Raw genomic sequence first — 115,343 nt, forward strand, 5'->3', positions numbered from 1 at the left:
ATTCGAGTGGATGCTGTCGGCGCGCTACTTGCGCGCGCGCCGCAAGGAGGGATTCATCTCGGTCATCGCCGGGTTCTCCTTCCTCGGCATCATGCTGGGCGTGGCGACGCTGATCATCGTGATGGCGGTGATGAACGGCTTCCGCAAGGAACTGCTCGACAAGATCCTGGGGCTGAACGGCCACATCCTGGTCCAGCCGCTGGAATCGCCGCTGACCGACTGGAAGGACGTCGCCGACCGCATCAGCCAGGTCCAGGGCATCCGGCTCGCCGCGCCGGTGGTGGACGGCCAGGCGCTGGCGTCCTCGCCGTGGAACGCCTCGGGCGTGCTGGTACGCGGCATCCGCTCCGACGACCTCAACAACCTCACCTCGATCGCCAAGAACATCAAGCAGGGCTCGCTCGAAGGCTTTGACGACGGGCAGGGCGTTGCGATCGGACGGCGCCTCGCCGATCAATTGTCGCTGCACGCCGGCGACAGCATCACGCTGGTGGCGCCGAAGGGCGCGGTGACGCCGATGGGCACGACGCCGCGCATCAAGCCGTACAAGATCGTCGCCGTGTTCGAGATCGGCATGTCCGAATACGATCTCGGCTTCGTGTTCATGCCGCTGGCGGAGGCGCAGGCCTATTTCAACCGCAGCAACGACGTCACCTCGATCGAGGTGTTCACCACCAATCCCGATCGCATCGTCGCCTTTAACAAGGCGGTGACGGAAGCCGCGGCACGGCCGGTGTTCCTGGTCGACTGGCGGCAGCGCAACTCGACCTTCTTCAACGCGCTCCAGGTCGAGCGCAACGTGATGTTCCTGATCCTGACCATGATCGTGCTGGTCGCGGCGCTCAACATCGTGTCCGGCCTGATCATGCTGGTGAAGGACAAGGGCAGCGACATCGCCATCCTGCGCACCATGGGCGCCTCGCAAGGCTCGATCATGCGCATCTTCCTGATCACGGGCGCCTCGATCGGCGTGGTCGGCACGCTGGTCGGCTTCTTCGTCGGCCTCGTGATCTGCCTCAACATCGAATCCATCAGGCAATTCCTGTCCTGGCTCACCAGCACCGAGCTGTTCTCGCCGGAGCTCTATTTCCTGTCGAAACTGCCCGCCGAGATCGACGTCGGCGAGACCACGGCCGTCGTCATCATGGCGCTGACGCTGTCGTTCCTGGCGACGCTGTACCCGTCGTGGCGCGCCGCGCGCCTCGATCCCGTCGAAGCGCTCCGGTACGAGTGAGGGGCTGATGGAGCAGCAACAGGGGGCTGAGGATGTCCCGGTCATTTATCTCCACGAGATAAAACGGCAGTACTTGCAGGGCGAGGTACCGCTGACGATCCTGGACGGCGCCAAGCTTGCGCTGTGGGCCGGACAGTCGGTCGCGCTGGTGGCGCCGTCGGGCTCGGGCAAGTCGACGCTGCTGCACATCGCGGGGCTGCTGGAGGCCCCCGATTCCGGCGAGGTCTACGTCAATGGCGCGCCGACCTCGCAACTGCCGGACATCGAGCGCACGCAGCTTCGCCGCACCGACATCGGCTTCGTCTACCAGTCGCACCGGCTGCTGCCGGAGTTCTCGGCGCTGGAGAACGTGATGCTGCCGCAGATGATCCGCGGCCTGAAGAAGTCCGAGAGCGTCAAGCGCGCCAAGGAGATCCTGGGCTATCTCGGCCTCGGCGACCGCATCACCCATCGCCCGGCGGAGCTGTCGGGCGGCGAGCAGCAGCGCGTCGCGATCGCGCGCGCGGTGGCGAATGCGCCGCGCGTGCTGTTTGCGGACGAGCCGACCGGCAACCTCGATCCGCACACGGCGGACCACGTGTTCCAGGCCCTGATGCAGCTCGTCAAGGCGACGCGGGTCTCGATGCTGATCGCGACCCACAACATGGAGCTCGCCGGCCGCATGGACCGGCGGGTCTCGCTGTCGGACGGCCAGGTGGTCGAGCTCGAATAACAAAAAACTGCGAAAACAACCCCATGCACAGTAGCCGGCCCTGGCCGGCTACGATCGGGGTGACGCCTTGCAGCCTTTTGACAGGTCAAGCAAAACGGCAGCGACGGCGCATCGCCCCGGTGTATGGCGCTCTACGGCCGGATCACCGTCAATTTGAACGGCCCGCCATTGGCCGCGGCGTGTGCCACCGCCTCATTGACATGATCGAGGTCGAACGCCGTCGTCTTGTAGTCGTCAAGCCGCAGGAGTCCTGATCGCACCAGCGCGATCAGGCGGCTGGCCGCATCCGGCGGGTACATCCAGACGCCGTGGATGGTGATGCAGTTGCGCATGATCCAGGGGTAGGGCAGCTCGAGGCCCGCGCCGCCGGCCATGCCGACGCCGCCCATCAGCACGACGCGGCCATAGGCGCGCACCGTCATGACCGCCGCGCGCACCACAGTCGGACTCACCGAGGGCGGCATGATGTCGAACACGCAGTCGATCGGCCCCGGCGCGGCGCGCTTCATCGCCTCGCGGTCGTCGTCCTCGTTACTTGTGAGCTTGACCGGCTTCACACGGCTGCCGAAACGGCGGACGAGGTCGGCCAGAATCGTCTCGTTGCGCCCGGGCGTGACCACGCAGGCTGCGCCCATTGCGAGCGCGACAGAGACGGCGGCGCTGCCGAAATTGCCGGTGGCGCCACTCACCAGCACGGTTTCGCCTGCTTGCAGGTTGGCGGCGAGGAGGCCGCCATAGGGCACCAGCAGTGTCCCCAGCGCGCACCATTGTGCGGCTTCCTCGGACGTGATCGCGCCAAGGCGTTTGACGTTCTCGGTCGGCACCCGCATCCGCTCGGCAAACGAGCCATGGCGAAAATGCTTTTGCAGAAGCATGCCGCCGGCGCCGGCGGCCGTTAATCCCTGCAGGGCGATGTCGGGCGCGATCGCGTCGTCGCGCGAACGCACCGTCGGGTCGCAGAACACCCAGTCGCCGATCTTGAGCTTCGTTGCGTCCGGGCCGATCGCGCGCACCCGGCCGATACCGCCCGGGCCCGGGATGATCGGCAAATCGAGTGCATAGTTGCGTTCGCCGCTGAAGACTTCGTTCATGTAGGACAGCACGCGCGTGGCGATGACGTCGACGATGACCTCGCCGGTGCCGAGCACCGGTTCGGGGGCATTCTCGATCACCAGCGGCGTTCCGAAGGATTTGAGTACGGCGGCTTTCATGATGTTCACCTCAAAGTGGGGTGAAACTCATATGCGCCGCCTTGGAGGGGACAAGAAGGCCTGGTATTATCCTAGTATCCTTTAGACCCTCCATCGCGGGAGCGACATCATGGCCGACCCACGCCGCGTCGAATTCGGCGATTTCCTGAGGTCCCGCCGCGAAAAGCTGTCGCCGAAGACCGTCGGGCTCCCGGCGGGCAGGCGGCGGCGCACCGCGGGCCTGCGCCGCGAGGAGGTCGCCCAGCTCGCCGGCATCGGTGTCGACTGGTACATTCGCCTCGAACAGGGCCGCACCGTCAGCCCGTCGGTGACCACCGTCGACGCGCTGGCCCGCGCGCTACGGCTCAGCAAGACCGAGCATGCGCATCTGAAGGCGCTGGCGCGCGACGGCGACAAGCGCGCCTTCACGCGCGAAATCGTGCCGCCGCCGATCCTGCGGATGATCGAGAGCCTGAATCAGCCGGCCTACATTGTCGGACGGCGCTGGGACGTGCTGGCCTGGAACGCCGCCGCGGAGCAGGTGTTTGCGTTTGGGCGATTGCCTGAGGAGGATCGCAACACGCTGCTCCTCGTGATGACCAACAAGCAGACGCGAAAGGCTTACGGCGCGGGCTGGGCGGACGTGGCCAAGCGCATGGTGGCGATGTTCCGGGCCACCCACGACGTCTGGGCCGGCGATCCCGCGTTCGCCGAACTGCTGACGCGGCTGCGGCAGGGCAGCCCGGAATTCGTCAAATGGTGGGAAGCCCACGAGATCCGCAGCACGTCGTCGGGCCTCAAGACCATGTCGCATCCGACCCTCGGCGTGCTGCATTTCGAGCACACCAGCTTCCAGGCCAATGACGATCCCGCACTGAAGCTCGTGATCTACACGCCGGTGACGGGCAGAGGCTGATGCATCGCGAGGCCTGAGCTCACGGCGACGGCGTGGCCGGAGGCGTCGTGCCGGCGTTCGGCAGCGTCGCTGGCCAAGGGCTTATCGGGTTGAGCGTCGACAGAGCGCAGGATGATTTGAGCTGTGTCCACACCGACGCCAGGCCCGTCAAGTCGATGTCGAATTTCGTCATGTCCGTCTTGTCGTCCGGCATCGAAATGGTTTCGCGGACATGCAGGGAGCGGGACGCCAGGATCGCCTTGACCATGTCGGGGTCGATGCTGCCGCGCCAGATCTCGACCTTGCCGGAACGTAGCGGAGCCCCTCCGACCTCCCTGTCCGTGCCGGCGTCCGCCGTCACCAGGATCGTGCTCTTGCCGGTGGCTGCTTCGTCGATTTCTCCCGCGAACGTCAGCGGCACGCGTTTCCTGCTTTCGCAAGACAGGCGCCACTCCATCATCCGGAACGAAGCGCCGTTCTCCTTCTTCAAGACCGCGATCTTGCGGACAAACGGGCGCGCTTCCTTCTCCAGCTTCCACATCGACTCGGCAAGCGGTCGGGTGTCGATTCCGAAACGATAGAGCTCGGCGCGCGTCAGCACGTGCAGGTTCTCGTACTTCACGGTCCGGATGAGGGCGTCGAGCTCACGGCTGATCCCCATCGACGCGATGAACGCAGTGCGGTCGCGATCGGCGCTCGCTATGCGGCGCTGCCTCGCCTCGGCGACCACCTGCGGGGGCGGATCCCCACGAAAGCGCAGGACCAGCCTGGAGTTATGGACCGCCAGCGCCGCGTCGGGCGCCACCTCGCGGGATGTCGCCCCGAGAAACAGGTAACCGCAGGCCGAGTTGCACATCGCATTGCGCGTGGTGAGCTCGGCCTCGACCTCGCCGCCCGCGTTCTTCACCTTCAGGCAGGCGGCGTCCACCTGCGTGCCCGCTGAGCACGCGGTCGCGGTGGTGTGACCAACCCGGGCGACTGCCTTGCGGCTGCGCAGCAACCGCCCGATCACGTAGGACTGCTCCACGTTGCCGCCGGGCGAATGAAGGTAGATCGGAAGCTGCGTCTCCTTGACGCCGGCGAGGAAGCGGCGAATGCGCGGCGCGGCGTCCTGATCGATCTGGCCCTCGATGGCAATCCAGCGGTCGCAACCCGGCCCGCACGCGTCGGGCGCTCCCTTGGCGAGATAGATCGTCAGCCTGGATGCAAATCCGGCCTTCTCGGCCGGCGTTCCTTCTGCACGCAAAGCGCCCGGGATCGACAGCAAGGTCACGAGGAGCAGAATACGGGCGAGCATGAACTGACGGGACCACGCGCGGCGAAAACAGACGCGAAAGCTATCCGAAGATCGGTGCGATCACAACCTTTGGTGGCGTGTCGGAGCGCCGATTATTCTGCGTCCACGAACGCAACCTCATCCGGCTCCGCATGCGAGGTCTACGAATTCGCGCGGGGCTCGCACGTTTGCAAGTCGAGTTCGCAAGCGCTATGTCCGGGCTTTCGAGAGCGCCCAAGATGACAATCTCCGATGACAACGACCTCACGCGCCTGAAAGAGATCGGGCGCATCGTCGCTAATACCCTTGAGGCGATGGGGAAGGCGCTCGAACCGGGCATGACCACCTCCGAGCTGGACCAGATCGGACGAAGATTCCTGGAGACAGCCGGCGCACGTTCGGCTCCGGAGCTGGCCTATGCCTTCCCGGGGGCGACCTGCATCAGCGTGAACGAGGAGATCGCTCATGGCATCCCCGGTGACCGACGGATCGCGCGTGGCGACCTCGTCAACATCGACGTTTCAGCCGAGAAGAACGGCCTCTTCGCGGATACGGGAGCCTCGTTCGCCGTTCCACCCGTGACCCGCGCGATCGAACGTCTTTGCAGGGATGGCCGGCGGGCCATGTGGACGGGCCTGCGGCAGGTCGGGGCTGGCAAGCCGATCGCCGGCATCGGCCGAGCCATCGGGACCTTTGCGCGGAAGAACGGCTACAGCCTTGTCAGGAACCTTGCCAGTCACGGTGTCGGCTTGTCGCTCCATGAGGAGCCGACAGAGATCGCAACATGGCCCGATTCCTCCGAACGCCGCATCATGAGCGACGGCCTGGTGTTCACCGTCGAGCCGTTCCTGTCCTTGGCCGCCGAGTGGGCAGAGAATGGCGATGATCCGTGGACGCTCTACAGCAGTCCCGAGGCGCCGACCGTGCAGTACGAGCACACCGTCGTCGCCACTCGACACGGACCTTTGATCGTTACGATGGCCGGTTAAGTCCGCCCAGGCCAGAGCCCGAGACGTCTCATGCGTCACCCAGCCAGAGGTGACGTCATGCCACCGGATCCTTGTGAGAAGCCGAACGGCTCTGGTCATCCGGCGCCAGCGGTGGCGACGGTCTTGCGGCAGCGTTCTTCAGCGGAGCAGCGTCGAGTTCTGAGGTGATCTGGACCGGCGCAGATACGGCGTCGCGAGAGGCGACGATCCAGATCAGGAAGCCGAGAAGCGCGAGTGCAGCGCCGACGGGGCCGGTGGAGGTCCAGCCCAGCCCCTCGCGAATGGCAAGGCCGCCGAGGAACGGGCCGAGCGCGTTGGCGGTGTTGAACGCCGAATGGTTCAGCGCGGCGGCGAGCGCCTGCGCGTCGCCCGCGACGTCCATCAGCCGGGTCTGGAGGATGGCGCCGAGCGAGACGCCGGCGCCGATCGCGAAGATGTCGATCGCCAGCAGCCAGGGATTGCCGGCTGCAAGCGGAAACACCAGCAGCGCGACCGCCGAGAACAAGAGAATGACGCCCGCCGTCGGCATCAAGGCGCGGTCCGCGAAGCGCGGCACGAACAGATTGCCGAGCGTGGCGCCGACGCCGAACACGGCGAGAAAAAACGGAATCACTGCGGGGCTGACCTTGGTGACCTCGATCAATGTCGTTGCGAGGTAGGTGTAGACGGCGAACATGCCACCGAAGCCGATGGCGCCGATCGCCAGCGTGATCCAGACGCGGCCGCTTCTGAGGGCGCCGAGCTCTCGCAGTGGGTCCGACCTGCCGGCCTGGTCGCGCGGAGCGAACAGGGCGCAAAGCAGGACCGTGAGCAGGGCCAGCAGCGACACGAGGCCGAAGCTGGCGCGCCAGCCGACCGTCTGGCCGACCAGGTTGGCCAAGGGCACGCCGATGATCGTCGCGCCAGTCAGGCCGAGCATCACCTGGCCGATTGCCCGCGAGCGGCGATGTTGAGGAACGAGCGAGGCTGCGACCAGCGCGGCGATGCCGAAATAGGCGCCATGCGGCAGCCCTGCGAGAAAACGGGCCGCGATCATCCAGCCAAACCCCGGCGCAAGCGAGGTGAGCGCATTGCCGAGCGCGAACACGGCCATCAGGACCAGGAGCTGCGTGCGCCGGGCGAAGCGCGCACCAAGCACGGCGATCAGCGGTGCGCCCAGCACCACGCCGAGCGCGTAGGCACTGATCGCGTGTCCCGCGGTCGGCTCGTCGACCCGAAGGTCGGCGGCGAAGAACGGCAGCAGGCTCATCGATGCGAATTCGGTGGTTCCGATCGCAAAGCCGCCCATCGCGAGCGAGAACAGGACGATGGCGAGGTGAGGGGGCGCGGAGGCCGCGGTCGCGCGGAGCGAGGTCGCTTGAGGCGATATCGACATGTGTCCTGCATTGGTGGCGTCAACGGGAACCAGCCCAGCGAACGTCGCCACCCCTGCAAGATTTGTCTGTCGTACTTAAACCGAGAGCGGTCTGCGTCAACACCGGAGACGCGATGCAAGGCTGGCCGCATATCAGTGTCCCGATTTGGGTGTGGCCGTGGCGAGAGCGCGTGCAATCATCAGGTACGCAGATCACGTCGTTGTGCAGGAACAGGAGGCTGATAGGATTTGCGTATCCTTGCCGGAATGCCTCGATGATTGAACCCGCGACGTCCGACTACGCCAGCCATAGCGCGCTCACCGATCCCGGTCCTTACGCCGCGTTGATCAGCGGCCTGCCGCCGGATGTTGCAATCGTGTGTCGCACCCTGCACGGCCTGCTGATCCACGAAGCATGGATCGAGAGGCAGGGATTGAACCCCGCGGCCTTCGCCGGTCAAAGCCGTGACACGTTGCCTGTGGCCCGGCGCCTGGAGCAACTTCTGACGATCGACCAGAGGCCGCTGACCGTCGCCCGATCGGGCGAGGCGAGAGTTTTGAGCACGTGCCGGGACTTTTCATTGATGCTGTGTGGTGTTCTGCGCCATCACGGCGTGCCGGCCCGCGTCCGCTGCGGTTTCGGCAGGTACTTCGCCGGGAATCCCTACGACGATCATTGGGTGTGCGAATATTGGGCTCGGGATGAGCAACGCTGGGTCCTCGTCGATGCTCAACTCGACGAATTGCACCACGATGTCCTCAAGTTCGATTTCGAGCCGATCGATGTGCCTCGTACGGAGTTCATCACCGGCATCGAGGCATGGAAGCTATGCCGCACCGGCGCCATCGATCCTGCGCAGCTTGGCCACGGAACGACGACCGGTCTGTTCTTTGCGCGCGTCAACCTCGCGCGCGATCTGCTCGCGCTCGCCGGGATCGAGACCTCGGCATGGGATAATTGGCGCGCCGCGCGCGAACCACATCGCGCGTTGGATGATGCAGCTCTGTCGCAATGTGACGGCATCGCGCAGCGCGGTGAGGCGGGCGCGATCGAGATCGCGCCGTCACTAGGTGCGCCGCCCTGGCAGTAGATCGTTCGTTCGTGCCCTAATTGGCGCGGCTCGACTTCCGAGGGCTCCTCGGCCGCTCCTGCGGGAAATACGGGTTCACGACGCATGTCGCAGAGCGGCCGACGGCGAGATATCTGCACTGCTGGAGCGAGGTGTAGCGGCAGTCGAAATAGCCCACCTGGCCGTAGATCTGCATGCAGACGGGATGGCTGGGATCATAGGTCTGCGCACGCGCCGGCGCGCTGACGAGCAGCGTGCCGGACGCAACCAGTGCGAGGCAAGCGCGGCGCATCTCAGCGCGGCCAGGAAGAAACCGGCGCAAACGTGCGCGGACGATTTTGATACGCGTAGGGATCATCGCTTTGCCCTCCGAAATACGGGTTCGCGATACAGGTCAGCGCGCGGCCCGATGCGCTCGCCTGACACTGCGCGTAGGTGTCGAACCTGCAATTGCTCAGCCCCGGCCATTCATCGCCGGTCAGGCAGAACGCATGACTGGTTCCGAACGCGCGCGCCGGTGTGCTCGCGATGAACGCAAGCGTGAATGTGGCGATTGCGAGCGAAAATGTGGCGACAATGGGGAGGGTGAATAATGCACGCATCTCGAATCTCCAATCACGCGAATGTGCGCGCGACGATGTTACGCGCGTACGCAGTGTATCTCGTGTCGTCGACATTGAAATTGCTGAAAACTCTTGTTTCAAAGGGTTTCCAGCGCGCGCCGATAAATCTTCATTAATGAAGCGCGGCCCTTTGGAGCGAACTGTTGCGTCGCGGTTACAGCAATTCCGCCGATCACTGTTATGACCATGCCCACGGCCCGGGGGCCTACTGAAGAAAACTGGAACGGGATTCAAATGAAGAAGAATTTGTTGCTGGCCGCTGTGAGCCTCGTCGCACTGAGCGCGGCTGCACCGGCGGTGGCTGCTGATCTCGCGGCTCGGCCGTACACCAAGGCGCCTGCGATGGTCGCCGCGATCTACGACTGGAGCGGCTTCTACATCGGCATCAACGGCGGCGGCGGTTCGGCGCACTCGACCTGGGATCTGGTCGGCGGTGGCCGTGAAGGTTCGCACGATGCGACCGGCGGCACGGTCGGTGGCCAGATCGGCTATCGCTGGCAGTCCGGCCAGTGGGTGTTCGGCGTGGAAGGCCAGGGCAACTGGGCCGACTTCTCGGGCGACAACGTCAGCGCGCTGTTCGCGACTCGCAACCGTTCGAAGATCGACTCGTTCGGTCTGATCACCGGTCAGGTCGGCTATGCCTGGAACAACGTGCTCATCTACGTCAAGGGCGGTGCGGCTGTGGCCGGCACCAAGTACGAAGTCTTCAGCACGGCCTCGGGCGCGCTGCTGTCGTCGAACGACCAGACCCGTTGGGGTGGCACGGTGGGTGCCGGCCTCGAGTACGGTTTCGCCCCGAACTGGTCGGTTGGCGTCGAGTACAACCACATCTTCCTGCAGGACAAGGACGTCACCTTCGCGGGTCTCGCGGGTACCGACCGCATCCGTCAGGACGTCGACATGGGCCTCGTCCGCCTGAACTACAAGTTCGGTGGCCCGATCATCGGCCGCTACTGATACCAATCGCTCATCTTCGAGCGGTTGTCGAAAGCCCCGGCCATCGGCCGGGGCTTTTTTGTTGTTTGAAGTCAGCGAGTTAACCATTCCTTTTTGGGACGGTTCAGACAGCTTGACTCTTGAGAACGAAATGAGAACAATGTTCTTCATACGTTCCAGCAAGGGAGCAGGCCATGTTCAGGATTTTCGTGGAAGAAGCCGCCGCACTGGCATCGATCACCCTGTTCGTCGGGATGATCGCAATCTGGGCGCAGGTGATTCCGCAGCTCTAGCGCCGGGGTTTGGACAACCGTTGCCGGGAACTCCTCGGCGCGCCTGGGGAAAAGCGGGACGACGCGGCCGATCGGCCGCTCTGGCGTGGACTCTGCGGCGGCGACGCCCCACCATTGGGCGGCGAGTCGGCAAAGGCGGCTGGGAGGTGGGTGCAGGATACGCCATGATCCCCTCAGCATCCCCTTGGGGCCGGCGACCGTTCCATCCCATCTGCAAGAGGCCGTCACGCGACCATGCCGAGCGCCGGATTTGTCCACCTTCACGTTCACTCGGCCTATTCGCTGCTCAAGGGCTCGATCAAGATCGGCAAGCTCGCCGAGCTCGCCAAGAAGGACCATCAGCCGGCCCTGGCGCTGACCGACACCGACAATCTGTTCGGTGCGCTGGAGTTCTCCGACAAGATGGCGGGCTCCGGCATCCAGCCGATCGTCGGCTGCGAGCTCGCGATCGACTTCGGCGACCAGGATCCGACCGCGCGCAACGCCATTGGCCCCTCGCGCGTGGTGCTGCTGGCGGCGCAGGAGCGCGGCTATCGCAGCCTGATGCGGCTGAATTCGCGGGCGTTCCTGGAGACGCCCGACAGCCATGCCCCGTTCATCAAGTTCGACTGGTTCGACGGCGAGACCGAGGGCCTGATTGCGCTCACCGGCGGCCCTGACGGGCCGATCTCGCTGGCGCTTGCCGGCGGTATGGCCGAACTCGCGGCGACGCGCTGCGAGCGTCTCGCCGGCCTGTTCGGCGACCGGCTCTACATCGAGTTGCAGCGCCACAACATCGACAAGGAACGGCGCGTCGAAAGCGGCCTGATCGACATCGCCTATGCCAAGGGGCTGCCGCTGGTTGCGACCAACGAGCCATATTTCGCCGCGACCGACGATTACGAGGCGCACGATGCGCTTTTGTGTATCGCCGGCGGCCGACTGATCGCCGAGAGCGATCGCGTGCAGCTCACGCCGGATCACCGCTTCAAGACCCGCGCCGAGATGGCGGTGCTGTTCGCCGACATTCCGGAGGCGCTGGCCTCGACGGTCGAGATCGCCGAGCGCTGCTCGTTCCGCCCGATGACGCGCAAGCCGATCCTGCCGTTCTTCACGGTCGGCGCCGCCGCAAGCTCCGATGCCGCTGCGGTCGAGGCCGCCGAGTTGAAGCGGCAAGCGGAGGAGGGGCTCGCCAACCGCCTGCGCGTGCACGGTCTGTCGCAGGGCACCACGGAAGAGGACTACAGCAAGCGCCTGGCGTTCGAGCTCGACGTCATCATGCGCATGAAGTATGCCGGCTACTTCCTGATCGTGTCCGACTTCATCAAATGGGCGAAGTCGCAAGGCATTCCGGTCGGACCGGGCCGCGGCTCCGGCGCAGGCTCGCTGGTCGCCTGGGCGTTGACCATCACCGATCTCGACCCGATCAAGTTCGGCCTGCTGTTCGAGCGCTTCCTCAACCCGGAGCGCGTCTCGATGCCGGACTTCGACATCGACTTCTGCCAGGACCGCCGCGGCGAGGTGATCCAGTACGTGCAGCAGCGCTACGGCCGCGACCAGGTCGCGCAGATCATCACCTTCGGTACGCTGCAGGCGCGCGGCGTGCTGCGCGACGTCGGCCGCGTGCTGCAAATGCCTTACGGCCAGGTCGACAAGCTGACGAAACTGGTGCCGCAGAATCCGGCCGCGCCGGTGACGCTGGCCGCCGCGATCGAGAGCGAGCCGAAGCTCCAGGCGTTCCGCGACGAGGATCCGGTGGTGGCGCGCGCCTTCGACATCGCCCAGCGTCTCGAAGGCCTGACGCGCCACGCCTCGACGCATGCCGCCGGCATCGTGATCGGCGACCGCCCCCTGAGCGAGCTCGTGCCGCTCTACCGCGATCCCAAATCCGACATGCCCGTGACCCAGTTCAACATGAAATGGGTCGAGCCGGCGGGCCTCGTCAAGTTCGACTTCCTCGGCCTGAAGACGCTGACCGTGCTCGACGTCGCGTGCAAGCTGCTCAAGCCGCGCGACATCCATGTCGATCTCGCGACGCTGCCGATCGACGATGCCGAAAGCTACCAGATGCTGGCGCGCGGCGAGGTGGTCGGCGTGTTCCAGGTTGAAAGCCAGGGCATGCGGCGCGCGTTGGTCGACATGCGGCCCGACCGTTTCGAGGACATCATCGCGCTGGTGGCGCTCTACCGCCCCGGCCCGATGGCGAACATCCCGACCTATTGCTCGCGCAAGCACGGCGACGAGGAGCCGGAATATCTGCATCCCGTGCTGGAGCCGATCCTGAAGGAGACCTTCGGCGTCATCATCTACCAGGAACAGGTGATGCAGATCGCGCAGGTGATGTCGGGCTATTCGCTCGGCGACGCCGACCTGCTGCGCCGCGCCATGGGCAAGAAGATCCGCGCCGAGATGGACAAGCAGCGCGACATCTTCGTCGCCGGCGCGGTGAAGAACGGCGTGCCGAAGGGGCAGGCCGAGACCATCTTCGAGCTGCTGGCGAAGTTCGCCGACTACGGCTTCAACAAGAGCCACGCGGCGGCTTACGCGCTGGTGTCCTACCACACCGCCTACATGAAGGCGCATTATCCGGTGGAGTTCATCGCGGCGTCGATGACGCTCGATCTCAACAACACCGACAAGCTCTCCGAATTCCGCTCCGAGGCGCAGCGCCTCGGCATCAAGGTCGAGCCGCCGAACATCAACCGGTCGGGTGCGACCTTCGAGGTCGGAGAGAAGACCATCTACTACGCGCTCGCCGCGCTCAAGGGCGTCGGCATCCAGGCGATCGACCAGATCATCGAGGAGCGCACCAAGAACGGGCTGTTCACCTCGCTCGCCGACTTCGCCGCGCGGGTCAATCCGCGTGCGATCAACAAGCGCATCATCGAGAGTCTCGCCGCCGCCGGCGCCTTCGACACGCTGGAGCCGAACCGCGCGCGCGTCTTCGCCGGCGCGGACGCGATCCTCGCCGCCTGCCAGCGCGCGCATGAGGCCGCGACCATCGGCCAGAACGACATGTTCGGCATGTCGGCGGACGCGCCGACCATCATGCTGCCGCAGATCGAGGCGTGGCTGCCGGCCGAGCGGTTGCGCCGCGAATACGACGCGATCGGCTTCTTCCTGTCCGGCCATCCGCTCGACGATTACGCCACCGTGCTGAAGCGCCTGCGGGTGCAGAGCTGGGCGGAATTCTCGCGCGCGGTGAAGACCGGCGCCACCGCCGGCAAGGTCGCGGCCACCGTGGTCTCGCGCATGGAGCGGCGCACCAAGACCGGCAACAAGATGGGCATCATGGGGCTCTCCGATCCCACGGGCCACTTCGAGGCGGTGCTGTTCTCGGAAGGCCTTGCGCAATATCGCGACGTGCTCGAGCCGGGGGCGGCCGTGCTGCTCCAGCTTGGCGCCGAGCTCCAGGGCGAGGACGTGCGCGCCCGCGTGCTGCATGCCGAGCCGCTCGACGATGCCGCGGCCAAGACGCAGAAGGGCCTGCGCATCTTCCTGCGCGACACCAAGGCGCTGGAATCGATCGCCAAGCGTCTCGCCGGCCCCGAGATGGCGTCCTCGAACGGCGCCGCGCCAAAGGTCGGCAGCCCGGGGATTGCGCCGCGCTCCAACGGCGACGGAGAGGTCTCGCTGGTGATGATGCTCGACCTCGAGACCGAGGTGGAGATGAAGCTGCCCGGCCGCTTCAAGGTCTCGCCGCAGATCGCCGGCGCGATCAAGGCGGTCGCGGGCGTGGTGGACGTGCAGCAGCTCTGACGTTGCACGCGCCGCCGCAAACCAAAGCTTAACTATCAAGTTCACACCTGGTTTCGAAGTCTGCCGCGCGCAGCTATCAGTTGTTTCCCGGCGCGAGACCAAGGAAGAAGAATCATGTGTGACAAATGCTCCGAAAATCTGCATCAATCGGTTGCTCCCTCCCGACGCTCGATGATGCTTTTCGCCGCCTCCGCGCTCGGGGTGGCAGCGTTTGGCGGGCCCGCGGTGGCCAAGGAGGCGAAAGCGCCGCCGAAACCTCAGAACGTGCTGTCGCCCGATGCGGCGCTCAAACGGCTGATGGACGGCAATTCGCGCTACGTATCTGGTGTGTCGCGCCGTCACGACTTCGCGCACGAGCGCGAGGCATTGGTCGGCGGTCAGAATCCCTACGCTGCCGTTCTGAGCTGCGCCGATTCGCGGATCGCGCCTGAATATGCCTTCGACAGCGGACGCGGAGACCTGTTCGTGTGCCGCGTCGCCGGAAATTTTGCCGGCGATGAGACCGTTGCGAGCATGGAGTACACCGTCGCCGTGCTCGGCACGCCCCTGATCCTGGTGCTCGGCCACGACAATTGCGGCGCCGTCGACGCGACGATCAAGTCGCTCAAGGACGACAAGCCGCTGCCGGGACATATCCCTTCGCTGGTCTCCGCGATCGCACCGGCGGTGAAGACCGCTGCTCAGCAGAGCGGGAATGCGCTCGACAATGCCATCCGTCAGAATGTCATCGACAACGTGGCCAAGCTGAAATCGGCTGCGCCGATCCTCAATGCGGCAGTCGAGCAGGGCAAACTCAAAGTGGTCGGCGGCATCTATCGGCTGAGCACAGGGACCGTCGAATTGCTGGCCCAAGGCTGAGGTTGGTGGCGCGTCTTTCCGGCGGCTTGTCCGCGCGATCCACGCACGGTCGTCGGATGTTGTTGCAACCCTGCGCTGATTTTGGCTAGCATACACCCGGGGAATGGGGACTGGGGTGTGCGATGCTGCGATGGGGCGCGTTGGTGGTGACCGCTGGCGTCATGTTGGCGGGGTGCGTGAGCGATCAGGTCGGAACGGACTTCGCATCCGTGTCAAAGAAGATCGGACCTCCGCGCGCGGGGCAGTCGCGCGTGGTGTTCCTGCAGGACAAGCGCAACGGCCTCAGCATGGCGTTTTGCGCCTGCGAGGTGAAGCTCGACGGTGCGCCGATGGGTAAGGTGCTCGCCGGCAAATATGCCTACGCCGATCGTCCGGCCGGCCGTCACGACGTGCTGGTGACCGAGCTGATGTTTCCCGGCGACACCAAGCGCGAGATCGTGATGGAATCCGGCCGAACGCACTTCTACCTCATCAAGAGCAGTGCCAGGCACGATGCCGCCACGGGCGGGGCGGTGCTTGGCGGGCTGGCCGGGCTTGCGGTGGTTTCCGTCGCGACGGCTGGCGAGGCCAATCCCGGGCCCGCCGAGCTCGTTGCGCTGGATGAGGCGACCGCGCGAACGAAGCTCGCTGAATTGCAGGCCGTCGAGTAAGATGCGCGGCACGATTGCCGCTGCATCAACGACGGCGGCTCGATGGGCAGGAGCGAGGCATGTGCGAGAATTGCGGAAGTGTTCGCGGCGTTCACATCCGCCCTTCGCGGAGATCGCTCATCCACTTCACCGTCTCCGCGATCGGCCTGGCCTTCGCCGGCACAGCCTTCGCCAAGGAGGCCAAGGCGCCGCCCAAGCCGCAAAACGTGCTGGCGCCCGATGCGGCGTTGAAGCGGCTGATGGAGGGCAATGCGCGTTATGTCGAAGGCGTGTCGCGGCGGCACGATTTCAAGCATGAGCGCGAGGCGCTGGCCGGCGGCCAGAACCCGTTCGCGGCCGTGCTGAGCTGCGCCGACTCGCGCATCGCGCCTGAATACGCCTTCGACACCGGCCGCGGCGACCTGTTCGTCTGCCGCGTCGCCGGAAATTTTGCCGGCACCGAGACCATCGCCAGCATGGAATATGCCGTTGCCGTGCTCGGCGCGCCGCTGATCCTCGTGCTCGGCCATGACAGCTGCGGCGCGGTCGATGCGACGCTGAAGGCGATCAAGGACAACACCTCGCCGCCCGGCCACATCCCCTCGCTGATTGATGCGATCGCGCCCGCCGCCAAGGCTGCGATGCAGCAGGGCGGGGACGTGCTCGACAAGGCGACCCGGCAGAACGTGATCGACAACGTCGCCAAGCTGAAGTCGGCCGCACCGATCCTCAATGCGGCCGTGGAGCAGGGCAAGCTGAAGGTGATGGGTGGCATCTATCGGCTCACGACGGGAACGGTCGATCTGATCGCACAAGGCTGATCGCGCTAGGCTGAGCGAGCAGGACCGATCGCGCAAGGCTGAGCAAGACTGCCGCAACGCGGTTGCCGGGCGGTCGAGAAGCTGACGTGGGCCTGACGAAAGGCGCCTGGACGACAGGCGCCTTTCGGCGGCGGCCTGCGTCATGCCGCCGCCTCAATCCGGGCCTTTCGTTCAAGCGCCATTCAGCCAGCCGCGCGTCTGATGCGTGTTGGCAGCTCAACAACAAAGCGGGCAAGCAAGCCATGCGTGGGACCCACAAGGCCTTCCTCTGTTTCCTCTTGCCGATCTTGTTCCTTGCCGCGGGGGCGCTGGAGCCGGCGCGCGCGCAGCAGCAGGAAAAGCGAATCGCGCTCGTGGTCGGCAACGGCGCCTATGCCAAGTCGCCGCTGGCGACGACCGCGAACGATGCCGGCCTGATCGCGCAGACGCTGCAGGCGGCGGGCTTCGACGTCGTCGGCGCGCGCGATCTCGACGGCGACACGCTGCGCAAGAGCTTTCGCGATTTCATCCAGAAGGCGCAGGCCTCCGGCCCCGGCACCGTCGCGATGGTCTATCTCGCCGGCTACGGCGTGCAGCTTGCCGGCGAGAACTATTTCATCCCGGTCGATTCCAACATCACCCGCGACACCGACATCCCGACCGAGGCCCTGCGCATCAGCGACTATGCGCGCCAGCTTGCGGCGATTCCGCTCAAGGCCAACATCGTGGTGCTCGACGCGGCGCGGGCGCAGCCCTTCATCGAGGGCGGCCAGCCGATCGCGAGCGGGCTGGCGCTGGTCGAGCCCGATCAGAACATGCTGATCGCCTTCAATGCCGCGCCCGGCACGGTGGCGCCGGAGGAGCCGGGGCCCTACGGCATCTATGCGCAGTCGCTGGCGGAGATGATCCGCACCGGCGGCCTGCCGCTGCCTGACGTGTTCGATCGCGTCCGCCTGCGTGTCAACGAGGCCTCCAAGGGCGCGCAGGTACCCTGGAACGAGCAGAAGATATCGGCGCCATTCTCATTCTTCGATCGCGGGCCCGACGCGCCGCCGCCGGAGGCCTCGGCCGCCCAGGTCGCCGCGATCCGCAACAAGCCGATCCGCGATCTCGGTGTGCAAGACGCCTACGCCGCCGCGCTGGAGCGCGACACGCTGCCGGCCTATGAGGAATTTCTCGCGGCCTATCCGACCGATCCGATGTCCAAGCGCGTGATGGCGATCGTTGCGGCGCGCCGCGAGGCGATCACCTGGCGGCGGACTTATCGCACCGACACGCCGGAAGCCTATTGGTCGTATCTGCGCCGCTATCCGCGCGGGCCGCATGCAGGCGATGCGCGCCGTCGCCTCGCGATCCTCACCGCGCCGGCCGAGCCGCCGCCGAGCTTCGCGATGATCGACTATGACGTGCCGCCGCCGCCGCCGGAGGAGGTGGTCTATGTCGACCGTCCCGTGCTGTACTTCAGCGATCCCGATTTTGGCTTCGCGCCGCCACCACCGCCGCCGGTCTACTATCTGCCGCCGCCGCCGCCGGATTTCGTCGTGCTCGAGCCGCCGCTGCCTGTGGTCGGCCTGTTCGTGTTGCCGCAGCCGATGTTCGTGCCGATCCCGGTGTTCGTCAGGCCGCCGGTCTATGTCGCGCCGCCGCCGAACAACATCATCTTCAACAACATCCATAACACCACGGTCATCAACACCGTGATCAACCGGCCTCCCGCCCCGCCGCCGGCGGGTGGGGGAGGAGGAGGGACCGGGCCTGGCAATCTGACGCCGGCGATTGCCGGCCGCGCCAACCCGGTAGCACCGATGTTGCCGCAAGCCGCTACGCAGCGCGCGGCTCTGATCCAGCAGGGCAAGGCGCCGATGCCGCTGAGCGCGACGGTCCAGCCGACGGCGAGGCCCGGGATACCTCCCGGGACGCCGGCCAATGTCGCGCCAAATGCGCGACCAAGTGCGCTACCTGGTGGCCTCCCAGGTACAGCACCGAACGTCGCGCCGCAGACCAGGTTGCCTGCCGCCAACACGCTGCCGGTTCCGGGCTCCCATGGTGGGCCGCCGGCGCCGCCGGCAGGGGCAGCAGGGACTCTGCCGGGCGGAAAGCCCTTGCCGTCGACGGCAACTGCACCCGGCACGACCCTGCCGACGCATCCGGGGGCGCCGACCACGGCTGCGCCCGGCACAACGCCGCCGCCCCATCTTGGTGCGCCAACGGCCGCCGCTCCGACCACCGGTGCGCCCACCACGACAAATCCGGCCGTTGTGCCCGGCCAACCGCCCAAGCCCCCGGTCGCGCAGACCCCGCCCGGGGCCGGGCCTGCCGACCGTGCCAAGTCCGCAACCCGTGAGCCGGCCGGCCCGCCGCCTGCTGCCGCGGGAAAACCGGTCGTACCGCCTCCGTCAGCAGTGCACGAGCCGATGAGGCCGCAGGCTCACCCGCCGGCCCCGCCGCAGGCGGCCAAGCCAGCAGCACCGCCCCCGCGGCCCCAGGCCGTGGCGCGGCCCACGCCGCCACCTCCGCCGCGCGTGTCGGCGCCGCCGCCACGGATGGCTGCACCTCCGCCGCCACGCCCCGCTCCGCCGGTGGCAGTGGCGCGTCCGGCGCCCCCGCCAATGGCTCGGCCCGCGCCGCCCCCGCCAGTAGCCCGGCCGGCGCCCCCGCCGCCGCCTCGGGTGGCCGTTGCACCTCCGCCGCGTCCGGCGGCACCTCCGCCCCGCCCAGCGGCCCCGCCGCCGGCGGCCAAGAAGTGCCCGCCGAACCAGCCCAAGTGCTAGGCAAGCGCTAGTCCAGCGCCAGAGCTTGGCGCGGTCTTTACGGAAGGGGGGCCATTCGCGGGCGAAACCGCCCGCGAATGGCCCTTATTTCCTTGCTTCTGGCCGAAATCGCGCTATATAGCGCGCCATCTCACACGGAAGCATGGCTCACAAGGCCGTCCGGTGGCAGCCGGGGCGCAACGCTCCGTTTTGCTCACACGCTTCCGGAGGAACCAACCGGAGAATTATAACAATGGCGCTACCCGACTTCACCATGCGTCAGCTTTTGGAAGCTGGCGTGCACTTTGGTCACCAGTCTCACCGCTGGAATCCGAAAATGGCTCCGTTCATTTTCGGCACCCGTAACAACATCCACATCGTCGATCTCGCCCAGACCGTGCCGATGCTGCACCACGCCCTCCAGGCCGTCAGCGACACGGTTGCCAAGGGCGGCCGCATCCTGTTCGTCGGCACCAAGCGCCAGGCACAGGACGGCGTTGCGGACGCGGCCAAGCGCTGCGCGCAGTATTTCGTCAACTCGCGCTGGCTCGGCGGCACGCTGACCAACTGGAAGACGATCTCGGCTTCGATCAAGCGCCTGCGTCACCTCGACGACGTGCTCTCGGGCGGCGAAGCCAATTCGTACACGAAGAAGGAGCGCCTGACGCTTCAGCGCGAGCGCGACAAGCTCGACCGCTCGCTCGGCGGCATCAAGGACATGGGCGGTCTGCCCGACCTGATCTTCGTGATCGACACCAACAAGGAAGACATCGCGATCCAGGAGGCCCAGCGCCTCAACATCCCGGTCGCCGCGATCGTCGACACCAATTCGGACCCCAAGGGCATCACCTATGTGGTGCCGGGCAATGACGACGCCGGCCGCGCGATCTCGCTCTATTGCGACCTGATCGCGCGTGCGGCGATCGACGGCATCTCGCGCGCCCAGGGCGATTCGGGCATCGACATCGGTGCTTCGGCCCGTCCGCTCGCCGAAGAGCTGCCGGCGGCCTCCTCGAGCGGCTTCCAGGGCCTTGCAGGTCCCCGCGGCACCGCCGACGACCTCAAGAAGCTCCCGGGCGTGTCGGGCGCGATCGAGAAGAAGTTCAACGACCTCGGAATCTTCCACTTCTGGCAGCTCGCCGAGCTCGATCACGACACCGCGCACACGATCGGCGAAGAAGTCGGTCTGCCGAGCCGTGCGGATGCCTGGGTGGCCAAGGCCAAGGCGCTGACCGCGGAAGCGGAATAGTCAAAAAGAGCGATGGGTTGGCCGGATAGACTCCGGCCACCATTTCAGTTGACGCGAATTCCTGAGATGGACCGCGGCGGGGCAATTTGATGCCACGCCGCGGCAAACCGGCAGGCACAAAGGATATTCAACGATGGCAACGATCACAGCTGCGATGGTCAAGGACCTGCGCGAGTCGACCGGCGCGGGCATGATGGACTGCAAGGCCGCACTGACCGAAAACGACGGCAACATGGAAGCGGCGCAGGATTGGCTGCGCAAGAAGGGCCTTTCGAAGGCCGCCAAGAAGTCGGGCCGCGTCGCGGCCGAGGGCCTCATCGGCGCGCTCACCAAGGGCACCAAGGGCGTCGTGGTCGAGGTCAACTCCGAGACCGACTTCGTTGCGCGCAACGGCCAGTTCCAGGGCCTGGTCAAGATGATCGCCCAGGTTGCGTTCGACGTCGGCGCCGATGTCGAGAAGATCAAGGCCGCCAAGGTCGGCGACGTCACGATCGAAACCGCGATCAATGACGCGATCGCGACCATCGGCGAGAACATGACGCTGCGCCGCGCAGCTTCGCTCGAAGTGAGCCAGGGCGTGGTGTCGCACTACGTCCACGGTGCGGTCATCGACGGTGCTGGCAAGATGGGCGTGATCGTGGCGCTGGAATCGCCGGGCAAGGCCGACGAGCTTGCCGCGCTCGGCCGCCAGATCGCGATGCATGTCGCCGCCGCCAACCCGCTGGCGCTCGATCCGTCCGGCCTCGATCCGGCGGTCGTCAAGCGCGAGAAGGACGTGCTCGCCGACAAATATCGCCAGCAGGGCAAGCCGGAGAACGTGATCGAGAAGATCGTCGAGTCCGGCCTCAAGACCTACTACAAGGAAGTCTGTCTGCTCGAGCAGGCCTTCATCCACGACACCGGCAAGTCGGTGGCGCAGGCGGTGAAGGAAGCCGAAGGCAAGGTCGGCGGCGCTGTGAAGATTGCGGGCTTTGTGCGCTATGCTCTCGGTGAGGGAATCGAGAAGCAGGAAAGCGACTTCGCAGCCGAGGTCGCTGCGGCCAGCGGCAAGAAGTAAGCGCCGGAACGTTCCTTCCGGCGTGCCGCCGGAAGCGGCGGCCGGACAAGGAAAAGTGCTCATGACTGATCCGGTCTATCGTCGCGTCGTGATCAAGCTGTCCGGCGAATATCTCGCGGGACAGCAGGGTTTTGGCATCGATCAGCCGACCGTCGATCGGGTTGCGGACGATCTGATCGCCGCCCGCCATCTCGGCACCGAGGTTGCGGTCGTGATCGGCGGCGGCAATATCGTGCGCGGCGTCGAGGTGTCCTCCCGCGGCGTCTCGCGCCCGACCGGCGACACCATGGGCATGCTCGCCACCATGATGAACTGTCTCGCGCTGGAAGCGGCGATCGAGCGCAAGGGCACGCCGGCGCGCACGCTGTCGGCCTTCGTCATGCCCGAGATTTCCGAGCTGTTCACCCGGACTGCGGCGCACAAATACCTCGCCGAGGGGCGGATCGTGCTGCTCGGCGGCGGAACCGGCAATCCGTTCTTCACCACCGATACGACCGCGGTGCTGCGCGCCGCCGAGATCGGCGCACAGGCGGTCCTGAAGGCGACCAATGTCGACGGGGTCTACTCGGCCGACCCGAAGAAGGATCCGACCGCCACGCGGTTCGACCGGCTGACGCATTCGCAGGCGATCGAGGGCGGCTACAAGGTGATGGATGCGACCGCCTTCGCGCTTGCCCGCGAGACGTCGCTGCCTATCATCGTGTTCTCGATCGCGGAGCCGGGGTCGATCGGTGCGATTCTGCGTGGCATCGGCCACGGTACCATCGTCGCCGGCTGACGGCTCATCTGGCGCGCCCTGAAGGGAGGGGCGCGGTGAGGTCGCCGGGATTTTGAAGGAGAAACGTGATGCCCACGGGAAATTTCGACCTCAACGAAGTAAAGCGCCGCATGCAAGGCGCCGTCCAGTCCCTCAAGCACGAGCTCGGCGGCTTGCGCACCGGCCGCGCCTCTGCCTCGATGCTCGATCCGGTGCAGGTCGAGGCCTATGGCAGCCACATGCCGCTGAACCAGCTCGCCACCGTCAGCGTGCCCGAGCCGCGCCTGATCTCGGTGCAGGTCTGGGACAAGTCGATGGTCAAGGCGGTGGAGAAGGCGATCGTCGATTCCAATCTCGGCCTGTCGCCCGCGACCGAGGGCCAGGTGCTGCGCCTGCGCATCCCCGAGCTCAACGAGGAGCGGCGCAAGGAGCTCGTCAAGGTCGCGCACAAATACGCGGAGGCCGCCAAGGTCGCCGCGCGTCACGTCCGCCGCGACGGCCTCGACGTTCTGAAGAAGCTCGAGAAGAATCACGAGATGTCGGAGGACGATCAGAAGCGTCATGCCGACGAGGTCCAGAAGGTGACCGACGGCACGATCGCCGAGATCGACCAGCTGCTGGCCGCCAAGGAAAAAGAAATCCTCACCGTCTGAGGCTGCCGTCATGTCCAACGCCGCCGCGCCCGCAACGGAAGGACCCGATCGGTCCGACGCGCCTGCGCATGTCGCCATCATCATGGATGGCAACGGGCGTTGGGCCGCCGCGCGCGGTTTGCCGCGGGCCGAAGGTCATCGCCGCGGCGTGGAGGCCTTGCGCCGCGTGGTGCGCGCCTCGCACGAGCTCGGCATCCGCTATCTCACCATCTTCTCGTTCTCGTCGGAGAACTGGTCGCGTCCGGCGAGCGAGATCGGCGATCTGTTCGGCCTGCTCAGGCGGTTCATCCGCAACGATCTCGCGAGCCTGCATCGCGACGGCGTCAAGGTCCGCATCATCGGCGAGCGCGACGGGCTCGCGAGCGACATCTGCGCGCTGCTCAACGAGGCCGAGGAACTGACGCGCGACAATTCGCGTCTCACGCTCGTCGTCGCCTTCAACTACGGCTCGCGGCAGGAGATCGCGAAGGCGGCACAGAAGCTCGCGCGCGAGGTCGCGGAGGGCAGGCGCGATCCTGCCACGATCGACGCCGAGACGCTTGGGGCGCATCTCGATGCGCCCGACATTCCCGATCCCGATCTCATCATCCGCACCAGCGGCGAGCAGCGCCTGTCCAACTTCCTGATGTGGCAGGCGGCCTATAGCGAGCTCGTGTTCGTGCCGATCCACTGGCCCGATTTCGACAAGGCGGCGCTGGAAGGCGCGATCGCCGAATTCGCCAGGCGCGAGCGCCGTTTCGGCGGCCTGGTCGCGAAAACCGCCTCGTGAGCGAACCCGAGACCGTACCGGCTGGCTCGAAGCCTGCCCCAAGCAATCTCGTGATGCGGGTCCTCGCAGCGCTGGTGCTGGCGCCGCTTGCCATTGCGCTCGCTTATGCCGGCGGCTGGCTGTGGGCGCTCCTCGTCACGCTGGTGTCGATCGGGCTGTTCGCGGAATGGCTGATGGTGGTGGGCGCGGGGTCCGTTGCGCTGACCGCGTGCGGAACGATCGTCCTCGCCATCATGGGCTTCTGCGTCGCCTTCGGCGCGCTCAAGACCGCAATCGTCACCGGCCTCGTTGGCGGGGCCATCGTGACGCTGATCGCGCGAGGCAAGTTCGTCTGGGCGGCCGCCGGATTCGCCTATGCATCGGCGGCGCTGCTGGCCTCGATCCTGGTACGGCAGGATCTCGTGAACGGCTTTGCCGCGCTGATGTTCGTGCTGCTCGTGGTGTGGGTGACCGACATTGGCGGCTATTTCGCCGGCCGCGGCATTGGCGGACCGAAGCTGTGGCCGCGCGTGAGCCCGAAGAAGACCTGGGCCGGCGCGCTCGGCGGCTTTGCCGCCAGCCTTGCGGTCGCTGCCGGCTTTGCGGCTTGCGGGCTCGGGAAGGCGGTTCCACTGCTGCTCGTCAGCGCCGTCCTGTCGGTGGTCTCGCAGCTCGGCGATCTCTTCGAATCCGCGGTGAAGCGGCGCTTCGGTGTCAAGGATTCCAGTCACTTAATTCCCGGCCATGGCGGTCTACTGGACCGTCTGGACGGTTTTGTCGCCGCCATCCTGGCGGCATGGATTATCGGCTTTCTCCGCCATGGTGTGCATAGCGCCGGAAGCGGTCTTGTGGTTTGGTGAGGATATGAGCGCGGTCCCATTGCGTAACAATAAGGCTGCGGCGTCTGCCGTCCGCAGCGTCACGGTTCTCGGTGCCACCGGCTCGATCGGCGACAGCACGATGGATCTGCTGCGCGCCTCTCCTGAGCGCTACCGTGTCGAGGCGCTGACGGCGAACGGCAATGTCGAAGCGTTGGCGAAGCTCGCGAAGGAGTTTTCGGCGCGCTTCGTGGCGATCGCCGACACCTCCAAGTTCGCCGAGCTCAAGGCTGCGCTTGCGGGCACGAGCACCGAATGCGGCGCCGGCGAAAGCGCGGTGATCGAAGCCGGTGCGCGTCCGGCCGATTGGGTGATGGCCGCCGTGAGCGGCGCCGCCGGACTGAAGCCGGCGCTCGCCGCGGTCGATCGCGGCGCGCATGTCGCGCTCGCCAACAAGGAATGCCTCGTCTGCGCCGGCGATTTCTTCATGCAGCGCGCGGCGAAGGCCGGCGCCTGCATCCTGCCAGCCGATTCCGAGCATAATGCGCTGTTCCAGGCGCTCGGCTCCGGTAATCGCGACGAGCTGGTCCGTGTCATCATCACGGCATCCGGCGGTCCGTTCCGGACCTGGAAACCTGCCGACATCGAGCAGGCGACGCTCGCCCAGGCGCTGAAGCATCCGAACTGGAGCATGGGCCAGAAGATCACGATCGATTCCGCCTCGATGATGAACAAGGGGCTCGAGGTGATCGAGGCCTCCTACCTGTTCGCGCTCTCGCCCGACGAGATCGACGTTCTTGTTCATCCGCAGTCGATCATCCACGGCATGGTCGAGTTCTCCGACCGTTCGGTCGTGGCCCAGCTCGGCTCTCCCGACATGCGCACCCCGATCGCCCACTGCCTCGGCTGGCCCGATCGCATCAAGGGACCGGCAGCCAAGCTCGATCTGGCCAAGATCGGCCAGCTGACCTTCGAGGCGCCCGATTTCGAGCGGTTCCCCGGACTACGGCTGGCTTACGATTCGCTCCGGACCGGGAAGGGGGCGACCACGGTGTACAATGCCGCCAACGAGGTCGCGGTCGCCGCCTTCATCGCCGGCAAGATCCGGTTCGGCGCGATTGCCCGGCTGGTGGAGGCGACGTTGGAGGACTGGATCCGCGGCGGGAACCAGACGCCCCTGACGTCCGCCGACGATGCAATCTCTGTTGACCATGTTGCTCGAAATAGAGCTGCCGCCCTATTGCCTCAAATTGCCTTAAAGGCATCCTAGATGGTTCGGGGCCAGGGCCTTGCGGCGCTGGATGAGGGAATTCGATGATCGACTTTTTTGTCCATAGTTTCAATACGTTGAGCCATGGGCTCCTCGGCTACGCAGTTCCCTTCCTCTTCGTCCTGACCATCGTCGTGTTCTTCCATGAACTCGGCCATTTTCTGGTCGCGCGCTGGGCGGGCGTTCGGGTGTTAACCTTCTCGCTCGGCTTCGGGCCTGAGCTGGTCGGTTTCAACGACCGCCATGGCACCCGCTGGAAGATCTCGGCGATCCCGCTCGGCGGTTACGTCAAGTTCTTCGGCGACGAGAGCGAGGCTTCGACGCCGTCGGCCGAGACGCTCGCGGCCATGACGGCCGAGGAGCGCGCCGGCAGCTTCCACCATAAGAAGGTCGGCCCGCGCGCCGCCATCGTCGCGGCCGGACCGATCGCCAATTTCATTCTGGGCGCGCTGATCTTCGCCGGCATGGCCCTGTATTACGGCAAGCCGAGCACGATCGCGCGCGTCGACGGCGTCGTCGCCGATGGCGCGGCGGCTGCGGCCGGCTTCAAGATCGGGGACATCGTCGTCCAGATCGACGGCAAGCCGATCGAGAGCTTTGCCGACATGCAGCGGATCGTGGCGATGAATGCCGGTTCGGCGCTTGCCTTCCAGGTGAAGCGCGACGGCGCCATCGTGTCGCTGACCGCGACGCCGGCGCTGCTCGAGCGCAAGGATCCGTTCGGCAACAGCCACCGCCTCGGCGTGCTGGGCGTCGAGCACAAGTCACAGGCTGGTGAGGCCTCGACCGCACCGGTCGGGGTCGGCGAGGCGCTCAAGATCGGGGTCGAGCAGGTCTGGTTCATCATCACCAGTACCTTCAAGTTCCTGGGCTCGCTGTTTGTCGGAAACGGCAATCCCAACGAGGTCAGCGGCGTCCTTGGAATCGCGAAGATGTCGGGGCAGGCGGCCAGCGCCGGGTTCCAGTTCGTGATCAACCTCTGCGCGGTGCTGTCGGTGTCGATCGGCCTGCTGAACCTGTTCCCGATCCCGCTGCTGGATGGCGGTCACCTTATGTTCTATGCGGCGGAGGTGGTTCGCGGCCGGCCCCTGTCCGAGCGGACTCAGGAAATGGGGTTCCGAATCGGGCTGGGTTTGGTGCTGATGTTGATGGTGTTTGCGACCTACAACGACATCCTGCGGATGGCAGCTTCCTGATAGGGGCTTTTTTGTGGCGTTGCTGTTAGGCAACGTCTTGGAATGAAATTGAAATTGCGGCGCGCTCGGCCGTTTGCGGCGTCGGTGAAATTGGCTACAAGCGGCCTGAACTTGGGGAATCTCCGGACCGGCGTTGGGGTTGGGTCTGGCACGGAATGATAAGGGCGCGTTGCGCAATGAAGTTTGGACTGCGACTCCGGGGGGGCTTGCTTGCCACCCTGATCATGTTCGGCGCGCCGGTGGTTGCCCCGATTGGGGCTGCTCTTGTGTCTTCGTCTGCGCTTGCGCAGACCGTCCAGTCGATTTCCGTCGAAGGAAATCGCCGGGTCGAGGTGGAGACGATCCGCTCCTATTTCAAGCCGGGTCCGGGCGGTCGCCTGGATCAGGGCGCCATCGACGACGGCCTCAAGGCGCTGATCGAGACCGGCCTGTTCCAGGACGTGAAGATCAACCGCGGCGCCGGTGGCCAGATCGTCGTCTCCGTGGTGGAAAACCCGGTGATCGGTCGCATCGCCTTCGAGGGCAACAAGAAGATCAAGGACGAGCAGCTCGGCACTGAAGTCCAGTCCAAGGCGCGCGGCACCTTCTCCCGCGCCATGGTGCAGTCCGACACGCTGCGAATCGCCGAAATCTATCGCCGCTCCGGCCGCTACGACGTCCGCGTCACGCCCGAGGTCATCGAGCAGCCGAACAACCGCGTCGATCTCATCTTCACGATCGAGGAGGGCGCCAAGACCGGCGTCAAGTCGATCGAGTTCGTCGGCAATGTCGCGTTCTCGTCCTACCGCCTGCGGGACGTCATCAAGACGCGCGAATCGAACCTGCTGAGCTTCCTTGCCAGCGGCGACATCTACGATCCCGACCGCGTCGAGGCCGACCGCGACCTGATCCGCCGCTTCTACCTCAAGAACGGCTTCGCCGACGTCCAGGTCGTGGCCGCGCTCACCGAATACGATCCGGAGAAGAAGGGCTTCAACGTCACCTTCAAGATCGAGGAAGGCGCCCAATACCGCGTCGGCGCGCTCGACTTCCGTTCCAGCATCCCGAACTTCGATCCGAACTCGATGCGCGCCTATTCGCGCGTCAATGTCGGCTCGCTCTACAACGTCGAATCGGTCGAGAAGTCGGTCGAGGAGATGCAGATCGAGGCCTCGCGCCGTGGCTATGCCTTCGCCGTGGTCCGTCCCGGCGGCGACCGCAACTTCGAGGCGCACACCGTCTCCGTCGTGTTCAATATCGACGAGGGCCCGCGCACCTATATCGAGCGCATCAACCTGCGCGGCAACACCCGCACGCGCGACTACGTCATCCGCCGCGAGTTCGACATCTCCGAGGGCGATGCCTACAACCGCGCACTGGTCGATCGTGCCGAGCGGCGCCTGAAGAACCTCGACTATTTCAAGAGCGTGAAGATCACGACGGAGCCCGGCTCGTCCAGCGACCGCGTCATCCTGATCGTCGACATGGAAGAAAAATCGACCGGCGACTTCTCGATCTCCGGCGGTTACTCCACGACCGACGGCGCGCTTGCCGAAGTCTCGGTCTCCGAGCGCAACCTGCTCGGTCGCGGCCTGTTCGCCAAGGCGTCGGTGACCTATGGCCAGTACGCACGCGGCTATTCGCTGTCTTTCGTCGAGCCGTATCTGCTCGACTACCGCGTCGCGCTGGGCCTCGACCTCTATCAGCGTGAGCAGAAGTCCAACAGCTACATCTCCTACGGCACCAAGACGCTCGGCTTCTCGCCGCGCCTCGGCTTCTCCTTGCGTGAAGATCTGGCGCTGCAGTTGCGCTACTCGATCTATCGGCAGGAAATTACGCTGCCGTACTACCTGGCGAACTGCAATAACGTGCAGACGCTGCCCGATGGTTCGCCCAATCCTGCTTTCAACCCGAGCCCGGCGTTTGCCAACGCCACTGGGCTTAGCCTCGCCTCGACCAACGGCCTTGGCTGCTACAGCGACGGCGAAGCCTCGCTGCCGGTGCGCAAGGAGCTTGCCAACGGCAAGACCCTGACCTCGGCGCTCGGCTACTCTCTGAGCTACAACACGCTGGACAACAACAAGAACCCCACCGACGGTCTGCTCGTCGACTTCCGGCAGGACTTCGCCGGCGTCGGCGGCGACGTCACCTACCTGAAGAGCGTTATCGACGCGAAGTACTACACCCCGCTGGTGTCTGACATCGTCGCCGTCGCGCGCCTTCAGAGCGGCATCCTGACCAAGATGGGCAGCGATCTGCGGATGCTCGACCACTTCCAGATGGGCCCGAACCTCGTCCGCGGCTTTGCTCCGAACGGCATCGGCCCGCGCGACCTGAACCCCTTTGGCACGCAGGATGCGCTCGGCGGCACCAAGTACTGGGGCGCTTCGATGGAATTGCAGATGCCGTTCTGGTTCCTGCCGAAGGAAGTCGGTCTGAAGGGCGCGGTCTATGCTGACGCCGGCGGTCTGTACGACTATCAGGGACCGACGACTTGGTCGGCGACCGGTGAGACGACCACCACAAGGAACTCAAACTGCATCCCGTCCACCATCAATCCGGCGACGGCGGGCACCTGTACCGGCCTCGTGTACGACGACAGCAAGGTGATCCGCTCGTCGGTCGGTGTCGGCCTGATCTGGCAGTCGCCGTTCGGACCGCTGCGCTTCGACTATGCCGTGCCGCTCAGCAAGGGCAAGTATGACCGCACGCAGGAGTTCCGGTTCGGCGGCGGCACCTCGTTCTAATTCGATCAGCAGGGCATGATCCGGCCCCCTTGGGTTTCCCTTGGGTTTTCCTTGGGGCCGGTCTCCAATAAGATCGTGCTCAATCCGGGAGAAAAGGCATGATGCGGTTTGGCCGCTTCATGTCGAAGCCGGACCGCGACGGGGTGGAATGGCGCAGCCGACCTTCTTCACAAAGCCGCCTGCGACGGCGCTGGCCGATATTGCCACGCTGACAAAGGCGCTGCTGGTCGACCCCACCAGGGGCGATCACGTCATCACGGGCCTGGCCTCGCTCGACGAAGCCGGCCCGATGCATCTGGCGTTCTTCGACAACCTCAAATATGCCGATCAGCTCAAGGCGACCAGAGCGGGTGCCTGCCTGGTCAGCCCGCGCTTCGAGGCCCAGGTGCCCGCACACGTCGCCGTGCTGCGGGCGGCGCAGCCATTTCGCGCCTTCGTCAGGATCGCGCGGGAATGGCATGGCGACGCGCTGAGGCCGCAATCCTGGGTCGGCAATGACGGCATCGCGCCGTCGGCCATCATCGATCCCACGGCCCGGCTCGAGGACGGCGTGATCGTCGACCCCCTGGCGGTCATCGGTGCGGATGTCGAGATCGGCAGCGGCACGGTGGTCGGCGTCGGCGCCGTGATCGGCCCCGGCGTCAAGATCGGCCGGGACTGCAATGTCGGCGCCCGCACCGCCATCCAGTGCGCGCTGATCGGCAACGATGTGCTGATCCATCCGGGCTGCTCGATCGGCCAGGACGGTTACGGCTTCATCTTCTTCGGCCCTGAGGGGCACCTGAAGGTGCCGCAGACCGGGCGCGTGCTGATCCAGAACAATGTGGAGGTCGGCGCTGGCACCACCGTCGATCGTGGGTCCCTGCGCGACACCGTGATCGGCGAGGGCACCAAAATCGACAACCAGGTCCAGATCGGCCACAATGTGACGATCGGCCGGAATTGCCTGCTGGCGGCCCAGATCGGGCTGGCCGGCAGTTTGACCATCGGCGACAATGTGGCGCTGGGAGCAAAGGTGGGCATCAACAATCACCTCAAGATCGGCGACGGAGCCCAGGTCACTGCGATGAGCGGCGTCAAGGACGACATCCCGCCGAACGGACGCTGGGGTGGTTTTTTCGCCAAGCCGACCAAGCAGTGGTTCAAGGAAATTATCGCGGTGGAGCGCCTGGTACGCGACAGCAGGGCCGATCCGAAGGACGAGGGACGGGAATGACGGAGGGATCTCCTATTAAGTTCGAGCTGGTGGACATCAACGCGATCCTCCAGACGCTGCCGCACCGCTTTCCGATGCTGCTGATCGACCGCGTGATCAACATCCGCGCCGATTACAGCGGCATCGGCATCAAGAACGTCACCTTCAACGAGCCGGCCTTCCAGGGGCATTTCCCCGAGCGCCCGGTCTATCCCGGCGTCATGATGATCGAGGCGATGGCGCAGACGGCGGGCGTGATCGGCATCAAGTCGGTCGAGGGCACCGAGAAACCGCGCGCGGTCTATTTCCTCACCATCGACAAGTGCAAGTTCCGCAAGCCCGTGCTCCCTGGCGATACCATCGAGTATCACATGCGCTCGCTCGGCCGCCGCAAGACCATGTGGTGGTTTCACGGCGATGCCAAGGTCAACGGCCAAGTCGTCGCCGAGGCCGACGTCGGCGCCATGCTGACCGACTGAGCGGCTTACGACCCCGCGGACGGGCTCATACGCCGCAATCGTAGCGGCTGCCCGCTGCCTCGCGTCTGATCTTCCGGTTGAAGAACTGGCCCATGGACGGCGCGCCCAGGAGGCTGTCGACCGTTTCGGGATCAACGCCGCAGTAGCGGTCATACGCGCCGTTGATCGCGACGATCAGGTCCTGCTGCGCGCGGTCGTAGCAGACGCGCTGAAGCACCGTGCTGCGGGTGATGTCGCGGCATTCGAATGTCGCGAGGTCGACGGGCCGGTGTCCGCCGGTCTCACCGTCTCGGAGACGACCGGTGCGGCCGCGAGCTGTGCGAGCAGCATTGCCAGGGCCCTGACCACGATAGCTGAAGCTCCGCATGAACGTGTTGCCGGGAAGGCCGCCTCATCCGGCACGTGAAACACGTCGAGATCATACGTCACTGGACAGATCGGGCATAGTCGGGCTAACCAGCGGAAAACCGAACGACTTCAACACATAACCAGACCTTCTTGACGAGTTAGATTGCTTGATGAGCAAGATAGATCCCACCGCACGGGTCGAGGACGGCGCCGTGATCGGCGAGGGTACCGAGATCGGCCCCTACTGCATCATCGGCCCGAATGCCGTGATCGGCGCGAACTGCAAGCTGATCGGACAGGTCACCGTCATCGGCCACACCTCGGTCGGCGACAACTGCGTGATCTCGCCGTTCGCGGTGCTCGGCGGCGCGCCCCAGGATCTCAGCTACAAGGGCGAGCCGACCCGGCTCGAGATCGGCTCGGGCTGCACCATCCGCGAAGGCGCGACGATGAACGTCGGCACCATCAAGGGCGGCGGGCTGACGCGCGTCGGCAGCGGCGGCTACTTCATGAACAACAGCCATGTCGGCCATGACTGCATGGTCGGCGACAGCGTGATCTTCGCGACGTCGGCGACGCTCGGCGGCCATTGCGAGATCGGCGATGCCGTCTATATAGGCGGCCTGTCTGCCGTGCATCAGTTCACGCGCATCGGCCCGTATGTCATGGTCGGCGGGGTCTGCGGCGTACGCGACGACGTCATCCCTTATGGGCTGGTCAACGGTCAATATGCGGTGCTGGAGAGCCTCAACCTGATCGGCATGAAGCGGCGCAAGTTCACCAAGCAGCGGCTTGCGACCGTGCGCGCGTTCTACCAGAAGCTCTTCCACGGCCCAGGCACCTTCGCCGAGCGGCTCGAAGCGTCCAGGCCGCTGGCCGGCGAAGATCCGGCGATCGCCGAGATCCTCGGCTTCATCGGCAAGGGCAAGCGTCCGCTCTGTCTTCCCGCCATCGAGAAGTGAACCTGCGATGGCCGCGGACATGACATCGGCGGCGGCAGGGATTTCATCGCCCGTCGGCGTGGTCGCCGGCGGCGGCGCCATGCCGTTTGCGGTTGCCGACTCGCTCGCCACGCGCGGCATCACGCCGGTGCTGTTTCCGCTGCGCGGCGCCTGCGATCCGGTGCAGGTGGAAAAGTTCCGCCACCGCTGGATCTCAGTCGGCCAGCTCGGGCGCGCGATGCGGCTGTTCCGCGAGGAGGGCTGCCGCGACCTCATCTTCATCGGCACCTTGGTGCGGCCTTCGCTTTCGGAGATCCGGTTCGACTTCACGACATTGCGGTTGCTCGGCAATGTCATCCGTGCCTTTCGCGGCGGGGACGATCATCTGCTGTCCGGTGTCGGGCGCATTCTCGAACAAGGCGGCTTTCGCATGGTCGGGATCAAGGACGTCGCGCCCGACCTCTTGATGCCCGAGGGCTGCATCAGCCGCGCCTGGCCGAGCGACACCAGCAAGACCGACATCGAGCGCGGCCGCGCGGTCCTGACCGCGTTCGGGCCGTTCGACATCGGCCAGGCTGCCGTGGTGATCGACGGCCATGTGGTGGCGGTCGAGGATATCGAGGGCACCGACGCGCTGCTCGCGCGCGTCGCGCGGCTGCGCGAGGAGGGCCGCATTCGCGCGGCGACGGGCCGCGGCGTGCTGGTGAAGGCGCCGAAGAGCAGCCAGGACCTGCGTTTCGACCTGCCGACGATTGGCCCGCGCACCATCGAGGGCGTCGCGAGAGCCGGCCTTGCCGGCATCGCCGTGATCGCCGGCAACACCATTGCCGCCGAGCCGCAGGCGATGATCGCGCTCGCCGACGCAAAGTACCTCTTCATCATCGGCCTGCCGGCATGATGCAGGGGCGCGATCCCAAGCGAAAAATCTTCCTGATCGCCACGGAGGAATCCGGCGACCGGCTCGGCAGCGCCTTGATGAAGGTGCTGCGCCAGCGCCTCGGCGACGGCGTGCAGTTCGAAGGCGTCGGCGGCCGCACCATGGCGCGCGAGGGGCTCGAGACGCTGTTCCCGATCGAGGAGCTGTCGATCGTCGGTTTCGCCGCGGTGGTGCAGCAATTGCCGAAGATCCTGCGCTTGATCCGCGAGACCGCGGACGCCGTGCTGGAGGCCGTGCCCGACGCGCTCGTCATCATCGACAGCCCCGATTTCACCCATCGCGTCGCGCGCCGCGTGCGGGCGGGCAATCCTGCGATCCCGATCGTCGACTACGTCTCGCCGCAGCTCTGGGCCTGGCGGCCGGGACGGGCGCGGACCATGCTCGGCTATGTCGATCACGTCCTCGGCCTGTTGCCGTTCGAGCCGGAGGAATACCGCAAGCTCGGCGGGCCGCCATGCAGCTATGTCGGCCATCCCTTGATCGAGCAATTGGGGTCGCTGCGGCCGAATGCGGAGGAGCAGAAGCGCCGCAACAGTGAGCCGCCGGTGCTGCTGGTGCTGCCCGGCAGCCGGCGCAGCGAGATCCGGCATCATATCGAGGTGTTTGGCGCGGCGCTCGGCCGGTTGCAGGCGGAGGGGCGCGCGTTCGAACTGATGCTGCCGACCATGCCGCATCTCGAAGCCACCGTCCGCGAAGGCATCGCCAGCTGGCCGGTCAAGCCGCAGATCGTGATCGGCGAGGCCGAGAAGCGCGCCGCCTTCCGGCTCGCGCACGCCGCGCTGGCGAAATCCGGCACGGTGACGCTGGAGCTGGCGCTGTCGGGCATTCCGATGGTGACGGCCTATCGCGTCGGCGCCATCGAGGCCTTCATCCTGCGCCGCGCGATCCGCGTCTCCTCGGTGATCCTCGCCAATCTCGTGATCGGTGAGGATGTCATTCCGGAGTTTTTGCAGGAAGACTGCACGCCGGAGAAGCTCGCGCCGGCGCTCTCTGCGTTGGTCACCGAGACGCCGCAGCGTCAGCGGCAGGTCGAAGCCTTCGCCCGGCTCGACACCATCATGTCCACTGGCAACAAATCGCCGAGCGTGCTCGCCGCCGACGTCGTGCTCGCGACGATGCGGAAGGGGCGGCGGGCGAGCTAGCCGAGGCCGCCGTCGACCTGAAAACACTGGCGCGTGATGCGCTGGCTCTCATCGGAGGCGAGGTACAGCGCCATGTTGGCGATGTCGTCGGGTGTCACTGCATCGGGAATGGCCTGACGCCCACGAATCTCGGCGATGGTCTGCTCGTCGGGATACCACAGCCGGCGCTGGCGTTCGGTGATCACCATGCCGGGCGCAATGGCGTTGACGCGGATGCGGTCGGGACCGACCAGCCGCGCCAGTGAGTTGGTGAAGCCGACGATCGCCGCCTTTGCCGCGGCGTAGACCGGCAGCGCCGGCCCGCCGCGCATCCAGGCGATCGACGACATGTTGATGATCGAGCCGCCGCCGCGCGCCTGCATCTGCGGCACGACGGCTTGTGCGGCGAAGAAGACGTGCTTGAGGTTGACGCCGATCATCCAGTCGAACTCGGATGGCGTCACCTCGGCCAGCACCTGGCGCTGGTCGTTGGCGGCGTTGTTGACGAGGACCGCGGCATCGCCGAGCGATCCGTGGACCTGCGCGATCGCGGCGCGCAAGGCGTCGATGTCCAGGAGGTCGCAGCGCACGAAAAGTGGCGCCGCGCCGGACGCGGCCGCGACCTCCTCAACCAGCGATCCGCCGGCCGCTTCGTCGATATCGAGGAACGCGACGCGAGCACCCTGGGCCGCGAAGGCGCGCACGAAGGCGGCACCGATGCCGCTGGCGCCACCGGTGATCAGCACCACGCGGTCCGCGAGGCCGGCATAGCTCGTCTGGGTCATGCGATCAGTCGCTCCGTCTCGGGGTCGAACAGGCAGATGCGGCGGGTGTCGAGCGCGAACGGCGCCACGGCGCCCGGCGTGGGGCGGATGTCGGGCGAGATGCGCGCCTGCGCGGGCTCGCCGCCTAGCCGCAGCAGAACGATGGTCTCGGCTCCGGTGGGCTCGACCATCTCGACCGGCGCGGTGACGACGACGGGTGTGCCGATGCTACCGGAGAACACGCGGTCTCCCTCGGCGATGCATTCCGGCCTGATCCCGAGCACCACCTCGCGGCCGACATAGGACGCCGCGGCATCGTAACCCTGGAGGCGGAGACGGACCTCGTCCGGCCGTCCCGCGCCGATCACGACCACCGGCCCGTCGGCGTCGGCATCGAGCCGTGCGGGCATCGTGTTCATGGGCGGCGAGCCCATGAAGCGGGCGACGAACAGATTGGCGGGATAACGATACACGGTATCGGGGTCGGCAAACTGCTGCACGCTGCCCTGATGCATCACCGCGATCCGGGTCGCCATCGTCATCGCCTCGATCTGGTCGTGGGTGACATAGACGATGGTGGCGCCGATGCGCTGGTGCAGGCGCTTGATCTCCATCCGCATCTCCACGCGCAGTTTTGCGTCGAGATTGGAGAGCGGCTCGTCGAACAGGAAGAGCAGGGGATCGCGCACCAGCGCCCGGCCCATCGCCACGCGCTGACGCTGGCCGCCGGAGAGCTGCGACGGCTTGCGGCCGAGCAGGGGTTCGATCTGGAGCAGGCGAGCCACATTCGCCAGCGCCTTCTCCTGCTCGGCCTTCGGCACGTGACGGCATTCCATGCCGAAGGTGATGTTCTGGCGCACTGTCATGGACGGATAGAGCGCGTAGGACTGGAACACCATGGCGATGTCGCGGTCCTTGGGCGGGACGTCGTTGACGACGCGTCCCCCGATCTCGATCGTCCCCGCGCTCGGGCGATCGAGCCCGGCGACGATGTTGAGCAGCGTGGACTTGCCGCAGCCGGACGGCCCGACCAGCACGGTGAACTCGCCGCTCTCGATGTCGAGATCGATGCCCTTCAGCACCTCCAGATTGGCGTAGCGCTTGGACAGGGTGCGGATGCTCAGCGCTGCCATGACGGCTCCATCATTTCACGGCTCCGGCGGTCAGGCCGCGTACGAAGTACTTGCCGCCGATCAGATAGATCAGCAGGGTCGGCAGGGCGGCGATCATCACCGCGGCGCTTTGCACGCCATGCTGCGGGATATCGGCGACCGCGGCGGATAGCGCGATCAGCGCGGCGGTGACCGGCTGTTGCTGACCGGTCGTGAATGTCACGCCATAGAGAAACTCGTTCCAGATATGCGTGAACTGCCAGATCACGGTGACGATCAGGATAGGCGGCGAGAGCGGCAGGATGATGCGCCAGAAAATACGAAAGAACCCGGCGCCATCGATACGCGCAGCTCTTATCAACTCCTGCGGGATGGCAGTGTAGTAGTTGCGGCAGAACAAGGTGGTGAAGGAAAGCCCCTGGATCGTGTGGATCACGACCAGGCCCGTCAGCGTGTTCATCAGGCCCGTATCGCGCAGCACGATGGTCCAGGGCAGCAAACGCATCTGCTGCGGAAGAAAGATGCCGAGCGTGACGATACCGTAAATCCAGCTGTCGCCGCGAAAGCGCCAGAGCGAAACCGCGTAACCGGCGATCGCACCAAGCAGGGTGGAGAAGATCGTCGCGGGAACGGTCACGAGCGCGGAGTTCAGCACGTATGGCCGGATGCCGGCGCACGTCTCGGCGACGCAGAAACCGCTCCAGGCGGTGGCGTAATTGCTCCAGGCCAGATGTTGCGGCCAGCCGATCATCGACCCCTGCGCGATCTCCTCGTTGCTGCGGAGCGAATTCAGCACGACAACAGCCAGTGGCGCGAGCCATGCTACCGCGATCAAGAAAACGACGAGATAGATCAAAATCCGGCTTGGTGCGAAGGTTCGGTCACGCATGGTTCGCCCGCCGCCGCTGGACATATCGCCACGCTGCATAGGGCAGCAGCACCGCGAGAAGAATGAGCAGCATGAGCACTGCCGCCGCCGCTCCTCGTCCGAGCAGGCTGCGCTGGAACATCAGGTCATAGACGACAAGCGCTGGAAGCTGCGTCGCGATTCCAGGCCCGCCATTGGTGAGCGCGCGGACGAGGTCGAAGGTCGAAATCGCGAACTGCAGCTGGATGACGATGACGGTGATGGTGATCGGCCACAGCGTCGGCAGGATGACGCGGCGGTACATCCGGATCGGTCCGGCGCCGTCGATCTGCGCGGCCTTGATCAGGTCGGCATCGACGGAGCGGAGGCCGGCGAGGAAGAGCGCCATGGCAAAGCCCGAGGATTGCCAGATCGCAGCGATGACAATGGTCCAGATGGCCATGTCGCGGTCGATCAGCCAGTCGAACCGGAAGGAAGTCCAGCCGAGGTCGTGGACCAGCTTCTGGATTCCAAGGCCGGGGTTGAGCAGCCAGCTCCAGACCGTGCCCGTGACCACGAACGACACCGCCAGGGGGTACAGGAAGATGGATCGCAGCAGGTTCTCGCCGCGAATGCGCTGATCGAGCAGGATCGCAAGCATGAGGCCGGTCGCCAGACTCAGCAACACGAAGGCGCTGCCAAAGAGCAGCAGATTGTCGAGGGCGATCTGCCAGTTTCGCGATGCCGCAACCGCGGAATAGTTGCGCAAACCCACCCAGCCCGAGACCGGGACCAGAGTGGATGGCGTGAACGATATCCAGATCGTCCACAGCGAAAACGCAATGAGGTGCGCAGCCGACAACAGCAGCGGCACCCAGATCGTCAGAACTTCGGGCAGCCGGCGCACCACGTCAGAGGCCGCCGGCCGGCCCAGTCCTGTCGAGACGACGTTGGTCAACGTGCGCCCTCGACGGCCTCGGCGAGGCGTGTGGCCGCCTGCTCCGGCTTGATCGTCTTGTTCTTCACGTACTCCGTGATCACATCGATCATCGCCGCGGTCATCCCGTTTTCCTGCGCCATATTGTGCGCGAGGCTGAGGACCGCCTGATTGCTGGCGATGGCATCTTTCAGAGCAGCTGCGGTCCGCCGCTGACCGTCCGACCAGCCTTCGCCGGACAGATCGACATCGGTGCGCACGGGGATCGATCCCGTGATCTGCGAATACATCGTCTGGATCGCGGGATCCATGACGAGCTGGGCCATCAGCGTCTGGCCGGCTTGTAGGTCGGGCTCCTTGCGCTGCCAGAATATGAAGGCATCGGCATTCAACAGGAAGACCGGCTTGGCGTTGTCGCTGGGGCCTGGCGCGATGATGAAGTCCTCGAGCTTGAAACCGGCATTGCGCAATACGCCCTGCGCCCAACCGCCCATGATCATCATGCCCATGTCGCCGTCGATGAAGCGCTTCAGGTTGGTCGAAAAGTGTTGGGCGCCGACGTTGGGGTCCATCCAGTCGGCGATCTTGCGCACCTGTGCGAACGCGGCCTTGATCTCCGGACCCTCCAGGGTCTTCTTCTCGAGATTCATGATGGCCGCGCGGTATGCGATGGGACTGATGCCCGCCAGAGCGGCCTCGAATTTCTGCCCATCGTCGGGGCGGGTGCCGCCATTGGCGACGGGATATGCGACGCCGCCTGATTTCATCTTTTCGGCGAGATCATTGAAGTCGGCCCAGGTGACCGGGATCTTGTCGGCCTTGGCCTTGTCCATCGCGCGCCTGGAGAGGAACAGCATGTTGGTGCTGTAGATCTGCAAGGGCAGCGCGATCCATTTGCCGCCCGGCTTGTGCAATTTCGCGAGGTCTGGCGCAACGACCCTCTCGTAACCTGCAGCAGCGACGACAGCGTCGAGATCGACGGTCGGGGCGATCTTCGACCAGGCCGCGATCTCGGGGCCCTTGAGCTGCGAGCATGCCGGCGGATCGCCGGCAATGATCTGAGCGCGCAGCTTGTTCATCATCTCGGTGGTGAACCCGGGGACGGGCGAGTGCTGCCAGACCCCGCCTTTCTCCTCGAATTTCTTGCCGAGCGCGGTGATCGCCGCGCCGTCGCTGCCTGCGGACCATTGCGAGATCGCGGTCAAACGCGGCTTGACCGCGCCCTGCGCGCGGGCAAAGGCCGGCAGTGCGAGCGCGGCAACGGACCCAGCGAGCAGACGGCGCCTTGTTGTTGTGATCGGCATGGCAAGTTCCTCCCGGTGTGAACTCTTTTGCGCGAGAGCCGCGCAGCTTCAGGGCATCTCAGGCGGCCTCCGTCGATGCGGCCGGCATACCGCCGCGGCAAGCAAGGCAGAACGCAGCGAACGCCAGCGCGGCCCTGGGATCATTGCCGTTCGAGGGCGGCACGAAAGCGAGCGACACCTGCGCATGCTCAGGGCCGCCGAGCAGGCTGGCGTCGACGCCGTCGATCAGCGCCTTTCGATCGTCCTCCGCAAGGAGGGACGGCCAGCCGCTGATGGCAACGCCGCGGCATGGCTTGACGTTCAGCGTGTTGCCGATTGCGAGCCCCAGCCGGAACAGCCGCCGGCGCAGTTCCTGGCGAACGCGTGCTGAGAGCGGGATCGCGGTCACCCAATCGCTGCCGAGTTGAAGCAGTTCGGCCTCGGAAACACCAAGGAGCTCGGCCAGGGCGGGAAGCGACGTATAGGCTTCGACGCAACCGTGATGGCCGCAGCGGCAACGCGGTCCGTCGGTGCCGAACACCATATGGCCGAGTTCGACCGGCTGGAGTGCATCGGCCTCGGTCGGATCGTCCACCCAGGTGCCTGCGACGCCCTGGCCGACGAAGACGAAGAGATGCGCGCCGCTGAACGGATAGTTCTCCCTGCGGCAGCGGTGAAAGGTGGCGTGTGCGACGACCGAATTGGTGAACTCCACCGGCACGCCGGCAAACATCTGGGCGAGCATGGCGCCGATGCGCCCGACGTCGCAGGGGATGATCGGATTGGCCGACATGCTCAGCCGGCCGAGGCCTGGAATGGAGACGCCGATCTGTGCAAGCGCGATGCGGCGCCGCCGCGTCCAGTCACGCAGCAATGTCAGCGCCTCGCGAAACACCCCGCCGACGGACTCGGCCGTGGGCTTTGCCGGTAGCGCCACACGCTCCGTGTAGTGCAACTCGCCCGACAAGGTCCCAACGCCGACGCTGAGCCACTGGCCGGTCAGCTCGACGGCCGCAAGCGCCACCGAACCATCGAGCGACACCAGGCCCGTCGGGCCGCCGACGTAAGGGGCAGGGCGCCGCACCTCCTCGATCAGGCCTTCGGCTTTCAGGTCAAACAGGATGCGCGACAGGCTCGCTTCCGACAGGCGCACGGCCTTGGCCAGAGGCGGGCGAAACGAACCGCCCGACTGAAGCAGATGAGTCAAAATGGCAGCGCGCGTCTGCCGCCGACTTCTCGGCTGCTCCGGCATTTCCATCCCTATGGTCATTCTTACTTAGTGTAAGAATTTGCGCGCGGAGCGTTTCAACTGTCAAGCGTTTGCGGGGGCGAGGCACCGACTTGTTGTTGTGCGCGGCAACAAGATTGATGAGCGCAGCCTGCATTCGCAGAGCAGCGACACCACTCAGGAGAGACGGGCGACGTCGACGATGATCCGGTTGCGATTGTCCGGGTCGACCAGGACTGGCAACTCGCCCCCGACGGCGGTGCGGCTTTCGCGGCGGCCTGAACTGCTGAATGACATGCGCGTGACCGCTTCCCAACCCGGCCCGCCGCTCGGGTCGCTCACCGAGACCGTAATGTCCCACGTCCCGCCCGGCGCGCTGCTCGGTTGCACCTCGTGCGCGGTTAACACCTTCGCCGTGGTCGGGACTAAACCCAGGGCTCCAGCGCCGCCGGCGAGCGCAATCTCCATCTGCTGAGGCGTCAGGCCATTGACCAGACCGGGCGACGATGCCGAGTGCTCCACCTCGCGCCAGATGCCGGGAAACGGCCGGCGGCTTGGCGTGTCGGCCTGCTGCTCGCCGCGCAAATGCTCCGCGAGCCGTTCGGACGCGTCTCGCTCGGTCGGCACCAAATCCCACTCGATCCTGAACCGTGTGGGATCAGCGAGGTCCAGGGTGACCGGAAGCACCGTCCCGGGGCGCGGCCATTTCGGCTTGGGAACGTCGTAAGCGCTGTACCGCACGGCGGTCGCCGCGACGCGCTCCGCGGTGACGACCCCGTCAATGTCGCACCGGGGATAAAGCACCATCTCGCCGGCCGCATCGGGGAACGGCGAACAGGCCGCGACCTGCAGCCATCCGTCCACCGGGTTCGTGATCCGCATCGGCTCGCCCTGCGCTATGCTCGCTGTCCCCGGTATCCTGCCAAACAAAAACGGCGCCATCGTGAGATGGCGCCGTTTCGAAAGCCGTGCTGGCTGAAGACTTACTTGCGATCCTTGATCGCCACGTAGTCGCGGCGGGTGACGCCGGTGTAGAGCTGGCGCGGCCGGCCAATCTTCTGCTGCGGATCCTCGATCATCTCGCTCCACTGGCTGATCCAGCCGACGGTGCGGGCGACCGCGAACAGCACGGTGAACATCGAGACCGGGAAGCCCATCGCCTTCAGCGTGATGCCCGAGTAGAAGTCGACGTTCGGGTACAGCTTGCGGTCGATGAAGTACTGGTCGCTGAGCGCGATCTTCTCGAGCTCCATCGCCACCTTCAGCATCGGATCGTCGCCATGGCCGGTCTCCTTGAGCACGGCGTGACACATCTTCTGCATGATCTTGGCGCGCGGATCGTAGTTCTTGTAGACGCGATGACCGAAGCCCATCAGGCGGACTTCGCTGTTCTTGTCCTTCACCTTGGCGATGAATTCCGGAATCTTGTCGACCGAACCGATCTCGGCGAGCATCGCGAGCGCGGCTTCGTTGGCGCCGCCATGGGCCGGGCCCCAGAGGCAGGCGATGCCGGCGGCGATGCAGGCGAACGGGTTGGCGCCGGAGGAGCCGGCGATGCGCACCGTCGAGGTCGAGGCGTTCTGCTCGTGGTCGGCGTGCAGGATGAAGATCTTGTCCAGCGCGTCAGCCAGCACCGGATTGATCTTGTACTCCTCGCACGGCACGGCGAAGCACATGTGCAGGAAGTTCTCGGCGAACTTCAGCGAGTTCTTCGGATACACGAAGGGCTGGCCGATCGTGTACTTGTAGGCCATCGCCGCCAGCGTCGGGATCTTCGCGATCATGCGCATGGAAGCGATCATGCGCTGCTTCGGGTCGTTGATGTCGGTGGAGTCGTGGTAGAACGCGGCGAGCGCGCCGACGGAGGCCACCATCACGGCCATCGGATGGGCGTCGCGGCGGAAGCCCTGGAAGAAGCGGGCCATCTGCTCGTGCACCATCGTGTGATGGATCACGCGGTCGTCGAAATCCTTCTTCTGCGCGGCGGTCGGCAGGTTCCCGTAGAGCAGGAGGTAGCAGGTCTCCAGGAAGTCGCCGTTCTCGGCGAGCTGCTCGATCGGATAGCCGCGGTATTCCAGCACGCCCGCGTCGCCGTCGATATAGGTGATCTTGGACTGGCAGCTCGCGGTCGAGGTGAAGCCCGGGTCATAGGTGAACAGGCCCGACTGGCCGTAGAGCTTGCCGATATCGATGACATCAGGCCCGACGCTGCCGCTGTGGATCGGGAGATCGTAGTTCTTGTTTCCGACCGTCAGCGTGGCGGTCTTATTGCTTGCTTTTGCGTCCATCGTAGGTCCCCGATGTATGGTGAAACGGGCCGGACCCGGAAGGCCCCAACAACATGGTGGGGCAGGCCGGATGTTCCAGAAGGTACGGGGGAGATGGGTATATTATTGCTGTGTGCGCTGCAAGATGGCGCCGCGCATGCTCGACTTACGTCTAGCCTGGTCCCTGCCTAGTCCTTGGCCTGATCCTTAAGCCGGCCCAAACTTTCCTGGCGTCCCAGCACGTCCAAAACCTCAAATATACCAGGCGACGTGGTCCGTCCGGTCAGCGCCGCCCGCAGCGGCTGGGCGACCGCGCCAAGCTTGAGACTATTTTCCTCGGCAAAGGCGCGCAGCGCGGCTTCCGTCGTGGCGCCGCTCCATGTCTCGACATTCTCCAGCGCGGAATGAAGCTGGCCGATCAGCTTGCGGTTGTCGGGCGTCAGCAGCGCCTGCGCCTTGGGATCGAGCTCCAGGGGCCGGTCGGCGAAGATGAAATAGGCGCTGTCGATCAGCTCGATCAGCGTCTTGGCGCGCTCCTTCAGGGCCGGCATGGCCTTGAGAAGCTGCGCGCGCGTGGTGTCGTTTAACTTGGCCTTAAGCTCGTCGCGGCTGGGCACGACGTGGTCCAGCACATCCTCGAACATCTTCACGAGTGATTGATCGTCGGCGTGGCGGATGTAATGGCCGTTGAGGTTTTCGAGCTTGGCGAAGTCGAAGCGAGCGGCGGCGCGGCCTACGCTCGAGAGGTCGAACGCCGCGATCATCTCCTCGGTCGAGAAGATCTCCTGGTCGCCATGGCTCCAGCCGAGCCGCACGAGGTAGTTGCGGAGTGCGGCCGGCAGGTACCCCATGGCGCGGTAGGCGTCGACGCCGAGTGCACCGTGGCGCTTCGACAGCTTCGAGCCGTCCGGGCCGTGGATCAGGGGGATGTGGGACATGCTCGGCAGCGCCCAGCCCATCGCATCATAGATCTGCTTCTGGCGGGCGGCGTTGATCAGATGGTCGTCGCCGCGGATGACGTGGGTGACGCCCATGTCGTGGTCGTCCACGACCACCGCGAGCATGTAGGTCGGGTTGCCATCGCCGCGCAAAAGGACGAGGTCGTCGAGGTTCTCGTTCTGCCAGACCACGCGGCCCTGGACCTGGTCCTCGATCACGGTCTCGCCGGTCTGCGGCGCGCGCAGGCGAATGGTGGGCTTGACGTCGCTCGGAGCCGTGGCTGGGTCGCGGTCCCGCCACATGCCGTCATAGAGGCGGGTGCGGCCCTCCGCGCGCGCCTTCTCACGCATGGCGGTGAGCTCCTCGGCGGTGGCGTAGCAGCGATAGGCCTTGCCGTCGGCAAGCAGCTGCTCGGCGACCTCGCGGTGGCGGGCGGCGCGGCTGAACTGGTAGATGACGTCGCCGTCCCAGCCGAGCTCGAGCCATTTCAACCCGTCGAGGATGGCGCCGATCGCCGCCTCCGTGGAGCGCTCCCGGTCGGTGTCCTCGATCCGGAGCAGCATCTTGCCGCCATGCTTCTTCGCATAGAGCCAGTTGAACAGCGCCGTGCGGGCACCCCCGATATGGAGGAAGCCGGTCGGCGAGGGAGCAAAGCGGGTGACGACGGAATCGGTCATTCTTGGCAGGGCCTATGCATTGGAAGCGGTGGTGTATAGCAGGACCGGAGCATAACTAAAGCCCACGGCGGACCTGCCAGGCCTTGCTTATGCTCTTGGCTCAGCCTCGCGAATTTGGCAGAAGGACCGCTGATTTCCCTACAGGATTTTCGTAATGACAGAACCGGTGGCAGCTGAGGTTGGGCGCGATTTCATTCGTGACATCATCCAGGCCGACCTCGATCAGGCCAAATACAGGGAGATCGTGACCCGGTTCCCGCCGGAGCCGAACGGCTACCTGCATATCGGCCACGCCAAGTCGATCGCGCTCAATTTCGGCATCGCCCAGGAGTTTCCGGGCCGCTGCCATCTGCGCTTCGACGACACCAATCCGGTCAAGGAAGAGCAGGAATATATCGATTCCATCCAGGCCGACGTGCACTGGCTCGGCTTCGACTGGGGCAAGAACCTGTTCTTTGCCTCGGATTATTTCGACCGCCTGTACGAATGGGCGGAGACGCTGATCCGCGACGGGCTCGCCTATGTCGACGACCAGACCCAGGAGGAGATCCGCACCTCCCGCGGCACGCTGACCGAGCCCGGCAAGAACTCGCCGTTCCGCGACCGCAGCGTGGATGAGAACCTCGACCTGTTCCGCCGCATGAAGGCGGGCGAATTCCCCAACGGCGCGCGCGTGCTGCGGGCCAAGATCGACATGGCCGCGGGCAACATCAATCTGCGCGATCCCGTGCTGTACCGCATCCTGCATGCGCATCATCCGCGCACCGGCAACGCATGGTGCATCTATCCGAGCTACGACTATGCCCACGGCCAGTCGGACGCGATCGAGGGCATCACGCACTCGATCTGCACGCTGGAGTTCGAGGACCACCGGCCGCTCTACGACTGGTTCATCGAGAAGCTGCCGGTGCCGTCGAAGCCGCACCAGTACGAGTTCGCGCGGCTGAACCTGACCTACACGCTGCTCTCGAAGCGCGTGCTGACCCAGCTCGTGCGCGAGGGCCATGTCGCGGGTTGGGACGATCCGCGCATGCCGACCATGGCGGGCATGCGCCGTCGCGGTGTGCCGCCGGCGGCGCTGCGCGAGTTCGTCAAGCGTATCGGCGTCGCCAAGGCCAACAGCGTGGTCGATGTCGGCATGCTCGAATTCTGCATCCGCGAGGAGCTGAACCGCACCGCGCAGCGCCGCATGGCGGTGCTGAAGCCGCTCAAGGTCGTGATCGAGAACTATCCGGAGGGGCAGACCGAGGAGCTCGATGCGATCAACCATCCGGACGATCCCTCCGCCGGCACGCGGAAGATCACGTTCGGCCGCGAGCTCTATATCGAGCAGGACGACTTCATGGAGAACCCGCCCAAGAAGTTCTTCCGCCTGTCGCCCGGCAACGAGGTCCGGCTGCGCTACGCCTATTTCGTCAAATGCACCGGCGTGATCAAGAACGAACACGGCGAGGTGGTGGAGCTGCGCTGCACCTACGATCCCGCGACCAGGGGCGGCAATGCGCCCGACGGCCGCAAGGTGAAGGCGACCATGCACTGGCTGTCGGCGGCAGCGTCGAAGCCGGCGGAGATCCGCATCTACAACCAGCTGTTCGCGAACCCGAGCCCGGACGCCTCGAACTTTGCCGCCGATCTCAATCCGCAGTCGCTGGAGATCCTCAGCGACGCGCGCATCGAGGCATCGGTGGCGGAGAGCAATTCCACCGAGCCGATGCAGTTCGAGCGCCAGGGCTATTTCGTGCGCGACAAGGACTCGACGCCCGGCAAGCCGGTGTTTTCACGCACCATCGGCCTGCGCGACACGTTCGCGAAGGAAGTCGCGAAAGGTTGAGGCACTCATGAGCAGTGAGGCCGACGCCATCGTTTCCGCCATCATCGCGAAATGGTGCGCCGGCTTCGCGACGCTCGATGCGGCCGCGCTGTCGTCGCTGTATGCCAAGAGCGCGTTCTTCTTCGGCTCTAACCCGAAGCTCTATCGGGGCAGGGACGGCGTTGCCGATTACTTCAATGGCCTGCCGCGATGGCGCAAGCCGAGTGCTGCGTTTTCCGAGGTGCAGGCCGCGCAGGCCGGTCCTGATATCATCAACATGGCCGCGATCGTGTCGTTCGATTTCGCGGGCGAACGCCCGGAACTCGTCGTCAAGATCAGCTGGGTCATCACGCGCGAGGACGCCGACTGGAAGATCGTCAATCACCACGCCTCGTCGAGGGTCCCGATGATCTAGCAGCGGAGGGCTCCGCCCGTTCCGCCAGGTGCGCGGTCGCCGCCCGCTAGATGTCGTAGTAGAGATGGAACTCGTAGGGATGAGGTCGCAGGCGGATCGGGTCGACCTCCTTCTTGCGCTTGTAGTCGAGCCAGGTTTCGATCACGTCGGCGGTGAAGACGTCGCCGCGTAGCAGGAATGCGTGATCGCGCTCGAGCGCGTCGAGCGCCTGGTCCAGCGATCCTGGCGTGGACTTCACCTCCTTCGCCTCAGCAGGCGGGAGGTCGTAGAGATTCTTGTCGATCGGGCTGCCGGGGTCGATCTGCTTGTCGATACCGTCGAGGCCAGCCATCAGCATTGCCGCGAAGGCCAGGTAGGGATTGCAGGACGGATCCGGCGAACGAAACTCGACGCGCTTGGCGCGCGGATTCGGCGAATACATTGGAATCCGGCAGCAGGCGGAGCGATTGCGCTGGGAGTAGACGAGGTTGATCGGAGCTTCATAGCCCGGCACCAGACGCCGATAGGAATTCGTCGTGGGGGCGCAAAGCCCGCACAACGCCCAGGCGTGGCTCAATAGCCCGCCGATATAGTAGCGGCCGAGCTGGCTCAACTCGGCGTAGTCACCTTTGTCGTAGAACAGATTGGTCTCACCCTTCCAGAGCGATTGGTGAACGTGCATGCCCGAAGCGTTGTCCTCGAACAGCGGCTTCGGCATGAATGTCGCGGTCTTGCCGTGCTGATGCGCGGTGTTCTTCACCACGTATTTGTAGATCATCAGGTTGTCGGCCATCCGGGTGAGGGTGGTGAAGCGCATGTCGATCTCGTTCTGGCCGCCGGTTGCGACTTCATGGTGATGGGCCTCGATCTGGATCCCCAGAGATTCCATTGTCAGCACCATTTCGGTGCGTAGCGCCTGCATGCTGTCGGTCGGGGGAACGGGAAAGTATCCCTCCTTCGGGCGCGGTTTGTGGCCGAGGTTCGGCCCTTCCTCAGAGCCGGTGTTCCAGCTGCCTTCGCTGGAGTCGACTGCGTGCATGGCGTAGTTGATGCCCTGTGCGTAGCGCACCTCGTCGAAGACGAAGAACTCCGCTTCCGGGCCGAAATAGCTCGTATCGGCGCGCCCGGTGCCCTTAAGGTGGATTTCGGCTTTCTGGGCGATGTAGCGGGCATCCCGGCTGTAGGACTGGCCGGTCACGGGGTCACGGATGTTGCAGATGAGAACCAGCGTTTTGGCCGGACTGTAGGGGTCGACGAATGCCGTCGTCGGATCGGCGACGACCAGCATGTCGCTTTCCTGGATCTCCTGGAAGCCTCGGATCGATGAGCCATCGAATCCAATGCCCTCATTGAGTGCATCGGCATTCACCGCGCTCGGCGGGACGGAAAAATGTTGCCACACCCCCGGCAGGTCGGTGAACCGCAAATCGATCATCTGGACTTTCTCGTCCGTGATCGCTTTCACGAGGTCTTCGGCTGTCGTACATTTCGCAAACATGGCTTCGCTCCCAGGTCAGCGTCCCGAGATCGCGTAGCCGTTCGGCCGCAACCTGGCGGCTCGCGACGGACTGTGGTCCACGTTCGGCGTTGTCGCCGCAGTCAGGCAAGCTTCGCGCGACGGCAGTCAGCTTTGATGCGGCCCGCGCATCAGCTTCATCGCGTCTTCGATGTGCCGCCAGGTTTTTGCCAATTCGAGCTCGCCCTTCTGCTCGAGGTCGATGGCGTTTTGAGCGGCTTCCGCAATGGCCTTGGGGCCATGGGCTTCCAGCAACTGCCGCGCATAATCGTGGATTTCCATTTCTCGCATGGCGTCATCTCCCTCTTGTTCTGGGCGCGAACCGGGTGGGCCGAGAACGGCAGACATTGACACCTGTCAAGCGCCGATAGTCTGCATCCTGGTGCGCCGCACTTGCAAGGGTCCTTTCCGGGGCATGGGCGGCCGGATGGGGCGCCGGCTCCTGGTCGCGGCAACACAGCGCAGGTCGGAGGGATGATTCTTCATCGGTGCGCCCCCACATAAATACGAGAAGGGAGGTGAGCATCATGCGCATCCAACATTGGCAAGACGCAGGTAGCCTGTTGGTGGGCGTGTGGCTGGTCCTGTCGTCCTTCGTCCTCGGCATATCCGGGGCTGCTGTCTGGATCACCATCGCACTCGGGCTCGGCGTCATGCTGTTTGCCGTGGAGGCCTTTGTCGTCCCGTCCTACCTGGAAGAGTGGGGCGAAATGCTGCTGGGCTTGGCTCTGGTGCTGGCGCCTTGGTCCATTGGCTATGAGCCCGTATCGGCCACGGTCAGCAGCGTATTGTCGGGCCTATTGGTGATCTTGCTCGCTGCTTGGGAATTGATGACCGATCGCGACTTCAGCACCTGGTGGCACGATCACTGGCCTCACCGCGCCGGCTGAGACGAGAGGTTGCCGGCTTCTCTCCGACCGCCATCGGCTGGCGGCCGGAGGAGAGGTGGTTACGTTACAATGCGGCTCTGGGCTCGATCGGTTGCCAGATGCTGATCTTGCGAGTCTCCGGCATCAGGAAGACCGCAAGCACGAAGCACACCGCAGGCACCGCAATCGGGTAGATCAGCGCGTAGCCGATGCTGCCGGTCGCGGCGAATGCCGCCGAGGTGATGAACGGCACCAATCCGCCACCCCAACCGTTGCCGATGTGGTACGGCACGGAGACCGACGTGTACCTGATCCTGGCGGGGAAGAATTCCGCCAGAAACGCGCCGACCGGCCCGTACACCATCCCGACGTAGCAAACCAGGATGAAGATGATGAAGATCGCGGTCGGATAGTTGATGTTGCCGGGCTGCGTGACCGTTCCCAGCCACAGATAGAGCGGATAGTACGTGATCGCAGCGAGCAGCATGCCGCCCAGGATCACCGGCTTGCGGCCGATCTGATCCGACAGCCAGCCGAAGAAGATCAGGCTCGGCGTTGCGATCAGCAGCGCAGCTCCCACGATGTAGGCCGAGGTCAGCGCATCCACCTTGGAGACCTGCTGCAGGAAGTACAGCGCCCAGAACTGGCCGCTGTACCAGACCACGCCCTGTCCGATCAGGACCACGATCGCGATCCCGATGTATTTGATGTTGGAGCTGAGGAAGGCCTCCTTCCACGGATTCGTCGTCATTTGGCCGCGGGCCCTGATCTCCTGGAAGATCGGCGTCTCCTGGAGCTGGAGCCGAATGTAGATCGCGATGGCCACCAGCAGGAAAGACACCAGGAACGGAACGCGCCAGGCCCATTCGTCGAAGACCTGATTGCCGAACCAGGTCCGGGTCAGGACGATCACGGCCAGCGACACCACGATGCCGAGAGTCGGAGAGGTCTGTAGCCAGCCGGTGTAGTAGCCGCGCTTGTCGTCCGGCACATGCTCCGCGACATAGGTGATGGCGCCGCCATATTCGCCGCCCAAGCACAGACCCTGGATCATGCGCAGGCCGAACAGAACGAACGCCGCCGTTAGACCGATGGACTGGTAGGTCGGGATCAACCCGATTGCCCCCGTACCCAGTCCCATTCCGCTCAGCGTGATGAGGAATGTATATTTTCGTCCGACCCTGTCACCCATCCATCCAAAGAGGAAGGCTCCCAGGGGGCGGATCAGGAAGCCCGCAGTGAACAGAGCGATCGTGCTGAGGAGGGCTGCAACCGGGTGGGATTGCTCGAAGAACTTGACCGACAGAACGGCGGCCAGGCTGCCAAAGATATAGAAATCATACCATTCGATGACGTTTCCCACCGATGCAGCAACGATCACGCGGCGGAAATCGTGCGGTACTTGAACTGCCATGTGCTGCTCCTATCAAATTCAAACCCACTCCTCGCGCATTTCAGCGCCAGTTCGCTCGCGGAGTGCGTTTGGTGTGCGACGCTACAGGCGAGAATTGCGAGTTGCGTCCGCAACGCCTGGTCTCAGAGGAACCTTGAACCACCTGAGAAGAGCTTCGGCGGCCTTCGGTACCGCGAGCTGTCACGACCTGGCCCGTCTGTGCGGGGGAGGCGTGGAGTGCAGTTTAATCCTGCCAAGGCCGGCCCCTTATGAGACTTTCGGCTCAATCGACCCGAACCCAGGCTGCCCCCGTTCAGAGACAGAACGGTCGCCCCTCGCGCCGGGCGGTCGTGTCACGAATGAACGGAAAGGACCTCTCGGGCGTTGTGTGGGTCCCCAACGAGGAGCCCGCCATGCAGAACATTGCAGAGCATATGGAAGTCATCGGTGCCGACGGCGTCCACATCGGCACCGTCGACAAGGTCGAGGGCCATCGGATCAAACTGACCAAGAAGGACAGCGGCGAGGGCAGCCACAGGGGCCATCATCACTTCATCGACAAGGGCCTCGTCGCCGGCGTCGAGGGCAACAAGGTCCGGCTGTCGGCCAAGGCGGATGTCGCCGTGACGATGGAAGAGGAAAAGTAGGGCTAGATCGAGTTCGTTCCTGATCTGTACCGCTATTCGCGCGCCTGCACGTTCCGGTAGCCTCGGCCTCCGTCGCGTATCGCAAGGTGCAGGGAATGGCGGAGCCGGGCCGGCCAGCACGGTCCCAAGGGATTGCGGGGACCTGGCCCGTTGGCCGGGCTGCTCCGGCCGACGGCTTTGCGCCGGCGGGGTTTGGCGCCTGGCCCGCACTCGTCGAGACACTGCGCGGATGGATGCGCGCCGAGGCCGGCGCCGGGCGGCTGTTGCCGTGGGTGCCTGTGGCCTTCGGCAGCGGGATCGCGCTCTACTTTGCGGCCGATCACGAGCCGGTGCTGTGGGTCGTTGGCGCGACGGCCACCGCGCTCATGCTTGGCGCCGTCCTGTTGCGGCGGAGCCGGCTGTTCGCCCCCGCGATCATGATCGCGGCGATTGCGGCCGGTTTTGCCGTGGCGACCTGGAAGACGGCGCGCATTGCTCACACCGTTCTCGCAAAACCGCTCTATTCGGTGTCGTTGTCGGGCTTCGTCGAGACGCGCGACATCCGCGAGCGCACCGACCGCTTCGTGCTGCGTGTCGCCGCGATGGAGGCGCAACGAAGCGAGGTGAAGCTGGAGCGCGTGCGCCTCTCGGTTCGCAAGGGGACTGCGCCGGAGGTCGGCAGCTTCGTGCAGTTGAAGGCGCGGCTGATGCCGCCGATTTCGCCGGTGCGCCCCGGCAGCTACGATTTCTCGCGCGACATGTTTTTCCAGGGCATCGGCGCCTCCGGCTTCGTGATGGGGGCGATCGCGGCTGCGGTGCCGCCCGATGCCGGTGGCTTGCGGCTGCGCTATGCCGCCTTCATGCAGGGCCTGCGCGATGCGATCGACGCGCGCATCCGGGCAACGCTCGAAGGCGACAATCGCGCGATCGCGACGGCGCTGCTGACGGGGCGGCGCGACGCGATCACCACGCCCGTCAACGATGCCATGTTCATTTCAGGGCTGGGCCATGTGCTCTCGATCTCCGGTTACCACATGGCGGTGGTCGCCGGCGTCGTGTTCTTCGCGGTCCGCGCGCTGCTCGCTCTGATTCCGGGACTGGCGGTCGGCTTCCCCATCAAGAAATGGTCGGCGGCTGCGGCGCTGGTGGCCGCCGCATTCTATCTGCTGCTCTCGGGCGCGGAGGTCGCGACGCAACGCTCGTTCTTCATGACCGCCGTGGTGCTGATCGCCGTCATGGTCGACCGACGCGCCATCACCTTCCGCACGCTTGCCGTGGCCGCGTTGATCGTGCTCGCGGTCGCGCCCGAAGCGCTGGTGCATCCGAGCTTCCAGATGTCGTTTGCGGCAACGCTGGGGCTGGTTGCGCTGGTGCAGATCGGCATGCCGAACCTGTTCGCTTCGCCCGATCATTCGGCGACCGCGCGCATCGCGATGTGGGGCGGCCGCGAGGTCGCGATGCTGTTTCTGGCCTCGCTGATCGCGGGGCTTGCGACCACGCCCTATGCCGCCTTCCACTTCCACCGCGTCACCCCGTTCGGCGTGCTTGCCAACCTCGGGGCGATGCCGGTGGTGTCGGCGCTGGTGATGCCGGCGGGACTGCTCGGATTGCTCGCGGCGCCGTTCGGGCTCGACGGCGTGTTCTGGTGGCTGATGGGGATCGGCATCGACTGGATGGTCGCGGTCTCGCGCTGGGTGGCCGCGCTGCCGGGCGCGGTCGGCCGCATCCCGGCGTTCGGCATTGCGCCGCTGATCGCGGCGAGCCTCGGGATCATCGTGATGGGCCTGCTGCGCACGCCCTTACGCTGGTCAGGCGCGCTGGTGCTGCTGGTCGCGATCCTATGGGGGCTGGCAGGCCGGCAGCCGGATATCCTGATCGCCGGGGACGGCCAGAGTGTCGCGGTGCGGGGCAGGGACGGGCACCTGCAAATGATCCGGGCGAACAAGGACGGCTTTCTGCTGAAGGAGTGGTTGGCTGCCGACGCCGATCCGCGCGATGCCGGTAGTCCCTCGCTCGCCGCCGGCGTGTCGTGCGACGAGGCCGGCTGCGTGACGCCGCTCGCCGACGGGCGCCTGGTCGCGCTGGCCTTGCGCATCGACGCTCTGGCGGATGATTGCAGCCGCGCTGCGCTGGTGGTGACGGCGCGGCCGGCGCCAGCGGATTGTGTGGCGATGGTGGTCGACCGGCAGCGACTCGCGGCGCAAGGCGCGCTCGCTCTGACACGGCGCGGCGACGGCTTTGCGGTTCAGGCGGTGAAAGCGAGAGGCACCGATCGTCCGTGGTCGCCGGCGACCGCCGGCGAGGGCGATTTCAGCGCGAGCCTTGCGCCGCAGGCGGCCGCCCCCCGTAACCGGGACGCGACGCCGTCCGAGGCGGACATGCAGGCCGAGGATTGAGCGGACGGGCTACAGGTACCAGGCCAGCACGGCTTCGAGCCCGGCACTCCCGATTACCGGCAGGGCCACCATCTGGCTCAGTCCGATTGCGCGGGCCTCCGCGGCTGCGGCCGAGCCGTCGTGCCCGAGATCGTCGTTGAGCGCGGGCATGCCGGTGGCCCAGGCTCCGCCGATGCTGCCGTCGCCCCTGGCGATGGATTTGTCCGCATAGAGCGCGGCAAGGTCTGTCTGCGCGCTGCAATCGCCGGCGCGAAAGACCAGTGCCGAACGGGCCTCGTTCGGCACCCAGATCTCGAAGCGTCGCGCAATCGGCGTCGCCTGTGCGGACAGGAAAGTCAGCACCCAGGTCTGGTCGGTGCCGGTCCGATAGGGCACGCCGACGCCGAGATTGATCCCGACCTCGGCGGCGTCTTCCCAGCGCAGAAAACTCCTGGCGTTGTGCAGGTCCTTGATGATCAGCGGCAGGCCCGCTTTCCAGGTGCGTCCGGGCAGACCGAAGCCACGGGGAAACCTGGTGTGGCGGGAGTTGAATTCGAACATGTCGGCGGTGCCATAGTAGCCGTCGACGAGCCCCATCTCGTGGGAGCTATCGGGATCGTTGTGCCAGAGCTCGATTGCGCCGACATGCGCCTCGTCGTCGCCGCAGAACAGCACCATGACGGCGTGCAAGAATTCGCCTGAAAACACCGGCACCGCCACGCCACAGGTGAGGCCGGCCGCGAGCGCCTGGTCGGTCCGCTTGAAATAGGAGTTGGCGAATTTGGTGAGGATCACGGGATGGCCGCTGGCCCAGGCCTTGCCGGGAAGGCCCTCGTCGTATCCGAAGCGCAAGTCCTCGCTCACGGCCTTGAACGCGGACAGCCCTTCGCCGTAGAGGCCGCCGCCGAATTCCAGCCGCATGCGCGTCCGGTCCGGCACCCAGAGTTCAACGACGCGAATGAAGGTTTTCATCGAACGTGTCCGCCGCCTCAAGCCTTTGACAGCATCGGCGATCTGGCCGCGGAACGGACGTTCAAAATTCAGGCAGGGCCGCGCAAACTTCGTGCGATGGGCAGGTGCGAGCCTGATCTCGGCGGATTGGATTCCGGAAGACGCAAATCATACCATCTCGCCGGCCACGGCCGGCGATGGCAATTTCAATCCCGGCCCCGACCTCTGCGCCGGGGGGAGGTACATCAGCCGATCGGCAGGCGTGTGATCGTCGGCCTGTCAGCGATGATCTCCGGCTTGTGTTCACGCTCGCCGGCCGGCTGGGTCACCGGCAATTGCAGCACGGTCGCGCGCTGGCCTTCGACGAGTTGCGTCACGAGTACGTATTTGCCGTCGGGGAATTCGATCGCGTCATGATGGCGATCGGGAATGTGCGGATCGATCTTGCCGAACTTGCCGACGCGGGAGTTGATGGTGCGCGTCCAGATCCAGCGATTGTCGTAGCGGACGTTGTCGGCGAAGGCGAGCTCCGTTCCCGGCAGCAGGCAGACCGCGACGGACATGTCGGCCTCGGAGGCGAAGCCGCGCGTCGAGGTGCCGCGGAAGGTGGTCGTGACGATCGTCTCGCCGACTTGTGCGGGACGCGTCGCGACGGCATGCAGGCTGTAGTCACACATCGGGTGCTCCTCATTCAGGGATAGCGACCCGCGCCTCCTTCGGAGGCACTGGCCTCTATCAGAGTGGAAGCATGTTAGCGTCTTCTTGGTTGTAGGCAAATCTGCGGCTTGGGTCCGCAGGCTGCCATCACAATATCTTTTTCAAATGCCTCAGGAACAAAAACCGCTTCCGTGCATTTGGCGTGCGTCTCCGTCAGCGACCAGCAGGTGCCGACCAGCCCGAATATTGCCAGGCGGGTTGCGACGGCTGCGCGACGGCGTTGCGGGCATTGCGCAATTGCTCGCTCGTCGTCTGCGTTGCCTTGCGGGCATGGTGCGACTGCGCGGCGAAGGCTTGCGATGCCGACGCGGATGCTGCGATCAGCGCCACCGTGACGGTGCTCAAAACGATCTTGCGCATTGATTGCCTCCTCGATCTCCAGGGCCACGAAGCGATGAGGGCTTTCTGCGGCGTCGCGAGGATGTAGCGCTAGAGAGGGGCCGGATAATCTGAGCAAAACCAGAAAGACTATCCAGCCGGAGCGGACAATCGTCCGCTCCAATCGTCAACGACGCGGGTCGCCAACCGGCGGGCCGCGCTTAGGTGATTGCTTGAGCATGATCTCCGCGCAAGCGCGTCCTGCGCTTGCCGCGAGGGAAAACCGCTGCGCACTTTGCGCTAACGCGGCCCTCCAGTCCGGATCACGCTCAGTACTTCCGGTACAGGCCGATCAGCTTGCCCTGAATCTTCACCCGGTTGGGCGGCAGGATGCGGACCTCATAGGCCGCATTGGCGGGCTCGAGCGCGATCGAAGCGCCGCGGCGGCGGAAGCGCTTCAGCGTCGCTTCCTCGTCGTCGATCAGCGCCACCACGATGTCGCCGGTGTCGGCGCTCTCATTGCGCTGGATCAGCGCCATGTCGCCGTCGAGGATGCCGGCTTCGACCATCGAGTCGCCGCGCACTTCGAGCGCGTAGTGCTCGCCCGAGCCGAGCATGTCGGGCGGTACGCTGATGGTGTGGCTGCGGGTCTGCAACGCTTCGATCGGCGTGCCGGCCGCGATGCGGCCCATCACCGGCACCGCGACGGGGCGTTCGCCCTCGTCCGCGCTGGAGCTCGCTCGCACCTTGCCGAGATTGCCCTCGATGACGCTCGGCGTGAAGCCACGGCGGTTGCCAGCGGCGGCCTGCAGCTCGGGCAGCTTGATCACCTCGATCGCGCGGGCCCGGTTGGGCAGGCGCCGGATGAAGCCGCGCTCCTCCAGTGCGGTGATCAGGCGATGGATGCCCGACTTCGAGCGCAGGTCGAGCGCGTCCTTCATCTCGTCGAAGGAGGGCGGCACACCGCTTTCCTTCAAACGCTCGCTGATGAATCGCAGAAGCTCGTATTGTTTGCGCGTTAACATCTCGACCAAATCCCCCGGTTGATGTCGTTCGATTCCGAGACGGTGAATTCAGCGGCGAGCCGCCAGATGCTCGAAACAAATCATGAACGGACACTATATGTTCGATATGTGTTCCGCAACTGCTTAATTTACCGTGAACGCGACAAAGTTCGCGGAACGCGCAGGACCAGTGCGTTCAGGCGGGCAGTCGCAGCACCTCGCAAGGCGCGCCTGCCTCGGCCTTCGGCGCGAACGGCGCGCGCACGAGAAGTGCCTGCGCCGCAGCGAGATTCGCAAGCAGCGAGGAATCCTGATGATTGACGGGAAGGGCGACAAGCATGCCGTCGTCGCGCCGCTCCAGGCGCGCACGAAGATAGTCCTCGCGCCGGTCATTGGCGCCGACATCGCGGCCGAGCACGGCGCGCTCGCGACGATGGTGAATCACGGCGCGGCCCGACAGGGCGCGAATCAACGGCACCATGAACAGGAAGCCGCACACATAGGACGACACGGGATTGCCGGGCAGGCCGATCACCCCCATCGCCCCTAGCCGGCCGTGCATCATCGGCTTGCCCGGCCGCATCGCGATCTTCCAGAACGCCATCGCAATGCCTTCGGCCTTCAGCGCCTGCTGGACCAGATCGTGGTCGCCGACCGAGGCGCCGCCGATCGTGATCAGGATGTCGGCGCCGCTCTCTCGGGCACGGCGGATGCCGGCTGTGGTGGCCTCCAGCGTATCGGCGGCAACGCCGAGGTCGATGGTATCTGCGCCCTCCTGGCGGGCGAGGGCGTGCAGGGCATAGCCGTTGGAATAGACGATCTGGCCGGGGCCCGGCGTGGTGCCCGGCATCACCAGCTCGTCGCCGGTGGCGAGGATCGCGACCTTCGGACGGCGGCGGATGGGCAGGTCTGGATGGTTCATCCCGGCGGCGAGCGCGAGGTCGCGCTCGGTGAGCCGGGTTCCCTTGCGAAGGAGCACGTCGCCCTCGCGGAAGTCGACGCCGGCGGGCCGGATGTGCCGACCGGCGATAGCGGCTTCCTTGATCGTGATGCGCTTGCCCTCGGCGACCGTATCCTCCTGGATCACGACCGCGTCCGCGCCGGCGGGAACGACGCCGCCGGTGAAGATTCGCACCGCTTCGCCGGCGCCGACCGCTCCCGCGAACGGCCGGCCCGCCGCGACCTCGCCGATCATGGTGAGCTGCGCGTCGACCCTGGCCGCATCGGCTGCGCGCACGGCGTAGCCGTCCATGGCCGACATCGCCTCGGGCGGCTGGGTACGCCGCGCCGCGACGTCGCGCGCGAGCACGCGGTGGTAGGCCTCGTCGAGGGGAATCATCTCTTCAGGCAGCGGCTCCGCGCCGGCCAGCACCGCGGCGAGCGCGTCAGAAACCGGCATCAAGGCCACGGCGAAACTCCTGCTCGGAAAGTCTGGACGAATGGGCGGCAAGAGTTCTAGCCGAGCGCGGGCGATGAAGCAAAATGGGACCGGATCAGGATTTATCCTGCTTGATCCGTCCAGTCATGAGGGACCGTCAGCTTTGCCGCGGCATGATCTGTCTGACGAGAAAGACGGGAACGAGCGTGGCCATGGCAAGGACGACATGACGGGAGCCACGGCCAGCATCGGTCAACGACCGGTCTGGCGGTCCGGACGGAGGTCCGGCGCCACGTCGGGAGCCACGTCAGGGGGCTTGGGGCCTTGATCCTTGTCGGGCAGCGGATCGGCCTGGGATTTCAGGTCGGCGGCCTTGCTGATCAGCTTGGCGGAGAGGTCAGAATCCGAAGTCGTTTTGGCGAATTCGAGCAGAAGAGAGGCTTGTTTGGTGAGGTAGGTTTTGCCCAACACGATGATACGTCCGTCTGTAGAAGTCCCAACGGACTCAAGAGTCCGGAAGCGGGCATTCCGTTCCCGGAACTCTGTATAAAAATGTACAAAGCGATTTGGTTCCTCATCCCGGCTAGATCGGTTCCGGGAGCTCCCCGGTTTCACCCGCCAGCCGATGCGTCTCGATCAGATTCCCAGCGCCTCGAGCGCGTCGCCGACATCGCGGGGCGAGGTCACATGCACCGCGGTCAATCCGCGCGCCCGCGCTCCCTCGACGTTTTCGGCGAGGTCATCGAAGAACACGATGCGCCTGGCGGGCACACCGATGGCCGCCACGACATGGTCGAACGCCGCCGCGTCCGGCTTGCGCAGGCCGATGCTGGACGACAGGTACAGCTCGCGGAAATGGCCGAGCAGGTCGGCGTATTCCTTCGAGAAATGGTCGACATGCGGCTGGTTGGTGTTGGAGAAGGCGTAGAGCGGCATCTGCTTCGCCGCACGCGGCAACAGCTCCGCGACATCGGGCATTTCACCCGCGAAGATCGCGTTCCAGCCCTCGAGAAATTGCGCATCCGAGATGCCGATCCCGAGCGAGGCGCGTAGCGAGGCGAAATACTCCTCGTCGCTGATCTTGCCGACCTCGTGCAGCCGATACGCCTCGCTGTCGCGCACATAGCGGGCAATGATCGCCTCCGGCTTGCAGCCGGCGTGTCCCGCCCAGCAAGCGATCGCCTTGGAGAAATCGATGTCGAGCACGACGCGCCCGAGGTCGAACAGAAGCGCATCCGCGCTGCCGGGAGAGAGCGAGGTCATTGCGTCCTTTCGGATCAGTACCGGTAAGGTTCGTGGTCGAACAGCGGGAACGCGCTGAACACGCTCGGCGCGTTCGTCGCGGTGGCTTGGTGCAGGCAGGACTTGTTGACCTCGGCGAACGAGGTGGCGCCCAACAGGCCGAGGCAGCGCAGCACCTCGTCCTCCAGAAGCTCCAGCATCCGCGTCACGCCGGCTTCGCCGGCCGCCGCCAGCGCCCAGCATTGCAACCGGCCGATGCCGACGAGGTCGGCGCCCGCCGCGATCGCCTTGACGATGTCGGTGCCGCGGCCAAAGCCGCCATCGACCATGATCTTGGCGCGGCCCTTCACGGCCTCGACGATCTCAGGCAGCACATGCATGGCGCCGCGGCCGTGATCGAGCTGGCGGCCGCCATGGTTGGAGACGTAGATCCATTCGACGCCGTGATCGAGCGCGATCAGGGCGTCCTCGGCGGTGGCGATACCTTTCAGGATCAGCGGAATCTTGAACTTGTCCTTGATCATCTTCACGGTCCGCCATTCCAGGCCTTTCTGGAAATCGCCGCCGGTGGCGCGCAGGCGGCTCTCGCGAACGTAGCGCTTGGCGATGTCGCGTTCGCGACGGCTGTAATGGGCGGTGTCGACGGTCAGGCAGAAGGCGGCGTAGGCGTGCTTTTCGGCCCGGCTGACGACATCGGCGACGAAGGCGTCGTCGCCGCGCACGTAGAGCTGGTAGAGACGCAGCGCGTCGGGGGCGGCTGCGGCGGTCTTCTCCAGGCCAGGCTCGGACACTGAGCTCAGCATGTGCGCCGCCCCAAAGGTGCCGGCGGCGCGCGCGACGCTCGCGGCACCATCCGGATCGAAGATCTCGAGCGCGCCGACAGGGGCGAGCACCACCGGCAGGCGCATCCTGCGGCCGAACTGCTCGACGGAGCCATCGACCTTGCGCACGTCGCGCAGCACGCGCGGGCGAAAAGCGAGCTCGTCCAGCGCCATCCGGTTGCGGCGCATCGTGGTCTCGGTCTCGGCGGCGCCGACGATATAGTCCCAGGCATTCTGGTTGAGGTTGGCGCGTGCTTTGCGGATGAATTCGTGCAGATTCTGGAACGGCTCGCTGCTGGCGCCGAGTTCGACGTTCCTTTCCGGCTGGATGCGGGGTTTTTCGTTCATTATTATCCTCCCGAGAATTTGAAGCCTTGTTTCATCGCCTAACCCGTCCGGCTCTCCAAAACCATCCTAAAATCGCATAGCTGCGAGGCGCGGGCGATCGACCGATTCCTGCTTTGCATGAAACGGTTTCGGAACGTTGCCAAAAGTTTAGGTCCGGGCGAAGGGATTTTTACGGTGTACCCGCCGGCCTGGCATCCCGGCCTTGAAGAAACCAGAATGGTATTGTGAGAAGCGGGCTGGATCGCCATTTGCATGGCGCCTCCCAAGCCCAAGAGAACCGCCAAGCAAAAAGGCCAGCCTATCCATGCGGAAAACCCTGCTGTTCCCCCTGGGCGCGCTCACCGGAGCGTGTTTGACCCTTCTGGTAGCCAGTCCGCACGGCGGAGTATGGGCGGCACGGGCGGCGGCTGGCGCGGATGATGCCTATTCACAGCTCAACTTGTTCGGCGAAGTCTTCGAGCGCGTGAAGGCGAGCTATGTCGAGAAGCCCGACAACGCCAAGCTGATCGAAGGCGCGATCACCGGCATGGTGACCTCGCTCGATCCGCATTCGCGCTACATGAACGACAAGGCCTGGACCGAGATGCAGGAGACCACCTCCGGCGAGTTCGGCGGGCTCGGCATCGAGGTCACGATGGAGGAGGGCCTGGTCAAGGTCGTCTCGCCGATCGACGACACGCCGGCGTCCAAGGCCGGCATCATGTCCGGCGATCTCATCAGCAAGATCGATGGCGATGCCGTGCAGGGCATGACGCTCGAGCAGGCCGTCAACAAGATGAAGGGCCCGGTCGACACCAAGACCAAGCTCACCATCGTGCGCAAGGGCGCCGACGCCCCGCTCGACATCGCGATCACCCGCGAGATCATCCATGTGCGGCCGGTCCGCTTCCACGTCGAGAATGGCGACATCGGCTATATCCGCGTCACCTCGTTCAACGAGCAGACCACCGACGGCCTGAAGAAGGCGATCGCGGCGATCTCCAGGGAGATCCCGCAGGAGAAGCTCGCGGGCTATGTGATGGACCTGCGCAACAATCCGGGCGGCTTGCTCGACCAGGCCGTTTCGGTGTCGAGCGCGTTCCTTCAGCGCGGCGAGGTGGTCTCGACCCGCGGCCGCAATCCGGAGGAAACCCAGCGCTTCACCGCGCATGGCGGCGACCTCACCAAGGGCAAGCCGCTGGTGGTTCTGGTCAATGGCGGCTCGGCTTCGGCCTCGGAGATCGTCGCCGGCGCGCTGCATGACCACAAGCGTGCCACGATCATCGGCACGCGCTCGTTCGGCAAGGGCTCGGTGCAGACCATCATTCCGCTCGGCGCCGGCAATGGCGCGCTGGCGCTGACCACGGCGCGCTACTACACGCCGTCCGGCCGCTCGATCCAGGCCCAGGGCATTGCGCCCGACATCGAGATCCTCCAGGACGTGCCGCCCGAGCTGAAGGGCCGGATGGATACCATGGCGGAGTCCCAGATGCGCGGCCACCTGCAGGCTGCCGACGGCACCGAGCAGACCGGATCGCAGTCCTACGTCCCGCCGAAAGAGGAGGACGACAAGGCCCTGCACGCGGCCTACGACTTCCTGCATGGCGTCACCGCGAATGCGGTCGCGGCCAAGCCCGCGCCGAAGGCTGCGGTGCCGAACTAAATCCTACGACGTCCAGATAATCGCCCGGGAGCGGATGACCGCTCCCGGGCGAATTCGTTTTGAGGCTGGCGTGTCAAAGGCGGAGCGCCAGGATTTCGAATGTGACCGCTGTCGAAGCACCGAAAGCGGTGAATTGTTGCAATTGATCATCGACCGTGACGACGGCTTCGAAGATGTTCACGTTGCCATTGAGGGAGGGTGACGAGGCCTGGATGACACGATCTCCAACCTTGAGGCCCGGCGCAGCGACGGTGCCGGCCGATGACAAGCCGGTAACTGTGACCACGACATATCCGGAAATCTGAGCCATCTTGCGCTCTTTCTTGGAACGAGTTGAACGGACCTCGTCTTACAATCAGTTCAAATCTCAGTCGACGGGTCTGATCAATTGCGAGCTTAGGACATAGGGCTCTGCGGTGATCCCGCGGCTCGCAAGCCGCGAGATCACAGCGCGATCGTCATTGCTCCTTCTTCGGGCCCATGTGATGCGGGACTTCCGTCTTCGGTCCGCCGCCGTAATGGTGGCTGCCGCCCGATCCGCTGGTCGATCCGCCGTCGCTCTCTTTCTTGCCCATGTGGTGCGGGACCTCGGTCTTGGGCCCGCCCGAATAGTGGTGGCCGTTCTTCTCATCGGTGGTGTTCGTCGTGCTCGTCTGCGCCAAGGCGGGCAACGCGACGAGCGACATGATCGCGGCAGCGACGATCAGCTTGCGGTGACTCATTCTGGTTTCTCCTGTTTGAACTTGTCGAGTTGGTGTCAATCAAGTCCCGGTGGCTTGACTGACAGGCAACCAAACCCGGAGCGCGATTGTCTAGGTTGAGCAAAATCAAATGTCGACGCGCGCACTTGCGTGCGCCGATGCGTGGATCGTCGAGTTGCAGCAGGCGACGGGAAGTATCGATCTTCTTACAGAAAAAAATTTGCATCGATCTCGCGAATTCGATGGCTTCATGTCGTGCCCTCGATCACTTGCAGTGCCGGCAAGAGGCGTTGCTGGAAAGATGGCGATGTCGATCGAATGACTCGAGGACGAGAGGCGTCTCAACTCATTACAAGACCGCGCGAAAAAAAGATTTGGCCGGTGCATCGCTCGAGTTTGATGTCCGTCAAAAGGGCATCAACGACGCGACCTAGCGTGTCGGCTCGCGAGTGGATAGAGCATCGCGGCGCGGTTGCGATCCGCAAACATCGCGCGAGAATGGGAAGCACGCTCTTGATTGACGAGACGATCCAGGTGGCCGGTCGGCCGCTGCAAGTTGCATTTCTGCTGCGCCGCCGGCTCTGGGAGACGATCACGATCAGATCGGTGCTGGCCAAGCCCCGGCGCGATGTCCGGCTGGATTTGTTTCGCGGTCTGGCGAACTGGCTGATCTTCCTCGGACACATTCCGAATTCGGTGCTGGTCTGGTTCACGACGCGCAATTACGGCTTCAGCGACGGCGCCGATCTGTTCGTGTTGATCTCCGGCTACACCGCGACGTTCGTGTTCGGCACCATGATGATGGAGCGTGGCTTCGTCATTGGGGCAACCCGGCTGCTGCGGCGGGTATGGCAGCTCTATGTCGCCCACCTTCTGCTGTTCTTCGTCTATCTCACCGCCGTGCATTACCTCGCGCACAGGTTCGACGACCTTCACCTGATGGATCAGTTCAACGTCGCGCCGCTGATGGACTTTCCCGTCGAGACGCTCTCGCAAGGCCTGGTCCTCAAGTTCAAGCCGCTCAATCTCGACGTCCTGCCGCTCTACATCGTGCTGATGGCTGCGTTTCCCGTCGTGCTCTGGTTCATGTTGCGATGGCGGAACGCGGTGATGATCAGCTCGTTCGGTCTCTATCTGGCCGCCCGCCATTACGGCTGGAACTTGCCCGCCTATCCGGCCGGGGTCTGGTATTTCAATCCGTTTACCTGGCAACTGCTCTTCGTATTCGGGGCCTGGCTGGCATTGGGAGGGGCGACCGCAAGTCGCTGGCTGCTGTCGTCCCGCACGCTCCTTGTCATGAGCGGCGGCTTTCTGCTCTTCGCGCTTGTGATGACACTGGCCGAGCGAATTCCCGAGCTCAGGGGCTACCTCCCCGAGGGACTCGTCGCCGTCTTCGTACCGAACGACAAGACCAATCTCAGCCCCTATCGGGTCGTTCATCTGGCGAGCCTGGTGCTCATCGTCGTCTCGCTCGTTCCGATCGGTTGGCCGGGACTGAAGTCGCCTTTCCTGCAGCCGTTGATTCGATGTGGCCAGCAATCCTTGCCCGTGTTCTGCGTCGGTCTCTTCCTTTCGTTCATCGCGCATTTCCTGCTTGATTTTGGATCGGAGGGAATCCCGGCTCAGCTCATCGTTGGAGCCGCGGGCCTCTGGATCATGACGGGCGTTGCCTACTACCGGACCTGGTCGAAGGGCGTGGACAGAAGCCGCTCGTCCGGGCAGGGCGGGGAGGCGGGCGAATGATAACTTCCGAGTTGGTTTTCACCGAGGACGTGCAGGGCGTCATCCTGCATGGCCTGCACTGGACCGCATCGACGATCGAGCTGCTTGGCGTGGTGGTGATCGTGTGCGGCGTGGTTGCCGCAACGGTCTGGTCGTTGAACGAGATGCGGCGCGGTGCGCCTGCAGACGCATTTCGTTCCTATCGCGCGAACCTCGGTCGCGGCATCCTGCTTGGCCTCGAATTCCTGATTGCCGCCGACATCATCGGAATGGTCGCGATCGTGCCGTCGTTCGACCGGCTCGGCATCCTGGCCTTGATCATCGTGATCCGCACCTTCCTGAGCTTCTCGCTCCAGATTGAAATCGAGGGGCGATGGCCGTGGCGAAGGCATGACAGGGAGGTGAGCGATGCAGCACGCAGCGGCCTTTGACACCTCCGTGCGTAAGAGTTTCCGGCGCGTCGCGTCTATATGGCCTGACCCGCACCTCGCTGCCCTCATCGCCGAAATCGATGAGCAGACGACCATCCGAATCAAACCCTGGAGAATGACCATGAATCGTCCGAAGAAATTTGTCGTGAGCGCAGCCGCCCTTGCCGTCCTCGTGCTGGGTCCGGGTGGACTGTCGTCCGCAGTCGCTGCAACCGATCTGACTCGCGTCGCGATGATGGACGACGACAAGATGTCGAAGATGCCCGCACCGTCGGATTCCAGCGGCAAGATGAATACGGGACAGCCATCGGGTCAGCCGCAGAACATGAGCGGCGGCCAGATGAACGACGATAAGATGAAGATGCCGCCGCAAGGCCAGATGCGGGACTGCCAGGGCGCCGGCTGCCAGGACAATTCCGGCATGATGCAGATGATGCAAATGATGGAGAAGATGATGCGCGGCCAGATGAGTTCGTCTGGCAGCAACGGCGCGATGAGTGGCCCGGCGGACGTGACCGAGCGGCTCGAAGGGCGGATCGCATTTCTGAAGGCGGAATTGCAGATCAGCGACAAGCAGGTTGCCGATTGGAATAATGTGGCGGATGCCTTGCGGTCGAGCCGGCAGCACCTGCTGGATGCGCGCAAGATGCTCGCGATGGATGACAGGCTGGGAAGCGCGGACCGTCTGGAGCATTACGAGCGGCACCTGTCCGAGCGCCTGGAGGCGCTCAAGGCGGCTCGCGTGGCCTTCACGCGGCTCTACGCGTCGTTGAACGAGAGCCAGAAGCAGACAGCAGACACGATCCTGCTGCCTCTGATTGCGTCGTTCTGAGCGTTGGAATCGAGAGCGAGATCATGTTCGGTCTGCCCCTTCGATGTCGAGCCGGCCTGTCTGCGCTCGTCGTCCTCACGAGCCAGCTTGTGGCGAATGCCGCGCTCGCATCGGACTTCGGCCTCGGCCGCGCGCATCCGACAGGGCAGGTCGCTCAGGGTTGGGAGCTGGCGCAGGCAGAGGACGACCACGCCGCACATCATCCCGCAGCGTCCGGCTCCGCAGGCGGTGCGGCCGGCGCGCCGCCCGGCGGCGCCACGCCGGGGATGATGGGCGGAATGGACGGCATGATGGGCCGGCCGCGCAAGGAGTTTTATCCGGCATTGATGGAGATGCCGTCGCTGTCCGCCGAACAGCGGAGCAATCTGGAGATCCAGGCGCGCGAGCGGATCAGCGCGGAGACCGATCGCTTGGCGGGTGCTGAGATGGATCTGCGGCACGCCATTGCCGGGAGCGACATCGTTGCCGCGGATCAGGCGGCGCGTCGGCTTCGCGAATCCCTGAACGCCGTCCAGAGTGGCGTGGTCGCGCTGCGCTCGCTGCACGAGGGCAAGCCGCCGCAGCAAATCGCACAGGCCTGGTTCAAATCGCAGATGAACCTCCTGCCTCAGCGCGGCGCCATGGATGCGGATGACGGCACGCCAGGGGTCTCCTGGTTTCACGTCACGACCATGGCGCTGCTGGTGCTGTTCTCGCTCGCGATGCTTGCCGTCTACCTCGCGCGCATGCGCCGGGCGAACGCGCTGGTCGACCGGCTGACGCGCGCTGCGGTCGCTCCGGCTGCTGCCGCGCCCCTCGTGTCCCCGCCGGCCGCCGGCGTGCCGAACGACAAGCCCGAGGCGACATCCTCCCAGGAGACAGATCGCCATCCGCGGCGGGTTGAGGCGAGCCGCTCCTGGAAGGGCAAGCTGAGGATCTGCGCGATCTATCAGGAGACACCGAACGTGAAGACCTTCCGTCTGCAAGCACCAGACGGCGGCGCGATTCCGTTTGCATTCCTGCCGGGACAGTTCCTGACCTATGCCATCGAGATCGACGGACAGGCCGTCAGGCGTTCCTACACGATCGCATCGTCCGCCGCCCAGACCGCCTATGTCGAGACCACGATCAAGCGCGAAGACGGCGGGCTTCTGTCCGACTACATGCATGGCCACCTGAAGGAGGGAGACCTCGTTGAAGTGGCGGGCCCCTCAGGCGCCTTTACATTCACGGGCGTGGAAGCCGACAGCGTCGTCCTGATCGGTGGCGGGGTCGGTATCACGCCGCTGATGGCGGCGATCCGGTATCTCTCGGATATTGCATGGCCCGGCCAGATCTACCTCGTCTATGGCGCGCAGACGACCGAGCAATTCATTTTCCGGGACGAGCTGGAATATCTTCAGCGCAGGATGAGCAATCTGCACGTCGCGGCCACGATGGTGCGGGCCGCGGGCACGTCGTGGATGGGAAGCGAGGGGCAGATCACGGCCGAGTTCCTGACGCAGGCTGTGCCCGATCTCGCCAGACGACGCGTTCACCTGTGCGGTCCGCCCGGAATGATGGACGCGCTCAGAAAGACGTTGATCGGGCTCGGCGTTCCGCGCGAGCAGATCAAGACGGAGGCCTTTGGGGCCGGCCCGCGGCGCCGTTCCACCTCCCGGCAAGGTCGCGGCCGAAGCGCAAATGCCGGCCGCCGAGGCGAGCAATCGAGGGGCTGCGACAGTCGGTCCTGCAACAGCCACCATTCGCTTTGCGACATCCGATAAGGTTGTGGCGCTGCCTCCGGACAAGAGCGTCCTGGAGGTGGCCGAGAGCGCGGGCGTTTCGATCGATTATTCCTGTCGGGTCGGGGTCTGCGGCGTCTGCAAGACGCATCTGTTGCAAGGAAACGTCACGATGGAGGTCCAGGACGCCTTGACCGCAGACGATAAGGCGAACGGTCTCATCCTGGCCTGCCAGGCGAGATCGGTCGGAGATCTGGTCGTCGAGGCCTGACATGATGGATGGGAGAGAGCGCCTGATCGCCGACGTCGTTCTGGCGGCCCTGTTGCTGCTGGTGCCGGCTTTCCTGCTGCACTCCGACAGCCGGTTCGCAGGAAGCCTGGCGGGCTTTGTCCTCGGGGCCGGTGCGGCCGTGCTGATGGTTCTCCTTCTCGTCTATCCGATGACGAAATACAGCGTGGGTTTGAAGGTCCTGGTCACGCGAGGCGTGTCGATGCCGACGCTCCTGGCGTTTCACGCCTATGCCGGAATCGTCGCAGCATTCTTCGCGCTTCTGCATACCGGTCATAAGTTTCAAAGTCCGCTTGGGATTGCCCTGGTGACCAGCATGCTGATCGTTGTCGTCACCGGATTTGTCGGGCGGTACTACCTGCCGCAAACCGCGATGGAGCTGCGCCAGCAGCAATCGCGTCTGGCGACCTTGAGGTCGGCCTATGAGCACATTGCGTCGGCGATGTCGTCGCCCGATCGTGTGGTCCGTGAGGGGGACGCCGTGCCTGCATCGACGTTGCCGAATGTGCCCGTGCTGCAACTCGTCGATGGTATTTCCGATCTCGAATCGGCGATCGGATCCAGCGAAGCAATCAAGAAGATCTTCCTGAAGTGGATCGGGCTGCATGTCATGGCGGCGATCGTCATGTATGCGCTGCTGGCGGTGCATGTGGCGGCCGAGGTCTATTACGGGCTGCGGTGGCTGGCGTGACGATCAGGGGCGTGCTCTACGCCGTGGTCGCGACACTGGCCGTCGCAAGCGCGGCCGTCGTATCGATCGCTCTCTATCGGGGCAGCTCCGAGCTAGTCCCGGGCTGGACGAGATTTGTGATGCCCGGGCCGCTGTCCGGGAAGCACGCTTTTCTGTCCGACAGATGTGAGAGCTGCCACACGCCGGTCAGGGGCGTCGACGCAGCGGCCTGTATCTCCTGTCACGCGCCTTCCGCCGCGGATCTCGCCAAGCAGTCGACGGCGTTTCATGCCGCGGCGGGCACTCAATGTTCCGGCTGCCATCTCGAGCACATGGGCGAGTTGCGGCCGATCAGGATGGACCACGCGGCACTGCTGCAAGTCGCGGCGGCCGGCTCCGGCACGAAGTTGTTCGACCGGTCCGCAGCCGATCAACTGACTGCGGACCTGAAGGAGTTTCTCGGCCTGCCAAAGTCAGAACGGCGGGAAAAGGCTGCGCTCGACTGTGCCAGCTGCCACAGCAACCGGGAGCCGCACCGCGAATTGCTCGGACGGGACTGCGCGGATTGCCATGGGCTCGCGTCCTGGAAGATCGCCGGTTTCCTGCACCCCTCGCCGACTTCGAGGGACTGCGCCCAATGCCATCAGGCGCCGCCGAGCCACTACATGGGCCACTTCGTCATGATGGATCGGATGATCACGGGACAGGAGCACGCATCGGTCGATCAATGCTTTCTGTGTCACAGAACCGACTCGTTCAACGACATCAAGGGCACCGGCTGGATGAAGCACCATTGACGGATTCGGTCGCGCGACGGAGAGGGGTGCAATATATTACAGGGCTCGACGAAAGAAATCGGGAGCTGATTTCCGCGCCGCATCTGGCACGGCGCACGACTCTCATCGCCGTTCTTGCAATGTCGAAGCCGCGAGCGTCGTTTTCTGTTGGCCGTCACTGCAACCAGAGCTATATGTTTCCGGTCGGGACAGCAGGTGCAGGGATGATTGGCTTGCGAAAGCCAAGGCGAAGATGGTGGGGATGGCTTGTCGCCATCGCTTACCTGCTCGCGTCGATGACGCCGTCCCTCGCGATCTCGATCTCCCTCGACGTAGCGATGCAGTGCGACCATCCGAGCGATCAGCCTGGAGATACGCATGAGCACGATCACGCTGGCGGATCGGCAGTACATTCGCATGACGTTGCGATGGCCGGGGATTGCGACGACGACCATGACCGGTCCGGCGAGCGGCATGCGACCTGCTGCGGCTCGGTGCTTTGCTTCAGCGCCGTGTGGCCGCAAGCTCCGGCCGTTGCGGAGCTCGTCGTGCCGCGCTCGCGCTGCGAAGCGCAGCCTGACGTGATCGGCGACGAAGGCACGTTCCGTCGCCACTACCGGCCCCCCATCGCCTGAGATAGCTCCTGAAAACCGGACTGCGTCGCTCCAGGTGCGAGCGCGGATCGACTCGTCTGCGAGAGGCACGTTGCCATGCGGATGACGACGATGCGCGTCAGGACCTCACGCGCGGCGGAGTGACGGCGCCGGCCTCGGTGCTGTTCCCGCACGCTGCGTGCTGAGAGGAAGAACGCCGAAAGAGCGATCGCCGGTTTGCGGAAACAGAGGTCGCCACGTGAGCGCCGCTGTCGCAGCGATCGCTCGCGCCCCCTGTTCGGGAGGCTGCCGCACCGGCTGATGGCAGCCGCGCCGTCGCGTTCCCGCTCCAACGAAGCGATCTACCGAATGTCATGCAAGGACGATGGGTCATGAAATCGCCGAACGAGAATCTGCCGATGCTGACAGCCGGCACCCTGGAAGTGCAGGAGGCAGTCGTTCGTGCTGCCCTCGTCGGCAGCTACGATCGCCTTCGCAATTATTTGCAGCGGCGTTTTGGCGGGAAGGCGGAAGCGGAGGAGGTGCTCCAGGCGTTCATGTTGCGTGCACTGGAGCGATCCGGCGACATTCGTGATGCGGACTCGGTTCGAGGCTGGCTGAGCAGGGTCCTAGCCACGTCCATCGCAGACTTTCACCGCCAGGCATCAAGGAGCAGGACTCGCGAGATGCCTTTTCCGCATGAGCTCAACGACCGTCTTGCAGCCGATCAGGATTCCGCTGCGAATGCCGCGGTCTGCGAGTGTCTTCATACCCACCTGTCCCTGCTGAAGCCGGAGCATGCCGAAGTCATCAGAAGGGTGGATCTCGCCGGTGAGCCGCGGGAGCTGGTTGCGGCCGATCTGGGAGTGACCGTCAACAACCTGACCGTCCGCCTTCATCGCGCCCGGCACGCCCTGAAGGTGCGTCTGGAGCAGACCTGCGTTGTGTGTTTGGAGGAAAGCTTCTGGGAATGCCGCTGCGCTGATAACCGAGGTCCGACCTAGCCTGCCTCGCGGCGGCGACTCGCGTTGCCGCCGCGCTGGGCGAGCCGGCTGCGATGCAGTGCGAACAGCTCCAGCACCTTGTCCGCCGGCTTTGCGGCGCTGAACAGATACCCCTGCATTTCGGAGCAGCCGAGCGTGCGGAGCAGGCGCTGCTGCTCCTCGGTCTCGACGCCCTCGGCGGTGGTGGTCATGCGGCGGGCGGCCGCCAGATTGACGACGGCCTGGACGATGCTGGCGGAGCCGTCGGGACCGGCGATGTCGTTGACGAAGCAGCGGTCGATCTTGATCTTGTCGAACGGGAAGCGGTGCAGGTAGCTCAGCGAGGAGTAGCCGGTGCCGAAATCGTCGAGCGCGATGCGCACGCCGATGGCGCGGAGCTGGTGCAGGATCGCCAGCGCGGTGTCGTCGTCGCGGATCAGCACCGCCTCGGTGATCTCGAGCTCGAGCCGGCTGGCCGGAAAATTGGAGGCGGCGAGCGCCGCCATGATCTTCAGCGCCAGCGTGCCGCTCTTGAACTGCACCGGCGAGACGTTGACGGCGAGGCGGATGTCGTCGGGCCAGCTTGCGGCGTCGCGGCAGGCGGTGGCCAGCACCCATTCGCCGATCTCGTTGATCAGGCCGGTATCCTCCGCGATCGGGATGAACTCGACCGGCGAGACCATGCCGCGCTCGGGATGGCGCCAGCGTACCAGCGCCTCGCAGCCGGTGATGCGGTCGTCCTTCAGGCCGAGGCAGGGCTGGTAATAGACCTCGAGGCCGCCTTCGAGCCCCCCTTGGGCGATGGCGTGGCGCAGGTCGATCTCGAGCTGCCGCCGCTCGCGGACCTTGGCGTCCATCTCCGGCTCGAAGAAGCGATAGGTGCGGCGTCCGGCGGATTTGGCGGCGTACATCGCCAGGTCCGCGTTCTTCAGGATCTGATCCAGCACCGTGCCGTGTCCGGGCGCCAGCGCGATGCCGATGCTGGCGTCGGTGGTGAGATGATGGCCCATGCAGTCGAAGGGAGCGCGGATGGCCTGGAAGACCCGGGCGACGAGATCGTTGACCTGGTCCGGCGACGTCACCGCGCCCTGCACGATGGCAAATTCGTCGCCGCCAAGCCGCGCCACGAAATCCGCCGGGCCCGCGCAGCGGCTGAGGCTCGTTGCGACCGATTTCAGGAGCTCGTCGCCGACGAGGTGGCCGAGCGCGTCGTTGACGCCCTTGAACTCGTCGATGTCGATGTAATGCACCGCGATCTCTTCGCCGTCGGTGATGGCGGCCAGCTCCTGGCGCAGATGCTCGTGGAACATGGCGCGGTTGGGCAGGTCGGTCAGCGCGTCATAATGGGCGAGGTGGGTGATGCGCTCCTCGATGCGCCGGCGCTCGGTGATGTCCTCGTGCGTTGCCACCCAGCCGCCGTCCGCGAGCGGCTCGTTGAGGATGTGGATCGAGCGCCCGTCGGCGGTGTCGACCACCATGGAGTTGCGCGCGTGGATGTCGCCCAGCACGCGCGCGACATAGCCGTCGACGTCGCCGGTGAACGAGCCGGTCGCGCTGCGGTGGGCGATGATGTCATGGAAGCTGGAGCCGGGCTTCACCACCTCGGGCGACAGGCCGTACATCTCGATATAGCGTTGGTTGCACACCACGAGCCGCTGCTCGGCGTCGAACAGCAGCAGGCCCTGGGTCATGTTGTTGACGGCGCGGTCGAGACGCTGCTTTTCCAGCGTCAGCCGTTCCCGCGAGAGGCGGTGCTGCTCCAGAAGCTTGCGCACGATCGCGATCAGCACGCCGGCGATGGCGAGCGCGGAAGAGGCGGCGACCGAGATCAGGATGCCGATCTGCTCGCGCCAGTCCGTCAGGGCCGCCGCGCGCGTCGTGGTGGCCATCATCAGGATCGGGAAGTGGGGCAGGGCGTGCGAGGCGATCAGGCGGTCCTCGCCGTCGACGGGGCTGACGAAACGTCCGGCAAAATGGTCGAGGCCGAAGACTCGCTGCTGCGAGAACGGGCCGTTCCTGAAGTTCCGTCCCATCAATTCGCCCGAATGCGGGTAGCGGGCGAGCAGCGTGCCGTCACGATGCAGCATCGAGATGGTCGCGCCTTCGCCGAGCACGACGGACTCGAAGAATTTCTCGAAATTGGCCGGCTCGATGCCGCGTCCGACCACGCCCATGAACTCGCCGTTCGGGCCGACGATCTTGCGGACGATCAGGATGGTCCAGGCGCCCGAGATGCGGCTGTGCACCGGCTCGATCAGGACGTCGGGCGCATCGGGGGCATATCGGAAGGTGCGGAAATAGGCGCGGTCGGCGACGTTGACCTTCGGAGCCGGCCACGCCGTCGACGAGTTGATCAGATTGCCTTCGGCGTCGATGACGTTGACGCCGCCCATGTAGGGAAGCGCCTCGATCTTCGAGCGCAGCAGGCGGTGGATGTCCTGGCCGGAAAGGCGCTTGCGATAGTCTTCCGCGCTGGCAATGCCGATCGTGCGAACGTGGTCGACAAAATCCTTCTGGATGACCGCGAAATCCTGCAATTGCTGGTCGAAATGATGGGCGAGCATCAGCACGGTGTTTTCGAGCTCGCGGCCGGAGTTGCGCAGCGCGCGCTCGCGGAAGTTCTGCGCCATCAGGACCGCGCCGACGGCGATCGCGGCGATCAGCAGCGTGCCGCCAACGACCAGCCAGCGGATCGGCCCGCTGCGCACGAAGACCTGGTCAAAGAGGCGACTGCCGTATTTCGTCATCATGTGGATCGTTGCCGCGCACACGCCAGGATCAATTCTTGATCCTCAAAACATCCGTTGGTTTACGGGAACGGTGTGGAGGCGAAGTTAGGAAGCGCGGTTAATGCGACATGAATGCCCACAGGCAAAAGCAATCGATACGCGGGATGCAGGACGTGCAGGAATTGCCGCAAGGATCCTGCGATGCCTGTCAATTCCTGCCGGCCGCACGATGATCAACCAAGGCTTAACCATCTAACATGCTGACGATCCTCAAGCCGGCGTTGGCACGTGATTGGCGAACACGCATGCCAACGACACAGAGAGGGCGCGACGATGAAAAACACCTTGAAGAACTTCCTCGCCGACGAGCGTGGCGCGACCGCGATCGAATACGGGCTCATTGCAGCCGGCATCGCGCTTGCGGTCATCACCGTCGTGAACGGCATGGGCAGCAAGCTCAACACGAAATTCGGATCGATCAGCACTTCGCTGAAGTGAGAACCGCGCGGTCAGGCGCGGTAGTGGCCGGACTTGCCGCCGAGCTTCTCGACGAGATGGATGCCCTCGATGCGCACGCCGCGCTCGACCGCCTTGATCATATCGTAGATGGTGAGGCAGGCGACGGACACGGCCGTGAGCGCCTCCATCTCGACGCCGGTCGGGCCCGTCACCTTCACGCTGGCACGGACGAGGCAGCCCGGCAGCTTCGCGTCGGGCTCGATATCGACCGTGACCTTCGACAGCGCGAGCGGATGGCAGAGCGGGATCAGCTCCGAGGTGCGCTTGGCGGCCATGATGCCGGCGATGCGCGCGGTGCCGAGCACGTCGCCCTTCTTGGCATTGCCCGAGACGATCAGGTCCAGCGTCGCCCTGGTCATGAGGACGCGGCCTTCCGCGACCGCAAGCCGTTCGGTCGCGGGCTTGTCCGAGACGTCCACCATCCGCGCCTCGCCGGAGGCGCCGATATGGGTGAGGGCAGGGCCGGACTTTGTTTTCGACGGCCTTGTCTTGGACGGCTTGCGCGCCATGTCAGCGCGTACCGGTCGCGCGGGCTGTCTCGCGCGCGAGCAGCGTACGCGTGGCGGCGGTCACGTCAGCCTGCCGCATCAGGCTCTCGCCGACCAGGAAGGTCGACATGCCGACGTGCTCGAGCCGGGCGAGGTCGGCGGGCGTGAAGATGCCGCTCTCGCCGACCATCAGCCTGTCCCCGGGAATCAGCGGCGCCAACGCTTCGCTGGTCGCGAGCGTGGTCTCGAAGGTGCGCAGGTTCCGGTTGTTGACGCCGATCATCGGCGAGCGCAGCTTGAGCGCGCGGTCGAGCTCGGCGCGGTCATGGATCTCGATCAGCACATCCATGCCATAGGCGATAGCTGTGTCTTCCAGGTCCTTGGCGGTGGCGTCGTCGAGCGCGGCCATGATGATCAGGATGCAGTCGGCGCCATGCGCGCGGGCTTCGACCACCTGATAGGCGTCGAACATGAAATCCTTGCGCAGCACCGGCAGTGACGTCGCCGCACGCGCGGCCACCATGAAGTCGAGATGGCCCAGGAACGACGGCGTGTCCGTCAGCACCGAGAGGCAGGCGGCGCCGCCGGCCTCATAGGCCTTGGCAAGCTGTGGCGGATCGAAATCGGCGCGGATCAGCCCCTTCGACGGCGAGGCCTTCTTGACCTCGGCGATCAGCGCGAAGTCGCCGCCGGAATGCTTAGCCTTGATGGCGCGCAGGAAGCCGCGCGGTGCTCCTTGCGCCTTGGCCGCCTCTTCGACGACGGAGAGCGGCTGCGCGCGCTTAGCGGCGGCGATCTCTTCGCGCTTGTACGTCTCGATCTTGGTCAGGATGTCCGACATGTCAGGCTCAGCCGTTGGAGACCGCGATCAGATGCTTCAGCCGCGCGTTGGCTGCGCCGCTGTCGAGCGATTTCGCGCCGATCGCGACGCCCTCCTTGAGGTCCTTGGCACGCCCGGCCACGACCAGCGCGGCGGCCGCGTTCATCAGCGCCACGTCGCGGTAGGCGCTCGGCTTGCCGTTGAGCACGCTTTGCAGCGCAATCGCATTGGCGTCGGCGTCACCGCCCTTGAGCGCACCGGGCTCGCAGCGCGGCAGCCCCGCTTCCTCCGGCGTCACCTCGAAGTTCCTGATCTCGCCATTGTGGAGCGAGGATACGAAAGTCGGGCCGGTGAGGGTGATTTCGTCGAGGCCGTCGGAGCCGTGCACCACCCAGGCGGATTCAGAGCCGAGGTTCTTGAGCACCTGCGCCAGCGGCTGCACCCATTGCCGCGAGAACACGCCGACCATCTGCCGCTTCACGCCGGCCGGATTGGACAACGGTCCGAGCAGGTTGAAGATCGTGCGGGTGGCGAGCTCGACCCGGGTCGGGCCGACATTCTTCATCGCGGGATGATGGGCAGGGGCGAACATGAAGCCGATGCCGCATTCGCGCACGCAGCGCCCGACCTGCTCCGGCCTGAGGTCGATCCTCACCCCGAGCGAAGCCAGCACGTCGGCGGCGCCCGAGCGCGACGACAGCGCGCGGTTGCCGTGCTTGGCCACCGGCACGCCGGCGCCCGAGACGATGAATGAGGCGCAGGTCGAGACGTTGACCGAGCCGGAGCCGTCGCCGCCGGTGCCGACGATGTCGACGGCGTCCGGCGGTGCGGTCACGGTCAGCATCTTGGAGCGCATCGCCGCGACCGCGCCGGTGATCTCGTCCACGGTCTCGCCGCGCACCCGCAGCGCCATCAAGAGGCCACCCATCTGCGAGGGGGTGGCTTCGCCCGACATCATGGCGTCGAAGGCGGAAGCCGCTTCGTCACGCGACAGGCTGGCGCCGGTCGCCACTTTTCCAATGATCGATTTCAGGTCGTCCATCGCGTGCTTTCAACTCACTGGTTCGCGCCGGTCACCTGCGCGAAGGCGGCCTGATTAATGGTGGTCCCGATGTCGGTTTCAAGCTTGTTGACGTAGGAAGCGACCTGCTCCTCGGTCTGCGCCCGGTCGAGGCTCTCCTTCAGCTTCTTCACCGCGTCGGAGGCGGCGTCGACCGTGGGATCGACGATGTCGGTGACGCGGAAGACGATCACCTCGCTGCCGCCGCTCACGGGCGTCTGTCCGACGCCGTCCTTGGCGGTGCGGAAGGCGGCCGCAACGACGGTCGCGGGCACGCCGGCGGGCGAGTCGTCGCGCTTGAAGCCGGTCGCGGTCTCGACCTTGGCGCCGACCGCGGCGGCTTCATCGGCAAGCTTGCCGCCCGCTTCGAGCTTCTGCACCATCTCGGTTGCCTTGGCCTTCAGCTTGGTCGCGATCTGGTCCTGGCGCCAGCGCGCCTCGACCTGGTCGCGGACCTCGTCGAGGTTGCGATCGCGCGAGGGCGTGATGGCGAGCACGTCGTACCAGACGTAGCCGCCCTTGAACGAGATCGCGTCATTGTCGACGCCGACGTCGGTATTGAAGGCCTGCGATACCACGTCGAGGCCCTGCGGGATGTTGGCGACCGGCTGGCCGTTCGGGGCGCGGCCGGAGCGGTCGACGGCGTCGATGGTGACGGCGGTGAGGCCGAGCTTCTGCGCCGCGTCGATCACGCTGGCGCCGCCACCGCGCTCGTCTTCCATCTTGTCGCGGAGATCGGCGACCTTGACGCGCGCGCGCTCGGTGGCGATCTCGCGCTTGATGTCGCCGACGAGGCTAGCGTAGTTCGCCTCGACGCCCGGCTCGATCTTGTCGACCTTGACGATCGCGGTGCCGAGACGGCCCTGGATCGGCTGGCTGATTTCACCTGCGGGGAGCGCGAAGGCGGCATCGCCAACCGCCGGGTCGAGCGACGATTTGGTCACGAGCCCGAGATCGACGTCGGATGCGCTCAGTCCGCGCTCCTTGCCGAGATCCTCGAACGACATTCCACCGGCGAGGCGCTCGCGCGCGGTCTGCGCCTCGGCCGCGTTGGGAAACACGATCTGGTGGATCTGGCGCTTCTCGGGCGTGCCGAGCCGGTCCTTGCGCTGGTCGAACAGTTTCTTCGCGTCCTCGTCGGAGACTTCGCTCCACTTGCCGATCTCTTCCGGCGAGATCACGACGAAGGCGATCTTGCGATATTCGGGCGCGCGGAACTGGACCTTGTGATCCTCGAAATAGGCGGCGAGCGCCTCGGGCGAGGGCGCATCGATGGTGCCTGCCTGCGCGGCGTCGAGCCGTGCGAACTCAATGGCGCGCTGCTCGTTCTGGAAGCGCGTCAGCACGTCGATCATCGCCTTCGGCGGCTCGAGACCCGCGCCGATCGTGCCGGTGAGCTGCCGGCGCAGCGACACCTTGCGCTGTTCGGACACGTAGCGCTGCTCGGTATAGCCGAAGTTGCGGATCACGGCCTGGAAGCGGTTCGCATCGAAGCTGCCGCCGACGCCCTTGAAGTTGGGGTCGTTCATGATGACCTGGCGGATCTGGTCGTCGGACTGGCCGAGCCCGAGCCGGCGCGCCTCTTCGTCGAGGGCGGCTTCCGCGATCGTCTGCTGGAGCACCTGACGGTCGAGGCCGAAGGCGCGGGCCTGATCAGGCGTCAGCGGACGGCCGAACTGGCGGCTGATCTGTTGCAGGCGGTCGGTATAGATCTGGCGGAACTCGTTCAGCGAAATCTCGGTTCGGCCGATCTTGGCCACCGTGGACTGTCCGAAGCCGCGGAAGATGTCGGCGATGCCCCAAATGCCGAAACTGATGATCAACACGCCCATCACCACGGCCATAATGGTCTTGCCGAGCCAGTTTGATGAGGCCTTGCGCATTCCTCGAAGCATTTGGTCCAACTTGTTTGGCAGGAGGGGAACGGGAGCGCGTCTTAATGCAGATTCCGCAAAAAAGCGCGTCACCAAATTGATAGATCATCATAAAGTGGCGGCTTTCCCCCCGCAACCTCAGGTCACGCGGCCTCGCGAAGCTGCGGTTAAAAGCCCTTAGGTCTCTGGAACTGCCGCGGCACCTCTGCTAGCGCATGCACAAACCTCATTTTGCTGGAAATTGACATGACCGACGCCATCCGACCGCTGATCGCCGGCAACTGGAAAATGAACGGCCTGAAGGCCTCCGCTGCCGAATTCGACGCCATGCTCAATGGCGCGGCAGACGTGGCCGCCAAGGCCGATCTGCTGGTCTGCCCGCCGGCGACTCTGATCGCGGCCTTTGCCGACAAGGCGCGCGGCAAGAAGGTCGCGGTTGGGGCCCAGGATTGCCACCCCAAGGCCTCCGGCGCCCATACCGGCGATATCGCCGCCGAAATGCTGGCGGATGCCGGCGCGACTGCCATCATCGTCGGCCATTCCGAGCGTCGCGCCGACCACGGCGAGGGCGATGCTTTGGTGCGGCAGAAGGCGGAAGCCGCCTGGCGGGCCGGGGTGACGGCGATCGTCTGCATCGGCGAGACGCAAGCCCAGCGCGATGCCGGCCAGACCCTGGACATCCTGCGCGGCCAGCTCGACGGTTCGCTGCCGGACGGCTCTACCGCGGTCAACCTGGTCGTGGCCTATGAGCCAGTCTGGGCAATCGGCACCGGCCTGACCCCCACGGCCCAGGATGTCGAGCAGATTCATGGGTTTATCCGGGAGTTCCTGACCTCCCGGTTTAGCGTGGACGGGGCGAAGATGCGGATCCTCTACGGCGGTTCGGTCAAGCCCTCGAACGCGGCCGAACTGATGGCCGTGAAGAACGTCAACGGAGCTCTGGTCGGCGGCGCCAGCCTCAAGGCGGCCGATTTCCTTGCGATCGCCAAGGGCTGCCCCTAGCTAACCCAAACCGTTGGTCTGGACCCGATCGGGGGTGGCAATGCCGTTTCCGATCGTGTAACACCGCGCAACTTCAGGAAAACCCGCGAAGCGCGATCGGCCGCCGTCTCGGCGCTGTCGGCTTGTGACGGAAGGGCACTATGCAGACTGTTGTCATCGTCATCCATCTCATGATCGTCGCCGTCATGATCGGCGCCGTCCTGCTCCAGAAGTCGGAAGGCGGCGGCCTCGGCATGGGCGGAGGCGCGGGCTTCATGTCGAGCCGCGGCACCGCGAATCTTCTGTCGCGGACGACCGCGATCCTCGCCGCCGGCTTCTTCGTGACCAGCCTGTTCCTGTCCTGGTACGCCGGCTACAACCGCGCGCCTTCGTCGATCATTGGCCAGCCGGCATCGCAGGGCCAGCCGGCCGGCGGATCGCCGATTGCGCCGCCGACCTCGGGCGGCATCCTGGATTCGCTGAAGAAGGCCGACGAGCAGCAGCAGGCCCCCGCAGCGCCGAGCGGCCCGCAGGTGCCTCGCTCGCAATAAAGCAGGGGGGCCATGCAGGACGGCTTCTACCGTCCTGCGTCAACAATCCCCATCAAGGCTCTGTTACCATTCTTAGTTCTGGCTCACCCACAGGCCCGCAAAATCTTTGGGGCGGAATACGAATCGCTTTGGCGAATCGAATTCGAGGGATTAGAGGTTAAGTCCCATGGCGCGGTACATATTCATCACCGGCGGCGTGGTTTCTTCGCTCGGCAAGGGTTTGGCTTCAGCGGCACTCGGTGCGCTGTTGCAGGCCCGGGGCTACAAGGTCCGCCTCCGTAAGCTCGACCCCTATCTCAACCTCGATCCCGGAACGATGTCGCCGTATCAGCACGGCGAAGTGTTCGTGACCGATGACGGCGCGGAGACCGATCTCGATCTCGGTCACTACGAGCGCTTCACCGGGCGGCCAGCGACCAAGGCCGACAACATCACGACGGGGCGCATCTACCAGGACATCATCACCAAGGAGCGCCGCGGCGATTATCTCGGCGCGACCATCCAGGTGGTTCCGCACGTCACCAACGCCATCAAGGAATTCGTCCTCGACGGCAATGACGACTACGACTTCGTGCTGGTCGAGATCGGCGGCACCGTCGGCGACATCGAGGGCCTGCCGTTCTTCGAGGCGATCCGCCAGCTCAAGAACGATCTGCCGCGCGATCATGCCGTCTACATCCACCTCACGCTGCTGCCCTACATTCCGAGCGCAGGCGAATTGAAGACGAAGCCGACGCAGCACTCGGTGAAGGAGCTGCGTTCGATCGGCATCCAGCCGGACATCCTGCTCTGCCGCACCGACCGCGAGATCCCGAAGGAAGAGCGGCGCAAGCTCGGGCTGTTCTGCAACGTCCGTGAAAGCGCGGTGATCGAGGCGCGCGACGTCGACAACATCTATGCTGTCCCTGAGGCCTACCACAACGCGGGCCTCGACGACGAGGTGCTCGCCGCCTTCGGCATCGCCTCGCGGATTCCGCCGGAGCTGCGGAGCTGGCAGCAGATCAACGAACGCGTCCGCAATCCCGAAGGCAACGTCACCATCGCCATCGTCGGCAAATACACCGGCATGAAAGATGCGTATAAGTCGCTGATCGAGGCGCTGTCGCACGGCGGCATCGCCAACAAGGTGAAGGTCAATCTCGACTGGATCGAGAGCGAGATCTTCGAGAAGGAAGATCCCGCGCCGTTCCTCGAGCACGTCAACGGCATCCTGGTGCCGGGCGGATTCGGTCAGCGCGGCGCGGAAGGCAAGATCCGCGCGGCGCAGTTCGCGCGCGAGCGCGACGTGCCGTATTTCGGCATCTGCTTCGGCATGCAGATGGCGGTGATCGAGGCCGCGCGCAATCTCGTCGGCATCGAGGACGCCAACTCCACCGAATTCGGCCCGACCAAGGAGCCCCTGGTCGGCCTGATGACGGAATGGCTGCGCGGCAACGAGCTCGAGAAGCGCTCGCAGGCCGGCGATCTCGGCGGCACGATGCGGCTCGGCGCCTATCCCGCGGCACTCAACCGCGGCAGCCGCGTCTCGCAGGTCTATGGCGGAGCGACCGAGATTTCCGAGCGCCACCGCCATCGCTACGAGGTGAACACCGCCTACAAGGACCGCCTCGAGCAGCACGGCCTGAAATTCTCAGGGCTGTCGCCCGACGGCGTCCTGCCGGAGATCGTCGAATACGAGGATCATCCCTGGTTCATCGGCGTCCAGTTCCATCCCGAACTGAAGTCGCGGCCTTTTGAGCCGCATCCTCTCTTCGCCTCCTTCATTCAGGCGGCGATGGTGCAGAGCCGGCTGGTCTGATGACTCAGCGCGCGGCGGAGTAGTCGCGCGCGTGATGTATCGGCTCCAAGGCGACTCGCGTCGAGGGGGCCGGCGCAAGCGATCCCGTGACGAGCTTCATCTGCGGCCGCCGTGTCAGCTTGTAGACGGCGGCGGGCGGCATGTTCAGCAGGGCGCGATCGACCAGCGTGGCGCGTAAGCCCAGCCGATCGAGAATCGGCCGCGGCACCGGGCAGCTCATGCCGTAGGTGAACTGGTAGAATGCGCCGCCGGGGCGCACATAGCTGAACGCGCCGCTGACGATCGAGACGACCTTGCGCGTCGACATGTTGAGCAGCGGCAGCCCGCTCACGACCGCGCCGACGGGCGCGCCGTCATAGAGGCGCTCCGTCGTCAGCCGCCCCGCATCCATCCACAAGACGCGCGCGTTGGGAAAGCGCACTTGCAGGAGCTTCATGAAGTCGGAGCCGTATTCGATCAGCGTGAGGTCCTGCTGGCGGACGCCGCGTTTCAGGAGGTTGTAGGTGAATGCCCCGGTGCCGGGGCCGAGCTCGAGGATCGGACCGGTCGATGCCGTGATCTCGCGCGTGATCAGATCGGCGAGCGCCGCGCCTGACGGCGCGATCGCGCCGACCCGGCGCGGGGCCGACATCCAGGACAGGAAGAAGGAGAGGAAATCGTTGGGCATGCGCACTCCGGCATCTTGGTTGCACCTCGAAAGATCGGAGGTGAAGCGGATGCAGTGTCACGGCCGTGCATTGCGACAGCATTGCGCTGTGAGGGGCGCACGCGGATTGAATCAATCCTGCGGGATCGGCCGCAGCGTTATTCTGAAACAGGCGCCGCCGTCCGGCCCGTCCGTGACCGAGACGTGGCCGCCATGCAGCTGCACGATCTCGCGCACCATGTTGAGGCCGAGGCCGGCACCGCGATCGAGCGGCGTCAGCCGGTAGAACGGCTCGAAGATCTGCTCGCGTTGTCCGACGGGAATGCCGGGACCTTCGTCCGTGACTTCGATGCTCGCGGGTCTGCTGACGCGAATGCCGATGGTGCCGCGGCGAGGGCCGTGCTGAATCGCATTTTGCACGAGGTTGGTCAGCGCGCGTTCCAACGCGGCCGCGTCACCGATCGTCTCGATCGGCGTCGTGGGTGCATCGAGCGCCAGCTCGTAGCCGCCGGCAATCGCCAGCGGCGCGAGGTCGGCAGCCGCGCCTTGCGCGACCCGGACAAGGTCGACGCGCGCGAAAGGATGGCCGCAGCGGTCGAGCCGCTGAATGTCCAGCAACTGCTCGGCAAGCGTCGCCAGCCGCGCGGCATCTTCCAGCAGCCGGGTCTTGTCCGGCCCCGGGGCAAGCGACTCCAGGCGCGTGTTGAGGATCGCGATCGGCGTGCGCAGCTCGTGCGCGGCGTCGGCGACGAAACGCTTGTGGCGGGCATAGCCTTGGTCGAGCCGCGCCAGCGCGTCATTGACCGCAGTCACGAGCGGTACGACCTCCAGCGGAATTCTCTCCACCGACAGACGCGCGCCGCGCTGATGGATGTCGATACGACGCGCCTGGTCCGCGGTCGTATCAAGCCCTCTGAAGGCGCGCCGCACGATCATCGGTGTCGCGATGAAGGTCGCGGTTCCCATCAGAAGCAGGCCTGGCAGGGCGATGCCGAGGAACGCAAGCGATGTCATGACCAGCGCCTTGGCGCCGGTCAGCCGGCCCTGTGTCGCCGTGATGACCTGCACATTGCCGGCCTCGGTGTCGACCCGCTTCAGCCGCGCCGCCGGCTTGCGCGGATCGTCCTCGAACAGCTGCCAGCCGAGCCGCGCCTGGCTGATCTGGTCGAGGCCGCCGCCGATCGCAGCGAATTCGGCCGGCACGGCACCTTCGGCGAGCGAATGTCCCTGCCGGTCGCGGACCAGGAACCAAAGGTCTGGTGTCTCGGTACGCAATTGTTTGAGCTCGGGCGTCGGCCGCACGGTCAGGCCGCCCTGTGCGTCGCGCGTCAGTGCGTGCTGCACGACGTCGATCACGCGATCCTCGTCGCGCTCGGCGAGCACAAGTCCTGACGCGCACAGCGCTCCGACGACGACGGCAACCAGGGCCAGGAGCAGCGCGGCCTGGAGCGAGAGCAGGCGCCAGCTCAGGCGCGAGCGCAGGCAGTAGGGATCGTCGTGCCTGCTCATGGCAGCTTCTTCAGGAGATAGCCGACGCCGCGAATGCCGTGGATCTCGATGCCGGCATCCGCCTCGGCGAGCTTGCGGCGCAGCCGCGAGATATGCGTGTCCAGCGCGTTCGACTGGATCTCGTCGTCGAAATTGTAGACGGCCTCTTCCAGCGCCGAGCGTATCACGGTGCGGCCGATGCGGCGGATCAACGCCTCGAGCACCAACAGCTCGCGACGCGGCAGCTCGAACGGCTGGCCGTCGATGCTCGCCTCGCGATGGCCGACATCGAAGGCGAGGCGGCCTGCGCGGATGACATCCGGCGTAAGTCCCGCGGGGCGCCGCATCACGGCGCGCAGGCGCGCCAGCAGCTCCTCGACCGCGAACGGTTTGGCCAGATAATCGTCGGCGCCGCTGTCGAGCCCGGCGATCCGGTCGGCGAGCTCGCCGCGCGCGGTCAGGACGATGATCGGCACGCCGTCGGCGCGCGCCCGGAGCTTCGGAATCAGCGCAAGGCCGTCGCCGTCGGGGAGCTGGCGGTCGAGCAGGACCGCGACATGGACGTCGGCGGAAATGGCCTCTTCCGCGTCGGCAAGGGTAGGGGCATGGTCTACCACATGTCGTAGCGCTTCAGCGCCGACGCCAGCGCGCCCGCCATCTCCGCCTCATCCTCGACGAGCAAAATCCGCATGATCCGGCACCTAGGCTTCAACTAAAGCCATTCTAGCGGCCCGATCATTGCGGCAGCATTGCGGGAGCCGGACTTGATGCGTTACCGGAGGCCGCCGAGCCATGCGCGAAACGCCACAGGGGCGGCCGCGCAGGGCTCAAGACACGGTTATGGCCGGCCGTTATAAGCGGCGGACCTGTTCTGGGAGGAAGCAAGAATGATCTACGAAATGCGCGTCTACCGCTGCGTGCCCGGCCGCTTGCCGGCGCTCTTGAAGCGATTCGAGACGGCGACGCTGAAGCTGTGGGAGAAGCACGGCATCCGCCAGGCTGGATTCTTCACCACGCTGATCGGTGAATCCAGCCAGGAGCTGACCTATTTCCTCGCCTGGGAGTCGCTCGCCGAGCGCGAGAAGAAGTGGGGCGCGTTCGTGACCGATCCGGACTGGCTCGAGGCGCGGGCGAAGTCGGAGGCGGACGGCCAGATCGTCGGCAATATCGTCAGCCAGCTCCTGACGCCGACCGCCTTTTCGGCGGTGAAATAGCGCCGGCGGCGCCCGCGGAACTTCGGCGCAACCCTGATATTCGGATGGCCTGGGCCGAATGGGGTTGATCCGACCCCGATGGCGGCTATGGTCGCGCCGAAACGAGGGATTTGCCTTGAGCTCTTCGACGTCAGCGGCGCCGGTCGTCACCATTGGCAGGGTCAAATTCGGCAATGATCTGCCGATTTCCATCATTGCCGGGCCTTGCCAGCTCGAGAGCCGCCAGCATGCGCTGGAGGTGGCCTCTGCGCTGAAGGAGATCGCCGCGCGGCTGAACATCGGTCTCGTCTACAAGACCTCGTTCGACAAGGCCAACCGCACCAGCGCGTCAGCGGCGCGCGGGCTCGGGCTCGCGCAGTCGCTGCCGATCTTCGCCGAGATCCGCTCCTCGCTCGGCCTGCCGGTGCTGACCGACGTGCACGAAGCCACGCAATGCGCCGAGGTGGCGCAGGCCGTGGACATCCTGCAGATCCCGGCCTTCCTGTGCCGGCAGACCGACCTGCTGCTGGCGGCGGCCGCGACCGGCAAGGTCGTCAACGTCAAGAAGGGCCAGTTCCTGGCGCCCTGGGACATGGCGAACGTCGTCACCAAGATCACGAGCGCGAACAATCCGAACGTGCTCGTCACCGAGCGGGGCGCCTCCTTCGGCTACAACACGCTGGTTTCCGACATGCGCGCGCTGCCGATCCTGGCGCGCACCACCGGCGCGCCCGTGATCTTCGACGCCACCCATTCGGTGCAGCAGCCGGGCGGGAAGGGGACGTCCTCCGGCGGCGAGCGCGAATTCGTGCCGGTGCTGGCGCGGGCGGCGGTCGCGGTCGGTGTCGCCGGCGTCTTCATCGAGACCCATCCCGATCCCGATAGCGCGCCTTCCGACGGCCCCAACATGGTGCCGCTGCGCGAGTTCGAGGGTCTGATCCGCAGGCTGATGGCGTTCGACGCGCTCGCAAAGAACCCGCGCTGATGCAGCAAGGCGAGGCGCGGCCGCACGATCACGGTCTGCCGGCCGCGCTCTACGTCATCTCCGGCGCCAGCTTCGCCGCGGCGTTGTCGGCGCGTGCGCTCGACCCGGTGCTGCCGCACGTCGCCGAGGATTTTGGCGTCAGCATCGCGACCGCCGCGGGCTTTGCCGCGGTGTTCGCTTTCACCTTCTCGATCATCCAGCCGATCGTCGGCGCCGCCGCCGATCTGTTCGGCAAGACGCGGCTGATGATCGGCTGCCTCGCGCTGCTCGGGCTTGCCAATATTCTCGGCGCGCTCTCGACCTCGTTCTCGGTTCTGTTTGCGACCCGCATCCTTGCCGGCATCGGCTCGGGCGGCGTGTTTCCGGTGGCGCTCAGCCTGACCAGCGATCTGGTCGGTCCGGAGAAGCGGCAGGTCGCGATCAGCCGCACGCTCGCCGGCGCCATGACCGGCAATCTGCTCGGTGCCTCGGCCTCCGGCCTGATCGGCGATTTCCTCGGCTGGCGCGGCGTGCTGGCGGTGCTCGGCGTGCTCGTGATCGTTGCATCGATCGCGGTTGCCGCCGGCTTTCGCGGCGCCAAGGTCAAGCATCCGCCGAAGACGAGCCTGTCGGCGCTGAAGGCCGGCTATCGCACCATCTTCACCAACCCCAACGCCTATGTGTGCTACTCGGCCGTGTTCGTCGAAGGCTGCTGCGTGCTCGGCCTGTTTCCCTATATCGCCTCGTTCCTGTTCGAGCTCGGCCAGACCTCGCTCTCGATCGCCGGCATCGTCATCGCGGGCTTCGCGGTCGGCGGCCTTTTCTACACGCTGACGGTGTCGCGCCTGCTGCCGTGGCTCGGCATGAAGGGAATGATGATCGCGGGCATGACGCTGGTGGCCTCGCAGCTCGTCGCCGTGGCCTTCGGTCCGCGCTGGGAGGTGCAGGCGCTGAATCTCATCGTCATGGGCTGGGGCTTCTACATCGCCCATGGCTGCCTCCAGGTGTTCGCCAGCGAGCTCTCGGTCGAGGCGCGCGCCACCGCGCTGTCGCTGCATTCGTTCTTCTTCTTCATGGGACAGACGGTCGGGCCGCTCGCCTACGGCTTCGGCCTGCAACACGGCGGCAAGATGCCGACGCTGTTCGTGAGCGCCGCGATCATGGTGGTCCTCGGCATCGTCTGCGCCCGGCTGCTCAAGCCGCGCGCACCAGCCGACGCGCGCTGAGATTTTATTCGGTCCTTAAGGGGGGATCGCCCCACCACGACACCGTCGGCTCCGTATACATGGCACACGAATTGCTTTTATTCTGGGCAAACCGAGGTGTGAGACCGTGGACGCCCAGCCCATCCGTTTGCCCAGCGTAGCCGGCGCGACCCGGTCGGCCGGATATCCCACCAGGCCGCCACTGCGGCGTTTCCTGACCGATTGCCACGAGGAGTTTAGGGGCGACGGTTCGGGCGAGCTTGCCGATTACATTCCCGAGCTGAAGCGCGCCAACCCCGATCATTTCGGCATCGCGCTCGTCACCATCGACGGCCATGTCTACGAGGTCGGCGACAGCGCGGTGCCGTTCACGATCCAGTCGGTCTCGAAGGCCTTCGTGTTCGCGCTCGCGCTGGAGACGGTGGGCGAGGAGCGCGTCTCGGCCACCATCGGCGTCGAGCCGAGCGGCGAAGCCTTCAATTCGATCCGGCTCACCAACGACAACCGTCCCTTCAACCCGATGGTCAATGCCGGTGCGATTGCCTGCTCGGGCCTGATCTACGAGGTGGACGGCAAGGGTGCTTTCGAGCGTGTCCGCTCAAAACTCAGCGAGTTCGCCGGGCGCGAGCTCGGCGTCGACGAGGCCGTGCATGCCTCGGAGACCGCGACCGGCAACCGCAACCGCGCGATCGCGTGGCTGCTCCGCAATTACGCGGTGCTGCCGGATGACGTCGACGCGGTGCTCGACGTCTATTTCCGCCAATGCGCGATCCTGGTGACGGCGCGCGATCTGGCGGTGATGGCGGCAACTCTCGCCAATCGCGGCATCAATCCGGTGACGGGCGCGCAGGTGATCACGCCGCACATCGTCGCCCGCACGCTGTCGGTGATGACGAGCTCGGGCATGTACGACTATGCCGGCGAGTGGACCTATCGCGTCGGCATCCCCGCCAAGAGCGGCGTCGGCGGCGGCATCGTCGCGGCGCTGCCCTCGCAACTGGGACTGGGCACCTTCTCGCCGCTGCTCGACAATCACTTCAACAGCGTGCGCGGCCTGAAGGTCTGCGAGGCACTGTCGGCGCGGTTCGACCTGCACATGCTCAACCGCAATGCCGACGTCCGCACCAGCGTCATGGCGGATTACGACGTCTACGGCATCTCCTCGCGCCGCAGCCGCCAGCCGCACGAGCAGCAGATTCTTGACGAGCGTCACAGCGACATCCGCATCCTCGAGCTCGTCGGCGCGCTGAATTTCGGCACCATCGATTACGTCACGCGAAGACTGACCAGTGAGCCGCCGAACGCGCCGCTGTTGATCATCGATTTCCGCCGCGTGCCCGACATCACCGCGGCCGGTGCGGAGCTTCTGGGCGAGACGCTGACGGCGCTCGGCAATGCCAACGTCACCACGATTCTGTCCGGCCTCGAGGAGGCCTCCGCGGTCTGGGCCGCGATCGCCGCGCGCACGGGGGATCCACGCCGGCTGCGCCGCTTCGCGCTGCTCGACGATGCCATCGAATGGGCCGAGGACCAGGTGATCTATCGCTTCGGCGGCTTCACCGACGTGAAGGAGAGCGCGCATCTCGGCGAGCAGGCCTTGCTGGCCGAGCTCGACACCGACGAGATCGCCGCCATCGTCAAACTCTCGACCACACGGCACTACACGGCCGGCCAGCGCGTCATCGCCGCCGGCGCGCCCGCCAATTCGCTGTTCTTCCTCCAGAGCGGCATGGTCAGCGTGAAGCTGCGGAGCGGCGTTCGACTGGCCTCGCTCGGTCCCGGCATGGAGTTCGGTGAGATGGCGATCCTGGAGCGAACCCGCAGCGCCGACGTGTTTGCCGATACGCCCGTTGCCTGCCTCGAACTGCCGCTCGACAGCTTTGCCGATTACCGCCGGTTGCACCCGGAGACCGCGCTGAAGATCATGCGCAACCTCGCCGCAATCCTGGCGCGGCGGCTGGTGGCGGCCAATGCCAAGGTCGACCTGCTGAGCGCGTATTAGGAGGGCGGGCCTAATTCGCTCCACCGGCAGCGATCGGCTCCATGCCGCTCGCAATGATCGTGTCGCGAGCAGCGGGGGAGGCGAGGAACTTGATCAAGGCCCGGCCAGCATCGGGCTCCTTCGAAACGGTCGCGATGCCGGCTGAGAAGATCGTGATCTTCTGCAATTCGCTCGGCAGCGGTCCGACGATATCGATGCCCTTCACCGGCTTCAGTTCGCTGATCTGCTGAAAGCCCAGTTCGGCCTCGCCATGCGCGACGATCTCGCCGACCGGCGTGGCCGGAATCTTGCGCGCCTTGTCCTTCATGACATCGGCAATGCCAAGCTTGTCGAACATCTCGGTCGAGACGTAGACGCCGCTGGCGCTGTCCGAATAGGCGATCGTCTTCGCCGCCAGCAGCGCACGCTTGACGGCTTCCACCGAGCTGATGTCCGGCTTCGGCGCGCCCGACTTGACGGCAATCCCGATCGGCGATCTGGTTAGATCGACCTGACTGCCGGCAACGACCTTGCCCTTGCTGGCGAGGTCGTTGAGGGCATAGCCCACCATGATCAGGACATCGGCCGGCTCGCCCCGCTCCAGCCGGACCGGGATCGCATTGGTGGTGGTGCCCATCGAAGGCCCGAACGCGGTCAGCACCTTGTTCCCGGTGGCTTTCTCGAACTCCGGCACGAGCGCCTGATAGGCAGCCGTCAGACCGCCGGAAATCATCACCCGGACCTCGGCAGCGTCGGACGCGCCGGTCAGCCAGAGGACGCCCATAAGGCCCAAGGAAAGGTTCAGGACAAGGCCGCGAAATTTGTCTGATGTCGATTTCATCGTCGTTGGTCTCCAGCTAGCCCCGCCCGCGATAGGGCGCGACGCCTTGCTCCGGCACCCACAGGCCCTTCGGCACGCGGCCGGTCTGCCAGAACACGTCGATCGGGATGCCGCCGCGCGGATACCAGTAGCCGCCGATGCGGAGCCATTTCGGTTTGATCTCCGAGGCGATGCGCTTGCCGATCATCACGGTGCAATCCTCGTGGAAGGCGCCGTGATTGCGGAAGCTCGCGATGTAGAGTTTCAGCGATTTCGACTCCAGCAGCCATGGGCCGGGTGCGTAGTCGATCATCAGATGCGCGAAATCCGGTTGTCCTGTGACCGGGCACAGCGAGGTGAATTCCGGCACGGTGAAGCGCACCAGATAGTCGGTGCCCTTTTGCGGATTGGGCACGCGGTCGAGCTGGGCTTCTTCCGGTGTGTGCGGCCATTCGACCGCGCGGCCGAGCTGGAGAGATTTTTTCGCCATCGTCGTCACATCCTTTTGCGGATGCCGGGATGGACGCAATTGAAGCTGCCGTCAACCGGTCGCGATTGTCTGGATCATGACGATGCGGTCGTTGCCGGACTCGCAGCCCCAGAGCTCGCCCGGCCTGCCGTCGAGCTGGCGGACATTGGCATTCGGCTTGTCGCTGGCGAAGACGTTGAATTTTTCGGTCATGGGATCGAAGCGGACGATGGCATTGGCGGAAAAATCGGTCAGCCAGACCTTGTCCTTGTCGTCGACATAGACGGCGTAGGTGCGGGGACGATCTCCCGGCAGCTTCCAGGTCTTCCAGGAACCGTCAACGGGATCGTGCACCGAGACATGGCCGCTGTTCCATTCGCTGACCCAGATCCGGCTCTTCGAATCCGACCAGACGCGCCGCGATCCCTGGTTCGGCGTTGGCGGCTCGACCACATTGGCGTTGCCGGTCGCAAGATCGATCTTCGCGATATAGCTGCCGGCGAGCGAGGCGTACCAGACGTCGCCCTTGGGCGTCACGGTGATGCCGTAGGGGCCAACGCCCTTGGGCGCCCGGAACACGTCCATCTCGCCAGACTTCGGCTTGAGCCGGCCGTAATAGCCGGACTGTCCGGTGAACCAGTAGGTGCCGTCATTGTCGAACACGCCGGTATTGAGATTGGCGGAGGCGAATTTCTCCGGCAGGCGGAACAGCGCGACCTTGAGATCGCCGGGATCGACCCGCGCGATCGCGTTCTGGCCGCCCTCGGTGATCCAGGGCGCGCCATCGGGACCGATCGTCACGCCGTGCGGCGCGGCGCCCTGGCCGAGGCTGACGGTCTTGAAGGTGCCATCCTTCGGATCGAGCCTGCCGAGCATGCCCTTGCCCTGCGCGGTGAACCAGACCGTGCCGTCGGGGGCTGGCGCGAGGTCGTGCAGGCCGATCCCGGCATTGATGGGGAAATATTTTGTCCGGAACGGGCCCTCCTGAGCAAAAGATGGGCGAACGGCGAGGAGGGCGGCGCTGGAAGCAAGAAACTGGCGGCGATTCATGGCGTTACCCCGACTGTCTAGGATTGAGGATGGACGCGCAGACCCAGTGTTCTCAAGCTTAGTCTTGGGGAATTCACGCGTCAGTCGAAGCTCGCCGTCCAAGCGTTCACATTTGCTTGCGCTCCGTGTAAGACCCGCGGCGAACCGATCAAACCTAACGAACGGAAGTGCAACATCATGACCGCCATCATCGACATCATCGGCCGCGAAATCCTCGACAGCCGTGGCAATCCCACCGTCGAGGTCGACGTCGTGCTGGAAGATGGCGCGCTCGGCCGCGCCGCGGTGCCATCAGGCGCCTCCACCGGCGCCCATGAGGCGGTGGAACTGCGCGACGGCGACAAGGCCCGTTATCTCGGCAAGGGCGTCACCAAGGCGGTCGGCGCCGTCAACGGCGAGATCTTCGAGGCCTTGAGCGGCCTCGATGTCGAGCAGCAGGCCCAGATCGACCAGATCATGATCGACCTCGACGGCACCCCGAACAAGAGCCGCCTTGGCGCCAATGCCATCCTCGGCGTGTCGCTCGCCTGCGCCAAGGCGGCTGCGAACTCGCTCGACATGCCGCTCTACCGTTACGTCGGCGGCACCTCGGCGCGGCTGTTGCCGGTGCCGATGATGAACATCATCAATGGCGGTGTGCATGCCGACAACCCGATCGACTTCCAGGAGTTCATGATCCTGCCGGTCGGCGCGTCGAGCTTCGCCGAGGGCCTGCGTTACGGCGCGGAGGTTTTCCACACGCTGAAGTCGGAGCTGAAGAAGGCCGGCCACAATACCAATGTCGGCGACGAGGGCGGCTTTGCCCCGAACCTGCCGTCGGCGGACGCCGCGCTCGAATTCGTCATGAACGCGATCGGCAAGGCCGGCTTCAAGGCGGGCAGTGACATCGTGATCGGCCTCGATTGCGCCTCGACCGAGTTCTTCAAGGACGGCAAGTACGTCTATGAAGGCGAGGGCAAGACCCGTTCGATCTCCGAGCAGGCCAAGTACCTTGCCGACCTCGTTGCGCGCTATCCGATCGTGACCATCGAGGACGGCATGTCGGAAGACGACATGGACGGCTGGAAGGAGCTCACCGACCTCATCGGCAAGAAGTGCCAGCTCGTCGGCGACGATCTGTTCGTCACCAACGTCAAGCGCCTCGCCGAAGGCATCAAGGCGGGGCGGGCCAACTCGATCCTGATCAAGGTCAACCAGATCGGCACGCTGACCGAGACGCTGGCCGCCGTCGAGATGGCGCACAAGGCGGGCTACACCTCCGTGATGTCGCACCGCTCCGGCGAGACCGAGGATTCCACCATCGCCGACCTCGCCGTCGCCACCAACTGCGGTCAGATCAAGACCGGCTCCCTCGCGCGTTCCGACCGCACCGCCAAATACAACCAGCTCCTGCGCATCGAGCAGCAGCTCGGCAAGCAGGCGCTCTATGGCGGCAAGGCGGCACTGAAGGCGCTGGCGTAACGCGCCTCGCCAAGCCAATTCTCCGGCGTCACGTTAGCTTGATCGACGCTCAGTCGCATGCGCGTTGACGCCGGATGGTTGTCGTGATGTGCTCATACACCTTAAAGGTGAGGCTCTTTCTTTATTTCATTTTCTAGCAATTTGACGTTCCGCGCGCGTCAGGCGCGGAAGCGCCGGTGCTTTGCCTCGCCCAACGCGGAGCGCCAAATGACCAGATTGCGAGCAACCCGAGCCGTCAGCACGGATGGAACCGTTACCGTTCAGGCCAGCGGTCAATTGATGGACGACTACGTCTACGCCACCGATCTGACCGGCGAGACGGATCTGACGGCGATACAACAGGCCGACGGCAGTTACAGCCTGCTTTACCTCGGAGCGACCGGCAACATCATGTCGCTGCGCCGGGACCCTGACAGCGATACGGGCTGGAGCGAGGAGGTGGTCGATGCCACCCTTCAGCCGAGCCAGGTTGTCGGCGGCATCGATGCCAGCGGCAGGTTCACGGTCTTTGCCGTCGGCTCGAATGCGGCGGCGCCCGATGTTTATGTCATGACGCGCCAGAGCGGGGGAAGCTGGAGCGCGCCGCAGCCGATCGCACCGGACGGCTCGGTGCCTGTATTCATGCAGGCCAGCAAGCTTGCGGCCTTTGCAATCGCGGGCAAGCTCGAACTGTTCGCGTTGCTCAGCCCCTCGCCGGGGTCCAACGGCCAGTCCAGCCTGTGGCGCATCGGCTGGGATGCTGCCGCTCCGAGCTGGCAGTACATCGCCGATACCGACCAGACCATCATCGAGAGCTGCACCGTCGCGGACATCGATTGTCTCTTGTTCGCGAACACCGCCGAGGCGACGCCCGTCGCGCTGGATCTGTTCACCGTGGCGGCTCCCTTCACGGCAACGGCAACATTGCTGGCGGCAAACATCGTATTCCGCTCGCTGGCCGTTGGTTCGCAGGCGGACAACAATTCGGCGGTGTTCATTGCCGATCCCGGTGACATGACCGATCGGCCGCAGATCCAGTATCTCGACGGTGGCAATCCGGACGCCGGCTTCGTGGTCGTGGATTCCACGATCAAGACGACCGCGCTGGCGGTTGCGAGCGCCGGCGCCAATCCATTGGCGCTGTTTGCGCTCGATGACAGCGGCTCGCTGCAATTCATCGCGACGCCGCCGTCGGACACCAAATTCGACTTCTTCCTTCGCCTGAGGAACATCCTGACTGCGCGGGGGACGGAGGGCGATGCGGAGCTGGTTGGCTACGTGCCCAGTAAGGGCCTGATGCGGATGTGGCAGAGTCCGCCGGACGATCCGGCTTCGCCTGACGGCAGCAAGGGCGGCTGGAATCAGGAACCGATTCAGTATTCGCCGCTGACCCGCAAGCTGGTCGAGCAGAAGACCTATTCGACGACGCTGACTTTCTATGATGCGAAGGGCGTGACCCTTTCCAACGCCAAGGTCGCGCTGAAATCGACCGAGATCGTGAGCGCCTCGATCGCCGGGCAAGTCGTGACCCTTGGTCCGGCGCGGGCCCTGACGTTCAAGACCGATGCGTCCGGCCGCCTTCGGGTCACGACGGAGACGCGGTCGCTGAATGCCGCGGGGCTGAGCGCCAGGCTGCCGGACCTGATGATGGACGGCGGCGATTTCGCGGTGACGCCCAATCATGATGTCCAGGAACGGCTGCGCAACATCACGACAGCCCAGGTCAAGCAGCTCGTGCCGAGCGAGTTCGCCGGCGATGCCGATCAAATCCGGCTGGCCGTCACGGAAGCGATGGCCAACATCCATGACGGGCCGGTCGCGTTGGTGCGAGCGCGCATCAATGCCAGGGACGACCTTCGGCTGCCGCTGCCGATGCGCGCGCAGCCCCGGCAGCCGTTCCGCTTCACCGTTGCCGGCGGGCGGGCCGTCTTCAAGACTCTCACCGATGCGGAGGCGGACGCCGCCATCGCCGAGATCGCGGCGTTGCGCACCAGTCCGGATTTTGGTCTCCTCGACTTCTTCGAGGACGCGATCGAGGCGATCGGCAATGCGTTCGAGACCGCGGTCGATGCGGTGTACGACTACGTCATCAAGCCGATCGCCTCCGGTTTCGAACTCGCCATCAACTGGGTGGCGGACAAGCTCAAGATCGTCTGGAACGGCATCGTCGACACCGTGGAAAGCGCGTTCCGCTTCGTGGAAACCGTCTTCAACGCGGTCAGGACGTTCTTCGTCGGGCTCTACAATTTCTTTGCCTGGCTGTTGAGCGATGCGCGCAAGGACATCTGGGCCACCAAGCGGAAGTTCGAGCGGATATTCAGCCAGGGTCTGGTTTCGCTCGCAGGCTTTGCCGCCGACGGCGGCAAGGTCAGTCACAGCTTCTTTGAGACCATGGAAGGTACCGTCAAGCAGGCCTTTGCGGGGATCGAGAAGGATCTCGGCAAGATCGATGCGGATGACGGGATGGATGCGCCGTCCGGCGTGAGCACGTTTCTCGAAATCATCGAGGACAGCGCAAGCGTCGCCAACTGGCTGATGGACAAGGTTTCGTTCGGCAGCCTCATCAGCCTTGGCATCAATATCCCGTCGGCGATGGTGCAGGATGCGATGGCTCTCATCTCGCGGGTCCAGTCGACATTCGCCACCGAGATCGCGAAGCTCATCCAGGCAAGCATGAAACGCTTGCGGGCGCTGGCAACCAGCACGTCGGAGTTCGGCAAGGTGCTGCTCGCCACGATCCTCGGCGAGGTGAAAGACCTGATCCTGGCCGTTCTGCGCGTCCTCGATGGACTGGTTCAATCCGTTTTGAACTTCTTCGCCAAGGATCTCGTCGCGCTCAACACCGCAGTGTTCGGCGCCTCCATCAATAACTTCGTCATTCAGGCGCTCTACGATCTGATCAACCCGGGGTCTTCGGAGGGGCTGACCGTCGTCGGCCTCGGCTCGTTGCTCTGCGCTTTCGTTGCGACCACGCTCTATCGCATCATCTTCGAGGATTCTCCGTTCTCGCTCGAACAAGCCGAGCAGGGCGTTGCGTCGAGCAAGAAGGAGATCGGCGTTCTGCTGATCCTGTCCGGCCTCGTTCAGGCGACGGTCTGGTGCGTCGCCGACGTCGGGCTCGATGTCGGATTGTTCGACAACCCGCCTGCCTGGCAAGCGCTGGCCGTCGTGATTCTCGGCCCGACCTTGATCCAGTTTCTCGCCTGGCCCGGAGGCCCGTTCGCACGGCTCGCGTTCGACACGCCGGTCAACAAGGCCACCTCAGCGGCCTGGCTGTCCGGGTTCGGCAATATCGCGTTCAAGTTCTTGTGGGGCATCGCCCGTAAGTTCAAGGATGGTCCGCGCGGCTCGTTCCCGGGATCTTGCGCACTGAGTGCCGGCGGCATCCTGTCCTTGGCGATGAATGCATGGATGCTCTTCGAGAAGGAAAGTGCGGGCACGGCGCGGGTGTCGGAATGGGTTGCCGGCGCCGCCGGGTCATTGTCGGCGATCGCAAAGCCGGCCAAGCACACGCTTGATCCGCTTGATGCCCGTATCTTCCTCGGCGTCGTGGATATCGTCAGCGACGTCAGCGCCGGAATCGCCAAGATCGTCCACGGCAAGGAGATCATCGATTCGGAGCAAGGGACGACGCTGACTGCAAGGCGCGTCTCGATGGGCTCGGCCTAGGTCACGGGCCGCGCGTCCGGAGGGACGCTCATACTGCTCGAATTTCGCAAACTGATTTTCACCCAGGCTGTTTCATCAGAGGATATTTTCATGCCCGCACTCTCGGATCCGACCTTGCAGACCAAAGGCAGGCTTACTGTCGGCCTCAACCTCGACAACAACGCATCGTACATCAGCAGCGGCGCGGTGAACGGACTGAAGGTGACGGCCGGAGCGCTTGCCTACGGGCCGCCCAACGAACCTCCGCCGCCGTGGAAGCCGGGCAAGCAATACTGGTCCGGAAACGGCACCGCGTTCGGCGCCCAGGGAATGGTCCCGACGACCTACGGCTACACTTACCAGGCCGGCATCTACCAGCCACTGTACATCAGCGACATGAGCAGCAATGCCGTGATGACCGGGAAGACCTATGTCTTCACGTTCTCGCTGGGAGCCGAATGGATTCAGCTCTACCTCAGGGTCACTGGCGGGCCCGACGGAGCTACGGTTTTGCCCGGCTTCGGACTTTGGAGCCTTGGCAGCAACCCGCACGCCTGGACCTACGTGACGCCAGAGGCCTTCACCGGCGAATGGATGATCGGGCTCCTCAGTCCGGCCTGCTTCAACATCGTGTGGCTTTCGGTTGAATATGCACCGCCCAAGGATTACGGCGGCGCTCTGCCGGAGGCGCGGCTATGCTTCAAGGTATCGGGGCTGTCGCCGACCAATGCATTTGCGTATTCGACGGATGTCGATCTCGGCGGCCCCCGTCCGCTGGGGCAGGACATGCCGATCGGACTTCAGCATCTGCATCCGCGCAGCCAGCCGCACATCCTGCAGCGCGAATCCGCCGTTCCCGTCGGCTAGGCTTCCTGTTCAATCAGTTGCTGCGCGGCGAGCCGGAACTTGGTAAGGAGGCCGCCTATCCGGGCGCGTCGCGCTGCAATGCCTGGGCCTGAGGCCATGAGTTGGTCGAGGGCCCAAGGCCTCGCTGACGCTCCTGCATCAAGGGAGGATCGACATGAGCGATGGCGAAACCGGACTGCAACTGCGTTCGCTGATCAAGAAGAGCGGCGAGCTGGAAATCTCGCTTCTCGACGTGCCGACCCCCGAGCCCGCCGAGGACGAGGTGGTCGTCCGCGTCGAGGCGGCGCCGATCAACCCGTCCGATCTCGGTCTGCTCGTCGGCGCGGCCGACATGAGCACGGCGAAGCTCTCTGGCACAAAGCAGGCGCCCGTCATCACCGCGAAAGTGCCTGACGGTGCGATGCGCGCGATGGGCGCGCGGCTCGACCAATCCCTGCCGGTCGGCAATGAAGGTGCCGGCGTCGTCATCAAGACCGGCTCGTCGGATGCCGCGAAGGCGCTGATGGGCAAGACGGTCGCGATGATCGGCGGCGCCATGTACTCGCAATACCGGACCCTGAAGGCGAGGGACTGCCAGCCATTGCCTGACGGCACGACGGCGGCGGAGGGCGCGTCCTGGTTCGTCAATCCGCTCACCGCGCTCGGCATGACCGAGACGATGCGGCGCGAAGGCCACAAGGCGCTGGTGCATACCGCTGCCGCCTCCAATCTCGGGCAGATGCTGAACAAGATCTGCATCAAGGACGGCATTCCGCTCGTCAACATCGTGCGCAGCAAGGAGCAGGCGGAGATCCTGAACAAGATCGGTGCCAAATACGTCGTCGATTCCAGCGTGCCGAGCTTCCTCGACGATCTCACGGCCGCGCTGGTCGAGACCGGCGCCACAATTGCCTTCGACGCCATCGGCGGCGGCAAGCTTGCCGGCGACATCCTCAACTGCATGGAAATCGCGATCAACAAGACCGCCAAGGAATACAGCCGCTACGGCTCCAGCGTGCACAAGCAGGTCTATGTCTACGGCGCGCTCGATATCCGCCCGATCGAACTGCCGCGCGGCTTCGGCATGGCCTGGGGCGTCGGCGGTTGGCTGCTGACCCCGTTCCTCCAGAAGATCGGTCCGGCCGACATCGGACGGCTGCGCCAGCGCGTCGTGAACGAATTGAAGACGACCTTCGCCAGCCACTACACCAAGGTGGTCTCGCTTCCCGAGGCGCTCGATCCCGCCAACATCGCGGTCTACGCCAAACGGGCCACCGGCGAAAAATTCCTCATCAACCCGAATAAGTCGTGACGAGCGATGGCGTCCAGGCCTGATCGAATTTATGCCTGAGCCGTGGGGCGAATAACGATCTCGCCGACGTCCACGCTATCCGGCTGCGCTATCGCGAAGGCCATCGCCTCCGCGATTGCGCTCGCCGGAATGGCCATCGCCTTCATGCTTGCCTGTCCTTGCTCCCGTAACGCGGAATCCGTCATGGAGGACGGCAGTTCGGTGTCGACATAACCGGGTGAGATGGTCGTCACGCGAAGGGACGGGCCGACCTCCTGACGAAGTCCTTCGGAAATCGCCCTGACGGCATTCTTGGACCCCGCATAGACGGCCATTGTCGGAACGATCTTGAGGCCGGCGGTCGACAGGGTGTTGACGAAATGGCCGAAGCCCTGACGACGGAACACGGGCAGGGCCGCGGCGATCCCGTAGAGCACGCCCTTCACGTTCACGTCGATCATGTCGTCCCAGTCGTCGACCCTCAGATCGTCCAGGAGCGAAATCGGGGCAATCCCCGCATTGTTGATCAGGACGTCCAGCTTCCCGTATCGATCCGTTGCCAGTCCGACGAGCCCGGCGACATCCTCGCGTTGCCTGACGTCGGTGACGAGGTACGACGCCTTTCCGCCCTTTGACGCGATGCTCGCGGCCAGCATCTCCAGCCGGTCGGCGCGCCGTGCGCCGAGGACCACGATGGCGCCACGTTCCGCGAGATGCCGGGCGGCGGCTGCGCCTATTCCGCTGCTGGCGCCCGTGATGGCGATGACTTTGCCTGCGATGCCCGTCATAGATGTTCCATGCAATTCGTTGCGATGAACTTCGCATCGAAAGCGAGGATGATCTATGCTCGAAGTGCTCGAAAATCGTCGAGATCGGATCAAGCTTTGGACACACCCCCGGATAGGCACGAGACCTCGGGCAACACCTCGGACCCGCTGTCTCAGGTCTTCTCGCTCCTGAACGTTCGCGCTGCGCGTTGCACGAGGTTCGAGGCGGGCGGCAATTGGTCGTATCGGTTCCCGGCCAAATCCGCCCTGAAGTTCGGCGCGGTCATCCGAGGTGATTGCTGGATCGATTTCGGTGACGAAGCCCATCATCGGCTTGTCACCGGCGACTGCTTTCTTCTGGCCAATGCACCAGCCTATGTTCTGGCCAACGACCAACGCCTTGCTCCCGAAGACGGCATAGCGGCGTTCGATTGGAAGCAGTCGGATGTCGCGCGTCACGCGGGCAGCGATACCGTTCTGCTTGCCGGCAGTTTCGGTTTCGAAGCGTCGGACGCCGGATTGCTGCTCGATGCGCTTCCTCGCTTTCTGCTCATACCGTCGCGCAGCCCGTCGGCCCCCATCATTCATTCCACGCTCGGGATTCTCGACCTTGAAATCAGGGGGACGGGAATCGGAGCGGCCGTACTCACCGACAGGCTTGCCGACGTCCTGCTCGTCCAGGTGCTCCGCGCGGCGCTGGATCAGAGTGCCGGCGAGGGTTTGGGATGGATCAACGCGCTGGTCGATGCCAGGATCGGCAAGGCAATCAGGCTGATGCACGAAAACGCCGCTCACCCCTGGACCCTGGAAGCATTGGCCGACGCGATCGCCATGTCGCGATCCGCGTTTTCTAAGCGGTTTAAGTCGCTGGTGGGGCAGGCGCCGCTCGACTACCTTCTTCGATGGCGCATGCGGCTTGCACGCGATCAGCTACGACGTGGAGCGACCGTTTCGGCAACCGCCGCACAGCTGGGATACTCGTCGGAGAGCGCGTTCGGACATGCCTTCAAACGAGTCTACGGCCGTGCACCGAAGCGGTACTGGCGTGGACAGGCCACGGGCGAAAAATTCCCCAACGCCCCAAATAAATTATCGTGATCTGCGACGGCACCTCACCGAAGGAAGGTCTTGCCTTCTGAGCGAAGCGGGGGATTATTCCGCCGCTATTGAAAGCGGGACAACCGCAAGCAAAGAAGGGGACACTTCCATGACTGATCTGAATCGCCGCCACTTGCTGGCGGGCGCGGCCGCTGTGGGCGCGGCTGCCGTTACCGGGCTCGGACCGATCACTGCTCGTGCCTCAGTGCCGCCAAGCGGGACGCAGGCGCCGGGCTTCTACCGCTACAAGGTCGGCAGCCTTGAGTGTACCTCGATCAACGACGGCGCGCGCACCTTCCCGATGCCGGACAAGTTCGTCGTCAACGCGCCCAAGGACGAGGCGCTCGCGGCCGGCGAGGCGGCCTACATGCCGAAGGGCATGGTCACGGTGCCGTTCAATCCGCAGCTCATCAACACCGGCTCCAAGCTCGTCCTGATCGATGCCGGCAACGGCGCCGCCAATCTCGAGCCCAGCAAGGGCGCGGTCGGCCGCACCCTGCAAAACCTCGCGGCCGCCGGCGTCGATTCCAAGAGCATCGACGTCGTGCTGCTCTCGCATCTGCATCCCGATCACACCAACGGCATTCGCCTCGCCGACGGCGCGCTCGCGTTCCCGAATGCGGAGATCATGGTGCCGGGCAAGGACTGGGAGTTCTGGACCAGCGAGGACAACGCCGCCAAGGCAGAGTCCAACGCGATGATGAAGAACTACTTCGCCAACGTGAAGAAGACCTTCGCCGGCCTCGAATCCAAGGTCACCAAGTACGAGTGGGGCAAGGAGGTCGCGCCCGGCATCACATCGATCGCGACGCCCGGCCATACGCCCGGCCACACCTCGTTTGCGGTTGCATCCGGCGATGCCAAGGTGCTGATCCAGTCCGATGTCACCAACATTCCGGAGTTCTTCCTGCGCAATCCGGACTGGCACGTGGTGTTCGACACCGATGCCGCGTTGGCGCAGCAGACGCGCCACAAATTCTACGACATGGCGGCGGCCGAGAAGGCGACGGTGATCGGCTTCCACTTCACCTTCCCCTCGGTCGGCCACGTCGAGAAGGACGGCGCCAAATATCGCCTGATCCCGTCGGCCTGGAATCCGACGATCTGATCGGTGGACGTTTGTGCGAAAGATCGGGCCGCCGCTTGGCGGCCTGATTGTTTGGGACGACGGTTTCAGAAACTCAATGTTTCCAAATCGGACCGGTTCATGCACTTGCATCCATTGGTCCGGATCGCTTAAGTGCCGCCCGGCACTCCCGCTCAAGTTCTGAGGACACTCCATGGCCTACAATATCGTCGTGATCGCCGGCAGCCTGCGCAAGGACAGTTTTTCGCTGAAGATCGCCAATGCGCTCGCCAAGCTCGCGCCGGCCTCTCTCAAGCTCGAGGTCATCACGCCGGCGGGCATCTCCTTTTTCAACCAGGACCTCGAGGGCGCGCCGCCCGCGGACTGGCTGGCCTTCCGCGAAAAGCTCCAGAAATCGGACGGTGTCCTGTTCGTCACCCCGGAATACAATCGCGCCATCCCGGGCGTCCTCAAGAATGCCATCGACGTCGCCTCGCGCCCCTATGGCAAGAGCTCGTTCAACGGCAAGCCGGTCGGCATCATCTCGAACTCGCCGGGCCCGCTCGGCGGCGTCAGCGCGGCCAAGACGCTCCAGAACATCCTGCCGGGCATTGCCGGCCCGATCATGCAGCAGCCCGAGACCTACCTGAACGCGGTTGGCGACGCCTTCGATGCCGAGGGTAACCTCGCCAAGGACGCGCTCAAGACCGTGCTCCAGGCCTATATCGACGCCTTCACGGCCCACGTGGCCAAGCATCACGGCTGAGGCTGAACAACCTTGTCATTCCGGGGGCGGCTCGAAGAGCCGAACCCGGAACCTCGAGATTCCGGGTTCGATGCTGCGCATCGCCCCGGAATGACAGTTTGCCAAGATTAGCGCTCCCTTAACCAAGCTGCCCCATCTTCCCAAGATGGTCTCCCGCGCGCGCCTCAAATCGATCCTGACCGGTCTTGCCCTCTATGCGATGGCGGCTGCCATCGTCGGCTATTTCGGCGTCAACGCCTATACCGGCAAATACGGCCTCAACGCCCGCCAGGAACTCGACCAGGAGATCATCGCGCTGACGAGCGAGCTGGCCCAGCTCAAGCGCGAGCGCGCCAGGAGCGAGCAGCGAGTCTCGCTGCTGCGTTCGGCGAGGATCGATCCAGACATGCTGGACGAGCGGGCACGTTTCCAGCTCGACTATGTCAATCCGCGCGATCTCGTTCGGATGATCCCGCCGAACTAGCGCCTGCGCGGGTTTCGAAACTGGTATCGAAAGCCGGCGCCGGGTCCGGCCGCCTCCTGCAAAGGTCGCAAGACCGCAGTTGCCTTGCCGCCTTGACGTAGCGGCGCCGGCGGGGGCATGGCTTGTGCGGCGCGCTGCTCCCCAGGATTGACAGAGATCAATCAGGCCGCGCCGGCACGCCGTAGATTGCCACCCGGAGGAAACGGTGATGAATGGGTCAATGCCCCAGCATCACGCGGCTCGTGTCGAAGCCGCTATTGCATCAGGCCAGGCGGCTCGCTCCGCGCTCGTGGCCTCCTGGCGCCGTTCGTCCCGACTGCATCATCTCGACCCCTCCGGCCGGGGCCTGCCCCAGCGGCTGACCGACGCGGAACTCCGCGAGGCGCGCGAGCGGATCGCACCGCTGCTCGCCGCTGCACGAGGCGCGATGGACCGGCTCTACCAAGCGGTTGGCGCGGCCGGCTGCTGCGTGCTGCTGGCCGACGGCGAGGGGGTACCGGTGGATCGTCGCGGCACGCCGGCGGACGACACCACCTTCCAATCCTGGGGTTTGTGGACCGGCGCGCTCTGGAGCGAGGAGCGCGAGGGCACCAATGGCATCGGCACCTGCGTCGTCGAGCAGCGGCCGCTGACGATCGACCGCGACCAGCACTTCTTCACGCGCAACACGCTGTTGAGCTGCACCGCCGTACCGATCTACGACCACGAGGCGGCGTTTGCCGGCGTGCTCGACGTCTCCTCCTGCCGCGCCGACCGGACCGATGCGTTTTCCAATCTGATTGCGCTCGCGGCAGGCGAGGCGGCAAAGCGCATCGAGGCCGACTTGTTCCGCCGGGCTTTCGCCCATGCCCGCATCGTGCTGACGCCGGCTGCGGACGGACAGTGCGGGGGCCTCGTTGCGGTCGATGCGGACGATCTCGTGATCGGCGCGACACGCTCCGCCCGGGTGGGACTTGGGCTCGCGCCAGGCCGGGCGTTGCGGCCAGTGCCCGCGGCCGATCTTCTCGGCGGCGATACGGCGCGCGACCACCTCGCCGGCGGTCAGCGCGCGGTGGTGCAGCGGGCGCTGCTCCGCGCGGGCGGCAATGTTTCGGCGGCCGCCAAAGCCCTCGGCGTCAGCCGCGCAACCCTGCACAGGAAGCTCAAGCGGTTCGAGCTGAACCACTGAGGGCCACTGTCCTTTCAGCCGTCATTGCGAGCGCAGCGAAGCAATCCAGAATCTTTCCGCGGAGGGACTCTGGATTGCTTCGCTGCGCTCGCAGTGACGATGTGGAAGCCGCGAGCCCTCGATCTTGCACCTGCCTCACCCCGGACCTGTCGCAGAACTGCGACAGGTCCGCTCCTCCATCGCTCCTATCAGGGCTGACAGAAATCGCCTCCCGCATCATCGTCGGCGCAAGTCGCGATCAGCGACGAATTGCGCAAACAGCAAACATCGGGAGTGATCAATGAACAAGGTGGAATTCCTCAGCGTCACCAAAGTTCCCTTCGCCGAACGCTACGACAACTTCATCGGCGGCAAGTTCGTCGCGCCGATCTCGGGCAAATATTTCGACAATGCCTCGCCGGTGAACGGACAGATCGTCTGCAAGATCGCACGCTCCGACGCGCAGGACGTCGAAGCTGCGCTCGACGCGGCGCATGCCGCCAAGGCCGGTTGGGGGAGCACCAGCGTCGCCGAGCGCGCCGCGATCCTGAACAAGATCGCCGACCGCATGGAAGAGAATCTCGAGCGCCTCGCGATCGCCGAGACCTGGGACAACGGCAAGCCGATCCGCGAGACCCGCGCCGCCGACATCCCGCTCGCCATCGACCACTTCCGCTATTTCGCCGGCGTCGTCCGCGCCCAGGAAGGCTCGATCGGCGAGATCGATCACGATACCATCGCCTATCATTTCCACGAGCCGCTCGGTGTGGTCGGCCAGATCATCCCCTGGAACTTCCCGCTGCTGATGGCCTGCTGGAAGCTCGCGCCTGCGCTCGCCGCCGGCAATTGCGTCGTGCTCAAGCCCGCCGAGCAGACCCCGGCCTCGATCATGGTCTGGGCCGAGATCATCGGCGACCTGCTGCCGCCCGGCGTCCTCAACATCGTCAACGGCTTTGGCCTCGAAGCCGGCAAGCCGCTGGCCTCGAGCCCGCGCATCGCCAAGATCGCCTTCACCGGCGAGACCTCGACGGGCCGGCTGATCATGCAATATGCCAGCCAGAACCTGATCCCGGTCACGCTGGAGCTCGGCGGCAAGTCGCCGAACATCTTCTTCAAGGACGTCACCGCCGAGGACGATGACTTCTTCGACAAGGCGATCGAAGGCTTCGTCATGTTCGCGCTGAACCAGGGCGAGGTCTGCACCTGTCCGAGCCGGGCGCTGGTGCACGCCGACATCTATGACCGCTTCATGGAGCGGGCGCTGAAGCGCGTCGCCGCGATCAAGCAGGGCGACCCGCGTGCGGCCGACACCATGATCGGTGCACAGGCCTCGGGTGAGCAGCTCGCCAAGATCCTCTCCTATATCGACATCGGCAAGCAGGAGGGCGCCAAGGTGCTGGCCGGCGGCGGTCGTGCCGAGCTCGGCGGCGATCTTTCCGGCGGCTTCTACGTCCAGCCGACCGTGTTCGAGGGCCATAACAAGATGCGAATCTTCCAGGAGGAGATCTTTGGTCCCGTCGTCTCGGTCACGACCTTCAAGACCGACGACGAAGCGCTCGCGATCGCCAACGACACGCTCTACGGTCTCGGCGCCGGTGTCTGGAGCCGCGATGCCAACCGCTGCTACCGCTTCGGCCGGGCGATCCAGGCCGGCCGGGTCTGGACCAATTGCTACCATGCCTATCCCGCGCATGCGGCGTTCGGCGGCTACAAGCAGTCGGGCGTCGGCCGCGAGACCCACAAGATGATGCTCGATCACTACCAGCAGACCAAGAATCTCCTGGTCAGCTACAGCCCGAAGAAGCTCGGCTTCTTCTGATCGGAACAGGAGCGGGCGGCGCCGTTCTGGCGCCGCTCGTTCCGGTAAACGGGACCTGGCCCGCACGGCGTTAGATTTGTTGCCTGATCAGCGCCAAAGATTTTCCAATATTTCGATCACGTTGCAGTGCGGCATAATGAATGTCGTGTCATGCCGCCGCGGTGCTTTCCAAGGGTGTTTGACTTGGGTTAGAGAGGACGAAAGTTTTCTCTGACCCGGAATTCCCATGGCCGCACCCAAGAAAGCCGCCGCAAGCGCTCCACAGGACAAGACCAACGGCGGTTCGCCCCCGGAATTCACCAGGGAGCAGGAGCTCAAGGCGCTCCGCGACATGCTCCTGATCCGCAGGTTCGAGGAAAAGGCCGGCCAGCTCTACGGCATGGGCGCGATCGGCGGCTTCTGCCACCTCTATATCGGCCAGGAGGCCGTGGTGGTCGGCATGCAGATGGCTCTCAAGGAGGGCGATCAGGTCATCACCGGCTATCGCGACCACGGTCACATGCTCGCGACCGGCATGGACGCCAACGGCGTCATGGCCGAGCTCACGGGACGCCGCGGCGGCTATTCCAAGGGCAAGGGCGGCTCCATGCACATGTTCAGCAAGGAGAAGCACTTTTACGGCGGCCACGGCATCGTCGGTGCCCAGGTCTCGCTCGGCACGGGTCTGGCCTTCGCCAACAACTATCGCGGCAACGGCAATGTCAGCGTCACCTATTTCGGCGACGGCGCGGCCAACCAGGGCCAGGTCTATGAGAGCTTCAACATGGCGGAGCTCTGGAAGCTGCCGGTGATCTATGTCATCGAGAACAACCGCTACGCCATGGGCACCGCGGTCTCGCGCGCTTCCGCGCAGCAGGACTTCTCCAAGCGCGGCGCGTCCTTCAACATCCCCGGCCTGCAAGTCGACGGCATGGACGTCCGTGCGGTGAAGGCTGCGGGCGACGAGGCCGCCGCCTGGTGCCGCGCCGGCAAGGGGCCGATGATCCTGGAAATGCAGACCTACCGCTATCGCGGCCACTCGATGTCCGACCCTGCAAAATACCGCACGCGCGAGGAGGTCGAGAAGGTCCGCCACGATCAGGACCCGATCGAGCAGGTGCGCAACCGCCTGTTGACCGCCAAGGTCAGCGAGGCCGATCTCAAGGCGATCGACGCCGAGGTGCGCGATATCGTCAACGCGTCTGCCGACTTTGCCCAGCATGATCCCGAGCCGGATGCCGCCGAGCTCTGGACCGACGTTTACCGCTGAACGCGCGCAAGCTTTCTTTTGGAGCCGATATGCCAATTCAAGTGCTGATGCCCGCGTTGTCGCCCACGATGGAAAAGGGCAACCTCGCCAAATGGCTGAAAAAAGAGGGTGAGGCCATCAAGTCCGGCGATGTCATCGCCGAGATCGAGACCGACAAGGCGACCATGGAGGTCGAGGCGACCGACGAGGGCACGCTCGGCAAGATCCTGATCCCCGAAGGCACCGCCGACGTCGCCGTCAACACGCCGATCGCGACGATTCTTGCCGACGGTGAGAGCGCCGCTGATCTCGCAAAGGCGCCCGCGCCGGCCCCGCAGCCGAAGGCCGCCGAATCCGCAGCCCCTGCCGCCGCAAAGGCCGAGGCACCCGCGCCCAGGGCTGCGCCGTCCGCACCGCAAGCCGTCGCCGAGCCCGATCCGGAAGTGCCCGCCGGCACCGAGATGGTGACGCAGACCATCCGCGAAGCGCTGCGCGATGCCATGGCCGAAGAGATGCGCCGCGACGCCGACGTCTTCGTGATGGGCGAAGAGGTTGCCGAGTATCAGGGCGCCTACAAGGTCACCCAGGGCCTGCTCCAGGAATTCGGCGCCAAGCGCGTGATCGACACGCCGATCACCGAGCACGGCTTTGCCGGCATCGGCGTCGGCGCCGCGATGACCGGGCTGAAGCCGGTCGTCGAGTTCATGACCTTCAACTTCGCGATGCAGGCGATCGACCAGATCATCAACTCCGCTGCCAAGACGCTCTATATGTCCGGCGGCCAGATGGGGTGCTCGATCGTGTTCCGCGGCCCGAACGGCGCCGCCGCGCGCGTCGCCGCGCAGCACAGCCAGGACTATTCATCCTGGTATTCGAACGTTCCGGGTCTCAAGGTCGTCGCGCCGTTCTCGGCCGCGGATTACAAGGGCCTGCTCAAGGCCGCGATCCGTGATCCCAATCCGGTGATCTTCCTCGAGAACGAGGTGCTCTACGGCCACACCGGCGAAGTGCCGAAGCTCGACGACTTCGTGATCCCGATCGGCAAGGCGCGCATCGTGCGCTCCGGCAGCCACGTCACAATCATCTCCTGGTCGAACGGCATGACCTATGCGCTCAAGGCCGCCGACGAGCTCGCCAAGGACGGCATCGAGGCCGAGGTGATCGACCTGCGCACGCTGCGCCCGATGGACACCGAGACCATCGTCAACTCGGTCAAGAAGACGGGGCGCGCCGTCACGGTGGAAGAGGGCTGGGCCCAGAGCGGCGTCGGCGCCGAGATCGCCGCACGGATCATGGAGAACGCCTTCGACTATCTGGACGCGCCTGTTGCGCGCGTCTCCGGCAAGGACGTGCCGATGCCCTATGCCGCGAATCTGGAGAAGCTCGCGCTGCCGTCGGCGGCGGAAGTCGTCGAGGCCGCCAAAGCCATCTGCTACAGGTAGACCATGGCGGGCCCGAAGGAGCAGCCACTGCCACCCGACGTCATGACCCGCGAGGACGCGGTCGAGATCCTGCGCGTGTTCGTGCTGGACGGCGGGCTGTCGATGGCGTTCCAGCGCGCCTTCGAGGAACCCGACATGTGGGGCCTCTTGCTCGTCGATCTTGCCCGTCACGCCGCGCGCGCCTATGCGCGCGAGAGCGAATATACCGAGGAGGACGCGTTGAGCCGGATCCTCGAGATGTTCCAGGCCGAGATCGAGCGTCCCACGGACACCGGCACCACGACGCCGCGCGGGAAGGGGCACTGACAGTGGCGATCGAATCCTATCACTTCGATTTCATGCTGGAGGCGATCCGCGAGGCGGAGGCCTCGATCGCGCAGGGCGGCCTGCCGATCGGCGCCGTGCTGACGCGCGACAACCAGATCATCGCCCGCGGTCACAACAACCGCGTGCAGGAGAACAACGTGATCCTGCACGGCGAGATGAGCTGCCTGCGCGAGGCCGGCGCGATCACATTCCACGACACCGTCATGTACACCACGCTGTCGCCATGCTCGATGTGTGCCGGCGCGCTCGCTCTGTTCAAGGTGAAGCTGGTGGTGATCGGGGAATCCGTCACCTTTCCGGGCTCCAAGGACATCCTCGACAAGTTCGGCATCCCCTGGATCGACCTTGCCGACGACCGCTCCATCACCATGATGAAGAATTGGCGTTCCATCCCTGCCAATGAGCGCCTCTGGCAGGGCGACATCGGCAACTAAACCTGGTCTGTTCGTCTTCGCTGTCGGAGACGACGTTTTGCAAAGTTCTTCTTGAGGTCAGCATGCCCATCAACATCCTGATGCCCGCTCTCTCGCCGACGATGGAGAAGGGCAACCTCGCCAAGTGGCTGAAGAAGGAAGGCGACAAGGTCAAATCCGGCGATGTCATCGCCGAGATCGAGACCGACAAGGCGACCATGGAGGTCGAGGCCATCGACGAGGGCACGATCGCCAAGATCCTGGTGCCCGAAGGCACGCAGGACGTCCCGGTCAACGACGTCATCGCCGTGCTGGCCGGTGAGGGCGAGGATGTGAAGGCCGCTGGTGCCGCCAAGCCCAGCGCCTCCGCCGCGCCGCCGAAAGCCACGGATGCTCCCGCTGCTGCGCCAGCTCCCGCGACAGCACCTGCTGCGCCCAAGGCTGCACCGCCGCCCGCCGCCGCACCCGCGCCGCAGGCTGCCGCACCGGCTGCTCAGAGCAACGGCCATGGCGGCCGCGTGTTCTCATCGCCGCTGGCGCGACGTCTGGCCAAGGACGCCGGCATCGACGTGTCGATGGTGACAGGGACCGGCCCGCACGGCCGCGTCGTCGCCCGCGACGTCGAGCAGGCCAAGTCCGGCAAGGGCCTCAAGGCGCCCGCCGCGGCGCCGTCATCCGCGCCCTCGATCGCGCCGACCATGTCGGACAAGCAGATCCTGTCGCTGTTCGAGCCCGGCTCCTACGACATCGTCCCGCACGACGGCATGCGCCGCACGATCGCGCAGCGCCTGACTGCGTCGATCCAGAACGTCCCGCATTTCTACCTCACCATCGACTGCGACATCGGCAAGCTGCTCGCCGCGCGCGAGGAGATCAATGCGGCCGCTCCCAAGGACAAGGAGAAGAAGCCGCTCTACAAGATCTCGGTCAACGACTTCGTCATCAAGGCGATGGCGGTCGCGCTCCAGAAGATCCCGAACTGCAATGTGAGCTGGACCGAAAGCGGCATGGTCAAGCATCACCATTCCGACGTCGGCGTTGCCGTGGCGATGCCCGGCGGCCTGATCACGCCGATCATCCGGAAAGCGGAGACCAAGACGCTCTCCACCATCTCCAACGAGATGAAGGACTTTGCCGCGCGCGCCCGCTCGCGCAAGCTCAGGCCCGAGGAATACCAGGGCGGCACCACCGCCGTGTCCAACCTCGGCATGTACGGCATCAGCCACTTCACCGCCGTGATCAACCCGCCGCATGCCACCATCCTCGCGGTCGGCACCAGCGAAGAGCGGCCCGTGGTGCGGAATGGCAAGATCGAGATCGCGCACATGATGAGCGTGACCTTGTCGTGCGATCACCGCGCCATCGACGGCGCGCTCGGCGCCGAGCTGATCGGCGCGTTCAAGCAGCTCATCGAAAATCCGGTCATGATGATGGTCTGAGATGGCGCATGCGGACGCGCTGGCCCTGGATCTCAATGGTGATCTCGCTGGTGTTGACGCTCAGCCCGATCGGCCGCGACATCATTGAATCTGCCTTCTTTGCCGGAGAGAGACTGTCGCGCGACATCTGGAGACCCATTGCGCTGGTGATCATCGCCGTCATGGCGGCGGTCATCCTCGCGGAATGGCTGATCAGAACTTACATCCTCAATCGCCGCGCCCGCGGCGCAACGACCGCTTGAGTTGAACGGGAGCCGCCATGGCCGATACATCCTTCGACATCATCATCATCGGCTCCGGTCCCGGCGGCTATGTCACCGCGATCCGCGCCGCCCAGCTCGGCTTCAAGGTCGCGATCGTCGAAAAGTCCTACCTCGGCGGCATCTGCCTGAACTGGGGCTGCATCCCGACCAAGGCGCTGCTGCGCTCCGCCGAGATCTATCACTACATGCAGCACGCCAAGGATTACGGCCTGTCGGCCGAGAAGGTCTCGTTCGACCCGAAGGCTGTGGTGCAGCGTTCGCGTGGCGTCTCGAAGCGTCTGAATGACGGCGTCGGCTTCCTGATGAAGAAGAACAAGGTCAGCGTGATCTGGGGCGCTGCCTCGATCGACGCGCCCGGCAAGGTCACTGTGAAGAAGTCCGACGTCGAAGCGCCGAAGGGCGCGCTGGGCGAGGGGACCTACCAGGCCAAGCACATTATCGTCGCGACCGGCGCGCGGCCGCGCGTGCTGCCGGGGCTCGAGCCCGACAAGAAGCTGATCTGGACCTATTTCGAGGCGATGGTGCCGGAGCGGATGCCGAAGTCGCTGCTGGTCGTCGGCTCCGGCGCGATCGGCATCGAATTCGCCTCGTTCTTCCACACCATGGGCTCTGACGTCACCGTGGTCGAGGTGCTGCCGCAGATCCTGCCGGTCGAGGACGCCGAGATCGCCGGCCTTGCGCGCAAGCGTTTCGAAAAGCAGGGCATCAAGATCCTGTCCTCGACCAAGGTGACGAAGCTCGAGAAGAAGGCCGACAGCGTCGTCGCCACCATCGACGACGGCAAGGGCAAGCCTGTGACCGCCGAGTTCGAGCGCGTGATCTCGGCGGTCGGCGTCGTTGGCAACATCGAGAGCCTCGGCCTCGAAAAGCTCGGTGTCAAAACCGATCGCGGCTGCATCGTGATCGACGGTTACGGCAAGACCAACGTCCCCGGCATCTACGCCATCGGCGATGTCGCGGGCCCCCCGATGCTGGCGCACAAGGCCGAGCATGAAGGCGTGATCTGCGTCGAGGCGATCAAGGGCCTGCATCCGCATCCCATGGACAAGAACCTGATCCCGGGCTGCACCTATTGCCAGCCGCAGGTCGCCTCGGTCGGCCTCACCGAAGCCAAGGCCAAGGAGAACGGCCGCGAGATCCGCGTCGGCCGCTTCCCCTTCGTCGGCAACGGCAAGGCCATCGCGCTCGGCGAGGACCAGGGCCTGGTCAAGGTGATCTTCGACAAGAAGACCGGTCAGCTCCTCGGCGCCCACATGGTCGGCGCGGAGGTCACCGAGCTGATCCAGGGCTATGTCGTCGCCATGAATCTGGAGACGACGGAAGAAGAGCTGATGCACACCGTGTTCCCGCATCCGACGCTGTCGGAGATGATGAAGGAAGCCGTGCTGGATGCTTATGGGCGAGTGTTGAATATTTGAGGGAAGGGGGACTGCGGCGTCGAGGGCGCTCTGAGCAGTCCCGTCATCCTGAGGTGTGAGGCCGGCGGTGCGGAGCACCGTTGGCCGAGCCTCGAAGGATGAGCGGCCGAGATGCAGCCGGTCTCGTCGCCCTTCGAGGCTCACCATACGGCGCGATGCGCCGCATGGCTCGCGCCTCAAGGTGACGGATCACGTAATGAACGGAACAGAACAAGAAGAGGGCCAACCCATGCACGACAACGACAACCTCACCATCGAACGCCCGACCTTCGTCACCCATCTCGAATGCGCGATGGAAGGCGATCACTACGCGGCCGACCAGGTCCACAACCTCTCGAAAGCCGGCAAGCCGCTGCTGGTGCGCTACGACCTCGCGGGCGTGAAGAAGGCGCTGACCAAGGATGCGCTCAAGGAACGCCCCGCTGACATGTGGCGCTATCGCGAGCTGCTGCCGGTGCGCAAATGCAAGGACATCGTCTCGCTCGGCGAGGTGACGACGCCGCTGATCCGGCTGCCGAAGCTCGGAAAAAAGCTGGGCGGCGGTGAGATCATCGTGAAGGATGAGGGACGCCTGCCGACCGGCTCGTTCAAGGCGCGCGGTCTGGTGATGGCGGTGTCGATGGGCAAGGCGCTCGGCATCAAGCACATGGCGATGCCGACCAACGGCAATGCCGGTGCGGCGCTCGCGGCTTACGCGACCTCCTGCGGCATCAAGACCACGATCTTCTGCCCGGCCGATACGCCGGAAGTGAACGTCAGCGAGATCGAGCTCCAGGGTGCGACCGTCTACCGTGTCAACGGCTATATCGACGATTGCGGCAAGATCGTCGGCGAGGGCAAGGCGAAGGTCGGCTGGTTCGACACCTCCACGCTGAAGGAGCCGTACCGCATCGAAGGCAAGAAGACGATGGGCCTCGAGCTCGCCGAGCAGCTCGGCTGGGACGTGCCCGACGTGATCTTCTATCCGACTGGCGGCGGCACTGGCCTGATCGGCATGTGGAAGGCCTTTGACGAGCTCGAGAAGATCGGCTTCATCGGTTCGAAGCGCCCGCGCATGGTCGCGGTGCAAGCCTCCGGGTGCGCGCCGATGGTGCGCGCCTTCGATGCCGGCACCGAGCATGCGACGCGCTGGGAGGACGCCCACACCATCGCGTCCGGCATCCGCGTGCCGCAGGCGATCGGCGATTTCCTGATCCTGCGCGCGGTGCGCGAGAGCAAGGGCTTTGCCATCGCGGTCGACGACGACAAGATCTCGGCGGCGCTGAACGAGGTCGCGCGCGAGGAGGGGCTTTTGTTGTGCCCCGAGGGCGCCGCGACCTACGCCGCTTACAAGGAAAGCCTTGCCGACGGCCGCGTCAGCAAGACCGACCGCGTGATGTTGTTCAACTGCGCGACCGGCCTGAAATACCCGCTGCCGCCGGTCACCCGCACGCTCGATCGTCACAAGCCGATCGATTTCTCGCAGTTCTAGAAATCTCTCCCTCTCCCCGTTCTTACGGGGGCGCGACGAGCTTCGCTCGCGCTGGGAGGGTTGGGGTGAGAGGCCTGCTTCCGCGCGAACACGGTGGCAGATGGGCTCGCGGAGGCTCCCGCTGACCCAATTGCTTCGCAATTCGACCTCTCCCCGCAAGCGGGGCGAGGTAAAGAAAAACAACAATGACATTGCTGGGGAGAACACAATGACGAAGGCCGTCTGGGCCGGGCTGATCGGTATTCTCGCTCTTACCGGCGCTGCGCGCGCCGACGACTATCCCTCGCATCCTATCACCATCATCGTTCCCTTCGCGGCCGGCGGCCCGTCGGATGCGATGGCGCGCGTGCTCGCCGAACGGATGCGGACGACGCTCGGCCAGCCCCTGGTGATCGAGAACGTCACCGGCGCCGGCGGTTCGATCGGCGTCGGTCGCGCCGTGCATTCGCCGGCAGACGGCTACACCATCTCGTTTGGCCATCTCGGCACCCATGTGGCCAACGGCGCCGTCTACAAGCTCAACTACGATCTCGTCGCCGATCTCGAACCGGTGGTGTTGTTGCCGAGTAACCCCATGATCGTCGTCAGCAAGAACGCGGTCCCGGCGACGTCGCTGAAAGAGCTTTTGGACTGGCTCAAGTCGCGGCCGTCGGCGGCAACCGCCGGCACGGCCGGTGCGGGCTCCGGCAGCCACATCGCCGGGGTCTATTTCGAGAGTGTCAGCGGCATCAAGCTGCAATACGTGCCGTATCGCGGCACTGCGCCCGCGCTGAACGATCTCATCGCGGGCCAGATCGACGTCATCGTCGACCAGACCTCCAACTCCATCAACCAGGTCCGCGCCGGCACCATCCGTGCCTACGCCGTCACCGACGACAAGCGCCTGTCCTCGGCGCCCGACATCCCGACCGCGGAGGAGGCGGGCCTGAAAGGCTTCCACATGACGCTGTGGTCGGGGATGTGGGTGCCGAAGGGCACGCCGAAGGAGATCGTGACCAAGCTCAACGCCGCCGCCGTGGAGGCCCTGAACGATCCCGCCGTGAAGAAGCAGCTCGAAAGCCAGGGCCTGGAGATGACGCCGCGGGATCAGCTCACCCCTGAAGCCCTCGGCGCCCGCCAGAAGGCGGAGATCGCAAAATGGTGGCCGATCATCAAGGCGGCGAATATCAAGGTGGATTAGAGCACCTTGCCGCTTCGTATGTCGCCACGACGACGAGTAGCCGCGGCCTGAGGGGCAGGCGCGGCCGCGTTACAACTTGGCTTCATTCGCCCCCGTCAGGGCCGCCTCCAGACATTGAAGCAGCTTCGGCGTGGAAAACGGCTTCGCGAGAAAGCAGGTCGCGCCGGCCTTCAGC

At 65.1% G+C, this 115,343-nt stretch carries 104 protein-coding genes and 3 pseudogenes (2 of these 107 running past the window's edge); 66 read left to right on the top strand and 41 right to left on the bottom strand.

The genetic code is table 11. The features are described from left to right. Positions 1–1,234, top strand: partial view of a lipoprotein-releasing ABC transporter permease subunit gene (locus EI171_RS23360; RefSeq protein ID WP_011087643.1) — the 3' portion only. It extends 47 nt beyond the left edge of the window; 1,234 of the gene's 1,281 nt are visible here — the last part of the coding sequence; its start codon lies off the left edge, out of view; its stop codon occupies positions 1,232–1,234. A gap of 7 nt (positions 1,235–1,241) precedes the next feature. After that, positions 1,242–1,946, top strand: coding sequence for an ABC transporter ATP-binding protein (locus EI171_RS23365; protein WP_011087642.1), 705 nt, complete (start codon positions 1,242–1,244; stop codon positions 1,944–1,946). A 131-nt stretch (positions 1,947–2,077) separates the two neighbouring features. Here EI171_RS23365 and EI171_RS23370 read toward each other — a convergent pair whose 3' ends face one another. Continuing rightward, positions 2,078–3,157 carry a zinc-binding alcohol dehydrogenase family protein gene (locus EI171_RS23370; protein ID WP_161534788.1) on the bottom strand — a complete coding sequence of 360 codons (1,080 nt, stop codon included), beginning with the start codon at positions 3,155–3,157 and terminating at the stop codon, positions 2,078–2,080. 109 nt (positions 3,158–3,266) lie between these two features. Between EI171_RS23370 and EI171_RS23375 the strand changes: the two genes are divergently transcribed. Beyond that, positions 3,267–4,052, top strand: coding sequence for a helix-turn-helix transcriptional regulator (locus EI171_RS23375; protein ID WP_011087640.1), 786 nt, complete (start codon positions 3,267–3,269; stop codon positions 4,050–4,052). A 19-nt stretch (positions 4,053–4,071) separates the two neighbouring features. Here the strand turns inward: EI171_RS23375 and EI171_RS23380 are convergent, their stop codons facing one another. Beyond that, positions 4,072–5,328 (bottom strand): hypothetical protein, encoded by a 1,257-nt coding sequence (locus EI171_RS23380; RefSeq protein ID WP_161534789.1) that lies wholly within the window; start codon positions 5,326–5,328, stop codon positions 4,072–4,074. Positions 5,329–5,546: 218 nt separating this feature from the next. Here EI171_RS23380 and map point away from each other — a divergent pair, with 218 nt between their 5' ends. Then, positions 5,547–6,296 (top strand): type I methionyl aminopeptidase, encoded by a 750-nt coding sequence (map, locus tag EI171_RS23385; RefSeq protein ID WP_161537062.1) that lies wholly within the window; start codon positions 5,547–5,549, stop codon positions 6,294–6,296. 55 nt (positions 6,297–6,351) lie between these two features. Here the strand turns inward: map and EI171_RS23390 are convergent, their stop codons facing one another. Then, positions 6,352–7,671, bottom strand: coding sequence for an MFS transporter (locus tag EI171_RS23390; protein ID WP_161534790.1), 1,320 nt, complete (start codon positions 7,669–7,671; stop codon positions 6,352–6,354). Positions 7,672–7,925: 254 nt separating this feature from the next. Between EI171_RS23390 and EI171_RS23395 the strand changes: the two genes are divergently transcribed. Then, positions 7,926–8,741 carry a transglutaminase-like domain-containing protein gene (locus tag EI171_RS23395; protein ID WP_161534791.1) on the top strand — a complete coding sequence of 272 codons (816 nt, stop codon included), beginning with the start codon at positions 7,926–7,928 and terminating at the stop codon, positions 8,739–8,741. A 16-nt stretch (positions 8,742–8,757) separates the two neighbouring features. Here EI171_RS23395 and EI171_RS23400 read toward each other — a convergent pair whose 3' ends face one another. Further along, positions 8,758–9,012: a DUF3551 domain-containing protein gene (locus tag EI171_RS23400; RefSeq protein ID WP_038967837.1), complete on the bottom strand. Its 255-nt coding sequence runs from the start codon at positions 9,010–9,012 to the stop codon at positions 8,758–8,760. Between the two features lies 1 nt (position 9,013). Continuing rightward, on the bottom strand, positions 9,014–9,322 hold the full coding sequence (locus EI171_RS23405) for a DUF3551 domain-containing protein (RefSeq protein WP_202633001.1): 309 nt from the start codon (positions 9,320–9,322) through the stop codon (positions 9,014–9,016). A 255-nt stretch (positions 9,323–9,577) separates the two neighbouring features. Between EI171_RS23405 and EI171_RS23410 the strand changes: the two genes are divergently transcribed. The 17 genes from EI171_RS23410 to fabZ all read left to right on the top strand — a co-directional run bounded on the left by EI171_RS23410 (position 9,578) and on the right by fabZ (position 31,495). Then, a complete protein-coding gene (locus EI171_RS23410; RefSeq protein ID WP_028171744.1) occupies positions 9,578–10,300 on the top strand; it encodes an outer membrane protein in 723 nt (240 codons plus the stop codon). 506 nt (positions 10,301–10,806) lie between these two features. Further along, positions 10,807–14,310, top strand: coding sequence for a DNA polymerase III subunit alpha (gene dnaE / locus EI171_RS23415; RefSeq protein WP_161534792.1), 3,504 nt, complete (start codon positions 10,807–10,809; stop codon positions 14,308–14,310). Between the two features lie 114 nt (positions 14,311–14,424). Then, the gene (locus EI171_RS23420) at positions 14,425–15,168 is read left to right on the top strand and encodes a carbonic anhydrase (RefSeq protein WP_011087633.1); all 744 of its coding nucleotides are present in this window, start codon (positions 14,425–14,427) and stop codon (positions 15,166–15,168) included. Between the two features lie 209 nt (positions 15,169–15,377). After that, entirely contained in the window at positions 15,378–15,818 is a 441-nt protein-coding gene (locus EI171_RS23425; RefSeq protein WP_231166491.1) for a DUF2846 domain-containing protein, read from the top strand. A 59-nt stretch (positions 15,819–15,877) separates the two neighbouring features. After that, the gene (locus EI171_RS23430; protein WP_110116166.1) at positions 15,878–16,618 is read left to right on the top strand and encodes a carbonic anhydrase; all 741 of its coding nucleotides are present in this window, start codon (positions 15,878–15,880) and stop codon (positions 16,616–16,618) included. A gap of 242 nt (positions 16,619–16,860) precedes the next feature. Continuing rightward, positions 16,861–19,368, top strand: coding sequence for a caspase family protein (locus EI171_RS23435; RefSeq protein WP_161534794.1), 2,508 nt, complete (start codon positions 16,861–16,863; stop codon positions 19,366–19,368). Between the two features lie 232 nt (positions 19,369–19,600). Continuing rightward, complete coding sequence (locus tag EI171_RS23440) at positions 19,601–20,596, top strand: 30S ribosomal protein S2 (protein WP_028171749.1); 996 nt, start codon at positions 19,601–19,603, stop codon at positions 20,594–20,596. Positions 20,597–20,729: 133 nt separating this feature from the next. Further along, positions 20,730–21,653, top strand: coding sequence for a translation elongation factor Ts (gene tsf, locus EI171_RS23445; protein ID WP_011087628.1), 924 nt, complete (start codon positions 20,730–20,732; stop codon positions 21,651–21,653). Between the two features lie 61 nt (positions 21,654–21,714). Further along, positions 21,715–22,431: a UMP kinase gene (gene pyrH / locus EI171_RS23450; RefSeq protein ID WP_027545778.1), complete on the top strand. Its 717-nt coding sequence runs from the start codon at positions 21,715–21,717 to the stop codon at positions 22,429–22,431. Positions 22,432–22,499: 68 nt separating this feature from the next. After that, positions 22,500–23,063, top strand: a complete 564-nt coding sequence (gene frr / locus EI171_RS23455) for a ribosome recycling factor (RefSeq protein ID WP_028171750.1) — start codon at positions 22,500–22,502, stop codon at positions 23,061–23,063. A 10-nt stretch (positions 23,064–23,073) separates the two neighbouring features. Continuing rightward, on the top strand, positions 23,074–23,832 hold the full coding sequence (locus tag EI171_RS23460; RefSeq protein ID WP_161534795.1) for an isoprenyl transferase: 759 nt from the start codon (positions 23,074–23,076) through the stop codon (positions 23,830–23,832). Continuing rightward, positions 23,829–24,671, top strand: coding sequence for a phosphatidate cytidylyltransferase (locus EI171_RS23465; RefSeq protein WP_011087624.1), 843 nt, complete (start codon positions 23,829–23,831; stop codon positions 24,669–24,671). The genes EI171_RS23460 and EI171_RS23465 overlap by 4 nt, the downstream gene beginning before the upstream one ends. A 4-nt stretch (positions 24,672–24,675) precedes the next feature. Next, a complete protein-coding gene (gene dxr, locus EI171_RS23470) occupies positions 24,676–25,899 on the top strand; it encodes a 1-deoxy-D-xylulose-5-phosphate reductoisomerase (protein WP_011087623.1) in 1,224 nt (407 codons plus the stop codon). A 44-nt stretch (positions 25,900–25,943) separates the two neighbouring features. Further along, positions 25,944–27,095, top strand: a complete 1,152-nt coding sequence (rseP, locus tag EI171_RS23475; protein WP_011087622.1) for an RIP metalloprotease RseP — start codon at positions 25,944–25,946, stop codon at positions 27,093–27,095. Between the two features lie 176 nt (positions 27,096–27,271). After that, complete coding sequence (bamA, locus tag EI171_RS23480) at positions 27,272–29,821, top strand: outer membrane protein assembly factor BamA (protein ID WP_161534796.1); 2,550 nt, start codon at positions 27,272–27,274, stop codon at positions 29,819–29,821. A 148-nt stretch (positions 29,822–29,969) separates the two neighbouring features. After that, positions 29,970–31,037, top strand: a complete 1,068-nt coding sequence (lpxD, locus tag EI171_RS23485) for a UDP-3-O-(3-hydroxymyristoyl)glucosamine N-acyltransferase (protein ID WP_161534797.1) — start codon at positions 29,970–29,972, stop codon at positions 31,035–31,037. Then, positions 31,034–31,495: a 3-hydroxyacyl-ACP dehydratase FabZ gene (gene fabZ, locus EI171_RS23490; RefSeq protein WP_011087619.1), complete on the top strand. Its 462-nt coding sequence runs from the start codon at positions 31,034–31,036 to the stop codon at positions 31,493–31,495. Before lpxD ends, fabZ begins: the two co-directional genes overlap by 4 nt. Before the next feature lie 25 nt (positions 31,496–31,520). On the opposite strand, the pseudogene EI171_RS23495 reads toward fabZ, so the two are convergent. Further along, positions 31,521–31,843, bottom strand: a pseudogene (locus tag EI171_RS23495) (KTSC domain-containing protein). 170 nt (positions 31,844–32,013) lie between these two features. On the opposite strand from EI171_RS23495, the gene lpxA reads away from it, so the two are divergent. The 3 genes from lpxA to lpxB are packed head-to-tail and all read left to right on the top strand — an operon-like array spanning position 32,014 to position 34,863. Beyond that, positions 32,014–32,805 (top strand): acyl-ACP--UDP-N-acetylglucosamine O-acyltransferase, encoded by a 792-nt coding sequence (gene lpxA / locus EI171_RS23500; RefSeq protein ID WP_011087617.1) that lies wholly within the window; start codon positions 32,014–32,016, stop codon positions 32,803–32,805. Between the two features lie 19 nt (positions 32,806–32,824). After that, entirely contained in the window at positions 32,825–33,682 is an 858-nt protein-coding gene (locus tag EI171_RS23505; RefSeq protein WP_161537064.1) for an LpxI family protein, read from the top strand. Then, positions 33,679–34,863: a lipid-A-disaccharide synthase gene (gene lpxB / locus EI171_RS23510; RefSeq protein ID WP_161534798.1), complete on the top strand. Its 1,185-nt coding sequence runs from the start codon at positions 33,679–33,681 to the stop codon at positions 34,861–34,863. The genes EI171_RS23505 and lpxB overlap by 4 nt, the downstream gene beginning before the upstream one ends. Here lpxB and EI171_RS23515 read toward each other — a convergent pair. The 9 genes from EI171_RS23515 to gltX all read right to left on the bottom strand — a co-directional run bounded on the left by EI171_RS23515 (position 34,860) and on the right by gltX (position 44,896). Continuing rightward, positions 34,860–35,627, bottom strand: a complete 768-nt coding sequence (locus tag EI171_RS23515) for an SDR family NAD(P)-dependent oxidoreductase (RefSeq protein WP_161534799.1) — start codon at positions 35,625–35,627, stop codon at positions 34,860–34,862. The genes lpxB and EI171_RS23515 overlap by 4 nt on opposite strands. After that, positions 35,624–36,739 (bottom strand): ABC transporter ATP-binding protein, encoded by a 1,116-nt coding sequence (locus EI171_RS23520; RefSeq protein ID WP_161534800.1) that lies wholly within the window; start codon positions 36,737–36,739, stop codon positions 35,624–35,626. Before EI171_RS23520 ends, EI171_RS23515 begins: the two co-directional genes overlap by 4 nt. A 10-nt stretch (positions 36,740–36,749) precedes the next feature. Next, a complete protein-coding gene (locus EI171_RS23525; protein WP_161534801.1) occupies positions 36,750–37,607 on the bottom strand; it encodes a carbohydrate ABC transporter permease in 858 nt (285 codons plus the stop codon). Beyond that, positions 37,600–38,523: a carbohydrate ABC transporter permease gene (locus EI171_RS23530; protein WP_038967845.1), complete on the bottom strand. Its 924-nt coding sequence runs from the start codon at positions 38,521–38,523 to the stop codon at positions 37,600–37,602. Before EI171_RS23530 ends, EI171_RS23525 begins: the two co-directional genes overlap by 8 nt. Beyond that, positions 38,520–39,806: an ABC transporter substrate-binding protein gene (locus EI171_RS23535; protein WP_161534802.1), complete on the bottom strand. Its 1,287-nt coding sequence runs from the start codon at positions 39,804–39,806 to the stop codon at positions 38,520–38,522. Before EI171_RS23535 ends, EI171_RS23530 begins: the two co-directional genes overlap by 4 nt. Positions 39,807–39,864: 58 nt before the next feature. Further along, the gene (locus tag EI171_RS23540) at positions 39,865–41,043 is read right to left on the bottom strand and encodes an ROK family transcriptional regulator (RefSeq protein WP_202633002.1); all 1,179 of its coding nucleotides are present in this window, start codon (positions 41,041–41,043) and stop codon (positions 39,865–39,867) included. Between the two features lie 147 nt (positions 41,044–41,190). Beyond that, positions 41,191–41,895: a hypothetical protein gene (locus tag EI171_RS23545; protein ID WP_246740252.1), complete on the bottom strand. Its 705-nt coding sequence runs from the start codon at positions 41,893–41,895 to the stop codon at positions 41,191–41,193. 101 nt (positions 41,896–41,996) lie between these two features. Further along, complete coding sequence (gltA, locus tag EI171_RS23550) at positions 41,997–43,301, bottom strand: citrate synthase (RefSeq protein WP_011087607.1); 1,305 nt, start codon at positions 43,299–43,301, stop codon at positions 41,997–41,999. Between the two features lie 167 nt (positions 43,302–43,468). After that, positions 43,469–44,896: a glutamate--tRNA ligase gene (gene gltX, locus EI171_RS23555; RefSeq protein WP_028171772.1), complete on the bottom strand. Its 1,428-nt coding sequence runs from the start codon at positions 44,894–44,896 to the stop codon at positions 43,469–43,471. Between the two features lie 154 nt (positions 44,897–45,050). Here gltX and EI171_RS23560 point away from each other — a divergent pair, with 154 nt between their 5' ends. Beyond that, complete coding sequence (locus EI171_RS23560) at positions 45,051–46,727, top strand: glutamine--tRNA ligase/YqeY domain fusion protein (RefSeq protein ID WP_161534805.1); 1,677 nt, start codon at positions 45,051–45,053, stop codon at positions 46,725–46,727. 7 nt (positions 46,728–46,734) lie between these two features. Then, positions 46,735–47,121, top strand: a complete 387-nt coding sequence (locus EI171_RS23565; RefSeq protein ID WP_161534806.1) for a nuclear transport factor 2 family protein — start codon at positions 46,735–46,737, stop codon at positions 47,119–47,121. A 46-nt stretch (positions 47,122–47,167) separates the two neighbouring features. Here EI171_RS23565 and glnA read toward each other — a convergent pair whose 3' ends face one another. Then, complete coding sequence (glnA, locus tag EI171_RS23570; protein WP_161534807.1) at positions 47,168–48,598, bottom strand: type I glutamate--ammonia ligase; 1,431 nt, start codon at positions 48,596–48,598, stop codon at positions 47,168–47,170. A gap of 126 nt (positions 48,599–48,724) precedes the next feature. Further along, positions 48,725–48,907 (bottom strand): hypothetical protein, encoded by a 183-nt coding sequence (locus EI171_RS23575; protein ID WP_028171775.1) that lies wholly within the window; start codon positions 48,905–48,907, stop codon positions 48,725–48,727. 236 nt (positions 48,908–49,143) lie between these two features. On the opposite strand from EI171_RS23575, the gene EI171_RS23580 reads away from it, so the two are divergent. Then, a complete protein-coding gene (locus EI171_RS23580) occupies positions 49,144–49,506 on the top strand; it encodes an SPW repeat protein (protein WP_161537065.1) in 363 nt (120 codons plus the stop codon). A 64-nt stretch (positions 49,507–49,570) separates the two neighbouring features. Here EI171_RS23580 and EI171_RS23585 read toward each other — a convergent pair whose 3' ends face one another. After that, entirely contained in the window at positions 49,571–50,899 is a 1,329-nt protein-coding gene (locus EI171_RS23585; RefSeq protein ID WP_011087600.1) for an MFS transporter, read from the bottom strand. 392 nt (positions 50,900–51,291) lie between these two features. Between EI171_RS23585 and EI171_RS23590 the strand changes: the two genes are divergently transcribed. Beyond that, on the top strand, positions 51,292–51,525 hold the full coding sequence (locus tag EI171_RS23590) for a DUF2171 domain-containing protein (RefSeq protein ID WP_038967854.1): 234 nt from the start codon (positions 51,292–51,294) through the stop codon (positions 51,523–51,525). A 95-nt stretch (positions 51,526–51,620) separates the two neighbouring features. Further along, on the top strand, positions 51,621–53,900 hold the full coding sequence (locus EI171_RS23595; RefSeq protein ID WP_161534808.1) for a ComEC/Rec2 family competence protein: 2,280 nt from the start codon (positions 51,621–51,623) through the stop codon (positions 53,898–53,900). 9 nt (positions 53,901–53,909) lie between these two features. Here EI171_RS23595 and EI171_RS23600 read toward each other — a convergent pair whose 3' ends face one another. From EI171_RS23600 to EI171_RS23635, 8 genes are all read right to left on the bottom strand, one after another. After that, complete coding sequence (locus EI171_RS23600) at positions 53,910–54,851, bottom strand: GAF domain-containing protein (RefSeq protein WP_060912379.1); 942 nt, start codon at positions 54,849–54,851, stop codon at positions 53,910–53,912. Between the two features lie 224 nt (positions 54,852–55,075). Beyond that, the gene (locus EI171_RS23605; protein ID WP_028171781.1) at positions 55,076–55,507 is read right to left on the bottom strand and encodes a hypothetical protein; all 432 of its coding nucleotides are present in this window, start codon (positions 55,505–55,507) and stop codon (positions 55,076–55,078) included. 193 nt (positions 55,508–55,700) lie between these two features. After that, positions 55,701–55,907: a hypothetical protein gene (locus EI171_RS23610; protein ID WP_161534809.1), complete on the bottom strand. Its 207-nt coding sequence runs from the start codon at positions 55,905–55,907 to the stop codon at positions 55,701–55,703. Between the two features lie 287 nt (positions 55,908–56,194). Then, positions 56,195–56,890, bottom strand: coding sequence for a transcriptional repressor LexA (gene lexA, locus EI171_RS23615; protein WP_011087594.1), 696 nt, complete (start codon positions 56,888–56,890; stop codon positions 56,195–56,197). A 175-nt stretch (positions 56,891–57,065) separates the two neighbouring features. After that, positions 57,066–58,277: a gephyrin-like molybdotransferase Glp gene (gene glp, locus EI171_RS23620; protein WP_161534810.1), complete on the bottom strand. Its 1,212-nt coding sequence runs from the start codon at positions 58,275–58,277 to the stop codon at positions 57,066–57,068. A 222-nt stretch (positions 58,278–58,499) separates the two neighbouring features. After that, on the bottom strand, positions 58,500–58,718 hold the full coding sequence (locus EI171_RS23625) for a hypothetical protein (protein WP_161534811.1): 219 nt from the start codon (positions 58,716–58,718) through the stop codon (positions 58,500–58,502). A gap of 165 nt (positions 58,719–58,883) precedes the next feature. Further along, positions 58,884–59,510: an HAD family phosphatase gene (locus EI171_RS23630; protein ID WP_161534812.1), complete on the bottom strand. Its 627-nt coding sequence runs from the start codon at positions 59,508–59,510 to the stop codon at positions 58,884–58,886. Between the two features lie 14 nt (positions 59,511–59,524). Continuing rightward, complete coding sequence (locus tag EI171_RS23635) at positions 59,525–60,658, bottom strand: alpha-hydroxy acid oxidase (protein ID WP_110116150.1); 1,134 nt, start codon at positions 60,656–60,658, stop codon at positions 59,525–59,527. 304 nt (positions 60,659–60,962) lie between these two features. Here EI171_RS23635 and EI171_RS23640 point away from each other — a divergent pair, with 304 nt between their 5' ends. Then, the gene (locus tag EI171_RS23640) at positions 60,963–62,300 is read left to right on the top strand and encodes a S41 family peptidase (protein ID WP_011087590.1); all 1,338 of its coding nucleotides are present in this window, start codon (positions 60,963–60,965) and stop codon (positions 62,298–62,300) included. Between the two features lie 73 nt (positions 62,301–62,373). Here EI171_RS23640 and EI171_RS23645 read toward each other — a convergent pair whose 3' ends face one another. Further along, on the bottom strand, positions 62,374–62,610 hold the full coding sequence (locus tag EI171_RS23645; RefSeq protein WP_080668037.1) for a hypothetical protein: 237 nt from the start codon (positions 62,608–62,610) through the stop codon (positions 62,374–62,376). A 148-nt stretch (positions 62,611–62,758) separates the two neighbouring features. After that, complete coding sequence (locus tag EI171_RS23650) at positions 62,759–63,022, bottom strand: hypothetical protein (RefSeq protein WP_060912373.1); 264 nt, start codon at positions 63,020–63,022, stop codon at positions 62,759–62,761. Positions 63,023–63,514: 492 nt separating this feature from the next. Between EI171_RS23650 and EI171_RS23655 the strand changes: the two genes are divergently transcribed. The 8 genes and pseudogenes from EI171_RS23655 (at position 63,515) to EI171_RS23690 (ending at position 71,021) form a co-directional block, all read left to right on the top strand. Continuing rightward, positions 63,515–64,744: an OpgC domain-containing protein gene (locus EI171_RS23655; protein WP_202633206.1), complete on the top strand. Its 1,230-nt coding sequence runs from the start codon at positions 63,515–63,517 to the stop codon at positions 64,742–64,744. Then, positions 64,741–65,154: a DUF1622 domain-containing protein gene (locus EI171_RS23660; RefSeq protein WP_011087586.1), complete on the top strand. Its 414-nt coding sequence runs from the start codon at positions 64,741–64,743 to the stop codon at positions 65,152–65,154. The genes EI171_RS23655 and EI171_RS23660 overlap by 4 nt, the downstream gene beginning before the upstream one ends. Then, positions 65,132–65,986: a Spy/CpxP family protein refolding chaperone gene (locus EI171_RS23665; protein WP_246740253.1), complete on the top strand. Its 855-nt coding sequence runs from the start codon at positions 65,132–65,134 to the stop codon at positions 65,984–65,986. The genes EI171_RS23660 and EI171_RS23665 overlap by 23 nt, the downstream gene beginning before the upstream one ends. A 23-nt stretch (positions 65,987–66,009) precedes the next feature. Next, positions 66,010–67,960, top strand: a pseudogene (locus tag EI171_RS23670) (FAD-binding oxidoreductase). 1 nt (position 67,961) lies between these two features. After that, positions 67,962–68,669: an iron reductase gene (locus tag EI171_RS23675; protein WP_161534813.1), complete on the top strand. Its 708-nt coding sequence runs from the start codon at positions 67,962–67,964 to the stop codon at positions 68,667–68,669. Between the two features lie 119 nt (positions 68,670–68,788). Continuing rightward, positions 68,789–69,445 (top strand): class III cytochrome C family protein, encoded by a 657-nt coding sequence (locus EI171_RS23680; protein ID WP_342714473.1) that lies wholly within the window; start codon positions 68,789–68,791, stop codon positions 69,443–69,445. Continuing rightward, positions 69,442–70,059 carry a hypothetical protein gene (locus EI171_RS23685; RefSeq protein WP_161534814.1) on the top strand — a complete coding sequence of 206 codons (618 nt, stop codon included), beginning with the start codon at positions 69,442–69,444 and terminating at the stop codon, positions 70,057–70,059. Before EI171_RS23680 ends, EI171_RS23685 begins: the two co-directional genes overlap by 4 nt. Positions 70,060–70,409: 350 nt before the next feature. Then, entirely contained in the window at positions 70,410–71,021 is a 612-nt protein-coding gene (locus EI171_RS23690; RefSeq protein ID WP_161534815.1) for an RNA polymerase sigma factor, read from the top strand. On the opposite strand, the gene EI171_RS23695 is transcribed toward EI171_RS23690, so the two are convergent. Beyond that, positions 71,018–73,750, bottom strand: coding sequence for an EAL domain-containing protein (locus EI171_RS23695; protein WP_161534816.1), 2,733 nt, complete (start codon positions 73,748–73,750; stop codon positions 71,018–71,020). The two genes, EI171_RS23690 and EI171_RS23695, sit on opposite strands and share 4 nt — an antisense overlap. Before the next feature lie 312 nt (positions 73,751–74,062). Here EI171_RS23695 and EI171_RS23700 point away from each other — a divergent pair, with 312 nt between their 5' ends. Beyond that, positions 74,063–74,227 (top strand): Flp family type IVb pilin, encoded by a 165-nt coding sequence (locus EI171_RS23700; RefSeq protein WP_028171796.1) that lies wholly within the window; start codon positions 74,063–74,065, stop codon positions 74,225–74,227. Between the two features lie 11 nt (positions 74,228–74,238). On the opposite strand, the gene moaC is transcribed toward EI171_RS23700, so the two are convergent. Genes moaC through EI171_RS23720 form a run of 4 tightly spaced genes read right to left on the bottom strand, consistent with a single transcriptional unit; the run spans position 74,239 to position 78,511 of the window. Next, positions 74,239–74,757, bottom strand: a complete 519-nt coding sequence (gene moaC, locus EI171_RS23705) for a cyclic pyranopterin monophosphate synthase MoaC (RefSeq protein WP_161534817.1) — start codon at positions 74,755–74,757, stop codon at positions 74,239–74,241. A 1-nt stretch (position 74,758) separates the two neighbouring features. Beyond that, the gene (gene trpC / locus EI171_RS23710) at positions 74,759–75,577 is read right to left on the bottom strand and encodes an indole-3-glycerol phosphate synthase TrpC (RefSeq protein WP_161534818.1); all 819 of its coding nucleotides are present in this window, start codon (positions 75,575–75,577) and stop codon (positions 74,759–74,761) included. Positions 75,578–75,584: 7 nt separating this feature from the next. Beyond that, positions 75,585–76,598: an anthranilate phosphoribosyltransferase gene (trpD, locus tag EI171_RS23715; RefSeq protein ID WP_028171799.1), complete on the bottom strand. Its 1,014-nt coding sequence runs from the start codon at positions 76,596–76,598 to the stop codon at positions 75,585–75,587. 14 nt (positions 76,599–76,612) lie between these two features. Next, positions 76,613–78,511, bottom strand: a complete 1,899-nt coding sequence (locus tag EI171_RS23720) for a SurA N-terminal domain-containing protein (RefSeq protein ID WP_028171800.1) — start codon at positions 78,509–78,511, stop codon at positions 76,613–76,615. A 225-nt stretch (positions 78,512–78,736) separates the two neighbouring features. Between EI171_RS23720 and tpiA the strand changes: the two genes are divergently transcribed. The 3 genes from tpiA (at position 78,737) to EI171_RS23735 (ending at position 81,820) form a co-directional block, all read left to right on the top strand. Continuing rightward, positions 78,737–79,492 carry a triose-phosphate isomerase gene (gene tpiA / locus EI171_RS23725; protein WP_161534819.1) on the top strand — a complete coding sequence of 252 codons (756 nt, stop codon included), beginning with the start codon at positions 78,737–78,739 and terminating at the stop codon, positions 79,490–79,492. A 140-nt stretch (positions 79,493–79,632) separates the two neighbouring features. Continuing rightward, positions 79,633–80,022 carry a preprotein translocase subunit SecG gene (gene secG / locus EI171_RS23730; RefSeq protein WP_011087574.1) on the top strand — a complete coding sequence of 130 codons (390 nt, stop codon included), beginning with the start codon at positions 79,633–79,635 and terminating at the stop codon, positions 80,020–80,022. 166 nt (positions 80,023–80,188) lie between these two features. After that, complete coding sequence (locus EI171_RS23735) at positions 80,189–81,820, top strand: CTP synthase (protein ID WP_011087573.1); 1,632 nt, start codon at positions 80,189–80,191, stop codon at positions 81,818–81,820. 4 nt (positions 81,821–81,824) lie between these two features. On the opposite strand, the gene EI171_RS23740 is transcribed toward EI171_RS23735, so the two are convergent. The 3 genes and pseudogenes from EI171_RS23740 to EI171_RS23750 form a co-directional block, all read right to left on the bottom strand. Further along, complete coding sequence (locus EI171_RS23740) at positions 81,825–82,487, bottom strand: class I SAM-dependent methyltransferase (RefSeq protein WP_161534820.1); 663 nt, start codon at positions 82,485–82,487, stop codon at positions 81,825–81,827. Positions 82,488–82,598: 111 nt separating this feature from the next. Then, entirely contained in the window at positions 82,599–83,975 is a 1,377-nt protein-coding gene (locus EI171_RS23745) for a HAMP domain-containing sensor histidine kinase (RefSeq protein WP_161534821.1), read from the bottom strand. Then, positions 83,972–84,645: pseudogene (locus EI171_RS23750) on the bottom strand (response regulator). Before EI171_RS23750 ends, EI171_RS23745 begins: the two are co-directional and overlap by 4 nt. 196 nt (positions 84,646–84,841) lie before the next feature. Between EI171_RS23750 and EI171_RS23755 the strand changes: the two are divergent. From EI171_RS23755 to glsA, 4 genes are all read left to right on the top strand, one after another. Further along, a complete protein-coding gene (locus EI171_RS23755; RefSeq protein WP_028171806.1) occupies positions 84,842–85,168 on the top strand; it encodes an NIPSNAP family protein in 327 nt (108 codons plus the stop codon). A gap of 115 nt (positions 85,169–85,283) precedes the next feature. After that, a complete protein-coding gene (kdsA, locus tag EI171_RS23760) occupies positions 85,284–86,132 on the top strand; it encodes a 3-deoxy-8-phosphooctulonate synthase (protein WP_011087568.1) in 849 nt (282 codons plus the stop codon). Next, positions 86,132–87,337, top strand: a complete 1,206-nt coding sequence (locus EI171_RS23765) for an MFS transporter (RefSeq protein ID WP_161534823.1) — start codon at positions 86,132–86,134, stop codon at positions 87,335–87,337. The genes kdsA and EI171_RS23765 overlap by 1 nt, the downstream gene beginning before the upstream one ends. Positions 87,338–87,443: 106 nt before the next feature. Continuing rightward, a complete protein-coding gene (glsA, locus tag EI171_RS23770; protein WP_161534824.1) occupies positions 87,444–89,318 on the top strand; it encodes a glutaminase A in 1,875 nt (624 codons plus the stop codon). A gap of 10 nt (positions 89,319–89,328) precedes the next feature. On the opposite strand, the gene EI171_RS23775 is transcribed toward glsA, so the two are convergent. Genes EI171_RS23775 through EI171_RS23785 form a run of 3 tightly spaced genes read right to left on the bottom strand, consistent with a single transcriptional unit; the run spans position 89,329 to position 91,636 of the window. After that, positions 89,329–90,138, bottom strand: a complete 810-nt coding sequence (locus EI171_RS23775) for an extracellular solute-binding protein (protein WP_161534825.1) — start codon at positions 90,136–90,138, stop codon at positions 89,329–89,331. A gap of 16 nt (positions 90,139–90,154) precedes the next feature. Continuing rightward, complete coding sequence (gene queF, locus EI171_RS23780) at positions 90,155–90,607, bottom strand: preQ(1) synthase (RefSeq protein WP_038967228.1); 453 nt, start codon at positions 90,605–90,607, stop codon at positions 90,155–90,157. A 51-nt stretch (positions 90,608–90,658) separates the two neighbouring features. After that, a complete protein-coding gene (locus EI171_RS23785; RefSeq protein WP_161534826.1) occupies positions 90,659–91,636 on the bottom strand; it encodes a lyase in 978 nt (325 codons plus the stop codon). A gap of 177 nt (positions 91,637–91,813) precedes the next feature. Here EI171_RS23785 and eno point away from each other — a divergent pair, with 177 nt between their 5' ends. The 4 genes from eno (at position 91,814) to EI171_RS23805 (ending at position 98,882) form a co-directional block, all read left to right on the top strand. Next, entirely contained in the window at positions 91,814–93,097 is a 1,284-nt protein-coding gene (gene eno, locus EI171_RS23790) for a phosphopyruvate hydratase (protein WP_011087562.1), read from the top strand. Between the two features lie 207 nt (positions 93,098–93,304). Next, positions 93,305–96,745 carry a hypothetical protein gene (locus EI171_RS23795; RefSeq protein WP_161534827.1) on the top strand — a complete coding sequence of 1,147 codons (3,441 nt, stop codon included), beginning with the start codon at positions 93,305–93,307 and terminating at the stop codon, positions 96,743–96,745. A 90-nt stretch (positions 96,746–96,835) separates the two neighbouring features. Then, on the top strand, positions 96,836–97,591 hold the full coding sequence (locus EI171_RS23800; protein ID WP_161534828.1) for a hypothetical protein: 756 nt from the start codon (positions 96,836–96,838) through the stop codon (positions 97,589–97,591). A 154-nt stretch (positions 97,592–97,745) separates the two neighbouring features. Beyond that, positions 97,746–98,882, top strand: a complete 1,137-nt coding sequence (locus tag EI171_RS23805; RefSeq protein ID WP_011087559.1) for a zinc-binding dehydrogenase — start codon at positions 97,746–97,748, stop codon at positions 98,880–98,882. Positions 98,883–98,911: 29 nt separating this feature from the next. Here EI171_RS23805 and EI171_RS23810 read toward each other — a convergent pair whose 3' ends face one another. Continuing rightward, positions 98,912–99,649 carry an SDR family oxidoreductase gene (locus tag EI171_RS23810; protein WP_011087558.1) on the bottom strand — a complete coding sequence of 246 codons (738 nt, stop codon included), beginning with the start codon at positions 99,647–99,649 and terminating at the stop codon, positions 98,912–98,914. A 9-nt stretch (positions 99,650–99,658) separates the two neighbouring features. Here EI171_RS23810 and EI171_RS23815 point away from each other — a divergent pair, with 9 nt between their 5' ends. The 15 genes from EI171_RS23815 to EI171_RS23885 all read left to right on the top strand — a co-directional run bounded on the left by EI171_RS23815 (position 99,659) and on the right by EI171_RS23885 (position 115,168). Continuing rightward, on the top strand, positions 99,659–100,726 hold the full coding sequence (locus tag EI171_RS23815) for an AraC family transcriptional regulator (protein ID WP_370162615.1): 1,068 nt from the start codon (positions 99,659–99,661) through the stop codon (positions 100,724–100,726). Positions 100,727–100,835: 109 nt separating this feature from the next. Further along, a complete protein-coding gene (locus EI171_RS23820) occupies positions 100,836–101,834 on the top strand; it encodes an MBL fold metallo-hydrolase (RefSeq protein WP_011087556.1) in 999 nt (332 codons plus the stop codon). A gap of 172 nt (positions 101,835–102,006) precedes the next feature. Continuing rightward, positions 102,007–102,558 (top strand): NADPH-dependent FMN reductase, encoded by a 552-nt coding sequence (locus tag EI171_RS23825; RefSeq protein WP_011087555.1) that lies wholly within the window; start codon positions 102,007–102,009, stop codon positions 102,556–102,558. A 145-nt stretch (positions 102,559–102,703) separates the two neighbouring features. Then, complete coding sequence (locus EI171_RS23830) at positions 102,704–103,021, top strand: septum formation initiator family protein (protein WP_011087554.1); 318 nt, start codon at positions 102,704–102,706, stop codon at positions 103,019–103,021. A gap of 208 nt (positions 103,022–103,229) precedes the next feature. After that, complete coding sequence (locus tag EI171_RS23835) at positions 103,230–104,189, top strand: GAF domain-containing protein (protein WP_038967230.1); 960 nt, start codon at positions 103,230–103,232, stop codon at positions 104,187–104,189. Between the two features lie 280 nt (positions 104,190–104,469). After that, the gene (gene adh / locus EI171_RS23840) at positions 104,470–105,987 is read left to right on the top strand and encodes an aldehyde dehydrogenase (RefSeq protein WP_011087552.1); all 1,518 of its coding nucleotides are present in this window, start codon (positions 104,470–104,472) and stop codon (positions 105,985–105,987) included. 226 nt (positions 105,988–106,213) lie between these two features. After that, positions 106,214–107,236, top strand: a complete 1,023-nt coding sequence (gene pdhA, locus EI171_RS23845; protein ID WP_011087551.1) for a pyruvate dehydrogenase (acetyl-transferring) E1 component subunit alpha — start codon at positions 106,214–106,216, stop codon at positions 107,234–107,236. Between the two features lie 29 nt (positions 107,237–107,265). After that, positions 107,266–108,657: a pyruvate dehydrogenase complex E1 component subunit beta gene (locus EI171_RS23850; RefSeq protein ID WP_161534829.1), complete on the top strand. Its 1,392-nt coding sequence runs from the start codon at positions 107,266–107,268 to the stop codon at positions 108,655–108,657. Positions 108,658–108,660: 3 nt separating this feature from the next. Continuing rightward, entirely contained in the window at positions 108,661–108,963 is a 303-nt protein-coding gene (locus EI171_RS23855) for a DUF5076 domain-containing protein (protein WP_008142223.1), read from the top strand. A 2-nt stretch (positions 108,964–108,965) separates the two neighbouring features. After that, positions 108,966–109,418 carry a nucleoside deaminase gene (locus tag EI171_RS23860; RefSeq protein ID WP_027548267.1) on the top strand — a complete coding sequence of 151 codons (453 nt, stop codon included), beginning with the start codon at positions 108,966–108,968 and terminating at the stop codon, positions 109,416–109,418. Between the two features lie 62 nt (positions 109,419–109,480). Continuing rightward, positions 109,481–110,836 carry a pyruvate dehydrogenase complex dihydrolipoamide acetyltransferase gene (locus EI171_RS23865; protein WP_161534830.1) on the top strand — a complete coding sequence of 452 codons (1,356 nt, stop codon included), beginning with the start codon at positions 109,481–109,483 and terminating at the stop codon, positions 110,834–110,836. Between the two features lie 8 nt (positions 110,837–110,844). Then, positions 110,845–111,078 (top strand): hypothetical protein, encoded by a 234-nt coding sequence (locus EI171_RS23870; protein ID WP_028171820.1) that lies wholly within the window; start codon positions 110,845–110,847, stop codon positions 111,076–111,078. A 17-nt stretch (positions 111,079–111,095) separates the two neighbouring features. Continuing rightward, positions 111,096–112,517: a dihydrolipoyl dehydrogenase gene (gene lpdA / locus EI171_RS23875; RefSeq protein ID WP_161534831.1), complete on the top strand. Its 1,422-nt coding sequence runs from the start codon at positions 111,096–111,098 to the stop codon at positions 112,515–112,517. Positions 112,518–112,746: 229 nt separating this feature from the next. Next, on the top strand, positions 112,747–113,988 hold the full coding sequence (locus EI171_RS23880; RefSeq protein WP_028171821.1) for a threonine synthase: 1,242 nt from the start codon (positions 112,747–112,749) through the stop codon (positions 113,986–113,988). 208 nt (positions 113,989–114,196) lie between these two features. Continuing rightward, a complete protein-coding gene (locus EI171_RS23885) occupies positions 114,197–115,168 on the top strand; it encodes a tripartite tricarboxylate transporter substrate binding protein BugD (protein WP_161534832.1) in 972 nt (323 codons plus the stop codon). Positions 115,169–115,237: 69 nt separating this feature from the next. Here the strand turns inward: EI171_RS23885 and EI171_RS23890 are convergent, their stop codons facing one another. Continuing rightward, on the bottom strand, positions 115,238–115,343 hold the final stretch of the coding sequence (locus tag EI171_RS23890; RefSeq protein WP_161534833.1) for a response regulator. The gene runs 281 nt beyond the window's last position; 106 of the gene's 387 nt are visible here — the last part of the coding sequence; its start codon lies beyond the right edge, outside the window; its stop codon occupies positions 115,238–115,240.

The organism is Bradyrhizobium sp. LCT2 (assembly GCF_009931255.1).
Lineage (GTDB): Bacteria > Pseudomonadota > Alphaproteobacteria > Rhizobiales > Xanthobacteraceae > Bradyrhizobium > Bradyrhizobium diazoefficiens.

Coding starts and splice junctions, on each gene's coding strand:
- EI171_RS23640 (WP_011087590.1), top strand. CDS start 60,963: ATGCGGAAAACCCTGCTGTTCCCCCTGGGCGCGCTCACCGGAGCGTGT.
- EI171_RS23880 (WP_028171821.1), top strand. CDS start 112,747: ATGCACGACAACGACAACCTCACCATCGAACGCCCGACCTTCGTCACC.
- fabZ (WP_011087619.1), top strand. CDS start 31,034: ATGACGGAGGGATCTCCTATTAAGTTCGAGCTGGTGGACATCAACGCG.
- EI171_RS23595 (WP_161534808.1), top strand. CDS start 51,621: ATGGCGGAGCCGGGCCGGCCAGCACGGTCCCAAGGGATTGCGGGGACC.
- EI171_RS23800 (WP_161534828.1), top strand. CDS start 96,836: ATGCCCGCACTCTCGGATCCGACCTTGCAGACCAAAGGCAGGCTTACT.
- EI171_RS23650 (WP_060912373.1), bottom strand. CDS start 63,022: ATGAGTCACCGCAAGCTGATCGTCGCTGCCGCGATCATGTCGCTCGTC.
- EI171_RS23375 (WP_011087640.1), top strand. CDS start 3,267: ATGGCCGACCCACGCCGCGTCGAATTCGGCGATTTCCTGAGGTCCCGC.
- EI171_RS23690 (WP_161534815.1), top strand. CDS start 70,410: ATGAAATCGCCGAACGAGAATCTGCCGATGCTGACAGCCGGCACCCTG.
- EI171_RS23825 (WP_011087555.1), top strand. CDS start 102,007: ATGGCCTACAATATCGTCGTGATCGCCGGCAGCCTGCGCAAGGACAGT.
- EI171_RS23390 (WP_161534790.1), bottom strand. CDS start 7,671: ATGTCGATATCGCCTCAAGCGACCTCGCTCCGCGCGACCGCGGCCTCC.
- EI171_RS23745 (WP_161534821.1), bottom strand. CDS start 83,975: ATGAGCAGGCACGACGATCCCTACTGCCTGCGCTCGCGCCTGAGCTGG.
- EI171_RS23380 (WP_161534789.1), bottom strand. CDS start 5,328: ATGCTCGCCCGTATTCTGCTCCTCGTGACCTTGCTGTCGATCCCGGGC.
- map (WP_161537062.1), top strand. CDS start 5,547: ATGACAATCTCCGATGACAACGACCTCACGCGCCTGAAAGAGATCGGG.
- rseP (WP_011087622.1), top strand. CDS start 25,944: ATGATCGACTTTTTTGTCCATAGTTTCAATACGTTGAGCCATGGGCTC.
- EI171_RS23700 (WP_028171796.1), top strand. CDS start 74,063: ATGAAAAACACCTTGAAGAACTTCCTCGCCGACGAGCGTGGCGCGACC.
- EI171_RS23720 (WP_028171800.1), bottom strand. CDS start 78,511: ATGCTTCGAGGAATGCGCAAGGCCTCATCAAACTGGCTCGGCAAGACC.
- secG (WP_011087574.1), top strand. CDS start 79,633: ATGCAGACTGTTGTCATCGTCATCCATCTCATGATCGTCGCCGTCATG.
- trpD (WP_028171799.1), bottom strand. CDS start 76,598: ATGGACGACCTGAAATCGATCATTGGAAAAGTGGCGACCGGCGCCAGC.
- EI171_RS23665 (WP_246740253.1), top strand. CDS start 65,132: ATGCAGCACGCAGCGGCCTTTGACACCTCCGTGCGTAAGAGTTTCCGG.
- lpdA (WP_161534831.1), top strand. CDS start 111,096: ATGGCCGATACATCCTTCGACATCATCATCATCGGCTCCGGTCCCGGC.
- moaC (WP_161534817.1), bottom strand. CDS start 74,757: ATGGCGCGCAAGCCGTCCAAGACAAGGCCGTCGAAAACAAAGTCCGGC.
- EI171_RS23365 (WP_011087642.1), top strand. CDS start 1,242: ATGGAGCAGCAACAGGGGGCTGAGGATGTCCCGGTCATTTATCTCCAC.
- EI171_RS23785 (WP_161534826.1), bottom strand. CDS start 91,636: ATGAATCGCCGCCAGTTTCTTGCTTCCAGCGCCGCCCTCCTCGCCGTT.
- EI171_RS23855 (WP_008142223.1), top strand. CDS start 108,661: ATGGCGGGCCCGAAGGAGCAGCCACTGCCACCCGACGTCATGACCCGC.
- EI171_RS23460 (WP_161534795.1), top strand. CDS start 23,074: ATGTCCAACGCCGCCGCGCCCGCAACGGAAGGACCCGATCGGTCCGAC.
- EI171_RS23850 (WP_161534829.1), top strand. CDS start 107,266: ATGCCAATTCAAGTGCTGATGCCCGCGTTGTCGCCCACGATGGAAAAG.
- queF (WP_038967228.1), bottom strand. CDS start 90,607: ATGGCGAAAAAATCTCTCCAGCTCGGCCGCGCGGTCGAATGGCCGCAC.
- tsf (WP_011087628.1), top strand. CDS start 20,730: ATGGCAACGATCACAGCTGCGATGGTCAAGGACCTGCGCGAGTCGACC.
- dnaE (WP_161534792.1), top strand. CDS start 10,807: ATGCCGAGCGCCGGATTTGTCCACCTTCACGTTCACTCGGCCTATTCG.
- EI171_RS23590 (WP_038967854.1), top strand. CDS start 51,292: ATGCAGAACATTGCAGAGCATATGGAAGTCATCGGTGCCGACGGCGTC.
- EI171_RS23560 (WP_161534805.1), top strand. CDS start 45,051: ATGACAGAACCGGTGGCAGCTGAGGTTGGGCGCGATTTCATTCGTGAC.
- lpxD (WP_161534797.1), top strand. CDS start 29,970: ATGGCGCAGCCGACCTTCTTCACAAAGCCGCCTGCGACGGCGCTGGCC.
- EI171_RS23775 (WP_161534825.1), bottom strand. CDS start 90,138: ATGAAATCGACATCAGACAAATTTCGCGGCCTTGTCCTGAACCTTTCC.
- EI171_RS23440 (WP_028171749.1), top strand. CDS start 19,601: ATGGCGCTACCCGACTTCACCATGCGTCAGCTTTTGGAAGCTGGCGTG.
- pdhA (WP_011087551.1), top strand. CDS start 106,214: ATGGCCGCACCCAAGAAAGCCGCCGCAAGCGCTCCACAGGACAAGACC.
- EI171_RS23865 (WP_161534830.1), top strand. CDS start 109,481: ATGCCCATCAACATCCTGATGCCCGCTCTCTCGCCGACGATGGAGAAG.
- EI171_RS23410 (WP_028171744.1), top strand. CDS start 9,578: ATGAAGAAGAATTTGTTGCTGGCCGCTGTGAGCCTCGTCGCACTGAGC.
- EI171_RS23395 (WP_161534791.1), top strand. CDS start 7,926: ATGATTGAACCCGCGACGTCCGACTACGCCAGCCATAGCGCGCTCACC.
- EI171_RS23580 (WP_161537065.1), top strand. CDS start 49,144: ATGCGCATCCAACATTGGCAAGACGCAGGTAGCCTGTTGGTGGGCGTG.
- pyrH (WP_027545778.1), top strand. CDS start 21,715: ATGACTGATCCGGTCTATCGTCGCGTCGTGATCAAGCTGTCCGGCGAA.
- EI171_RS23605 (WP_028171781.1), bottom strand. CDS start 55,507: ATGTGTGACTACAGCCTGCATGCCGTCGCGACGCGTCCCGCACAAGTC.
- EI171_RS23635 (WP_110116150.1), bottom strand. CDS start 60,658: ATGAACGAAAAACCCCGCATCCAGCCGGAAAGGAACGTCGAACTCGGC.
- EI171_RS23765 (WP_161534823.1), top strand. CDS start 86,132: ATGCAGCAAGGCGAGGCGCGGCCGCACGATCACGGTCTGCCGGCCGCG.
- EI171_RS23795 (WP_161534827.1), top strand. CDS start 93,305: ATGACCAGATTGCGAGCAACCCGAGCCGTCAGCACGGATGGAACCGTT.
- EI171_RS23430 (WP_110116166.1), top strand. CDS start 15,878: ATGTGCGAGAATTGCGGAAGTGTTCGCGGCGTTCACATCCGCCCTTCG.
- EI171_RS23740 (WP_161534820.1), bottom strand. CDS start 82,487: ATGCCCAACGATTTCCTCTCCTTCTTCCTGTCCTGGATGTCGGCCCCG.
- EI171_RS23575 (WP_028171775.1), bottom strand. CDS start 48,907: ATGCGAGAAATGGAAATCCACGATTATGCGCGGCAGTTGCTGGAAGCC.
- lpxB (WP_161534798.1), top strand. CDS start 33,679: ATGATGCAGGGGCGCGATCCCAAGCGAAAAATCTTCCTGATCGCCACG.
- gltX (WP_028171772.1), bottom strand. CDS start 44,896: ATGACCGATTCCGTCGTCACCCGCTTTGCTCCCTCGCCGACCGGCTTC.
- EI171_RS23820 (WP_011087556.1), top strand. CDS start 100,836: ATGACTGATCTGAATCGCCGCCACTTGCTGGCGGGCGCGGCCGCTGTG.
- EI171_RS23540 (WP_202633002.1), bottom strand. CDS start 41,043: ATGGAAATGCCGGAGCAGCCGAGAAGTCGGCGGCAGACGCGCGCTGCC.
- EI171_RS23545 (WP_246740252.1), bottom strand. CDS start 41,895: ATGCGGATCACGAACCCGGTGGACGGATGGCTGCAGGTCGCGGCCTGT.
- EI171_RS23505 (WP_161537064.1), top strand. CDS start 32,825: ATGACATCGGCGGCGGCAGGGATTTCATCGCCCGTCGGCGTGGTCGCC.
- EI171_RS23680 (WP_342714473.1), top strand. CDS start 68,789: ATGCCCGGGCCGCTGTCCGGGAAGCACGCTTTTCTGTCCGACAGATGT.
- EI171_RS23645 (WP_080668037.1), bottom strand. CDS start 62,610: ATGGCTCAGATTTCCGGATATGTCGTGGTCACAGTTACCGGCTTGTCA.
- EI171_RS23515 (WP_161534799.1), bottom strand. CDS start 35,627: ATGACCCAGACGAGCTATGCCGGCCTCGCGGACCGCGTGGTGCTGATC.
- EI171_RS23735 (WP_011087573.1), top strand. CDS start 80,189: ATGGCGCGGTACATATTCATCACCGGCGGCGTGGTTTCTTCGCTCGGC.
- EI171_RS23600 (WP_060912379.1), bottom strand. CDS start 54,851: ATGAAAACCTTCATTCGCGTCGTTGAACTCTGGGTGCCGGACCGGACG.
- EI171_RS23565 (WP_161534806.1), top strand. CDS start 46,735: ATGAGCAGTGAGGCCGACGCCATCGTTTCCGCCATCATCGCGAAATGG.
- EI171_RS23405 (WP_202633001.1), bottom strand. CDS start 9,322: ATGCGTGCATTATTCACCCTCCCCATTGTCGCCACATTTTCGCTCGCA.
- lexA (WP_011087594.1), bottom strand. CDS start 56,890: ATGTTAACGCGCAAACAATACGAGCTTCTGCGATTCATCAGCGAGCGT.
- EI171_RS23815 (WP_370162615.1), top strand. CDS start 99,659: ATGCAATTCGTTGCGATGAACTTCGCATCGAAAGCGAGGATGATCTAT.
- EI171_RS23675 (WP_161534813.1), top strand. CDS start 67,962: ATGATGGATGGGAGAGAGCGCCTGATCGCCGACGTCGTTCTGGCGGCC.
- eno (WP_011087562.1), top strand. CDS start 91,814: ATGACCGCCATCATCGACATCATCGGCCGCGAAATCCTCGACAGCCGT.
- EI171_RS23835 (WP_038967230.1), top strand. CDS start 103,230: ATGAATGGGTCAATGCCCCAGCATCACGCGGCTCGTGTCGAAGCCGCT.
- EI171_RS23585 (WP_011087600.1), bottom strand. CDS start 50,899: ATGGCAGTTCAAGTACCGCACGATTTCCGCCGCGTGATCGTTGCTGCA.
- lpxA (WP_011087617.1), top strand. CDS start 32,014: ATGAGCAAGATAGATCCCACCGCACGGGTCGAGGACGGCGCCGTGATC.
- EI171_RS23870 (WP_028171820.1), top strand. CDS start 110,845: ATGCGGACGCGCTGGCCCTGGATCTCAATGGTGATCTCGCTGGTGTTG.
- EI171_RS23805 (WP_011087559.1), top strand. CDS start 97,746: ATGAGCGATGGCGAAACCGGACTGCAACTGCGTTCGCTGATCAAGAAG.
- EI171_RS23400 (WP_038967837.1), bottom strand. CDS start 9,012: ATGCGCCGCGCTTGCCTCGCACTGGTTGCGTCCGGCACGCTGCTCGTC.
- EI171_RS23535 (WP_161534802.1), bottom strand. CDS start 39,806: ATGCCGATCACAACAACAAGGCGCCGTCTGCTCGCTGGGTCCGTTGCC.
- EI171_RS23885 (WP_161534832.1), top strand. CDS start 114,197: ATGACGAAGGCCGTCTGGGCCGGGCTGATCGGTATTCTCGCTCTTACC.
- EI171_RS23370 (WP_161534788.1), bottom strand. CDS start 3,157: ATGAAAGCCGCCGTACTCAAATCCTTCGGAACGCCGCTGGTGATCGAG.
- EI171_RS23810 (WP_011087558.1), bottom strand. CDS start 99,649: ATGACGGGCATCGCAGGCAAAGTCATCGCCATCACGGGCGCCAGCAGC.
- glnA (WP_161534807.1), bottom strand. CDS start 48,598: ATGTTTGCGAAATGTACGACAGCCGAAGACCTCGTGAAAGCGATCACG.
- EI171_RS23695 (WP_161534816.1), bottom strand. CDS start 73,750: ATGATGACGAAATACGGCAGTCGCCTCTTTGACCAGGTCTTCGTGCGC.
- adh (WP_011087552.1), top strand. CDS start 104,470: ATGAACAAGGTGGAATTCCTCAGCGTCACCAAAGTTCCCTTCGCCGAA.
- bamA (WP_161534796.1), top strand. CDS start 27,272: ATGAAGTTTGGACTGCGACTCCGGGGGGGCTTGCTTGCCACCCTGATC.
- EI171_RS23630 (WP_161534812.1), bottom strand. CDS start 59,510: ATGACCTCGCTCTCTCCCGGCAGCGCGGATGCGCTTCTGTTCGACCTC.
- EI171_RS23660 (WP_011087586.1), top strand. CDS start 64,741: ATGATAACTTCCGAGTTGGTTTTCACCGAGGACGTGCAGGGCGTCATC.
- EI171_RS23420 (WP_011087633.1), top strand. CDS start 14,425: ATGTGTGACAAATGCTCCGAAAATCTGCATCAATCGGTTGCTCCCTCC.
- trpC (WP_161534818.1), bottom strand. CDS start 75,577: ATGTCGGACATCCTGACCAAGATCGAGACGTACAAGCGCGAAGAGATC.
- EI171_RS23525 (WP_161534801.1), bottom strand. CDS start 37,607: ATGCGTGACCGAACCTTCGCACCAAGCCGGATTTTGATCTATCTCGTC.
- EI171_RS23755 (WP_028171806.1), top strand. CDS start 84,842: ATGATCTACGAAATGCGCGTCTACCGCTGCGTGCCCGGCCGCTTGCCG.
- EI171_RS23520 (WP_161534800.1), bottom strand. CDS start 36,739: ATGGCAGCGCTGAGCATCCGCACCCTGTCCAAGCGCTACGCCAATCTG.
- EI171_RS23830 (WP_011087554.1), top strand. CDS start 102,704: ATGGTCTCCCGCGCGCGCCTCAAATCGATCCTGACCGGTCTTGCCCTC.
- EI171_RS23435 (WP_161534794.1), top strand. CDS start 16,861: ATGCGTGGGACCCACAAGGCCTTCCTCTGTTTCCTCTTGCCGATCTTG.
- tpiA (WP_161534819.1), top strand. CDS start 78,737: ATGACCGACGCCATCCGACCGCTGATCGCCGGCAACTGGAAAATGAAC.
- dxr (WP_011087623.1), top strand. CDS start 24,676: ATGAGCGCGGTCCCATTGCGTAACAATAAGGCTGCGGCGTCTGCCGTC.
- gltA (WP_011087607.1), bottom strand. CDS start 43,301: ATGGACGCAAAAGCAAGCAATAAGACCGCCACGCTGACGGTCGGAAAC.
- frr (WP_028171750.1), top strand. CDS start 22,500: ATGCCCACGGGAAATTTCGACCTCAACGAAGTAAAGCGCCGCATGCAA.
- EI171_RS23610 (WP_161534809.1), bottom strand. CDS start 55,907: ATGCGCAAGATCGTTTTGAGCACCGTCACGGTGGCGCTGATCGCAGCA.